Raw genomic sequence first — 115,343 nt, 5'->3', positions numbered from 1 at the left:
ATTTCTTCTTTTTGTTCGGAGTAGAATCTCTCAAAATATCAATAGCTTCTGTATAAGAAACACGTTTGAAGTTGTTCTCCAAAACAAAGTTTAATTTCTCCAACAAAGCCATTTCGCTTCTTTCTGCCTGAGGTTTAGATTTTTCTTCTTCCAGAAGTCTTCCTTCCAAAAATTTCAAATCATCACCACAATTATCCAAAGCATATTTGATTACGTACTGAATAAAATCTTCAGCCAAATCCATATTGTCATCCAAATCGTTGAAAGCAACTTCAGGCTCAATCATCCAAAATTCTGCAAGGTGACGGGAAGTGTTAGAGTTTTCTGCTCTAAAAGTTGGTCCAAAAGTATAAATCTGACCCAAAGCCATCGCAAAAGTTTCACCTTCTAATTGTCCAGAAACCGTTAAGTTGGTATGTTTTCCAAAGAAATCTTTCTTGAAATCAATATTTCCTTCTTCCGTTTTTGGTAAATTGTCTAATGGTAACGAAGTTACCTGAAACATTTCTCCAGCACCTTCAGCATCAGCTCCAGTAATAATTGGTGTGTTTACATATACAAAACCTTTTTGTTGAAAATAGTTGTGAACTGCAAACGAAAGCACAGAACGAACTCGCATAATTGCACCAAAAGCATTCGTACGTACACGCAAATGCGCATTCTCACGCAAGAATTCCAAAGAGTGTTTCTTTGGCTGCATTGGGAATTTCTCAGCATCAGAATCTCCTAAGATTTCAATTTTCGAAACCTGAATTTCGTATTTCTGACCCGCACCTTTACTTTCCACCAAAGTTCCAATTACCGAAACCGCAGCTCCAGTCGTGATTCTCTTAAGCGTCTCTTCTGGTGTATTTTCAAAATCAACAACACATTGTATATTATTAATGGTAGAACCGTCATTAAGCGCGATGAACTGATTATTTCTAAAAGTTCTCACCCATCCTTTTGCATTCACTTCCTGTAGCGTCGTCGTACTGTTTAATAAGTCTTTAACTTTTGTGTGTTTCATTTTAATATTAGATTTTAGATTGCTGATTTTAGATTAAAATAAAATCAGTGTTTTTATATCGAGTTGCAAATATAAACGATAATTATTAAAATTAGAAGCTGTTTCCCGCTATCCGCTATATCTTTTTAGGCAGAACGTTTACGGTGAACGAGATATTTCCAATTGCCTAAAAAGGATACCGCTCCTATCGGGGCTAGGGCACTCGTTTTCAAAAGGAGTTTTTTGTCATTGTAAAACCGCCACGAATTCACGAATTAAAATCAATTCAATAAATTCGTGAATTGCTTCGCCTGTTCGCTATCGCTTGGGTCGTGGCGAAAAAAAAATATTTACTCAAATTCTCTTTCTTAACCTCGTTCCTTGGAATGACAAGATTGTGTCTAAATCTTTGTCAGTTCAAAATCTTTGACAAAGATTTAAACTCTTAATTCGTGAATTCGTGGCGAAAAAAAATTATTTACCCGACTCTTCCAAATCCTCCTTCTTAGCTTTTTTCTTCTCAAAAGTCAAAACCAAAGCTGGTAAAACCAATAAATTCGCAAACATCGCAAAAGCCAATGTACAAGAAATTAATCCTCCAAGTGCAATTGTTCCGCTAAAACTGGATAATGTAAACGTTGCAAATCCTAAAATTAAAACCACCGAAGTATAAAACGTACTGATTCCGGTTTCTCTCAACGAACTGAAAACAGACTTTTTCACCTTTCCGTTACTCTGAATCAAATCATGTTTGTACTTCGCCATAAACTGAATCGCATTATCTACCGAAATTCCAAACGCAATACTAAACACCAAAATCGTAGAAGGTTTCAGCGGAATCCCGAAATAACCCATCAATCCTGACGTAATACAAAGCGGCAAAATATTGGTAATCACCGATGCAAAAACCATTTTGAACGAACGGAATAAATACAGCATCAGCGCAGCAATAACCAGAATCGCAAAAATCAACGACTCGATTAAGTTGTCTACCAAATACGAAGTTCCTTTCTGGAAAACCAATGCTTTTCCGGTAACGGTAACTTTATAACGATCGCTCGGGAAAATCTCATCAATCTTAGAATGTAGTTTTTTCTCGACTTTCGCCATTTCATCGGTACCAATATCTCGCATAAAAGTCGTGATTCTGGCGTATTGTCCTGTCGAATCAACATAACTTTTCATTAAGTTTTCTTTGCTGTTTTTGGTTGCGTTTTTGGCGTAACTCAAAATAAAAGCTTGTTCCTGCGAAGTTGGCAATTGATAATATTCTGGTTTACCATTATAATACGCTTGTTTCGAATATTTAACCAAATTCACAATTGAAACTGGTTTCGACAACTCAGGCATTTCCGAAATTGTGTTTTGCAACTCGTCCATTTTACGCATGGTCGATAATTTCATTACGCCTTTTTTGCGTTGCGTATCGATCATGATTTCGAGCGGCATTACACCGTTAAACTCTTTTTCGTAGAACAAAATATCTTTAAAGAAAGAAGCACTTTTTGGCATTTCGCCAATCAAACTTCCTGAAACTTTCATTTGCGAAACACCGATAACGCTAAAAACCAAAAGCAATCCGTAAATAGTATAAATTACTTTTCGTTTGTTTCGCACCACATTTTCTACAAAATCCAACAAAGTTGAAATATAGGTTTTGCTTAAATGATACAAATGTTTTTCTCCTGGAACTGGCAAGAAACTATACACAATTGGCACAATAACCAGAGTCAGTAAATAAACCGAAATCACATTAATCGAAGTCACTAATCCAAACTCAAAAAGCAACTCATTACCCGTAATCATGAACGTTGCAAAACCAATAGCAGTCGTCAAATTCGTCATCAGGGTCGAAACTCCAATTTTTGAAATAATACGCTGCAATGCCTTTGCCTGATTGTTGTGCAGTTTTATTTCCTGCTGGTATTTGTTAATCAGAAAAATACAATTCGTGATTCCGATTACGATAATCAGTGGTGGAATTACTGCTGTTAGAATCGTGATTTTATAATGGAATAATCCTAATGTCCCGAAAGACCACATTACACCCACAATCAAAATACAAATCGAAATAAAGGTAGCTCTGAACGAACGGAAAAAGAAAAAGAAAACCAACGAAACAATCAGTAATGCACTACCAATAAAAAGACCTATTTCGCCTTTCATATCTTCTGCATTAATCGTTCTGATGTACGGCATTCCTGAAACCTTAAGGTCAACACCAGTCGTTTTTTCGAATTTTTCTATTTTCGGAACAAGATTTTCAATGATAAAAGTCTTTCTCGCCGCAGTGTTTACCAAATCTTTATTCATGTAAACCGCAGAACGAACGCTTCCGCTTTCTTTGTTAAACAATAAGCCTTCATAAAAAGGTAAATTGTGAAACAGATCATACTGAACGGTTTTCAGGTAAGCAGGGTCGATCGTTTTGCTCTGATCGATAAAAGGAGCCAGAACAAACTTCTCGTTTACAGTGTCCTTCTCCAGTTTTTTAAGGTCATTCAGAGAAACGACAAGATCCACTTCTTTCGATTTTTTCAAACCGGTCATCAGTTCATTCCAGGCAGCGTAGTTTTTAGGGGTAAAAAAGTTAGAATCTTTAAAACCTATTACAATAAGATTTCCTTCTTCGCCAAATTTGTCCAGAAACTGTTGGTATTCTTTGTTGGCAATATGATCTTTAGGCAGCAGATTGGCCTCCGTATAAGTCATTGCAAGGTTTTTCCATTGAGAACCAAGGAAGATGGTTAAGGCTGCAACTATAATTAGTATGGTAATTCTATTTTTAAGAATGATTCGGGCAACTTTTTCCCAAAATCCAACTTGTATCGCTTTTTTCATAAAATCTTTAAAATGGATGCAAATGTAGTGAAAACTGCTAGAAATCATTAACTATCGGGTCTGTTTTTGCGATATGTTAACATAAATTAACACGCATAATGTTTAGATAATTTGATAATCTGTTGCAGTTTTATTTCTCGCAAAAACGGAAAGTCGCAAAGCGACAAAGTCAAAAAAAAGTCAATATAAAAACTGAATAGCTTCCAGCTTTAGCTGGATGGATTAATAAAGGTATGAAAAGGGCTTTAGCCAAACCATATTCAGTTTGGCTAAAGCCCTTTTCCCTGTTAAATCGTATTCCCATGGGCTATTCAAAAAAAACTTTATGTCTTTGCGAAATTCTTTTGAAATAATTGAAAAAAGAAGCGGCTTAATTTTTAAAAACAAATTTTAGTACGGGTGTTTTGGTAATTATAAAGTAGCTTTTCTCATCTTTGTATTCAAATTAAAAGGAACAATAATGAACTGGATTTTATTAATCATCGCAGGACTTTTCGAAGTCGGTTTTGCATCTTGTTTAGGCAAAGCCAAAGAAACTAACGGAATCATTTCGACTTACTGGATGGGTGGTTTTTTTGTCTGTCTTACCATAAGTATGATTTTATTGTATAAAGCGACCCAAACATTACCAATTGGTACAGCCTATGCTGTATGGACAGGAATTGGTGCGGTAGGAACAGTATTGGTCGGCATCTTTATCTTCAAAGAACCCGCAACTTTCTGGAGAATATTTTTCCTTTCGACTTTAATTGCTTCGATTATCGGATTGAAGTATGTTTCCAGTCATTAAAAATATTGGCATGCAGATGAATTGGACCACAGATGACACAGATGAAACGGATCAACACAGATTAAAAATCCTTTTGAATCCTTTAATCTGTGGCAAAAAAAAAGGCTCGCAGATTTTGCAGATCAGGCAGATTTTTGAAATTAGATTTAAAATATAATTTGTGTAATTCGCGTAATTTGTGGTTAAAAAGTAACACGCAAGTACCACAGATTATAAAATCCTTTTGAATCCTTTAATCTGTGGCAAAAAAAAGCTCGCAGATTTTGCAGATCAGGCAGATTTTTGAAATTAGATTTAAAATATAATTTGTGTAATTTGCGTAATTTGTGGTTAAAAATAGCACTCCGATAACGCAGATAAAACGGATCAACACAGATTATAAAATCCTTTTGAATCCTTTAATCTGTGGCAAAAAAAAGCTCGCAGATTTTGCAGATCAGACAGATTTTTGAAATTAGATTTAAAATATAATTTGTGTAATTCGCGTAATTTGTGGTTAAAAAGTAACACGCAGATACCACAGATTATAAAATCCTTTTGAATCCTTTAATCTGTGGCAAAAAAAAGGCTCGCAGATTTTGCAGATCAGGCAGATTTTTGAAATTAGATTTAAAATATAATTTGTGTAATTCGCGTAATTTGTGGTTAAAAAGTAACACGCAAATACCACAGATTATAAAATCCTTTTGAATCCTTTAATCTGTGGCAAAAAAAAGCTCGCAGATTTTGCAGATCGAGCAGATATCTAATTTTAGGTTTAAATTTGTGTAATTCGTGTAATTCGTGGCAAAAAAAATAGCACGCAGATAAAATTCTTTTAAATCCTAAAAATCTGTGGCGAAAAAAACTTTTACAACATGCAGGAAAACAACACCATACTCTTCATATTTCTTTCCATAATTCTCTTACTGGTCATCATCATCTGTTTTATGGTGTATCAATTAATGCAATCCAAAAAAGCAAAAGACGATGCTGAGAAAAGCTTTTATGCACTCGAAATGAAAGTTAATGATCTGCAGCTAGAAACCTTAGAATCCAAACTGAATCCGCATTTATTCAAGAACATACTCAATTCTATCCAGTCTCATGCGTATCAAACCTATTTTGCTTTGGATAAACTGGCCAATGTGCTGGATTATATCCTGTACGAAAGCAAAAAGAAATTTGTTACCGCCAAAGAAGAAATTGACTTCGCGCTGAATTTAATCGAAATCAATAAAATAAAAATCAGTCCGCTTTTCGAATTAAAGATAAAAACCAATATCAACGAGCAGGACAAGCTGTATGAGCAGCCCTTACTGGCGCCGCTGATTTCAATAGATTTAATAGAGAATGCCTTTAAGCATGCTGACCTGCAAAGTGCCGATGCTTTTATTTCGGTAATCTTTGAGTTCAGGGACAATGCGTTTTTTATGACGGTGTCGAATAAGATCTCTGAGAAAAAAGCACTGAAGAAGGAACGAAGCGGCTTCGGGCACACGACTTTAGAGCACCGACTCCGAATCATTTATAAAAATAACTTCAAATTAGACAGGTTTGTAGAAAACGATATTTATATTGCACACCTAAAAATTGATTTACTTGAATACAAAACTGAAATGCTTGCTGCTGGACGATGAGTTGCCGGGATTAACCTATCTCAAAATGCTTTGCGAACAAATTCCCGAACTGGAAATCGTAAAAACATTCAATAATCCGGAGAAACTTTTAGCCGAAATTCCGCAACTCGACTTTGATTTATTAATCTCAGATATCGAAATGCCCGGAATGGACGGACTGCATCTTGCGGACTTGCTTCAAAACAAACTAATCATCTTTTGCACGGCTTATAAAAACTATGCTGCCGATGCTTTTAATATCGATGCCGTAGATTACATCACCAAACCGGTAAAAATAGAGCGTTTGCAAAAAGCAATCTCCAAAGCTCTCGAACGATTCGAAAAACCAGATACTTCCAAAAAGTTCATTCAGCTGAATACAGATAAAGGAAAAACATTATTGTATTTTAATCAAATTCAATATATCAAAACGGCAGAAAGCGACAGCCGTGATAAAGCCGTTCTTTTGACTGATGGCAGTTCCCTGAATCTGAAAAATATTAAATTTGATACCCTTTTAAAAGAATTACCCGAAACTGATTTTTGCCGCGTCAACAAAAAAGAAATCGTAGCGGTAAAAGCCATAAAATTCTTTAATCATAACGAAATTGTATTGCACAATCTCGACAAAAATGGCAAAAACACCACCATGATCCTGAGCGAAACCTATCGCTCCGACTTTCTCTCAAAGGTAAAACTGTAAATTGAATTGGATTATGGGGTCAAAAAATACCCTAACAAGAACCACCATCCTGTCATCCTGATGAAGTAAGAATCTCTGTAAGGAACTCACCAGTCTTAATAAAGACTTCTATTCTTTTTTTGCCATTATGCCGCACTCTTCAAAGCCAGACATTGGGTAAAAACTTCAAAAGTTTAGTAGTATTATGGTCATTTATAACGTTGATTTGTGTCGCACCGCACAACTTATTACAAACTTTTCCTCACTTGTTACATACATCAAAAATTAGCTTTAAATTTACTTTTCCGCTTAAAAATCACTTCTGATATTTGCCCCAATAAATTAAAAAATGAGTTATGAATAATATAAAGAACTCCTTGTTTTATGTTACCATTATTGGTGGTTTTACAGCCCTGATATATTGGGTTATTTCAAAGGGTGCTGCTCTTGAAGTAGGGCGTCAGATTGTTAAGAAAAAGATAGAAAGCAATCATTGGAACGATTTTACACATTCAATGATCGAAAACTTGCAGCATCCCTTAGCTATTTTATTAGCGCAGATTGTTACCATTATATTAGTAGCGCGTTTGTTTGGATGGGGATTTCGAAAAATAGGACAGCCATCCGTAATAGGAGAGATGATTGCCGGTATTGTATTAGGGCCATCCCTGGTCGGAATGTATTTTCCGGAGTTTTCAGCGGCGTTATTCCCTGCAGCATCTTTAGGAAACCTGCAGTTTTTAAGTCAGATTGGTTTAATCCTTTTCATGTTCGTTATCGGTATGGAGCTGGACTTAAAAGTACTAAAGAATAAAGCACACGAAGCGGTCGTAATCAGTCACGCCAGTATTGTAATTCCTTTTGCTTTAGGTTTAAGTTTAGCCTATTTTATCTATCATAGATTTGCTCCCGTTGGAGTAGAATTTTCGTCTTTCGGATTGTTCATGGGAATCGCGATGAGTATTACCGCCTTTCCAGTTCTGGCCAGAATCGTGCAGGAACGCGGTATGCAAAAAACAAAACTAGGCACGATTGTCATTACTTGTGCCGCTGCCGATGATATTACGGCATGGTGTATTCTGGCAGTCGTAATTGCTATCGTAAAAGCGGGTTCGTTTACCAGTGCTTTGTATGTAATAGGATTGGCAATTTTATATGTAATGGTAATGCTTAAAGTCGTTCGTCCGTTCCTGAAACGTGTAGGAGATTTAAACAGTACCAGAGAAAGTCTGAACAAACCTGTAGTGGCCATTTTCTTTATTACCTTATTGTTCTCTGCTTATGTATCTGAGCTAATCGGGATTCACGCTTTGTTTGGTGCTTTTTTAGCAGGAGCAATCATGCCTGAAAACAATAAATTCCGAAATATTTTTATCGAAAAAGTCGAAGATGTAGCCATTATCGTGCTCTTGCCTTTGTTCTTTGTATTTACAGGATTGCGTACCCAGATAGGTTTGCTGAATGATCCGGAATTATGGAAAATTACAGGGCTTATCATCGCAGTTGCCGTGGTAGGTAAGTTTTTTGGAAGTGCACTTGCAGCGAAATTTGTTGGGCAAAACTGGAAAGACAGTCTCGCCATTGGTGCCCTGATGAACACACGTGGTTTAATGGAACTTGTGGTGCTGAACATCGGGTATGATCTAGGGGTTCTTTCTACCGAAATTTTTACTATGATGGTCATTATGGCGTTAGTCACGACTTTTATGACGGGTCCGGCTCTCGATTTTATAGGTTTTATTTTTAAAGATAAAATCACCGCCATCCCGCAGGAAATTGGAAATAAGAGCAAGTACAAAATTCTGCTTTCGTTTGCTACTCCTGAAAAAGGAAAGCAATTATTGAAAATAGCCAACAGTTTAGTTAAAAAACAACCGGATAATTCGATTGTTACCGCAATGCATTTATCCTTAAGTACAGAGATTCATTCTTTTGATGTAAAAGATCACGAACGCAAAATGCTGGTTCCGGTTATTGAAGAGTCAGAAAGACTGAAACAAAACATGGTAAGTCTTTTTAAAGTATCCAATGATATTGATACCGATATTATTGACTCGGCAAATCAGGGAGAATACGATTTGTTGCTGGTAGGTTTAGGACAATCTATTTTTGATGGAACATTGTTGGGGAAAATACTGGGTTTTACCACCCGAATTGTAAACCCGGATCGTCTGATTGATAAGTTTACAGGTAAGGAAGGCTTGTTCGAAAACTCTCCTTTTGATGAAAGAACACGTCATATTATTGCCAAAACCAAGATGCCGGTTGGAATTTTTATAGATAAAGAACTTCAGGAGGTAAATCAGGTTTTAATACCGGTATTTAGTAAAGAAGATGGATTTCTTATTGAATATGCAAAGAAATTAATCAATAATAATGGTTCGCAGATCACGGTTTTAGATGCGGGCGGCGAGGTAAAAAATACACGTGAGATTCAGGAAACGATTCGGTCTATCGAACAAATTGCACCTAATCATATCATGATTATGCATGACAGGATTATTAAAAAGGAATTTTTAGAAACACAAAATTTAATGATTATTAGTTTAGACAGTTGGAAAAAATTAATCGAGTCACAAAGTACCTGGTTAAATAATACGCCTTCCGTTTTAATATTGAAGCCATAAAGAAAGAAAATCTTAAAATCTCAAATTCCAAATTCCAATTTTTAATGATTGGGATTTGGGATTTGTCTTTTTAAACCCAAAAGTTTTTCAGGGGAAGTCTTTACTCCTGACAAAATTCATATTCATTATTTGTGATATCCAATGGGATAAAAGCAATATTGAATCAAATACATAAAGCCAGAGCTGCTGCTGCGAATGATTATGGCAGACTAATTTCAGAAACAGTTAAGAAACCTGAGAAAACAAGAAAGGTTTTTGAGGGAACTTGTAATGTCTTTGCAGAAATAAGCGATGTGTTTTGTAAAACAGATCATTTATTTTGTAAAGTAGGCGATGTGTTTTATAAACCTAGCGATATACTTTATAAAGTAAGCTGCATGATTTGTAAACTTAGCGATGTGTTTCGTAAACTTAGCGACATACTTTATAAAGTAAGCGACATGATTTATAAACCTGTCGATGTTTTTTGTAAAGTAAGCGATATCATTTATAAACCTAGCGATGTGTTTCGTAAAAGAGGCGATGGGTTTCGTAAATCTGGCGATGTATTTTATAAAGGAAGCGAAATGATTTATAAATGAGGTAATGTGTTTCGTAAAACTGCCGTGTGGTTTTATAAAAGAGAGGTTTGCATTGCATTACCTGATGAGATGTTTTTCAAAAGAATAGCTGTTATAGGTAAAAGGAGTAGAGTAAAAACAAAATGAAGCGTCATTTTGTCAAAATAAAAAATAAAAAATTCCAAATTTTCATGATTCGAATTTGGAATTTAAAATATTGAAATTTTTATTTAGAGCCCTAAATCAAGAACATACGACAGCTTAACCGCAATATTGTCATCAAATCGGGATAGCTGATTCGGTCCATATCTATAGAATCCCCCCAATCCAAAACCTTTGTAGATTTTGTTCAGTTCAATACCGGACTCAAAGTAACCTTTGTCCAGTGTTTTGTATTCTGGGCCTACATGGTGTTCAGGATTCTTCATGTTTCCCCAGGCTGCTCTGGAAACCAGTACAATCAAAGGATTTACCTTCTTAAAGAGCTGAACTCTTTTGAAACCATGCTTTATCTGAAAGAGAACATATTCGCTGGAGAAAAATTCATTAAAATACATCGTCTCAAAACTGTTCCTTCCGGCAAAAGTAATACGCTGTATAATGGTTTCCTTAGTTAAGTTATTCGGAGCCGTATTGTACAAATGGGTAATGGGTACCTCGCCTATGGCAAGTCCGCCCTGCAAAAGCAGACTGGTTTTCTGCCCGTTCAGATAATTCTTTTCATATTCTGTTTTAAAGTCAATTTTACCAAAGGCAAAGTCGTTATCCAGAACATTAGGCAAAGATTGTGTGTATTGAAAAGTAAAGCGCGGAAAACGTTTCTCCGATTCATTTCGACCTGTAGGTGTCTGCATGAAATTACTAAACGGTGCCCACATAATCGACATCATCGCCGTAGTCATCACATAACTCGAATATAATTTTCCGTCCAGATTAAAGAGATAATCAAATTTGGGTTCGACAGCAGTGCGAGAAAGCTCCAGAATAGCTTCCGTCTTCGGAATAATTCGGGTTTGTACATTCGCTTTCCAGCTCGTATATTGATAAAAAGTACTAATGTTTATCGGACGCGGGTCATACAATTTAAAAACACGCTTGTCAACAGCAAAAGTAGTACTCGCAATCTCCCGAACATCATCCGTATAGGAAGCATTCAGCCAGGTATTGGTCGTTTTTCCAAGCTGTACACCAGCGCCCAGGTTGTACTTAAAAGCACCATCCTTGGTCCCGTAAGCGGAATACCCCTCAATTCTGAAATTTTTAGAGAAACGATCGTTGGTAATTCCTCCAAGTCCTAGACGAAAGCCTTCATAGTTGTTATAACTTACCAGTTTTTTCAAATCAAAATCAATAGGGCCTACAGGAATGTAACCGTTTATGATTTTTCTTCCAAAACGAAGCCGGCTTTCTATTCTTTTATTAATAGAAAGGCTGTCCAGTAACAAATACGTCTTCTGGCTTTTCAGGTCCAGATCTTCCTTTCGGTATTCTTTCCAGAAACTTTCAGGCTGCTTGCTGGCTTCTTCTTCAATTTCAATATAAAGAGAAGGATTTTTAATGCTGGAATTTGTATTATAATGAATGTCGAAGTTATTACTCTGAGAGACTAAGTAAGAGAAGTCTGTGGCGCTCTTTTTTCGCGTCTCAAAAAAGTCTTCGGCATCCCCGTCAAACTGAATGGTTCCCCCTAAAATCTTAATATCATCATCATTCTTTCCTTTTACAATTTTAAATGTAGTAATGTCCGGAAACCAGATTTTTTCCTCAGGAATGTATTTAAATTCATGTATCCCGCTAATGTCTAATACGCCTTTAATACGCATAACCGCTTTAGCAATAGCAAAATTCTCCTGATCGATATACAAAACTCCTTCCAGTCCGCTGGCTCTGATTTTCTTTTTGTTTTTAAAATAGATCATGTAGGTTTCACGACCATCAATAGCTACCGTATCGAGTAATTTATAGTTGTAATCTTTAGCAGCATCATTCGCAATCGGACTGTTGTATTTGGTTTCGAACAGTTCGTATTTCGAATCATAAACCGAAATAGACTGCAGGTTAAAAGCAATAATCTCATATACAGGCTGTTTAAATCCAGCCATCTTGCTGCCTAAAATAGTTTCCTTCAGTCGGTTTTCTCCAAACTGGTACTGCGACACTTTTTCGGTCTGGAAAAGATGTTGTTTACTGATGATTTCTTTAAACTTATAATTCGAAGAGTCTATTTTAATGAGTAGTTTATCAAAGTTCTTGTCGTATTCAAAAATAGAGTCAATTCCTCTGCCTATAGAGTCGGCATTTGCGGTAACAATCAGTTTGTTGTACGTTTTATAATCAAACGAACGCAGTTTTTTTTGCGGATCGTTATTGTTTTTATTGGTAATTACTCTTTTTAAAATGTTCAGAGCAGGATTTTCATTCGATACAATAACTTCTTTTAAGTCATCTGTTTTACCATCAAGAGCGATACTGTAGAATTTTCTGTTGTCGGTTATACTAATGACTTTTGGGGTAAAACCAATATAAGAAACAATAAAAAAACGAAACTCCTTTTTAGATTCCAGGACAAATTTACCATCAACATCCGTAATGGTTTGATGTTCGTCAGAGGTTGTAATCGTGGCAAAAGGGAGTGGTTTGTTATTTGAGTCATTTACAATTCCGTTTATCTGAAATTGCGCTTGTAAGGAAAGCGTAAAAAACAAAGTCAGTAAACAGAATAGCTTCATAGAGAGTTATATAGTTTGGAAAACGCAAAGGTTCTAATTTTCGTACGCAAAAATAAGAATAAAAAAATCCGTCTAGTATATTTTAACTAAACGGATTATTTTTTTATGATATAAGATTTTAAACTTTCATGATTTCGGCTTCTTTTGCAGCCAGTAATTCATCAATTTTTTTGATAAAAGTATTTGTTAAGTTCTGAACTTCTTCTTCTGCAGATTTACAAATATCTTCTGAAGTTCCTTCTTTTTCTAATTTTTTGATATCAGTATTAGCATCTTTACGTACGTTACGAACACCAATTTTAGCATCTTCAGCTTCTACTTTTGCCTGTTTTGCTAATTCTCTACGACGGTCTTCAGTAAGTGGCGGAACACTAATAATGATCATGTCACCATTGTTCATCGGGTTAAAACCAATGTTGGCAATCATAATTGCTTTCTCAATGGTTTGCAGCATGTTTTTTTCAAAAGGCTGCAAAGTGATAGTTCGGGCATCAGGAACACTAATTTTCGATACTTGCGAAAGTGGTGTTGCTGAACCGTAATAATCTACAAAAACGCTTCCAAGCATGGCTGGTGAAGCTTTTCCTGCACGAATGTTAAGAAATTCTTTTTCTAAATGCGCAATAGAACCATTCATTGATTCTTCCGTACTATCTAATATAAATTCTATTTCTTCAGTCATTTTTTTTAGTTTTCAGTTTTTTAGTCTCAGTTTTAAGTTCAGTCCAATAGTTGACTGTAAATTTAACTGAGATTATATATTAACTACAGTTCCTATGTTTTCGCCTTCACAGATTTTCAATAAATTTCCAATTTTGTTCATATCAAAAACAACGATTGGCAATTTGTTTTCCTGACTTAAAGTGAAAGCAGTTGTATCCATTACGTTTAGTCCTTTTTTAAGGACATCATCAAACGAAATAAAATCGAATTTCACAGCCGAAGCATTTTTTTCCGGATCAGAATCATAAACACCATCAACGCGGGTTCCTTTCAGGATAACATCAGCATTAATTTCGATTCCTCTTAGTACAGCAGCAGTATCGGTTGTAAAATAAGGGTTTCCGGTTCCAGCACCAAAGATTACGATTCTTCCTTTTTCAAGATGACGATCGGCTCTTCTCTTGATATACGGTTCCGCAATAGATTCCATTTTAAGAGCAGTCTGCAAACGTGTCTTCATTCCTTTGTCTTCAAGAGCACCCTGCAAAGCCATACCGTTAATTACTGTAGCAAGCATTCCCATGTAATCGCCTTGTACTCTATCCATACCGGCACTTGCTCCCGCAACGCCTCTAAAAATATTTCCTCCACCAATAACAATCGCAATTTCTACTCCTTTACTGTGAATTTGCTTAATTTCTTCAGCATATTCGGCCAGTCTGTTCGGGTCAATTCCGTATTGTAAATCACCCATTAAGGCTTCGCCGCTCAATTTCAGAAGAATTCTTTTATATTTCATGTGTGTGTTGCGTTAATTTGTGCAAATATAGACATATTCTGTTTTTTAAAAATAATGTTTTCAAAAAATTATCTGCTCTTTTTCGCTATAAATTTATAAAGATTAAGAGGAATATTTTCTGAAACAAATAAAAGTTTTACTTCTGTCGTTTTATATTTTGTATTTTTATAGTATCCAAAACTCAACCACATGAAAAGTATCGTAGCCAAAGCATTATTCAACAGTCATTCGTATTCGGAATATCGAAAATTAGTTTCCGATTTATTATCCGATGGAAAATCAACCGGAAATGACCAATCCGAAGACCTCACACATTACACAAGTCTGAATGAAAAACGAATGAACCGTCTGGAGAAAACCATTACGGTTTCTGAAGATGTAATTGCGAAATTGCAAAATTTGAAGAATCATTATATCTGGCTGGTAATCTCCGAAGGCTGGTGTGGTGATGCGGCGCAAATTTTACCCATACTTAATAAAATGGCAGCGCAGTCCAATAAAAAAATTGATTTGCGAATTGTATTGCGTGATGAAAATGAAGAATTTATGAATCAGTATTTGACAAACGGCGGAAAGGCAATACCAAAAGTGATTGTTATCTGTAAAGAAGCCGGAATTGTTCGCACGCATTGGGGACCAAGACCAAAAGGAGCAACGGATCTAATGACCAATTATAAAAAAGAGTTTGGTGTTATCGATGAGAAAATCAAAACCGATTTGCAGTTGTGGTATCTGGCTGATAAAGGAATTTCGGTTCAGGAAGAACTGGTTGAAATTATGGAAAACATTAAATACAATAGATTGTGATTTATGTTTTTTACAAGAAACCGATGAAATACATAATTATCAGTTAAAATGCTGGTTTTGAATGATTTATTGTTAAAAAATAGATAAAAAAGATATTTTTTATTCAAAATTTTGTAGCTTAGTAATGTTATCCCACTTCTATCTGTTTCATTTTTGATTTACTATTCTTATAGGTATTTATTTAATGTTTAATGATTAAAAAATGCACTATTATGAAAAAGTTATTCGAAAGATTTTATGATTTTTTCTCAAGATTTTTATTCGGAGGAAAAAGCGTTTCTCATTATTAATTTAAAAAGGTTAAATATGAGATAAAAATACTTTTATTTAGAAGTAGGCACATTACTATTGTCTTTAAGTGATGTGCTTTTTTTATGTATTGAATCTAAAAAAAAACTCTTTTTAATTTATCGATTTAATGTATTCGGTATTAAAATCACGAAAATAATTATTTATAATCGATAATGATTTTCTTTGTTTTAATGATTTTTTTGGGAGAACGGCTTCCGTGAAAAGCACGTAAAACTTCAATTCTGGTTTCGGTTATTCGATAAATTATCAGATAAGATCCTAGAATGATATTTCGATATTTTTTAGTCTTGGTTTCAAGATGACGACATTCAGGATGGAGTAAGTATTGTAATGTGAGCTTTTCTACATCAGAAAGTATCTCTTCAAAAAAGCCTAAAGCGGCGCTTTCGCCAAATGTAGATTCTCCGTATTCAAAAATGGCTTGGATATCTTTATAGTAATAAGTGGATTTAACTACTTCTTTCTTTGTAACCTCCATGCTTCAAATCGAGTTTTGAATTCTTCGATTGATAAAAATTCACCTTCTTCAGCTTCTTTAATCATAGAAGCGAATTTTTTCTGAGACATTGGTTTTCCCGGTGTCGCAAGATTGTCGGAGTTATTTTTTTTTGTCTTCATAATAGTAAAGTTAACAAAAAGTATTGAAAACGAATGTATTTGTAAGGAATTATTGCAACGATTCTTCAAACAAAGTAACATCTATTGCGTCTTTTACATCGTAATCGCCAATTTTAGTACGGCGTAAAACCGTTAAGTGTGAACCTGAATTCATTGCTTTTCCAAAATCAAAAGCTAATGAACGAATATAGGTTCCTTTACTGCAAACGACTCTAAAATCAATTTCAGGTAATGCTATTCGGGTGATTTCAAACTCATGAATCGTAGTTTTTCTACTCGCAATTTCGATAGTTTCTCCCGCACGGGCGTGCTCATACAAACGAACACCATCTTTTTTTATCGCCGAAAAAATAGGTGGCTTTTGGTCAATTTCGCCTAAAAACTGTTTTACGGTTTCGTTGATCAAAGCGTCATCGATATGTTCTGTTGGGAAAGTAGCGTCGATTTCGGTTTCTAAATCATACGATGGAGTAGTGGCTCCAATATAAAAAGTCCCGGTATATTCTTTAGCCTGACCCTGTAACTCAGTAATTCTTTTGGTGAATTTTCCTGTGCAGATCAGTAACAATCCAGTTGCCAAAGGATCTAAAGTGCCGGCATGACCAATTTTGAATTTTTTTGGAAGTCCGACTTTGTTAATCAGTAAATATTTTAATTTATTGACAGCTTGAAACGAACTCCATTTTAGGGGCTTGTCAATCAGTAAAACTTGTCCGTTCAGGTATTCTTCGAGCGTTTTCAAATCTTATTTATTTAAAGAAAAATAAGCTAATAAAAGTATTCCCGCTACAATTCTGTAATAGCCCCAAGGCTTAAAACCGAATTTTTTGATAATTTCGATGAAGAATTTTATCGCAATAACCGCTACTATAAAAGCGACTACATTTCCAATCAAAAACATCTTTAGATTGTTGCTGGATTGTGTTAATAGTTCGTATCCTTTAAGTTGCGAAACTTCATAGGTTTTTAAAAACAAAGAATAAGTGGTTACCGCTAACATCGTTGGAACTGCCAGAAAAAACGAGAATTCAGCAGCCGTTTTTCTATCTAATCCTTGTTGCATTCCTCCAATAATTGAGGCTGCAGAACGGCTTGTTCCCGGCATCATCGCCAGACATTGCCAAAAACCAATTGTAATGGCTTTTTTTATAGTAATATCTTCTTCGTGAATAATCGTGGGATTTTTGAACTGATTGTCGATAAAAAGCAGAACAATTCCACCTAAAATCAAAACAATAGCAATCGGAATTGGGTTTCCTAAAATAGCATCAATTTTATCATCGAATATTTTTCCTAAAACTAAAGCCGGAATCACAGCACAAGCCAGTTTGATGTAAAAGTTGATTTTACTGAAGTCAAAAAACTTCTTCCAATACAAAACCACAACGGCCAGAATTGCTCCAAACTGAATAGAAACCTGAAATAATTTTACAAAATCATCTTCCTGAATACCAAAAAAAGAACTTGTAAATATCATGTGAGCTGTCGAAGAAACAGGTAAATATTCTGTTAATCCTTCAACAATGGCAATAAGAATTGCTTGTAAGTAATTCATGTAAATGTTAGATTGTAGATTATAGTCCCGATAGCTATCGGAATCAGATTGTTATTCTTTCGACTTTGCTCAGAATGACAATTGAAGATTAAAATCTATTTATTTTGATTTTTTAAAAATAGAATATATCGTGATTCCAAAACCAATTAATACTGTAGTTGGAGCCAATCGGATACGTCTAAAATTGAAAATTTCTTCGTTAAAAACATTAGGGTCTTCACTTGCTCCCCCAGACATTAAGATAAAGCCTATTGCAATTACGGCAATTCCAACCAAAAGAATTTTATAATTGATAGTATCAAAAAGAAATTCTTGTTTTGGTGTTTCTGTATTATTTTTCATTTATGATAAAGTTTTTTTAAATCTAAAATCTAAAGTCAAAAATCTAAAATTAGTAAAGATCGTCTGTTCTTAAATTCAAGAAACGTTGTGTTGCAAAGTGTGTGCTTAACCAGGTAATTAAAACGCCAAGTCCGAAAACAGCCAATAAAACTAAACCAATCAGAACTTTGTCTTCTAAAATTCCTAAACCAGGGAAATTAGTTTCTACATAAAGTAAAAGACCAATCAATGCAATAATCGCTAATCCTGCGCCTAACATTCCTAATTTTACACTACGCATTACAAATGGTTTACGAATAAATGCTTTTGTGGCACCCACCATCTGCATGGTTTTAATAATGAAACGATTAGAGTGTATAGATAAACGTAACGAACTGTTGATTAATAAAACTGCAATCACCGCAAGGAAACCACTGATAATCAAAATCCACATACTTACTTTTTTGATATTGTCATTCACTAAGTTTACCAATTGTTTGTCATACACAATATCTTCGATCATGGTATTTTGGCGCAAACGGCTTTCAATTTTTACAATACTATCTCTTTCTACATAATCGGCTTTTAAGTGAATATCATACGAATTCAACAATGGATTTTCTCCTAAAAACGTTAAAAAATCCTCGCCAATAATGTCTGTGTGTTCTTTCGCAGCCTTCTCTTTGGTAACATAAACATACGATTTTGCAAACGGAACTCTTTTCAATTCAGTGTTGAATGCTTTTATCACACTATCATTAGCTTCATTTTTAAAGAAAACCGTCATGGCGATTTTTTCTTTAAAATCATTTGCTAATTTTTTAGAATTAATAATGAATAATCCCAGTACGCCCAAAAGGAATAATACCAGAAAAACACTTAATACAACTGAAAAATAAGAGGAAATTAACCTGCGTTTTTGAAATTTATCAAAGTTAGAACTCATAGTTTGCTTAAATTATGTGGTAAAAATAATAAAGAATTTCTTTATATGAAGTTAATAACGGCCAAAGTTTCAAATTTCGTACAATAAATGTAAATTTGCCACTCAAAATGTAACCCTTCTAGGGTTTGGAACCCTGGAAGGGTTACAATTTAAATTAAAATAAAAAAACAGGAATGAAATACAATCCGAACGAAATCGAAGCGAAATGGCAAAAATATTGGGCTGAAAACCAAACTTTTGCTGCGAAAAATAATTCTGAAAAGCCAAAACATTATGTTTTAGATATGTTTCCTTATCCATCCGGAGCGGGATTACATGTTGGGCATCCGCTAGGCTATATTGCTTCAGATGTATATTCTCGTTTCAAAAGACATCAGGGGTTCAATGTTTTGCATCCAATGGGTTACGACAGTTTCGGTTTACCGGCAGAGCAATATGCCATTCAGACAGGGCAGCGTCCGGAAGATACAACGCGCGTAAATATTGATGGTGGAGTTGATAAAGAAGGAAAACAAATCGCGGGTTATAGAAAACAATTGGATAAAATTGGTTTCTCTTTTGACTGGAGCCGTGAAGTACGTACTTCAAATCCGGATTATTACAAACATACACAATGGATTTTTATTCAGTTATTCAATTCCTGGTACAATAAAGATTCAGATAAAGCCGAAGACATTTCGACTCTGACTGCAATTTTCGAAAAAGAAGGAAATGCGAATGTAAATGCAGTTTCTGATGATGCTATTGTTTCTTTTTCGTCAAGCGAATGGAACGCATTTTCAAAAGACGAGCAGGAAAAAATCCTTTTACAATACCGATTAACGTATTTGGCAGAAACCGAAGTAAACTGGTGTCCCGGTTTAGGAACAGTTTTGGCAAATGACGAAATTGTTAACGGCGTTTCGGAGCGTGGAGGCTATCCTGTTATAAGAAAAAAAATGACACAATGGAGTATGCGAATTTCTGCTTATGCCGAACGTTTGCTTCAAGGTTTGAATGATATCGACTGGAGTGAGTCTATAAAAGAATCTCAACGGAACTGGATCGGAAAATCGGTTGGTGCGATGGTTAAGTTTAAAGTTCTTAGTCCTGAGTCCAAAGTACAAAGTGAAGCTGACTTAGGACTAGGAACTAAGGACTCCTTCATAGAAGTATTTACTACAAGACCCGACACCATCTTCGGAGTAACATTCATGACTTTGGCACCAGAACATGATTTGGTAGCTAAAATTACAACTCCGGAACAAAAAGCAACGGTTGAAGCGTATATCGAAAAAACCGCAAAACGTTCGGAGCGTGAGCGTATGGCCGATGTAAAAACCATTTCTGGCGTATTTACTGGTGCTTATGCGGAACATCCCTTTACCAAAGAACCAATTCCGGTTTGGATTGGTGATTATGTTTTGGCAGGTTACGGAACGGGCGCTGTAATGGCGGTTCCTTGTGGAGACGAGAGAGATTATGCTTTTGCTAATTTCTTCAAAGGTCAAAACGGAATGCCAGAAATCAAGAATATTTTTGATAAAGATATTTCTGAGGCTGCTTTTGGAGCCAAAGAAGGTTTTCAGTTAGTAGATTCTGATTTCTTAAACGGATTAAATTACAAAACGGGAACGCAGAAAGTGATTGCCGAATTAGAAAATATAAACCAAGGAAAAGGAAAAACAAATTACCGTTTGCGTGATGCTGTTTTTTCTCGTCAGCGTTATTGGGGAGAACCTTTCCCGGTGTATTATGTAAATGGTTTGCCAAAAATGATCAGCGTAGAACATTTGCCAATTATTTTACCAGAAGTAGAGAAATATTTGCCAACCGAAGATGGTTTGCCTCCGTTAGGAAACGCAACAATCTGGGCTTGGGATACTAAAAACAATGAAGTTGTCAATACTGATTTGGTTGATAATAACGAAATTTTTCCTCTTGAATTGAACACCATGCCAGGTTGGGCGGGAAGTTCCTGGTATTGGATGCGTTATATGGATGCGCACAACGAAGACAAATTTGCCAGTAAAGAAGCTTTGGCATATTGGGAAAGTGTAGATTTATACATTGGAGGTAGCGAACACGCAACCGGACACTTATTGTATTCTCGTTTCTGGAATAAATTCTTAAAAGACAAAGGTTTTGCGCCAACCGAAGAACCATTCAAAAAACTGATTAATCAGGGAATGATTTTAGGAACTAGTGCTTTTGTTTATAGAAATTATTTTACATTAAACTTTAATACATCAGATTTTGATGAAATTTTAAAAAATGAGGTTGCTAAGTCTCCAGTATTCATTTCTAAAAATTTAATTAAGGATCTTAATGAAGAAACAGCGACTGAATCAGTTTATTCTGCTATTGATCAGCTTAAAACTAGTTTTGAAAAAAGAATAAAAGAAATTGTTGGTAAGGACAATTATATAGATGTGAGTATTGATTATAATTTTCAACCAATACACACTGATGTTTCAATGGTAAATTCATCTGATGAATTAGATATTGAAAAATTCAAAGCTTGGAGAGAAGATTACGCGAATGCAGAATTTATCACCGAAGATAACGGAAAATACATTGTAGGTCGCGAAGTCGAAAAAATGTCAAAATCAAAATACAATGTGGTAACTCCGGATGATATTTGTAACGAATATGGTGCTGATACCTTACGTTTGTACGAAATGTTTTTAGGACCATTAGAGCAGGCAAAACCTTGGAATACTGCCGGAATTTCGGGAGTATTTGGTTTCCTGAAAAAATTATGGCGTTTGTATTTTGATGAAAATAACGGTTTAATCGTAAACAACGACGAACCAACAAAAGACAACTTAAAATCATTACATAAAACCATCAAAAAAGCGGCTGATGATATAGAGAATTTCTCTTTCAATACATCGGTTTCTCAGTTTATGATTTGTGTGAATGAATTGTCAACGCAAAACTGTCATTCAAGAGCAATTCTTGAACCGTTAGCGATTTTGGTTTCGCCTTACGCACCGCACATTGCTGAGGAACTATGGTCGCAATTAGGAAACAAAGAGTCAATTGCTACAGTAGCTTTTCCGGTTTTTGATGCAAAACATTTAGTGGAGACTAATAAAGAATATCCGGTTTCTTTCAATGGAAAAATGCGTTTCACGATTGAATTGCCTTTGGATTTAACCAAAGAACAAATCGAGGAAATCATCATGAAAGACGAAAGAACTCAAAAACAATTGGATGGTAAAACACCAAATAAAGTGATTATCGTTCCAGGGAAGATTATTAATTTGGTTGGATAACCAAATAAATTTCAAACTTTTTAAATTCCAAATTCCAATTTTACGATTGGGGTTTGGGATTTTTTTTTCGCCACGAATTCACGAATTTTTAAATTAATTCGTGAATTCGTGGCGGTTCTTAACAATTCGTTTTCGTTGTGATTTTTTGTTTTTGCTTTGGGATTTTATAAATGATTCATAATTAAAATCTAAAGTTCTGTGTCATTTTGGCATTTTAGAAAAATGGTTCGTAAATTGTAGATTATTCTTAAAATAAAACAATTTAAAAAACATAAATATGGGAAGTGGATATTTAATTCTGGCAGGACTTATTATGCTTTTCAGCTGGTTAGTAAGTTCAAAATTAAAAAGTAAATTCGAATTGTATTCGAAACTGCATTTGCAAAATGGAATGAGCGGTGCTGAAATTGCTGAGAAAATGCTTGCTGATAACGGAATTCGTGATGTAAGAGTGATTTCGACACCGGGACAATTGACGGACCATTACAATCCTACGGATAAAACCGTGAATTTAAGCGAAGCCGTTTATAATAACCGAAGTGTAGCGGCAGCAGCTGTTGCAGCTCACGAATGCGGTCATGCCGTGCAGCACTCGATTGGATATGAATGGCTCACAATGCGTTCTAAATTGGTGCCAGTTGTAAGCGTTGCCTCCAGTTATATGCAATGGATTTTATTAGCAGGAATTTTAATGATTCGTACTTTTCCACCTTTGTTATTGATTGGAATTATCATTTTTGCCGCAACAACATTGTTTTCGATTGTAACATTACCTGTAGAATATGATGCTAGTAATCGTGCATTGGCCTGGTTAGAAAACAAACGAATGTTGAATCAGCAAGAGCAGGCAGGGGCAAAAGATGCTTTAAAATGGGCGGCAAGAACGTATGTTGTAGCGGCTATTGGTTCCATTGCAACGTTGTTGTACTATGTTTCAATTTATATGGGAGGAAGAAGAAATTAAATTCCAAATAAAATTAAATTCCAAATTCCAATTTTGTTGGGATTTGGATTTTTTTTTATTTTTTTCTTGGGATTTGGAATTTAAATATTGGAATTTATTTTACAATTGAATCTGCCTGTCAATCTGCTGATCCAATGAAATAAAGGTTTCGGTTCTTGAAACACCTTCAATAGCCTGAATTTTAGTGTTTAGAAGCTGCATTAGGTGTTCGTTATCGCGACAGATGATTTTTATCAAAACAGACCAGTTTCCGGTAGTATAGTGGCATTCCAGAACTTCGGGAATCTTTTTTAAATCTTTTACGGCTTCAGAATTTCGGGAAGCTTTGTCCAGATAAACGCCAATAAATGCCATAGTGTTATAGCCTAATACTTTTGGGTTAACGGTGAATTTTGATCCTGAAATTACTCCAGAAGTTTCCAGTTTTTTTAAACGCTGATGAATCGCTGCTCCAGAAATACCTATTTTATTGGCAATTTGCAAGATTGGTTTTCGGGCATCATCCATTAGATAGCGAAGAATTTCTTTGTCGATACCGTCAATTTCGATTAAGAGAGAATTGATTTTCATAACTTTCGATTTGAAACTATTTTGGGTTTATTTGGTTTAAAATAGAAATCAAATATAGGTATAATGGCTTAAAAATAAAAATTCCAAATCCCAATCGTAAAATTGGAATTTGGAATTTTAATCCCGATAGCTATCGGGATGTATTTTAAAGGATTATTTTCCTTTGTTTGCTTCGATAATATATTTTTCTAAAGCCATTGTCATTGAAGGAGTTTCAGGAGTGGGAGCAAGAATATCAATTCTTAAGCCGTGGTCCAAAGCTTCTTTTTGAGTTGTGCTTCCAAAAACAGCAATTCGGGTGTCGTTTTGCTTAAAATCCGGGAAGTTTTTGTATAAAGATTTTATCCCGGTTGGACTGAAAAAGGCTAAGACATCATAATAAACATCTGCCAAATCAGACAAGTCGCTCATTACTGTTTTGTAAAAAATCGCCTGAGTCCAATCTACTTTTAAGTTATTAAGCGTGATAGGAGCATCTGCATTTAATTGATCAGATGCCGGAAGCAGGAATTTTTCGTCTTTATATTTTTTGATTAGTGGAGACAAATCAGCAAAATCTTTTGCACCCACGTAAATTTTACGTTTTCTGTACACTACATATTTTTGCAGATAAAAGGCAACCGCTTCAGATTGACAAAAATATTTCAAGCCTTCAGGGACTTTGTAGCGCATTTCTTCTGCTACTCTAAAAAAATGATCCACCGCATTACGACTCGTCAAAATGATTGCACTGTAATGATTAAGATCGATTTTTTGTAATCGAATCTCTTTTGCGCTAACACCTTCCACATGAATAAAAGATCTGAAATCAATTTTTATTTTGTGTTTTTGTTGGAGCTCAAAGTAAGGGGAATTTTCCACTTTAGGTTCAGGCTGTGACACCAAAATTGTTTTCACTTTCATATTATAAACATTTACCAAGCCCCCCCTTTTGTAATCCAATAATATATAAAATAATAAGGGGCTATTTCAAGTGCGCAAAGATATAAAATAAAATAAAATAACTTGCCGAATATTACATTTTGATAGGTTTTTATTGAAATAAAATAGGAGTAAAGGCTAATGCACAGCGAAACCCCTATAATTACTAGCGGTATGTTTTTCGAGATTGTGTCAGAATAGAACAAAAAAGCATTGACAGGAAGTATCAATAAGCCAATATAAGATCGATAAGTTACTTTTTGTAAGTTAAAAAGCTCCACAAATTCGTCTATATTGAAAGAAGTTGCTACGATTTTCTCAATCAGATATTTTCCAAGGATAAAGTACAGTAAAATGGTCGAGATTTGAATAAATAACAGCCAGTCTGTTTTTTCGGCATAGCCAAAAGTGTGCATCGTAAGCTGAATAAAAAAAGCATACGAAACAATTTGCACTAAAAACAATCCTACAATAAAACTCCCTTTTAAATGACTTGTGTCACGATAAATTTTGGCATATTTGTCTGAGAAGATAAGTTTGCTAAATTCACCAAATCTCGTTTCGTACGTAGATTTAGTAATAGCAACAATAGCAAAGGATAACACAAATAAGAGTGTTGCCCAATCTTTGTTTTCGAGTATTCGGGGATGAAGTTGTTCAATCATAGCGTTACAAAATTAGTAATTTTTTGTTTCAATACTTTTATTATACATTTATTATGAATGAAATGGCATAAAAAGTTTACTTTTGCGTTGAAATTACTCAGAAAAATGAATGATTGTATTGTCATAATTCCCACTTACAACGAGATTGAAAATATTGAAAGCATTGTACGTGCAGTGCTTTCGCAACATAAACCTTTTCATCTTTTAATTATAGATGATAATTCGCCGGATCATACTGCGAATAAAGTGGTTGCCCTACAGGAAGAATTTCCTGAACGGTTATTTTTAGAAAAAAGAGCTAAAAAATCAGGTCTTGGTACAGCGTATGTTCATGGTTTTAAATGGGCACTGGAACGTAAATATGATTTTATTTTCGAAATGGACGCTGACTTCTCGCACAATCCAAATGATCTCGAAAAATTATTTGATGCTTGTCATTTTGGCGGGGCAGATTTAGCTATTGGTTCTCGTTATGTTACGGGTGTAAATGTGGTAAACTGGCCTTTGAGCAGAGTTTTGATGTCGTATTTTGCTTCGGTATATGTAAAATTTATTACCGGAATGAAAATTCACGATGCTACAGCAGGTTTTGTTTGTTATAAAAGAGAGGTCCTGGAAAAAATCAATCTGAACAAAATTAAATTTGTTGGATATGCTTTCCAGATTGAAATGAAATACAGAACGTATTGCGCTAAATTTGAAATTACCGAAGTTCCAATTATTTTTACGGATAGAACTAAAGGTGTTTCGAAAATGAGCAATGCCATTATTAAAGAAGCGATTTTAGGAGTAATTTCACTTCGATTAAAAAAATTATTCAATACATTATAATACCAAAACATGAATAGGATTTTAATAAAAAATGCTAAAATTGTAAACGAAGGATCAATTTTCGAAGGCGATGTGTTGATTGAAAACAACTTAATTGTAGAAGTTGCGGATAGTATCAGCCTGAAATCTTCTGATATTAAAGTAATTGATGCCGAAGGAAATTATTTGATTCCGGGTGCTATTGATGATCAGGTGCATTTTAGAGAGCCAGGCCTAACACATAAAGGAGATATTGAGTCTGAATCCAGAGCAGCTGTTGCAGGAGGAATTACCTCTTTTATCGAGCAGCCCAACACAGTTCCTAATGCTGTTACTCAGGAAATACTTGAAGATAAATATCAGATCGCAGCGGTAAAATCATTTGCGAATTATTCGTTTATGATGGGAGCGACCAATGATAATCTGGAGGAAGTTTTAAAAACGAATCCAAGAAATGTTGCGGGAATCAAGATATTTTTAGGTTCTTCAACCGGAAATATGCTGGTAGATAACGAAGCTACTCTAGAAAAAATATTTTCTAGTACGCCTATGTTAATCGCTGTGCATTGCGAAGATGAAACTACGATTCAGAACAATTTAAAAGAGTTCAAAGAACAATATGGTGACGATGTTCCAGTAACGGCTCATCATTTGATCAGAAGTGCTGAGGCTTGTTACATTTCGTCATCAAAAGCGGTGGCTTTGGCGAAAAAAACGGGAGCACGTTTGCATATATTTCATCTTTCGACAGCGAAAGAAATGGAGTTGTTTACGAATAAAATTCCATTAGAAGATAAAAAAATCACGGCTGAGGTTTGTGTGCATCATCTTTGGTTTACCGATGAAGATTACAAAACAAAAGGTAATTTAATAAAATGGAACCCAGCTGTAAAAACGGCTGCTGACAGAAAAGAACTTTGGAAAGCGTTGAACGATGGCCGTATTGATGTTATTGCAACGGATCATGCGCCACACACAAAAGAAGAAAAAAGTCAGCCTTATCTAAATGCTCCTTCAGGCGGGCCATTAGTACAGCATGCTGTTGTAGCAATGTTTGAGGCGCATCATCAGGGTAAAATTACTATTGAGAAAATCGTGGAGAAAATGTGTCATAATCCGGCCAAACTTTTCAAAATAGAAAAAAGAGGTTTTATCAAAGAAGGTTACTTCGCTGATTTGGTTATTGTGAATCCAAGTTTGCCATGGAGTGTGAATTCGGATAATATTTTGTCTAAATGTGGATGGTCTCCATTTGAAGGTTTTGTTTTTAAATCCAGAATCACGCATACTTTTGTAAACGGAGAATTGGTTTATAATAATTTCAAAGTAAAAGATGTTCGTGCAGGTGAACGATTATTGTTTGACAGATAAGAGGCTGATATGAAAAACTTGGTGCTAATAATATTGGTTTTGTTTCTTTCGGTAAGCTGCAAAAAAGAGTTGGTAAAAGAGCCGGCAAATCTTATTGAGAAACAAAAAATGCTCGATATCATGTATGATTTGTCTTTGTTAGAAGCTATAAAATATCAAAATCCACTGGTGTTGGATTCTAATGAAACCAGTTCAACCAAATTCATTTTCAGAAAATATAAAGTAGATAGTCTGCAGTTTACACAAAGTAATATGTATTATGCTGCTGATTATAACTCGTACAAAGATATGTTTGATACGATAAATGCCAGACTCGAAAAAGAGAAAAAAAGCTTAGAGAAAAAAGTCAAAATTGACGATAAAAAAGAAAAAATCGCCAATAAAGGCAAATCGAAAGAACAAATAAATGACTCTCTAAAAAAGCAGGCCTTAAAAAGAGTAAATGTCGATTCGATAAGAAGAAAAATGCAGCTGCGTAAGTAGTTATAACTTCGAAACTTCTCTTATGTATTCGTGTACATCTAAAAAAACCGTTCCCAGAGCGGTTTTTATTTTTTCATTCGAATACAGATTTTTAGAATAAGAAGCTTTTGCAGTTGCTTTGGTAATGCTTCTTTTCTGGAAAAATAAAGTCGAAAATATACCGTCAGCTATCCAGAGAAAATTCATAAATAACGGTTTTGCATGGAGGTGTGGTTTTTTTACTTTTAAAGTATCTGCTATAGTATTCAGAATATCCTTAAAAATAATATTATCTGCAATTAATGTAAATCGTTCGTTTTTGATGTCGCTTTTCATCAATTCGAAAATAATTTTCACCACATCTGTTACAGCAATAAAACCAGTACTTCCGAGGGTGTAGAACGAAAGACCATTGGCGACTTTTTGATACAATTCACCACTTCCTTTTTCCCAGTTACCAGATTTCGGAATTGGACCTAAAATAACGCCCGGATTTACAATAATAATATCCAAACCTTCCTGAACAGCACGCCAGACTTCCATTTCGGCACCGTATTTTGAGATGGCGTAATCACTATGCGGTTTTTCAGGATTCCAGTCGGTTTCTTCGGTAATGTAGCTTTCATGTGGTGCTAAATCTCCTAAAGCAGCGATCGAACTTACGTAGCAGAATTTCTTTATTTGCTTTGCAATAGCAAAATTAACCATATTGGCAGTTCCTTCAATATTCGTTTTTCGAAGTAATTCTTCGTCTTTTGGATCAAAAGAAATAAGTGCAGCACAGTGATAAACATATTCAATACCAACAAAAGCAATTTCAAGAGAAGGAATGTCTAAAATATCGGCTTCGAGCCATTCTATTTTGTCAAACAAATCAGCTTTTTTATACAATTCAAAAACCGATTTTGTTTTCAGGATCAGTTTTTCATTTCGATAAATAGCCCGTAAAGTTGACCCATTTTCAATTAAATGAAGCAGTAAATGCGCGCCAACTAAACCGGTTCCTCCTGTTACTAATACCATTTTGTAAAGATACCGATTTTGCCACAAAGGCGCAAAGGCGCTAAGTTTTTTTTACCAGAAAGGATTTCTTTTAATTTTCTTTGTGACTTAGTGTCTTTGTGGCAAATCACATTGTAATTGTTTTTTGCCATTGCCATTGCCATTGATTATATTTGCACAAATTATTTGAAAAAAAATGAAGAATTTAGTTGAAGAATTAAAGTGGCGCGGGTTATACCATGATAGCATGCCAGGAACAGAAGAACAATTGCTTAAGGAAGTTACTACGGCATATATAGGTTTTGATCCAACGGCAGATTCGCTACATATTGGTAGTATGGTTCAGATTATTTTGTTGGTTCACCTGAACAGAACGGGTCATAAAGCAATTGCTTTGGTGGGTGGTGCAACGGGTATGATTGGTGATCCTTCCGGAAAATCTGACGAAAGAAACTTGCTTAACGAAGAAACTTTGGCTAAAAACGTAGCGGGTATCAAAAGTGTTTTGTCTCGTTTCCTGGATTTTAATTCAACTGCAGAAAATGCTCCGGTGATGGTGAACAACTACGACTGGATGAAAGAATTTTCATTTATTGATTTTGCGCGTGAAGTTGGAAAACGTATCACTGTAAATTATATGATGGCTAAGGATTCTGTTAAGAAAAGAATTAATGGAGAAGGAGAAGGAATGTCTTTTACTGAGTTTACATACCAATTGATTCAAGGTTACGATTTTTATCATTTATACAAAAATAACAATTGTATTCTGCAAATGGGAGGTTCTGACCAATGGGGAAATATCACCACCGGAACAGAATTAGTACGTAGAATGGGTGGCGAAAATGCTAAAGCTTTTGCTTTGACAACGCCATTAATTACAAAAGCAGACGGTTCTAAATTCGGAAAATCTGAAGGCGGAAATGTTTGGCTGGACGCCGATAAAACTTCGGTTTATAAATTTTACCAATTTTGGGTAAACACTACTGATGTTGACGCTGAGAAATACATCAAAATCTTTACTTTTTTAGATAAAGAAACAATTGATGTTTTGATCGAAGAGCATAAAACAGCTCCGCATTTGAGAGTTTTGCAGAAGAAATTAGCAGAAGAAATTACGATTTTTGTTCACTCGGAAGAAGAACTGGAAAAAGCAATTCAGGCTTCGAATATTTTGTTTGGAAATTCAACTGCTGAAGATTTGAAGAAACTGGATGAAACCACTTTCTTAGAAGTTTTTGACGGAGTTCCGCAGGCTGAAATAGCAAAAGCAGATTTAGAAAACGGCTTGGATATTATTTCGGTTTTAAATGAAAAAACAGGTTTTTTTAAATCAAACGGAGAAGCAAGAAGAGCTTTAACAGCGAATTCAATTTCGGTTAACAGAGAAAAAATCAAAGAAGATTTTGTATTGACTTCAAATGATTTGATTAATAATCAGTTTGTGTTATTGCAAAGTGGAAAGAAAAATTATTTTGTGATTAGAGCAAAATAAATTCTTAACTTTACTAGAATACAATTTTAGATCATGAAAACACAATTTATAACAGATGATAAAGGAAATAGAACTGCGGTTTTGTTGCCAATAAAACAATACAATAAACTTCTGGAAAAATTAGAGGATTTGGAGGATGTAAAATTGTATGATGAAGCTAAGAGGAATGATGATGGTTTTAGAATTTCGATTGAAGAGGCTTTTAAAATTATTGAAGAAAAGCGAAAAATGGCTAAGTAATGGCTTATAATATTGAATTTAGGAATAAAGTTCTAAAAGCTTTAATTAATGATTAATGAACCGTATTACTCCGCTATTAAAAAGCATATTTATGATTTAGCTGAAAACCCAAGACCTAAAGGTTATAAAAAATTAAAAGGAAGACCGGTTATAGAATTAGAGTAGGTGATTATAGAGTTATCTATGAAATATTTGATGAAGTACTATTGATTGATGTTATCGATTTAGGGCATCGAAAAGATATTTACGAGTGAAAGTTTTAAGATATTTATCCCACAACTCACAACTTTTTCAAATCACCATCAGATTACAACCACGAATATCAGAATTATCAAAACGTCCCAATACCTCAAAAGAGTTGTTGGGATTTTTTTTGCCTAAATCCTGCGTAGCGATAAAAGAACATGAATTGATGTTGGCCAAATCAATGACGTTGATGCCGCCGGTTTTTCCGTCTTTCACGTAAGTGAGCGCATCTTCGGGATCACGTACTAGAATATGCATCCAGGACGGACATTCAAAAACACCTTCGCCCAGAGAATAAGCCTGCCCTAAAAGTTCGGTCATTCCGTATTCTGAATGGATTGCCGAAACGCCAAAACCTTTGCAAAGCTGCGCGTGTAATTCTTCGCGAATCATTTCTTTTCTTTTGCCTTTCATTCCGCCTGTTTCCATAATAATGGTATTTTGGAGTTGAAATTGATGTTTTTCAATCAAATCTAATAAAGCGTAGGTTACACCAATCAAAATGGTGTTTTGACCCGATTCATCCAAAGCAGTAAGTTTTTTGATTAGGTCGTCGTGATTGTGCAAATAAAACCCGCTTTCAGGCTGATTGGATAGTTTTATTAAATCTTCGACCATGTAAATAAGCGATGAGCCATCACGTTCGAGATAAGACGGCAAAAGCGCTAAAACAACATAATCTTCGATATTGCCATAAAATTGTGAGAAGCCATTTCGGTAACTTTCTTCGTAAAGCGAAACATCTGTAACCAAATGTCTGCTGGTCACCATTCCGGTTGTTCCAGAACTGGTAAAAGTAACTTCGGGAAGATTTTCGTTTGAAACCACTTGATGACTTTTGAAAAACTGAATAGGTAAAAAAGGAATTTGTTCTAATGATTTTACTTGTTGCGGATTGATTTTCAAAAAATCACAAAAGTCACGATATACTTTATTGTTTTCGTGCTGGAAACGAAACACTTTTAGTGCTATTTTTTCAAATTGTTTCTGACTCGAAATCGTAAATATATCGCTGGCTGTAATCAAAACTTTTTTTTGCAAAGGTAAATAATTGAGAGAATGTAAAGGCAATAAAAAAGCTCCAATGTTATTTTGGAGCTTTAGATATATTTTAAATCTTTACCTGACAATTAATTTTCGGGTTGCTGATGCGTTTTCTTCACTAATTTTAATAATATAAACACCAGGAGTTAAATCAGAAACATTAAGTTCTTTTGAGCTTATATGCGTTTGCAATACTTTTTTTCCTAAAACATCAAAAATCACGATTTCTTTTTCTAAGTCATTTTTTGAGGTGATGTACACTTTTCCGCTGGTAACGGGATTAGGATACATACTTAGACCCTCAATACCTGTAGCGTCCTGAGGTTTTGCTAATTGTTTACCATCTTGAGCCGAAACACTCAGGGTAAAGAAAAAAGCCAGTAAGAATGTAATATAAAAGTAGTTTTTTGCCATCGCGTAATTTTAGTTTAGTAAATATACAAAAAAGTTTTCAAAAATTACGCCAAAAAAAAACATCCTAAAATTTTAGGATGTTTTTAACAATTTATAAGTGAGTGTCTTATAGTTTTTCTAATAAGTTTACACCGTCAACAATTGCCCAAGCTCCAGGAGTTAATGCAGCTCCAGTTGCAGCACCAGTTGTAAAATTTCCGTCAGGGAAAGCAACAGTAAAACCAGTTGCACCTACTCCCCATGAAGCAGTAGCTGCATCAGCAATTTTTACATTCAACATTTTGATTTTACCACCTGCTACCTGATTTGTATTTGTAGCAGCTTCCTGAATTCTAACAGCAACTGCAGTTGTTGTACCAGCTGTATTTGTATATCCTGAAATTACAACATTTGAGTATTCTCCGTTTCCTTCTTTTTTGAATTGGATTGCATCAATTTCTGTTGGGTTTCCAGCTTCAGTTGGAGTGTTTGGAGCTCTTCTTAAAGTAATGTTAGAAACTTTAGGGAAGAATGCGTTGTTAACACTTTTTGCTTCAATTTCCATTCCGAAGTTTCCAGCACCTGTTTGGTAAGCAAACCAGTTTGTGTTTGCCTGACCTTGCCATCCGTCTTGCCAGTCAAAAGAATCATCTGTATTTCCGTAAGAAATTAAGTTTTTAGCACTTACAGTTCCACCGTAAAATTCGAAACCGTCATCAGCACCTTTGTATGATACAAGGTTTTCTAAAACTGTTCCAGAACCTACAGCGTAGAATGAGAATCCATTCATTTCTGAGTTTCCGTCAAGGATTTTTTTACCAGCATATTCTACGCGAGCATATTTTAAAGATCCACTGCTGTGAGTAGCATTTGAACCTCCGTAAACAATATTTGTTCCGTCTTCTGAAGTTGCAGTAGTAATAGGAGTTCCGTCAGCAGTTTTTCCTGAAACGATTGGAGCATCACCAAATAAGATAATTCCACCCCAAGATCCTGCAGTTTTAGATTTTTCAGTAAAAACAACTGGTTCTGCAGCAGTACCAGCAATATTTAAAAGACCACCTTTTTCAACTAATAATACGTCTGTACCATTTGTTACGTCAGCAGTAATTGTAGATCCTGCTTCAAAAGTTAAAGTAGCACCATTTTTTACTCTTACTGTACCACTAAGTGTGTAAGTTCCTTTGATATATGTTTTTGAAGCAGTAATGTCTCCGGTGATTTCACCTGAACCTGCTGTTGGAGGCGTTACAACATCGTCATCGCTAGAAGAACAACTTGCGAAAATTAAGCTTAATAATGAAAGACTGAATACTAATTTTTTCATTTTTTAATGATTTTAAATTATAGTTTTTTTTTGTGTTATTATTTAAGTCAAAAGTACTGTCGCAGTTCTGAAATTTAGTTAGCTAATTGTTATCAAAGTATTATATAACAATCAACTGAACGTAAATTTTATGTTATGTGTTTGAATTGATTTTAGATTTTAGATTTGGTTTTGATGGATATTTGTTCTTTCGACTTATACTATCTAAAATCAAAAATCGTTAATCAAAAATCTGCGATTAGATTTAAGATTAACGATTTTAGACTTTTTGTTTTTTAGACTTTTGTCTTAAAAAGTATATCCAAGATTTACTGAGAAACCAACTCCTCTTTTGTATTCACGAAGTACTAATGAATCTTCAGTAATGTTGATGGTGCTGTTTTTTCCTAATTCTTTTCTGTAATACGGATTAAGTAAATTCTCTGCTGCAAATTTTACTTCGATGTTTTTTGAAAGGGTACTTGTCCAGATAAAATCTAATTTGCTAAATGATTTTTCGTAGATATGATCAATTCCTGACGAACCTACTGCAAATATTCTGTCTCCGTAAACATTGTAAGCTAATGTCATGGTGTTTTTCCAATCGTTGTTTAATGTAAAGTCATATTTTAAATCTGAATTTATCATCCAGTTTGAAGCTCCCTGAAGTTTTCGACTTTTGCTATTTTCTAATTCGTTACCTTGTTTTGTTAAATCAATTGTAACATCAGTATCCATTAATGAAGTATTGAAACCAAGGCTAAAGTTTGATAACGACTCGCTGATTCTGTTTCCTGATAAAATCATTTCGATTTCAACACCATAAATAAGTGCTTCCTCAGAATTTTTGAAAGTAATAATTTGACCTCCACTGTTAGCTGTTGGTTTGAAAACTCTTTCAATAGGATTTTCAATCATTTTTCCAAAAGCTCCAATAGCGAATAACTCTTTGTTGTTTGGGAACAATTCGTATTTAAAATCTACGTTGTAATTATTACTGTTCAATAAATTTGCATTACCACTTACTGAAGTTCCGTCTGGATTAATGTAATTGATAGGTAATAATTCCATGGCAACAGGTCTTGTAATAGTTTTGGTTACTGAGGCACGAAGATTGCTTTTTTCGTTCAAAGCATATTTTGCATTTAACGAAGGAAGAAAATCTAAATTTTCATCTGTTTTTTTGCGGTAAGCACTTCCAAACGGATCACCTTGTTCTCTGTATTTAATTTCACGAGTAGAATTTTCTGCTCTAAGACCTGCGTTTACATCCCATTTTTCTCCAAAAGTCCAAAATAAATTGAAATACCCAGCATTCACAAATTGGTTCAGTTTTACTTTGTAATCACCATTAGATTCTTCCTGAACATACAAAATTCCATTGTTGATATCGTCATTAATTTGAGAACTAATAGTATTTAAGTCTGCTGTATAGTTTTTGTCGATGTTTCTCCTTCCTGAAAAGAAACGGTAGCTGGATTCCATGTCGTTTAGGTAATTATTGTAACCGATAGACAAGTTGTTTTGTTTTTCTTTATCTCCAAATTTTAAATTATATTCGGCAAGTGCAGAGAAATAAAAGTTTCCGTTTACATCAAGATACTGACGGTTTAAGTTGTTTCCGCCGTATGACATATTGATTTCGGTATCATTCAATTTCTGACCTGTGATAAATTTTCTATCTGGTTGTTGAAAACCAGTTTTCACATAAGATCCGCCAGCTTTTAAAGTATGTTTGCCATCTTCTGTCAATTTATAATCTCCAAACAATTGTGTATTCCAATATCTTGATTCTTCAAATTGATTTCCTCGAATAAGGTTATTAGTTACGTTTGTTAAACTATTAGTGTATCCTAACTGATCCTGAATAATACTTTCGGTAGCCTGAATAAACAAACTTGTAAAGTTTAAGTTCAATCGGTTTGTTTTATATTTCAAACCTGCTAAACCAGAAAAAGTGGTTTGATAAGAATATTGGGTAGTTAATAAATTATTGTCGTAATTACCCTGACCTAAGTTGAAAGTTCTTTCAACACCTTCTCTAAAAAGGTATTTGTTGTCAAAATTAATAGACATAATGTAACTGATGTTTCTTTCTTTCTCAAGATTGAATTTTTGTGAATGTAAAAAACCAATACTTGAGTTCAAAGGACTTGCTGTTTGATCAACATCCCAGTTTTTATCGCCATACGCATTATTATATTCGTCTGGAGATAGTTTTTTTCCATTAGGAACAGAACCAAATACACCAGGTAATTCTCTATCGTCACCATTTAATCCAAAAGTTCCTTTAGTAGAATTTGCATCATCTGAAAGAAGGAATTTTTTAAGATTATTGTTTGTTGTGTAACCAAAACCTACATTCAGTTTGGTAATGTTTTTAGGCTGAGAAGTTTCGATATTTACAGTTCCTCCTGCAAAATCTCCAGAGATATTAGGATTGAAAGTTTTGTAGATATTCAAAACCCCAACGATATCAGTAGGAAATAAATCTAATGGAATAATTTTTTTGAACGGACTGTTTGAAGGAGTCTGTAAATCGTTTACTAACAAATTGTTATAACGGTCTTCCAAACCTCTAATAAATAAACCTCTTCCGTCAACTTTAGTAATTCCGGTTACTTTTGTCAAACCATCCTCTACATCGCTAACGCCTTTTCTTGACATTTCCTGTGCTCCAATACTTTGTTTGATGACAACAGCATTTTTCTGGTCTAATAAAAGAGCGGTTTCTTTTTCTTTGCTGGCAGTCGATTTTACCACTACATCTTTTAGGGTAAAACTTCCTGAAGTAAGAACTTGATTTACAGTTAGAGTTTCTCCGGCAGCAACAGTTACCGGTTTTTCTACAGATTCATACCCTATAAAGCTAAAAATAAGGATGTAGCTTCCTGGGTTAACAGTCAACGAATATTTTCCGTCAATATCAGTATTAGTGCTAATGTTTGTTCCTTTAATCAATACATTGGCAAAAGGCAACGCTTCATTGTTTGTTTCTTTGTCGGTTAAAACCCCAGAAATCGTACCTTTGTTTTGAGCCATCGAAATAGCGCAAATAAATAATGTAATAAATAGAAATTTTAAATTGAATTTCATTCTGTGTGTGTGTTTGATTTATTTTGGTGCAAAGAAAGAAACGCAGTGTAAAGTTCGTGTTAGGCACTTGTTATCTTTTTGTGTTGTGTAGATTATCAAATTGTTACCAGATTAAATTACCGTTAACACGAATTTTTGAGGCTATTTTTATTACTATATTTACCATCTCAAATAAATACCATCGAATATATAATAAAGAAAATTTGATGTAAATACTTCAATTTTTGCTATTTATGAAAAAAACACAAACGAAGATTTTATTAGTTGATGATGAACCGGATATCCTGGAAATTGTTGGCTATAACCTTGCTCAGGAAGGCTATCAGATTATTACAGCTTCAAACGGAAAAGAAGCAATAGCAAAGGCTCAGAAAGAATTACCGGAATTGATTATCATGGATGTCATGATGGCTGAAATGGACGGAATGGAAGCTTGCGAACACATCAGAAAAATCCCGGAATTAAATAACGTTATCATAACATTTTTGACAGCCAGAAGCGAGGATTATTCACAAGTGGCTGGTTTTGACGCCGGTGCTGATGATTATATCACGAAACCTATCAAACCAAAAGTTTTAGTAAGTAAAGTAAAGGCTTTGTTAAGAAGGTTAAAAGAACAGGAAGTGGTTACGGACACTTTAAACGTAGGCGGAATCGAAATTAACAGAGAAGAATATAAAATCATCAAAGGAAACGTCGAAATTGCTTTGCCAAGAAAAGAATTCGAATTGTTTTATTTGTTGGCTTCAAAACCAGGAAAAGTTTTTAAAAGAGATGAAATTCTTGATAAAGTCTGGGGTAACGAGGTGGTAGTTGGCGGTAGAACAATCGATGTTCACATCCGAAAATTACGCGAAAAAATTGGTGAAGACCTTTTTAAGACTATAAAAGGGGTTGGCTATAAATTTGAGGTATAGCATTTAATATAAATTTGAACCATATAAGTGATACAAGTTCATTTAATAGTTTCGTGCAAATTTTAAAAATTATTTATTTAGCACATAAAAACATAGTTTTTATGTGCTAAATCATTTACAGTAAAGTGAAATGAACTTGTATCACTTATATGGTGAAAAGAAAATTTCTTAATGGTTAATAAATTTCAATGAAAATTAATTTTAAAAAAACATACAAATTTGCTGTAAAATCAGCATTGTACATCAGCCTTTTTGCAACAGGATTTGTACTTATTTTGATGAATATTTTCTATAAAAATCAATTAAAACATCAAATTGGGTTTGGAATTGTTTTTTTAATATCTATTTATATTTTCTCCTTTCTGGTTTTACAATACAGGGTAGAACGTTTTATTTACCGAAGAGTAAAAAAAATCTACGATGAGGTTTCGTTATTAGAATCGACAACCCTTATCAATCAGCCTATCACGACTGATATGGAAACGCTTTCACGTGAAGTGAAAAAATTTGCTACCGATAAAAAACTCGAAATCGAAATGCTCGAAATCAGGGAACAATACCGAAGAGAGTTTTTAGGAAATGTTTCGCATGAGCTTAAAACACCTTTGTTTACTGTACAGGGTTACGTTTCGACCTTGTTGGATGGTGCCATGGAAGACAAGAATATTCGAAAAAAATATCTAAAACGTGCCGAAAAAGGCGTTGAACGTCTGATCTATATTGTAGAAGATTTGGACATGATTACCAAACTTGAATCTGGGGATCTGGATTTGATGATTACCGATTTTGATATTCTGGAACTGATAGCCAATGTTTTTGAATTACTGGAAATGAAAGCCGATAAGAAGAAAATCAAACTGGCTTTTGAAACTAAAAATGTAAAATCAGTAATTGTACGAGGAGACAAAGACAGAATTCAGCAAGTGCTGGAAAACTTAATTGTAAACTCGATTAAATACGGAAAAGACGGCGGTTTAACCGAAGTTGGAATCGTAAACCTAACCAAGAAAAAAGTCCTGATTCGTATTAGTGATAATGGTGAAGGAGTAGAGAAACAAAATATTCCGAGACTTTTTGAACGCTTTTACAGAGTTGATAAAAGCGGAACCCGATCAGAAGGAGGTTCTGGTTTAGGATTGGCGATCGTAAAACACATTATCGAAGCGCATAAAGAAAAAGTATATGTAGAAAGTGAGTTCGGAATTGGTTCTGAATTTTCATTTACGCTTGAAAAAGCACATAAAATAATAAAACCGGAGGTTAAAAAATTGTAAGCTGATTTTGTTTTAACCTCAATTAAATAAGTGTGTTAACAATAAATCAACTTTGAGATTAACTCCGTAACAATAAATTTTTATTATAATAACATCTGGTTAATGATTTCTTAACATAGGTGATACATCTTTGCACCTTGAAATTAAGGGCATTAGAAAAAATGATAAAAAGGAAAATAATTGCGGTTTTATTACTGCTTACCTGTGCTGCACAAGCACAAGATTTAAACAAACAAGAGGTAAAAAATGAAGTAATGCGCATTTTAGACTCCATAAACAAAACAAAACTTGTTGAAACTAATGCCGGAGTTATAAATACAGAACACTGGTACGACAAAATTTCTTTAAGAGGATATGTTCAGGTACGATACAATGGTTTGTTTTCTACCAATGATAAAGTTTCCTGTGACCAATGTGATAAATCCTGGGGAACCACTTCTACAGAACCCGATGCAAAAGCGAATAATGGTTTTTTTATCAGACGTGCCCGATTAGTGTTTTCCGGTCAGATTCATTCCAATGTATATTTTTATTTCCAACCTGACTTTGCTAGTTCTCCTGTAACCGGGCTTCAGAATTTTGCACAAATCAGGGATGCTTATTTTGATGTTTCTTTTGACAAAAAGAGGGAATATCGTCTTCGTATTGGTCAAAGTAAAGTTCCTTTTGGTTTTGAAAATTTACAATCCAGTCAAAATCGTTTAGTATTAGATCGTAATGATGGATTAAATAGTGCAGTTGCTAACGAACGAGATTTAGGAGTATTTTTTTACTGGGCACCAGAAGAAATCAGAGAGCGTTTTGCCATGTTGGTAAGAGATGGATATAAAGGTTCCGGAGATTACGGTGTTTTTGCTTTTGGAGCCTATAACGGACAAACAGCAAATAAAACGGAGGCGAATAGAAATTTGCACGTAGTTACCAGATTGACCTATCCGTTTGTAATAGGAAACCAAATTATAGAGCCAGGAATTCAGGCCTATACCGGAAAATGGGCTTTTACTAATGAAATTTCATCAGGAGTTACAGTAGAAAATAAGCAAAATACCACTGATCAAAGAATTGGGGCGACATTTGTTTTGTATCCAAAACCTTTTGGTATTCAGGCTGAATATAATGTTGGAAAAGGCCCTCGTTATGACAAAGTCACAAATTCTATTGAAGTTTCAGACCTTGAAGGAGGTTATGTAACCTTAAATTACAAATGGGATTTGCCAAAAAAGCAGTTATTGTATCCTTTTGCTAAATTTCAATATTATGACGGTGGAAAAAAATTCGAAAAAGACGCCAGAAGTTATGTAGTAAGGGATTATGAAATTGGTTTTGAATGGCAGCCAATAAAAGCTTTAGAATTTGTTGCTGAATATGTAATTGCCGACAGAACTTTTGAGGACAGCGCACTGCCAATAAACAGACAAAAAGGTAATTTATTACGATTACAAGCGCAGTTTAATTTCTAAGAAAAAGATATAACAAACATCAAGAAAGCCACTTCGTTATGAAGTGGTTTTTTTTCTTTATAGTTGTACACAAAGTTTGTCATTCCGTAAGAATCTCTAAACCCAGTAATCAACAGTTGCTGAGATTCATGCGGAATGACAAACTTTGTGATTTTTAAATAATAATTAAGGAGGACAAAATCACTTCTCAAATATAGCAAACAACTTATCCCAATTAATAGATTTTTTAAATTGAGACAATCCTTTAAAAGAATCAACTTTCGAAAGGTCTTCAATCTTAAAATCATCTTGCGTTGCATACGGAACTAATTTCTCTTCCTGATATTTTTTGGCTAAATATTCTTGTTCATATTGTCCTGGAGTGGGTATAAAAAAAGCTTTTTTCTCCAGCATCGCTAAGTCCATAACAGTCGTGTAACCCGAACGGCATAATACCAAATCACTTTCGTTGAAAGTTTGTTCGAGTTGCTTGGTATTCATGAAATTGTAATGCGTCACATGACCAATTTGCTGCTTGGTTTGTGTTTTATCGACAACACCTTTTACAAAAACAACATTGCCTTTATAGCGTAAAACTTCCTCTTGTAATTTTTCTTCCAATAACGTACGTTGAGGTTCCGGACCAGATAATATAATCATCAGATCATAGACTTTTGGTGTTTCTTTTTTACGCATTCTGCTCAAAGGTCCAATGTATTTTACGTTTAAATCATTGGTTTTAAGATGTCCCAATTCGCCGGTTAAATTAGTTTTTGTATTGGTGTCGGGAACCCAGCATTGGTTGTATTTTTTTATGATTTTCTGATGAAATTTACTCGTAAACCAAGTCGTATTACCCGTCATTACATTCAATTGATGGGTAATAAAAACGGATGGAATTCTAATGCTAAAAACACCCAATCGATTGTCTGAAATGATGCCGTCAATACCATGTTTTTTAATCCAGGAGTTCACCATTTTTTTTTCGTCCAGGATGGCGGTAATCATTTTAGGCAAACTTTTAATGAGTTTCCATTTGAAATTTTTACCATTTTTAGCATATTCAATATGATAAGAGGGTAATTCTAATGTTTGAATATAGGGAAATTCTTTTCGCAACAAAGCCAAAGCAATGCCATCTGAAGCAATTATCGGAATAAAATTATTGTCTTGAAGCGCTTTTATAATCGGGATACATCTTGTCGCGTGTCCTAATCCCCAGTTTAATGGAGCTATCAAAATAGTTTTGTTTGCAGAATAATCAATACTCATAAATGGCGCTTTTTCAAACGAAGATAAAGAAACGGTTAACTTTTATTATTTCGAAGATATTACTAAATTATTAAGTCTGATGTTTTTTTAGAGGAAGAGTTGTTTTGTAACCGTAATACACGCAAGGAATTTTAATCTGATTTCTTTGTAAAAACGCAAAGTTCGCAAAGCTTTGCGTAAAAAACTTTGCGTGCTTTTCGGTTAAAATTTTTAATTTCTAAAACTAAAAAGCCCAAACTTCTATTTAGAAATTTGGACTTTAGATTATTCACAAAGTTTGTCATTCTGAAAGAATCCCGACGCTAATTAACAATCGTAGAGATTCCTACGGAATGACAAAAATGCGCTGTTTTTATTGAAAAAAATTACTCCTGAATGTACGTTTTATTTCCGTTTTTATTAATGTAGTATTTCCCGCCTCTTGGACCGGTATATACTTTTTTACCATTGTATTCACCAGTTACCTTATCAGCAACTTTTGGTGCTTTTTCGTTGGTTTCTTTTAACGTTTTTGTGGTAGTTTTAGAGGCCGTTTTTTTGGCTGTAGTTGTTTCTTTTTTTGCGCTTTTTGCCGATGCATCTGCTGTTTTGGTTTTTGCTTTGGTAGCTTTTGCTGTTTCTTTTTTGGCTTTTGTAGATGCGTCGGTTGCATCGCTGGCTGCCTTTTTAGCTTTTGTAGATTCTTTTTTTGCGTCCGCAGCAGCTTTGTCGGTTGTTGCTTTTTTGGCTTTGGCAGTTTCCTTTTTCGCTTTCGTTGATGCTTCCGTAGCATCGCTGGCTGCTTTTTTAGCTTTTGTAGATTCTTTTTTAGCATCTGCTGCGGCTTTGTCAGCAGTTGCTTTTTTCTTTTTAGCAGCAGTAGTTTCTGTTTTAGACTTAGTCGTTTTGGCTGTTTCCTGAGCGTAGAAATTACCGGATAAAAGAACTATTAAACAAAGTAATACTAGTTTTTTCATAAGATTGTAGCGTTAGAATTTCAATCTAAATTAATCAAATTATTGTTATCTGATTCTCAAAGGATTAAAAATATGCACGAAGTTGAACGTTCCCTGTGTGAATCGTAGCACCAGTCTCGCTTTTTCGTCCCTGATAGTTGAGGTTTACGTCTAAAAACTGCGTTAAGTTTTTCTGTAACAACAATTTCCAAACTAAATTCTGCCCTGCCTGAAGTCCTTCTAACATCTGAAAACCTACTGACGAAAACTCATTTCCATCGAATTTATTTTCATAAAAAGAAAATTCTCCATTAACCGTGACTTTCTTTTCTCCGGCATACGAAAACGAAGTTCCGAGGCGGTTTTGGGTTAAAGTTTCAAAATTTCCAATCTGATTTTTTTTGCTTTGTAATTCATAAAAGAAATCCAAACTGGTGTTTTTAGAGAATAAATAACTCACTTTTGGCGCCACCTGATAACCTTCTAATTGAAAATTTTTCTCTATAAAATCTTCCGAAATTAATTCGTTCTGAATCGTTTTGGTAAACAAATTAAACAACCAGCTTTTCTGATACAAATGCGTGTATTGCAACTGATGCGAATAGTTTTTTACTTCCTGCGAACCAATAGAAAGCAGGTTTTTTCCTTTGTTAATAAGGTAAGAATAGGTTACTGAATGTTTCTGTTTACCACGATTGTAAAACAAACTATTTCTAAAACTTGAATTCAGTCCCAAAATATTTTCATCAGAAGAACTAAAAGGATTTAATTCGAAATTATCACCGTCGCTTTTTACTTTTCGATCTAAAATAAAAGAAGTTTGGTTGTAAAAATACGACGCAATTTTCTTAAAACCTTTTTCGTTTTGCCATTGCAAAGGATTCAAAGTCACCGACTGCGAAAATTTATTCTGATTGGTTTTGATGTAAATCTGATTTGGTAAAAAGATGCGGATAAATTTTGCCTGATCCGGAAAAGGAGCGATTTCGAACTCATCAACTTCCTGAATTCCGTTGCCGTTATAATCGTTCCAGGCATAAACACCTTGTCCTGCCGGAACTTCTACATACGTATATTCTTGCTGTGCAATGGTTCCGGAATTGGTTTCGTAGGCAATTCCGGTTTGCACAAATTGATTAAAAAAACGATCATTGTACAAAATTCTGGAATTTAAAGAAGGCTCTCTTTTGCGTGAAGCATCGGTAAAATCTAAATTTCGATAACTGGCATAAACTGCCAAATCAGTTTTTTTATTCTGAATCAATTTTGATCTCAAAACAAAAGTTTGCGAATTGCTCACGTGTTGCAATAAACCGTTTTGCAAACTGTCGTTTTTGCGTCTGAGGTAACCCAATTCTACAAAAACTTTGGTGCTGTCGCCGCGGCCAACAAAGGCACCAAACTCTGAAAATTTTTGGCTCAAGGCCGAAAACTGATTCGTACTTTTATTTTTTTCCTGATTGTCCTCGATTTGAATACTTCCGCCAACCCAGTTTTTGCCAAAATGATATTTGGCTTTGGTGAGATTCCGAATGAATTTTGAAGTCGAAACCGTTGCATCACTATTCAGGAAACTGCCTTGGTTTTCAACCGTCCAGTTTTTTAATTTAAAGAAAGCATTCGCAGTGTGTCGTGAGCCGGAATAACTTTCGGTAAAATCTAATTTCTCAAATTGATAGGTAAACAAACCCATGTACGGAGTTTCTTTTTTCGAAAATAAATCAAAATTTAATCCTGTAACCAAAAGACTCTGATTGCCTAAAAGCGTTGTGTTTAAATTCCAGTCCCGGTTAAATTCGATATTGTACAAACGTTCTACCGATTTAAAATCTTCCTGTACAAATTGATAATTTGCAAAAGCATCTAACGTCCAATCACGTGTAAAAAGACGTTTTTTGATATTGGTTTTTAAAGCAATTCCTTCATTATTAGCATCATCAATATCCGAGAATAAATTTTGGTCATTATTACTGATGCCAACTTCAAAATCTACCAGTGTTTTTTCGTCGGGATTGTATTTTCCTAAAAAGGTAGCCACCTGAATTTTTGTTGGCGCAACCAATTGCGAGATAGGTTCATAATTTCCTTGTGGAATACCACTTACAGGCGCAACATATTCGTAAATACGCTCTACTGAATTGTTGTTCTGAATGATATAATTCCCAACATTTGCACCTACTAAACTGAATTTTACATTGTATAAAACGTCGGCAGGATTGTTTGAATATTCATAAACTTCGATGCTGTTGACAATTGTTTTTTTGTACAAAATTTTATTCTCAGAATAGGTGTCTTCAAAAGCTGACGGAGCCGTCATTAAAGTTGGATCGTCGCCAGCCTGACTTAAAATCTGAACTTGTTCTGTCGAAAGATTTTGTTGTAAAGGCTGGTTTTTCAAATCATTTTCAGAATATAAATAACCGCCAAAACTCCAGCTTTTATTCTCATGCGTTGCGCCTGCATACGTGACAAATCGGTTGTAATTCCTGTCTGAATATTGGTATTCGACATTGATTCGCATCTCAGATGTAATCGTAAAAAGCGAGGTAAAAACGATTTCTCCCGCATTATAATCGATCACATAATCGTTGTTTTCGCCTCGTTTGAGCAAAACACCATTGACATAAACACGTTCAGAACCCGAAATAACCAAAACGTACAATTCGCCGTTTTGCCCTTTTAGTTTGTACGGCCCCTGATTGCCTTCCTGCCCCGTAAAAGTACTTTTAGCATATTGTCCTTTCACCAAAGCCACTGAGGCAAAAACATTAGTTTTACTGTTTTCGGTGTCAAAGTCAAAACTGGCGGCGATTCCCTGTACTTTTTTATTAAAACTTAAAAATTGTGTTTTTCTATTTTCTAAAAAAACATCACCTGCGCGAATACTCCAGTCGTCGCTGAATAATTCCATAAAAATATTATCGAATTGATCGAGCTTTTGCGAATAACCACCATTTTGCAACGGAATATTATTGTCCTGAAGCGAAGCCCGTAAACTAACTTTATCAGACAATTTTCCGGTGATTTGTAAATCTAAATTGGAGTTTAGAACCGTATTCTGATTGTTTCCGATAGTGACACCACGCGTGATGCTTCCCGAAGTATTCAAGCCGTCAAACGGAATTACTTTCTTCGCATTACCGCTTTCGATTTTATATAATTTGTCGGTAGTTACGTCATTGCTTACGACTTGGCTATCCTTATATAAGCTGTATTCTTTGGTTAAAAAATCTGGGTATTTTAGATAATTTACAATTAAAGTATCAGCTGTAGTAAGGTTGTTTTGGTTTAAAAGTAAAATTCCTTTTGCGAAATCTATTTTGTAAAATGTAGAGTCAATAGCTTCGTTTCTGGAATTCAAAAGCTGAAAAAAGCTGGAATTGATACTGAATTTTTCAAGGTGAATAGTGTCTTGGGTAACGACTACTTTTTTGGTTTTGTACAGCGAGTTAGTTTCCTGAGCGTGAAGCACAGAACAGAAAACAAACACCATCAAAAAAAGTAATTTTTTCAACATAAAGACTTTAACTGCAAAAAGTCAAAAGTAGTATTTATAATTGGGAAAATAGGACGGATTTATGAGTAGGCAATCTGAACGAATTTTAATAATTAGTTCGGGTTTTTACACAAGGTAACTAAGTATAAGTCAATCTTTTTTTTAGCTTTGTCAGTAAATAACGAACTTTAATTATGGATACTGGTAAAGAGCTTTTATTCTTTTTTAGTGCTTTAGGAGCTTTCAACGGAATTATTCTGGGCGTATATTTTTTCTTCTTTACAAAGAAAAAATACCTGACCAATTATTTTCTGGGAGCACTCTTGTTTGCCTTAAGTATACGAATTGGAAAATCTGTATTTGTATATTTCGACCCGGAATTGCCCAAAATGTATTTGCAGTTTGGACTTACAGCCTGCTTTTTTATCGGTCCTTGTTTGTATTATTTTATTAAATCGGCAGTTGATGAAATTAACGTTATGCCAAAAATGTGGAAGTTTACCTTACTGTTTTGGGCTGTTGTGATTATTACTGCAGGTTTTTTATATCCGTATGCAGCATATCCGGAATTGTGGGGAGGTTATTTTATAAGAATTATTTATTTGCAATGGTTTGTTTACATTGTTTTTTCAGGTTTTGTAATTAGAGAAATCCTAAAGAAAATTATAAGTAAAAAATACACTACAACTCCCGCCGAAATGTGGTTCGGAATGCTTTTTCTGGGTAATGTGCTATTGTTTCTTTTTTATTTTCTTTCGATAATAGGTGCTCCGGGAGCGACCTATATAAGCGGAGGAGTTGTTTTTTCTTTTATTCTTTATTTAATTATTTCAATTCTTTTATACAGAAAAAAAACAGAAGACTTGTTTTTACTGAATGTTCAGAAGAATTCAGGAAAGAAAATGGATTCGGCCGAAGCAAAAAAATTATCGGATAAACTGGGAGCAATAATGAATGAAAAGAGTTTGTATAAAAATCCAAATCTGACTTTGCAGGATTTATCAAAGGAAATAAATATTTCTTCACATCAATTATCTCAGTTTTTAAATAATGATCTGGGTAAAAACTTTACCAGTTTCGTCAATGAATTCAGGATAAATGAAGCTTGTAAAATCATCACATCGAATGATAGATTTACGTTAGAATCTGTTGGTTATGATGTAGGTTTTAATTCTAAATCCACCTTTTTTGCTGCCTTTAAAAAACACACCGGAACCACTCCTTTAAATTATCAAAATCAGGCCTTGCAAGCTTAATAGCAAGTGTGAATTGATAAATCCGTACTCCTGATTTCTTTTTTGATGACCTCATTTTACGATTTTGATCTGATTTTTGCTGAAAATTAAATCTTAATTGTTGCCATTTACGAGATCCTTACTTGCAGTTTTCATTTTTATTTATTGCTTTATTTCTACTGCTTTAAATGAAAAACCGCAGTTTAAAAAGTCGTTTCTGGCAAAGTCATTATTTAATTTTTAAAGTCATTTAACACAATTAAAAAATTAAATTATGAAGGTAAATTTTTGCATGCTGGTTTTATTGTTCTGTTCCTTGTTCAGCTATGGTCAATCCGATGAGGAGCAAATTCGGGTAACCATAAATCATTATATCGAAGGGACATCTTATAATGATGTTCCTCAAATTAATAGTGCATTTTATGAAGATGCAGATTTGTTTTTGGATAGAAATGGAGGTGAATTATGGACTGTAACTGCTAAGGATTATGCACAGGGGTTTGAAAAGGGAGAAAAAGGAAAATTTAACGGACGAATCGGTAATATAATTGCGATTGATATTTACGGATACACGGAAATTGCAAAAGCTGAAATTTTAGTGGCAGGCAAAAAATTGCTTTTTATGGATATGTTCATCTTAAAAAAAATAAACGGACAATGGAAAATTGTTAGTAAAGCCGCAAGTAGCAAGAGCAGCAACAGAACTGGTGATCGCGTACTTTTTGTAATGTCTAATGCAACACATTATGGAACGTCTGATTTGCCTACAGGAAATAGTTTTTCAGAAATTGTGAATGCTTATGATGTTTTCAGTAAAGCAGGTTATGAAATCAATTTTGTTAGTCCGCAAGGTGGTGCAATTCCGTTGGCTTATATTCAGACTTCAGAAAAACTGGAAAAAGAATATCTGTATAATAGCGATTTTATGTTTTCATTAAAAACTACTTTGGAACCACAAAAAGTTAATCCTTCTTTATATAAGGTAATATATTATGTTGGAGGAGGAGGTGCTATGTTTGGAGTTCCTGAAAATGTAGAAATTCAGAAGATTGCTATGACGATTTATGAAGAAAATGAGGGAATCATTTCTTCGGTTTGTCACGGAACAGCTGGTATTGTGAATTTGAAAACTAAAAATGGAGATTATTTAGTCAAAGGGAAACGAGTGAATGGTTATCCGGATTCTTATGAGAATCGGGAAGCAAAATATTTTAAATATTTTCCATTTTTAATTCAAAAGACAATAGAAGAAAGAGGCGGAAACTTTTTATTCTCTCCAAGAAATACTGAACATGTCGAGGCAGACGGAAGATTAATTACAGGACAGAATTTTCAATCGGCTAAAGGAGTAGCTGAAAAAATAATAGAAACGTTGAAGTTGAAAAACAATTAAGGTTCTATTGTAATGGAGTTTAGAATTTCAAGGTTACAATGTAGGGATTAATTCTAAACCTATTTTTTTATAGTCTTTGAAAAAAATACAAGAACAATCCCTTTAAATTACCAAAATCAGGAGTACGAATTGATAAATCCGTACTCCTGATTTCTTTTTTGATGACCTCATTTTACGATTTACGGCTGACTTTTGCCCAAGTAATAAGTCACAATCTAATCGTTAAAATTTATGAGAGTATTAATTCCATTTTTTATTTACGGACTGTTTTTTTCTTCCATAGAAATAAAAGCACAAACCATAAAAACAATTCCGGAGAAAGTTGTTAGTGAAAATAATGAGCTAAATGAAATTGTCATTAAAAGACAGGCTTCATTGGTCAAATATTCGGCAAACGGAACAATCGAAGTTAATGTTGCCAATACGGTACTTTCGACAAGCAGTTCTGTCAACGAATTATTAGGCCGGGTTCCAAATGTTGTTGTAGCAGAAGGACAAATAAGCGTTCTCGGAAAAGGCGAAGCGATTATTTATCTGAACGGAATTTTGATTAATTATGAACGTTTTGCTGCTATTCCTGTTTCGCAAATTGCAAAAATAGAGGTCATTTCTAATCCTTCTTCAAAATATGATGCAGAGGGAAAAGCGGTTATTAATATTATCACTAAAAAGAATATTGAGCAAGGTATGACAGGAACGGCAAGCCAGCAAATTACGGTTTCTGAATTCGCAGGAACAAGCACCAATACATTGCTCGATTTTAATTACACAAAAGGAAAATTTTCTTTTATAACCAATTATGGATTGCAATTGGGCAAAGGCAGAGAATTATTATTCACAACAAGAACGCGCCCAAATCCAGATGAATATATGCGTTCAGAACTCACCACCGACTGGAAACGGCAATTTAATAATTACTCTAATTTTGGATTTGGTTTGCAATATACTTTTTCTGAAAAAGAGTATATTTCATTAGCTTACAGCGCTAATATCGAAGATTTGGGTGGGGTCGTAGAAAGCAGAAATTCAATAGAAAACAATACAGGAAATAGTTTTTACGCTACTGATATTGCTAAGAACGATGTACTGCTGAATCAGTTTGTGAATTTTAATTATAATAGGATTACAGATAGTAAAGGTTCTTCGTTATTTATTGGAACACAATATTCGAATTACAACGGAAAAGTAAAAGATTTTATTGATGAAAATAGTTTAGTTGATGAAATGAATGCCGAAAGATATATAAAGAATAATGTTGGGAATACGATTAACATAATAGCGACACAGGCTGATTATTCTAAAAAAATAAAAGATAATACAAAAATCGATACAGGGGTTAAACTTAGTTATGCCGGCATAAATTCAGGTACAGATTTCCTGATTTCGAATTCAGCAGATTCAGGTTTTGAGTTTGATGATACGCTTTCGAGTGATTTTGAATATGTAGAAAAAATCAGTGCGGCCTATTTTACTTATGGAAGTTCTTTGGGCAAAAAAGTTGATTTTTCAGTAGGTGTTCGCGGGGAATGGACGAATTATGATTTGTACACCAATGCAAATGGTATTCAGAAATTTAATAAAAGTTACGGGAATCTTTTTCCAAACCTGCTTCTGAATATCGATTTATCAGATGATTTTAAAGGTCATATTTCTTACGTGTCCAGAATTACCAGACCAAGGTATCAGGGTCTTAATCCGTTTGTTATTTATCAGGATCCTTTTACGACCATAGAAGGAAATCCTAATTTACTGCCTGAAAAAGTACATGCCTTTGAAATAGGTACCAGGTATAAAAAGTTTGATTTTAAAATGGGTTACACGTATAAAACTGACCCTATTTCGGCTGCGGTATTAAGAGGAGATACACCCAATAGCTACATTCTGAGATCTTTGAATTTAGAAAAAGAACATACTTTTTTTACGTCACTTTCAAAATCATTTTCAAACAAATGGTGGAATTCTACGAATACCGTAAGCATGAATGTAACCAAAGCAATCGATAATGCCTATGAATACACTTTAGGCCCTGTGAAGCCTCAGATTTATTTGTATTCTAATAATACGTTTACGATTCCAAATGTGCTTAAAATTCAGCTATTGGCTTGGTATTTAGGAGATAAAAGCTACGGATTACGACATGACAACAGCCGCTCGACAGTTACGTTAGGAGTCGAAAGAAATTTTTTTAAAGAGGCTCTCAAATTAAATCTGACTGCAAATGATATCTTTCATGATTTTATGGTTTCCGGCGACTACAATGTTGGCCAAACTGAAATTTATTATCATAGAACCTATACTACAAATTATTTTAAATTGATTGCAACGTATAGTTTTGGGAATTCTAAAAAGGCAACTTATAAGAAAACAGAAATTGAACAAACGGAGAATAATAGGGCGAGGTAAAATTATTTTTAGAATAATTTTAGAAGTGAATTTATTTGGTGCGTTTTATTTTTGTTGGATTTTGCCTTGAGTCGAAAACATCAGCAATCTGAATCAAACCTTTCTGTTCGTCTATGGAATAGATAATTTTGTAGTGGTTGCAGATTAAGTATCTATAGTCGTTTTCTCGATTAAGTAATAATTCTTCAATTTGAGAAGTGAAGGTGTTTTGTATGAGTTTATTGGGCTCTAAAATTATCTCTTCGATTATTTTTTTCGCATCTTTATAGCTGGCTTTTTCGCAATAATATTCAAAAATTTTATCAAGTTCTGCTTCAGCAAAGTTAGACCAAACTACTTTTAATTGCATTATTTGTATTTTGCTAGAAGTTGTTCAGATGTTTTAAATTTTCCGTTCTTAAAATCTTGTTCTGACTTGTCAATTCGAGTATTGAATTCCTCGATTGACATTGGTTCGAAAGAAATTTCTTCAGCAATTATTCTGCTGTTTTTTTTATGAAGTAAGTTCTCCAATTGAGTGATTACTTCTTCACTTTGAAGTTTTAAGAATTCTTGTACAAACGCTATTTTTCTAGTTTGTAAATCCATGATTAGTAGAGTTTTTTCAAATTTACGACTTATCTCGAAAAAAACTTCTTTAGATGCTGTTTTTTGATTTCGAAATCTAATTTATAAAAACAAAAAAGGTCCCACATTTTATAGTGAAACCTTTTGAGAGTAATTTTTTTTAACCTAAAAAAACTAATTTACTTCCTTTGTAACTACTTGCATAGTTTCGCGGCTCACTTGTTTTAGTAAAACCTGCTTGTTTTCTTCGACAGTTTGAGCGGCTTGTTCGTTGAAATGACGAATCGTATATAATGTCACATTCTCGCTAAAATCTACTTTGAATTTTTTAGATAGAATTGCATTCAATTCATTAAAGTTTCCAAATTTATCTTCCACACAAACAGAAAAACTAATTGCAGAATTCTGAATTAGGTTTACTTTTAGTTTGAATTGGTGGAATAATCCAAAAATCTCGCTGATGTTTTCTTCCATAATGAATGAAAAATCAATAGAAGAAAGCGAAATCAAAAGTTGTTCTCTTTTTACGATAAAACACGGCAAAGACGGTTCCAGATCTACTCCTTTAGAAACACAAGTTCCTTTTAGTAATGGATTGATAAATGATTTTACGTATAACGGAATTTCTTTTTTCTGCAAAGGCTGTAGCGTTTTTGGGTGAATAACGGTTGCGCCGTAAAATGCCAATTCGATTGCTTCACGATACGAAATCTGGTTTAACAAACTCGCGTTTTCAAAATAGCGCGGATCCGCATTCATAACGCCAGGAACGTCTTTCCAGATGGTTACACTTTCGGCATTTAGGCAATAGGCAAAAATTCCGGCTGTGTAATCAGAACCTTCACGGCCTAAAGTGGTAGTGAAATTATTCTCGTCAGCACCTAAAAATCCTTGTGTGATGTTTAATATTTTACGAGGTACATTTTTACTAATCAATTTTTGAGTTGCATCCCAATCTACTTCCGCATCACGATAGTTAGAATCTGTTTTTATAAATTCACGAACATCCAGCCACTGAGTCTGTATTCCCATGAAATTCATAAAATGGCTTAAAATGGTAGTCGAAATCAACTCACCAAAACTCACAATCTGATCGTAAACAAAATTGTAATTTGGCGATTTGTTATGCGCTAAAAAATATTCTAATTCGGAGAATTGTGCTGTAACCGCAGCAAATACGGCATGTTTTTCGTCCTCGAATAAATCTAATAATATTTGATTGTGATATTTTTTTATTTCCTGAACCGATGAATTTAGCTCTGCTGATTTATCAAAATAATTCTTGATAACGACTTCAAGAGCATTGGTGGTTTTTCCCATTGCTGAAACTACCAAAATTACATCTTCGTAACCTACTTTTTGTAAAACGTCATATACGTTTTTTATTCCTGCGGCATCTTTTACCGATGCACCACCAAATTTAAATACTCTCATTATTAAATTTTAGATTTTAGATTTCAGATTTTTTAATTGATATAGAAATCTACTGTTTTATTTATAATTTTTCTAAGAATGAATTTACTCCTGCTTCATCCATTTGTACCACACGCCATTCATCGAGAACTTTTGCGCCTGAGTTCTCATAGAATTTTACGGCAGGTGTATTCCAGTCCAAAACATTCCATTCGATTCTTCGAACATTGTCTTTTTTTCCTTGTTTCATTATTTCAGAATAAAGAGCAGATCCTAAGCCGGTTCCGCGCATTTTTTCTTTCACAATCAAATCTTCAAGATGTATTGTTTTTCCTTTCCAGGTAGAATAACGGTAATAGTATAGTGCGATTCCAACAATTTCTTTTTCAATTTCTGCCACAAATACGTGAAATAGAGGTTGGTCACCAAAGCCATCACGTATTAAATCATCTTCAGTTATTACGACAGCATCAGGTTCTTTTTCGAATATGGCCAACTCCTGAATCAGTTCCAAAACCGCTTTCATGTCTTCAGGATTTCCTTTTCTAATATTCATATATTCTTATTATTAGTTGATTATTAGCTAAAAAAGTATCTTTTTAATGCTTGCTTTTTGCTTTTAATTAGCAAATATACAATAGTAGCAAACTAACAAAATAATTTTTAAATCATTCTCACAAAATAAACGATATTTGTGACTTAAAAATAAAACTACAACGATATAGTAATGGAAGAACGCAATAAAACACTAGGAGAGTTTATTATTGAGAACCAAAAAGCATTTCAGTATTCGTCGGGAGAGCTTTCCCGAATTATCAATTCTATTCGGTTAGCGGCTAAAGTCGTTAACTATAAAGTAAACAAAGCCGGATTGGTGGATATCATTGGCGCAGCAGGCGAGCAAAATATCCAGGGAGAAGACCAGCAAAAATTAGATGTGTATGCCAACGAAGTATTTATCCAGACGTTAATAAACCGTGAGATTGTCTGTGGAATTGCTTCGGAAGAAAACGACGATTTTATTACTGTCAAGGGGAGCGACAACAGTAATAATAATAAGTACGTGATCCTGATGGATCCTTTGGATGGTTCTTCAAACATTGATGTGAATGTTTCTTTAGGAACTATTTTTTCAGTGTTTAGGAGAGTGACACCTATTGGAACTCCAGTAACAAGCGAAGATTTTTTGCAGCCAGGAACTGCTCAGGTCGCAGCGGGTTATGTAATTTATGGCACTTCGACGATGTTGGTTTACACTACCGGGCATGGCGTGAATGGATTTACACTCAATCCAGCCATCGGAACTTTTTACTTGTCACATCCTAATATGAAATTTCCGCTTGACGGGAATATCTATTCGGTAAACGAAGGGAATTATGTTCATTTTCCGCAAGGAGTAAAAAATTACATCAAATATTGCCAGCGGGAAGAAGAGGACAGACCTTATACGTCAAGATATATAGGAAGTCTGGTTTCTGATTTTCATCGAAATATGATTAAAGGCGGCATTTATTTGTATCCCACAAGTTCCAAAGCACCAAAAGGAAAGCTGCGTTTGTTGTACGAATGTAATCCAATGGCGTTCATCGCTGAACAGGCCGGAGGAAAAGCAACGGACGGTTTTGGAAGAATTATGGAAATCCAGCCAACCGAACTGCATCAGCGGGTTCCTTTTTTCTGCGGAAGTTATAACATGGTAGAAAAAGCCGAGGAATTTATGGCGGAAGCGCTTTAGCTAGTTAAAAGTTTTAGTTGCTGTGTAAAGTCGCATCTGAAATGTAAATAACAAACCCGACAGGTTATAAAACCTGTCGGGTTTAATTTTTTAAGCAATCAGTAACCACAAAGTTTTAAAATCTAAAGTCTGAAATCTAAAGTCTGAAATCTAAAGTCTGAAATCTATTTGTGCATATGTTGCATTTCGTAAACGAAAGTGTCTCCATCTACTTTTTTGTCAACCAAAGACAGGGCTTTTGCAATAATGTGGTTTACGTTACTTGGCGTAAATCCTAAAGCAATACCTAATTTTCTTAACATTATTTCTTGTTTGTCTTCCAGATGGTGGTCAACGTGTACCATTCTGGTCAAATCGTATAAACGTTCTAAACGCTGTACGTGTAAATAAGGCGGGTTGATAGGATATTTTAAAGGCTCGCTAAGAATTTCTTCGTACTCAGCTTCCGAAATTTCTAAACGTGCAGCCAATTTATCTAAGAAATCCTGCTCTTCAGGATGAATTGTTCCGTCTGCTAATGCAACACGCACAATCGCTGAAAAGTGTCCTTTGTTTCTTTGTTTAAATTCGCTATCAAATAAATCTGAAAATGACATAATTATAGAGTTTTTGTCCCACAAAGATAAATCTTATTTTAAATTATTAATTTTAATTTTCTCATAAAATTTAACTTATTTTTATTCGTTGTAATAATGGGAAGCTTCCTTAATTTTCAAAATTAATCGTAAGTTTACAACCCCTTAATCAATTTAATAGTATTACCAGATGTCAGAGTTTTGGATTTATTTTCAGATAGGATTAAAGCATGTTTTGGATATTCATGCCTATGATCATGTTTTATTTTTAATCGCTTTAACGGTTCCGTATTCCTTTAAGGACTGGAAACGTATTTTATTATTAGTGTCTGTTTTTACAATCGGACACACATTGGCTTTGATGCTTTCGGTTTTCGGAATCATTGCTGTAAAAGTAAGTTTAGTAGAGTTTTTAATTCCGATTACGATTTTAATTACCGCATTTTTTCATCTGTTTACGGCTGGAAAAACATCTAAAAATGAAAGTATTAACCTGATATTTTTTGTGACATTATTCTTTGGGATTATCCACGGACTTGGTTTTTCTAATTATTTTAAAGGAATTTTAGGAGGCACCGCAACTTCAAAATTAGTACCTTTATGCGAATTTGCTTTGGGGATCGAAGCAGCACAGTTGGTAGTTGTCTTTATTGTTTTGGTACTATCTTATATTGTACAGACTGTATTTCGTTTTTCAAAGCGCGACTGGACATTAGTAATGTCTGCTTTTGTGATTGGAGTAGTCATTCCGATGATTATTTCAAGTCCAATTTGGAACAGATAAATTAAATGGAAGAAAAAAAATTAAATAAATACGATAAAGCGTATTTGCGAATTGCAAAAGAATGGAGTTTACTCTCGTATTGCAAACGAAAGCAGGTAGGAGCGATTATCGTAAGAGACAGAATGATAATTTCGGATGGTTATAACGGAACGCCATCAGGATTTGAAAATTGCTGCGAAGACGAAGAAGGATTGACACGCTGGGATGTTTTGCATGCCGAAGCAAATGCGATTCTAAAAGTTGCCCGATCAACACAATCCTGTGAAGGTGCCACATTATATATTACACTGTCGCCTTGTAAGGAATGCAGCAAGTTAATACACCAATCCGGAATAAAAAGAGTGGTGTATCATAACGGATATCGCGATGATTCCGGAATTGCTTTTTTGATAAAAGCAGGCATAGAAGTTGAGCATATTCCTGATTTAGAAGAATAAATGAAAATCAATTCAAAATATTTACCTATTATAATAGGAGCTGCTTTAGCTCTTGGAGTCGTTCTCGGAAGCATGATGAGTGCTCCTGTGGAAGATAGTTTATTGGCTAAAAATTATTCTAAAACCAAACTCAATAAATTGATTGATTTTATCAATAACGAATATGTTGATAGTGTCAATACCGACTCGATTGTAAACTTAACAGTCGATAATATCTTATCTAAATTAGACCCACATTCAGTTTATATTCCGCCAGCAGAACAAGCAGAAGTTGCCGAAAGTATGAAAGGCGATTTTGTAGGTATCGGAATCAATTTCTATATGTATAAAGACTCTGTTGCGGTTATCAAAACGGTTGAAAATGGTCCTTCGGCAAAAGCAGGATTGCGATCAGGTGACCGAATTTTATTTGCTGGAAAAACAAAATTATTTGGCAGAAGTTTGCCTTCGGATAGTTTGTTTTCGAAATTAAAAGGGAAAAAAGGTTCAGAAATCGAGATCACTGTTTTTAGAAAATCTGAAGAGAAAAAACTTAAATTTAAAATCAAAAGAGATGTAATTCCGATAAAAAGTGTCGATGCGTCGATGCTTTTGGCTAATAAAACAGGTTATATCAAAATCAATCGTTTTGCCGAAACTACTTATGATGAATTTAAAGCGGGTTTAACCAAATTGAAAAAAAACGGAATCCAGTCTTTGATTATTGATGTTCGTGATAATGGCGGAGGTTATATGGAAGAAGCAGTGGCTATTGCTGATGAATTTTTGAAAGAAGATAAACTGATTCTTTTTACTAAAAATAAAAATGGCGAAACCGAAAAGACGTACGCTACAGACAAAGGAAGTTTCGAAACTGGAAAAGTGTATGTTCTAATTAATGAAAACAGCGCTTCGGCCAGTGAAATTTTAGCGGGTGCACTTCAGGATAATGACCGCGGAACTATTGTAGGCCGTCGCTCTTTTGGAAAAGGTCTGGTGCAGCGCGAAATGGATTTTAATGATGGATCGGCAGTTCGTTTAACGGTTGCACGTTATTACACCCCAACAGGCCGTTCGATCCAGAAACCGTATAAAAAAGGGAATGACGAATATTATAAAGAGTCAGAAAAACGTATTAAAACAGGAGAACTTTATGCTAAAGATAGTATAAAAGTAGCCGATTCTTTGAAGTTCAAAACACCAAAAGGTAAAATTGTATATGGCGGCGGCGGAATCGTTCCGGATGTTTTTGTGCCTATTCAGGTAGAACACGGTAATGAAAATGTTGCGTATTTACTGCAGACAGGAGTTGTGGGGCATTTTGTTTTTGAAGAATTGGATAAAAACCGAAATACTTTTGCAGGTCTTCATTTTAATGAGTTCCTGACTAAAATGAAAACCAATGACAAGTATTTTAAAGATTTTAAAACCTATATTTTCTTAGCGGGTTTAGATCTAAAATTAGATAAGACTAAAGATCTGGTTAATCGTTATATTACAGCCGAATTTGCCCGACAGTTGTATGGTGAATTGTATTATTATGATGTAATTCTGAAAGAAGATGCCATGATCAAAAAGATTTTGAATCAGAAAAAATAACCTTTATTTTTTTTTCAAATGAGAATAGAAGATGTCGTTAATGCCGAAATAGAACTACTGACAGCTATTAAAATGTCAGACGTTGCTACTTTAGAGAAAATCCTTCATACGGACTTACTGTTCAATTTGCCAGATGGAAATACTATTACCAAAGAATTGGATTTAGATTCCTATCGCTCAGGTAAAATAAAGATTCATTTAATAGAAGCTTCCAATCAACTCATCAGGATTATTGAAGATTGTGCGGTTGTGAGTGTGACAATTTTATTAAAAGGCACTTATGATAATCATCCGATAGATGGCGTATTTAGATACATTCGCACCTGGAAACAATTTGATGATGGCTTAAAAGTAATTGCCGGAAGCTGCGTGGCTTTGCAATAAAATTATAATAATTATTTAAAGTATTATGTAAGCACGTTCGATAAAATAGGTCGAAATTCGTGGTTAAAATATAAAACATGAAAAATCTAAAGAGAATAAGCTTTCTGGTTGTTTTAATGGCATTTGTAATTTCCTGTGCTTGTATGAAAGATAAAAATACGGTTTCAGGCAAAGTACAATCGATAGAATTTGGAAAAGATGGTTATACTGCCAAAATCAACACCGATAAAAATGAAGTTTATTTTGCTGTAATCAGTATTGTAAACGTTGGTGGACCGGAAAATTATAAGCAATTAAAAGAAGGAGAAGAAGTAACCTTAAAAGGAGAAATCTGGAAAACGGATACCGAGAAACATATTAAGGTAAAAGAAATAGTTTCTGTTAAGTAGGTTGTTTAAAATGTTGATTTCCAATATTAAATTCTATTTATTAAAAATATAATTTTAAATTTGAGTGTAAATAAAAAGCAATGAATAAAGCTGAACAAATAAAGCGAAATTTAATTTCACGAATAGAAGATTCTGAGGATCTAAATTTTTTAAATGCGCTTCAGACCATCTTTGATTCTTCGGAGCAAGCTCTCTATAAATTGTCTGCAGATGATGAATCTTCAATCAAAATTAGTCATAGCGAAATTCAAAATGGAAGGTTTCATAAAAATGATGATGTAATTTCGGAAATGAAAGAATGGTTAAAAAAGAAATAATTTGGTCTGAATTGGCTAAAATTCAGTTTTCTAATGTTCTTGAATTTTATTTTTATCGAAATGAAAATTCAAATTACAGTTTAAAAATTCTTGAAGAGGTTGAGGAATTGTTGGAAACTTTATCCGAAAACGAATTTATAGGAAGGTTAACTTCAAATAAAGTCACAAGAGTTATTCCGATGAAAATATATTTGATCTTTTATGAAATCAATGAAGAAAGAATAGAAATTGTTTCTTTTTGGGATAACCGACAAGATTTTGAAAAAAGAAAAATTAAGTAATTTTTAATTTTTTATCGAATACTATCATGCGCATGAGTTTGTGTACCGTTATTCCATAAAGTCAGAATATCAGTTGCAACGGCCGCACCACTTCCGGCTGCAATCGCCAATTGACTTCTCCAGCCTGCTAAAGTTCCAATTACATAAATGCCATCTGCAACTTTATGATCGATATTTTTTAGCTGAATGCGTTGCTTTTCAGGAAGTGCTTTTTGGTGAGGTTCTACATAGTGCATCAAGCCTTCGATAGCAAATGTATTGGCAGAACCAATCCCGACAACAATATTTTTTGTGCGGTAAGAGTTTTTGTTGGTAGTAACAATAAATTCAGGATAAGTACCTTCAATTTTTATTACTTTTTCGTTTTCAATTTGTGTAATATGTGGGTAACATTCTGCGAGATGTGCAGTGCTTTCGGTCAGTAGCTCCGAGCCTAATTTTCCTGGTGTTACACCATAAGCATTGTAGAAAACTGCTTCCTGTAGAGAAGAATTTTTTTGGTGGGTAAAAATTCCGATTTTTTTATCGGTAACAAAAGCTTTGTTTTTTGCTGAACCTAAAACGAGTGCACAAGACATGCCTGAAACGCCTCCGCCAATAAGTAAAACATCAAACATATTATCGGTCATTCGTTTTTTCTTCAATTCTTTTTGAGATTCTAAAAATCAAAAGAATTAAAACGGCGCAAAACGAAGCAACGATTCCAATACAAGCTACTCCGCTATCTCCCTGAAAAGGACTGTTGAAGTCAAGTTGTGTAATATTGAAAATAATTAAAGCGATTGCTAAAAAGACTAAGATTGAGGTAAAAATTTTCATGTGGTCGTTTGTTTGTCTAAAATAATAAAGTAAAGTTCTCCAATGTTTAAAACATGCGTAAACTGTATTTTAGAAATTTTATGGAGCAAATTTATAAAAATATCCTTTAGACGAACAAACCTTTAACATTAGCAGCGAATAATTTAACAGCAATTGCTAAAAGTATTACTCCAAAGGTCTTGCGAACGACGCCTAATCCGTTTTCTCCTAATAAATTTTCTATTTTTTTGGATGATTTTAGGACAATATAGACCAAAATGATATTCAAAAGGATGGCAATGATGATATTGATGGTGTGAAATTGTGAACGCAAAGACAATAAGGTAGTCATAGTTCCTGCTCCGGCAATCAGCGGAAAAGCCAATGGAACGATAGAGGCAGAACCTGGTTCTTCGTCACGATAAATACGAATCCCGAGAATCATTTCGAGTGCCAGGAAAAACAACACAAAAGAACCTGCTACGGCAAACGAATGAACATCAATTCCGATAAGGCTAAGTAATCCCTCACCAACAAAAAGAAAGACAATCATAATTAGGCCCGCCACTATAGATGCTTTTTCAGATTCGATGTGTCCCACTTTTGCCCGTAAATTCACAATAATCGGAATAGAACCTACAATATCAATTACGGCAAAAAGTACCATTCCAACAGTTAGGATTTCTTTAAAGTCTATTTCTAGCATAGTACGTTGATTTTAAGGATTTAAAATTTTTGCAAAGGTAGATAATAAAGATAGGCGTTTTTTTAACACGATGCACTTTTGTTGTAAAAACATGGTTTAATAGTTAAAAAAGTGATATTTGTAACAATTGATAGCTTTGCCACAGAGATTCACAAAGATTTTCACAGATTTTCACAAAGTCTTTAATAAGCTTCACAAAAGTGAAATCTCAAAGCTTTGTGAACTTAAAAAAAACATCCAATGAAATTAAACTTTGCGAAACTCTGTGGAAAATCTTTGCGTTTCTCTGCGTTAAAATTCCTTCTGTTTTTTATCCGCTTTCTTTGACTACCTTTGCACTTTATAAATTACAGTATTTAAGTATCATGTTTCAATTAGGTAAAACCATTATTTCAGAAGATATTCTTGAAAAAGAATTTGTGTGCAACTTGTCAGCTTGTAAAGGAGCTTGCTGTGTTGACGGAGATGCCGGTGCACCTTTGAGCGAGGCGGAAACTAAAATTCTGGAAGAGATTTATCCAAAAGTAAAACCTTTTTTAAGAAAAGAAGGAATTGCGGCTATTGAAGCGCAGGGAACCTGGGTGAAAGGAACTGATGGTGATCTGGAAACACCACTAATAGACAATAAAGATTGTGCTTACGTAATTTTTGACGGTAAAACGGCACTTTGCGGAATCGAGCAAGCCTACAATCAGGGGATCGTGGACTGGAAAAAACCGGTTTCCTGTCATTTGTATCCAATTCGTGTAAAAGATTTTACGGAGTTTGCTGCTGTTAATTATGATAAATGGGATATTTGTGACGACGCCTGTTCTTTAGGCAAGGAATTAGAAGTTCCGGTTTACAAATTTGTCAAAGAAGCCCTGATTCGCCGTTTTGGAGAAGATTGGTATTTAGAGCTCGAAAAAGTAGCAGAAGAGCTAAAAAAATCTTAAAAAAATACATATTCTTTAATAAAGCAAAATGGCCTTAAAAAATCTAAGAATGATTCTAGATAAGGCTATGTTAAGATTTTAAAAAGTATTAAAAATTTCTTGCTTATTATTTTAAAAATCCTATATTTTACAGCCCTTTAAGAGGTAAATGGTAATTTTAATTATCTCATTTACAGATATTTAATAATTGTCTGAAAAATATCCCATTTTTTCAGCTTTGTTAAAAACTACCCCCGATTGTGAATAAGTTTGGCTTTTATTTTTGGCTGTAAATGACAATCTTTGTAGTCTACTGAATGAGCAAAAATTCAATACAAAAATTAAACAAAACAGCAATGTCACAAGTTGAACCAATTTTACAAGAAAATAAGAATCGTTTCGTCATTTTTCCTATCAAACATCATGATATTTGGGAGTGGTATAAAAAGATGGAAGCAAGTTTTTGGACTGCCGAAGAAATCGATTTGCATCAGGACTTGACAGATTGGAACAATAAATTAAGTGACGACGAAAGATATTTTATCAAACACATTTTGGCATTCTTTGCTGCTTCTGACGGAATCGTAAATGAAAACCTTGCTGAGAACTTTGTAAACGAAGTACAATATGCAGAGGCGAAGTTTTTCTATGGTTTTCAAATCATGATGGAAAATATTCACAGCGAAACCTACTCTTTATTAATTGACACTTACGTGAAAGATGAAGCAGAGAAAGCAGAGCTTTTTAATGCATTGGAAGTTTTTCCTGCTATTAAGAAAAAAGCAGAATGGGCTCTAAAGTGGATTGAGTCTGATTCTTTTGCTGAAAGACTGATCGCTTTTGCTGCAGTTGAAGGTATTTTCTTCTCAGGTGCTTTCTGTTCTATTTACTGGTTGAAAAAACGTGGTTTAATGCCAGGTTTGACATTCTCTAATGAATTGATTTCGCGCGACGAAGGTGTACACTGTGACTTTGCAGTGCATTTGCATAACCACCACCTGGTGAACAAAGTTCCAAAAGAAAGAATTAAAGAAATCATCGTTGATGCCTTAGATATCGAAAGAGAATTTGTTACAGAATCGCTTCCGGTAAGTTTAATTGGTATGAATGCTGGTCTGATGACGCAATATTTAGAATTTGTTGCTGATAGATTATTGGTAGAATTAGAATGTGACCGTGTTTATGGATCAGCGAATCCGTTTGATTTCATGGATATGATTTCGCTTCAGGGAAAAACTAATTTCTTTGAGAAGCGCGTTGCCGAGTATCAAAAATCAGGTGTGATGAACACAGATAGTGATGCTCAGAAAATTTCATTTGATGCAGATTTTTAGACAACACGAATAATTTTAGTGGTTACCACGGAACACTAAAAAAGAATAATTTTTTTTAATAAAACATTTTAAGGTTGAATCTCTTTCCCAAATCGTAGATTCAATAGCAATTTTTAATGCCTTTTCTTTCTGAATTCAGGATTGGGGAGTACAACTATTGAGAATTTGATAATTCTCAAAAAATAATATAAAAACACGCAATGTTTAAGCACTGGAATTCGTTTTCCAGTTGTCTTTCATTTTTTCAATAACAATAAAATAGTAAGCTTATGTATGTAGTAAAAAGAGATGGTCACAAAGAGCCGGTAATGTTTGATAAGATTACAGAAAGAATCAAAAAGTTGTGTTATGGGCTTAATGAGCTTGTAGATCCTGTTAAGGTAGCCATGAGAGTTATCGAAGGATTGTATGATGGGGTTTCTACTTCTGAATTGGATAATCTTGCGGCAGAAACAGCGGCTTCTATGACAATTGCACATCCGGATTATGCGCAATTGGCAGCACGTGTGGCAATTTCGAACCTACATTCAAATACAAAAAAGTCTTTCTCAGAAACGATGAAAGATATGTATCACTACGTAAATCCAAGAAATGGTCAGGATGCACCATTACTTTCGGATGAAGTATTCAAAGTGATTCAGGAAAATGCAGCGTTTTTAGATTCGCACATTATCTATACAAGAGATTTCAATTACGATTACTTTGGTTTCAAAACCTTAGAGCGTTCGTATTTGCTTAAAATCAACGGAAAAATTGTCGAAAGACCACAACATATGTTGATGCGTGTTTCAGTTGGTATTCACTTAGATGATTTAAAATCGGTAATTGAAACTTACGATTTAATGTCTAAAAAGTTCTTCACGCACGCAACGCCAACGTTGTTTAATGCCGGAACTCCAAAACCACAAATGTCTTCTTGTTTCCTTTTGGCCATGCAGGATGATAGTATTGATGGTATTTATGATACGTTGAAACAAACGGCGAAAATCTCGCAATCAGCGGGAGGAATTGGTCTTTCTATTCATAACGTTCGTGCAACAGGATCTTATATCCGTGGTACAAACGGAACTTCAAACGGAATTGTGCCAATGTTGAGAGTTTTCAACGATACAGCTCGTTACGTAGATCAGGGTGGTGGAAAACGTAAAGGTAGTTTTGCGATTTATATCGAAACCTGGCATGCGGATATTTTCGAATTCTTAGATTTAAAGAAAAATACAGGAAAAGAAGAAATGCGTGCGAGAGATTTATTCTTCGCCATGTGGACATCTGATTTATTCATGAAACGTGTACAGGAAGACGCATCATGGACATTAATGTGTCCTAACGAATGCCCTGGATTGTATGATGTTTACGGAGATGAGTTCGAAGCCATGTACCTGGATTATGAATTTAGAGGAAAAGGTAGAAAAACCATTCGTGCACGTGAATTATGGGAGAAAATCTTAGAATCACAAATCGAAACGGGAACGCCTTATATGTTGTATAAAGATGCAGCGAACCGTAAATCGAACCACAAGAATTTAGGAACAATTCGTTCGTCTAACTTGTGTACGGAGATTATGGAATATACTTCTAAAGATGAAATTGCAGTTTGTAACCTGGCTTCTATTTCGTTGCCAATGTTCATCGAAAACGGAAAATTCGATCACCAGGCACTTTATAATGTTACGAAACGTGTAACGCGTAATTTGAACAAAGTAATCGACAGAAACTATTATCCGGTAAAAGAAGCTGAAAACTCTAATATGCGTCACCGTCCGGTAGGATTAGGAGTGCAGGGTCTGGCTGATGCTTTCATTATGTTGCGTATGCCGTTTACAAGTGATGAAGCTAAAACTTTAAATCAGGAAATTTTCGAAACGTTATACTTCGCAGCCGTTACCGCTTCTATGGAAATGGCAAAAGAAGAAGGACCGTATTCTACATTTGAAGGTTCTCCAATGTCTAAAGGAGAATTCCAATACAATATGTGGGGAATGAAAGATGAAGAATTATCTGGACGTTGGGACTGGGCTTCATTAAGAAAAGAAGTAATGGAACACGGAGTTCGTAACTCATTATTGGTGGCGCCAATGCCAACAGCTTCAACTTCTCAAATTTTAGGAAACAACGAAGCTTTCGAGCCTTATACTTCAAACATCTATACGCGTCGTGTATTGTCTGGAGAGTTCATTGTGGTAAACAAACATTTACTGGAAGACTTAGTAAAACTAGGTTTGTGGAATGAGACTTTGAAACAGGAAATCATGCGTCACAACGGATCAGTTCAGAATATTGATGTGATTCCGCAAGACCTGAAAGATTTGTACAAAACAGTTTGGGAAATGTCTATGAAAGACATCATCGATATGTCACGCCAAAGAGGTTATTTTATTGACCAGTCGCAATCATTGAACTTGTTTATGCAGGATGCCAACTATTCTAAACTAACGTCAATGCACTTCTATGCTTGGCAATCAGGTTTAAAAACAGGAATGTATTACCTAAGAACTAAATCAGCGGTTGATGCCATTAAATTTACCTTGAACAACGATAAAAAAGACGAAGATACACCAGCAGCTTTAGTTGCCGAAACAGAAGAAATCAATATTGAGGAATATAAAGCTATGTTGCTAAAAGCACAAGCTGCAGGTCCTGAGGATTGTGAGATGTGTGGATCTTAATTATTTTAGATTTTAGATCTGAGATTTTAGATTTTTAGAATATATATAAAAGCAGTTATTGTCATGATAGCTGCTTTTTGTTTAAGGGTATTTAGCAATATTGATGACGAATCTTCGTTTTAATTATTATACACGATTATCTCAAACAATAAAAACAGAAGATTTTTGAGATTAATATATCTCCTTGGTTTTTTTAGAAAATAAACCTTTTGAAGAATTTATATTCTTAATTGTATAAAAAACAAGTGCATTATGGATAAAAGTAATCTTTGGTCATTAAGATTAGGGTTTTCAGGAAAGGAAGCTACTAAAATCGAGAAATTAGGATTAGAAAAATTTCTAATGTATTCTTTTGAATCAAAATTTGATACACAACCCCCTGATTTTTTAAAGGATTCTCCTAAAACAATAGTTGAACTTATTGCTTTAAAAAAATCTATTAAAGAACTTGATCCTGCGGCTCAAAAAAGTATTGTTCAGAAGAAGGTTATTTCAGTAGTTGATATGAAAAAATGGTGGATTGGTAAAATGCAAAATGACGAATTTCCATTGCTGGAAAATATGGTTTGTTTTTGGCACAATCATTTTGTTGTGAGTTCGCATAAAGTAAGTTTTAATTATTGGATTTACAGGCACAATATGATTTTACGTGAAAATGCTTTTGGAAACTTTAAGGAGTTGACTAAACAAATGGTCAAATCAAATGCAATGGTAAAATATCTGGATAATGTTAATAATAAAAAAGTCAAAATAAATGAAAATTTAAGCCGGGAACTACTTGAGTTATTTACACTTGGTATTGGAAATTATACGGAAAGTGATATCAAAAACGGCGCTAAAGCTTTAGCAGGATTGAGTACTGGTGATGAAGGAGCAAAATATATACCTTCTTTAGAAGATAATACGGATAAAATTTATTTTGGTAAAAAAGGAAATTGGAAAGCCGATGATTTAGTTGATATTATTTTTGAACAAAAAAGCATGCCATATTTAATTACAAGAAAAATTTTAAAATGGTTTGTTTATGACAACCCTCCGGAAGAGTTAGTGGTTTATTATGGAGATTATTTTAGAAAAGAGAAATTTGAAATAAAGCCGTTGCTGATTAAAATTTTTAAAGAGGAGTATGCAAAGGAGATTTCAGGAACTAAAATTAAAAATCCGCTGGTTTATATCTTGCAATTGTTTAATGAATTGAAAGTAGAAGATGCTGATCGTTCAATGGCCTTGTATTTTTTGAAACAGCAAGGAATGGATCTTTATGAGCAGAATAATGTAAAAGGATGGGATGGAGGAACTGCATGGTTAACTTCACAAATTTATTTATCCCGAATTGCTTCTTCAGATTTGCTTTGCAATGGACAGTCTATTATGAAAAAAGTACCTGCTGTAATGAAAGGTGAAAATAAAAAACCAAGAGCAGTATTTGAAAAAATAGATGTTAAAATAGATTTTAATACGGAAGGAAATAACAAAACAATTATTGCGGAATTATCTAAAAGATTACTGTTTACTTTTAACGAATTCATGCAAAAAGACATGGAAAATCTACTGAAATACGATTTCAATCCTAAAGAGACCCATGCCAATTTTGCCGTAATTAGATTGTTTAATTATATCACCAAATTGCCAGAATATCAATTGATTTAAATTCCATCACTATGAACAGGAGAAATTTTCTAACGCTTACAGGTACATTAACTGGCGGAATGCTGGTGCTTCCTAGTTTTTTGCACGCATTTGGTTCGCAGAATAATCTGATTGTTGGAGAGCAGTGTTTAGTGTTTATTCAGCTAAATGGAGGAAATGATGGGTTGAATACTTACATTCCTTATGAAAATCCACTCTATTATGATTTAAGACCAAAAATAGCGTTAAATAAAGATGCTGTGATTGGTAAAAACAATAAGATGGGATTTCATCCGGCTCTAAAAGATTTTGCTCAAATACAGCAGAATGGAGATTTGACGGTGATTCAAAATGTAGGTTACCCAGAGCCTGTTCGTTCGCATTTTCGAAGTCAGGAAATTTGGCAAACTGCAACTGATTCTGATAAATATATAAATGAAGGTTGGTTAGGGCGCTATTTAGATTTTCAGTATCACGATCATAAAACAACTGCTGGAATTAATATAGATACTATTGATAATTTAGCATTAAAAGGTCTGGAACCTAATTCTATAACCGTAAAAGATCCGAATCTTTTTAAAGTAAAACCTGCTAAAGAAGAAAATGTAAAGTTGTCAGATAATCCGCAATTGGATTTTGTACGTAAGATAGCCAACTCGGTTATTGAAGGTTCAGATGATATTCAAAAAGCATTAAAACAATCTAAAACAGAAATTAGTTACCCAAAAACAGGGCTTTCAAAAAATCTTGAGTGGATAGCCCGATTAGTAAAAGGTAATTTAAACTCGAAAGTATATTATACCTCTTTAAACGGATTCGATACGCACGATAATCAATTGTCTGTCCACGAACGGAAATTAACAGATTTAAATGATGCTATTTCTAGTTTTTATAAAGATTTAAAAGAAGCGAACTTACTTCAAAATGTAACTATTGTTGTCTTTTCTGAATTTGGCCGCCGTGTAAAAGACAATGGTAATGGTACTGATCATGGTACTGCAGCACCGATGTTTATAATAGGAGGAAATAATAAAGGAACAATTTTAGGTAATAACCCGAATTTATCAGATTTGGATAACGGAGATTTAAAACACCAAATAGATTTTAGAAGTGTCTATGCGTCGCTTTTGAAACAAAAAATGAGTTTCGATTATTCTAAAATAGGAATTAAAAATAAGCCTGTTGCGGGGTTGTTTTGATGTTTGTAATTTCTAATTGAAGTTGAAATCGCTTGAAACGCAATTAAATAAATCTCATTTTAAGCCCTATTTTTTAAAATATCTTACAAAACTAAGGTATTTTGTTAAGAAATCCTTTTTTGTTTCATAAAATGCAACATTTTTTTTGGTGCAGTAAAAATAATTTATACATTCGCAGAGAATTTATTGAAAAACACAAACAATGGCATCTAACCGTTTTTATTTTAGCAACTCTTTTTATTTCTTCTTTAGTAGAAGTGAGGATTGTGCTATGGTTATTTGAAAAATATAAAAGACAAATAAAACTAATATACAATCCTGATGCAAATCAGGATTTTTTTTTGAATATATGACAACTAAAATTGCAATACAAGGTATAAAGGGTTCTTTTCATCATCAGGTAGTGAAAGAGTATTTCTCTGAAAATGTGGAAATTGATGAGTGTTTGTCTTTTGATGAATTGATTGACAGCCTGCTTTCGGGAAAATCAGATCAGGCGGTTATGGCGATAGAAAATTCGATTGCAGGACCAATTATTCCGAATTATGCTTTGATCGACAAGAATAATCTGCACATTATTGGAGAGCATTATTTAAGTATTCATCAAAATATGATGGCGCTGAAAGGTCAGAAATTAGAGGATATCAAAGAGGTTCATTCACATCCAATGGCCTTATTGCAATGTATGGATTTCTTAAAAAAATATCCAAACATCAAATTGGTTGAGGATAAAGATACGGCTGAAACTGCCAGAAGAATTCAGGAAAAACAATTAACCGGTATTGCAGCAATTGCAAGTAAAACGGCTTCTGAAATGTATGATCTGGAAATTCTGGCACCGGAAATTCAAACCATCAAAAACAATATGACCCGTTTTGTGATTATCAAAAAGCAAAATTCATTTTTGCCAGAAAACGAAATCAACAGAGCTTCTATCAAATTTGAGCTGGATCATAAAAGAGGAAGTTTAGCCGCGGTTTTGAATGTAATGAGCGACTGCAAATTAAACTTAACAAAAATCCAGTCGTTGCCAAAAATTGAAACACCATGGAAATATTCGTTTTTTCTGGATGTTACTTTCGAAAAATATGAGGATTACGCAAAAGCAAAATCGTTATTGAATATAATGGCAGAATATTTTAAAGTTTTGGGTGAATACAAAAATACCAGACCTTAAAAGAAAAATAGCAACAAAATAAAAGACCAAATTCCAATTTGATTGGAAGTGAAAATATAAAATTGAACATGATTACAACAGCAAAACGATTAGATACAGTTGAAGAATACTACTTCTCCTCAAAATTAAGAGAAGTGAGACAACTAATGTCTGAAGGAAAACCGATTATCAATATGGGAATTGGAAGCCCTGATTTGAGTCCGTCAAAAGCAGTAATTGAAGCAGTTGCTGCTGCAATTCAGGACGAAAACGGACATGGCTATCAGAGTTATCAGGGATTGCCGGAATTGAGAAAAGGTATGGCTGATTTCTATCAGGATCAGTTTGGTGTTGTGTTGAATCCGAATAATGAGATTTTGCCTTTGATGGGTTCGAAAGAAGGAATTATGCACATTTCGTTAGCATTTTTGAATGAAGGCGATCATGTTTTGATTCCGAATCCAGGTTATCCGACTTATACTTCAGTAACTAATTTGGTTGGAGCAGTTCCGGTTTATTATGACCTGAAAGAAGCAAATGCCTGGGAGCCGGATTTTGAAGCTTTGGAAAAATTAGATTTATCGAAAGTAAAAATCATGTGGTTGGGGTATCCTCACATGCCAACTGGAGCAAGAGGAAGTTTAGCGTTATTTGAAAAATTGGTTGCTTTTGCTAAAAAACACAACATATTATTGGTCAACGATAATCCGTATAGTTTTGTTTTGAATGATAATCCTATGAGTTTATTGCAGGTTGCAGGTGCTAAAGATGTGGCTTTGGAATTGAATTCATTAAGTAAAACATTCAACATGGCGGGCTGGAGAGTAGGAATGGTTTTAGGAAATCCTGAAATTATCAATGCAGTCCTAAAAGTAAAAAGCAACATGGACAGCGGCATGTTCTACGGAATTCAGAAAGGTGCAGTTGCAGCTTTGAATTGTGATAAATCCTGGTTTGAAGACCAAAACAAAATTTATACAAAACGAAGAGCTTTGACAGAGCAACTTGCTGAAAAGTTAGGCTGTAAAGTATATAAAGAAGGAGTTGGCCTTTTTGTCTGGGCAAAATTGCCGGATGGAATCGAATCATCAGAAAAGTTTATTGATGAGATTTTATATGATAAATCTATTTTTATCACGCCGGGAACTATTTTCGGGAGCAATGGTGAGGGATATATTAGATTTTCGTTGTGTGTTAAGGAAGAAAAAGTACAAGAAGCGATTGACCGATTTTAGTATTGAAATTTCCTGCAAGGTTTCCAAAACCTTGTAGGTATGAGTTTGAAGGTCTTAATTATATAGACCTACAAGGTTTTGGAAACCTTGCAGGAGGAGTAAAGCTCTTATGAAAACGAGAAGCCCTAGCCCTGATAGTAGTGGAAATCCTTTTTTGCCGGGGTTCGGCAGAAAAGATTGCAACGGATAGCAGGATTAGCTTCTAATAAAAATTAATATGAAAGTATATGTAATAGGAATAGGGTTAATAGGAGGTTCGATGGTGCTGGACATCAAATCGCAACATCCGAACGCAACTATTTTTGGGATTGATAACAACGAAAAACACTTGCAGGAAGCGATTGATTTGGGGGTTATTGATCAGGCTGGAAAGTTTGAAGATTTGGGTGATGCCGATTTTGTAATTGTTTCGGTTCCCGTGGATGTGGCACTTTTGGTTTTGCCTAAAGTTTTGGACTTGGTTGGAGATAAAACGATTGTTTTTGAAGTAGGTTCGACTAAAAAACCTATTTGTGATGCAGTAGCTAATCATCCGAAAAGAAGAAATTTTATAGCGACGCATCCGATTGCAGGAACAGAATTTTCGGGACCTTCGGCAGCGATAAAAGGATTGTTTCAGGGGAAAACGAATATTATTTGCGAGGTGGAAAAAACCACTTTTAAACTGCAGGAAAAAGCATTGAAGCTTTTTAGCGAAATCGGCATGAGGATTCGGTATATGGATCCGACTTCGCATGATAAACACATTGCTTATGTTTCGCATTTGTCGCACATTAGTTCGTTTATGCTTGGAAAAACGGTGATGAATAAAGAAAAGGATGAACAGGATATTTTTGATATGGCGGGTAGTGGTTTTGAAAGTACGGTACGTCTAGCGAAAAGTTCGCCAGCCATGTGGACACCGATTTTTAAACAAAACAAAGAGCACGTTATCGAGACTTTAGAAGAATATATTTCGAATCTGAGTCGGTTTAGGGATTTATTAAAGGATGAAAATTACAATGCCATTTTTGAAGAAATGGAAAGCACAAATAAAATTAGAGAAATATTAAACGGATTAACTATTAAAAAATAAACTAAAAAAAAAGATGGAAAATAAGAAAGAAATGAGAAAGTGGTTAGAAGAGTTCAATTTGGATCACCCACTTGTGATAGCTGGACCTTGTAGTGCAGAAACGGAAGAACAAGTATTGAAAATTGCGCATGAGCTTAAAAATTCGGATGTAAGTGTTTTTAGAGCTGGTATCTGGAAACCAAGAACGCGTCCGGGAGGATTTGAAGGTGTTGGGGAAATTGGTTTGAAATGGTTGCAAAAAGCAAAAGCTGAAACTGGTTTATTGATGGGAACAGAAGTTGCGACTGCTGCTCACTGTAAATTGGCTTTGGAACATGATATCGACGTTTTATGGGTTGGAGCCCGTACAACAGCAAACCCATTTGCAGTTCAGGAAATTGCAGATACTTTGAAAGGAACTGACAAAATCGTTTTGGTTAAAAACCCTGTAAACCCGGATTTAGCTTTATGGTTAGGTGGTGTTGAGCGTTTACACATGGCTGGAATCGAGAAATTAGGAGTTATTCACAGAGGATTTTCGACTTACGAAAAAACAAAATACAGAAACATTCCAGAATGGCAGATTGCTATCGAATTGCAAAATAAATTCCCTGATTTACCATTAATCATCGATCCATCTCACATTACCGGAGATCGTAAAATGATTTTGGAAGTAACGCAAGAAGCTCTTGATTTGAACTACGATGGTATGATTATCGAAACGCATATTGATCCGGACAACGCCTGGTCTGATGCTGCTCAACAAGTTACTCCGGATGCTTTGAAACAAATTTTCAAAGATTTGAAAGTAAGAAATGTTGATAATACTACAGATGAGTACGGACAAAAAATGTCGAAATTAAGAGCTAATATCGATGTTTTGGATGCTAACTTATTAGAATTATTAGGAAAACGTATGAAAGTTGCGGACGAAATTGGTCAGGTGAAAAAAGACGCTAACGTTGCTATTCTTCAAAATAACCGTTGGAACGAAATCTTAGGGAAAATGATTTTGGAAGGTGAGAAAAAAGGTCTTACTGAAGAGTTTGTTTTGAAATTATTCAAAGCGATTCACCAGGAAAGTATCGGTCACCAGGAAAAAGTATTGAATGCTTAATTTTTTAAAACCATATAAGTGATATAAGTTAATTTAAGTTTTTGCGATTTCAGAGCTTAAGTTTTCTTATATCATCGTGTAATATTTTTTAGAAAATCTCCAATGTTTCGATGAAACTTGGAGATTTTCTCATTTATAACCAATCTGAAATTTAAGTGGGTTTATATTCGCTTATATAACTTATATGGTTCAAATTATTCATTTATCTTTGCGAAGTATTAGATTTCAAATCAGAAATCTAAAATCAGAAATCTAAAATCTAAAATCGTCTATGACAGGACTCGTATATAAATCTACAGGAAGTTGGTACACTGTAAAATCGGAACAAGGAGATTTTATAGAATGCCGCATGAAAGGGAAATTTAGGATGAAAGGAATCAAAAGTACCAATCCTATTGCTGTGGGCGATATTGTAGATTATGAGCTTGAAGAAACTTCGGATGCTGTAACGGGTACGATTCATCATATTCACGAGCGAAAAAATTATATCGTTCGTAAATCGGTTAATCTGTCGCATCAGATGCATATTATTGCTTCGAATATCGATCGTGTTTTTCTTTTGATTACAATCAATAATCCTCCAACGACTTTTAATTTTATTGACCGTTTTTTGGTAACTGCAGAAGCGTATAATATTGAAACGATTTTAGTTTTTAATAAAATTGATACTTTTGATGAGACTACTCTTGATGATCAATTATACATGCAGTATGTGTATGAACAAATTGGTTACAAATGTCTTCGCGTGTCATCAACAGAAATGAAAGGTGTTGAAGAATTGAAAGAAATGATGATTGGTAAAGTAAGTATGTTCTCAGGACATTCTGGTGTTGGAAAATCGACTCTGGTAAATGCTATGGAACCTTCTTTACATCTTAAAACCAAAACTATTTCTGAAGCTAGTAAACAAGGACAGCACACCACTACTTTTGCCGAAATGTATGATTTGTCTTTTAATGCAAAAATTATTGACACACCCGGAATCAAAGGTTTCGGAATTGTGGATATGGAAAAAGAAGAAATCAGTGGTTACTTTCCTGAATTTTTCAAGTTGAAAGACGGTTGTAAATTCAATAATTGTCTGCATAAAGAAGAACCACATTGTGCTGTAAAAGCGGCTTTGGAAAAAGACGAAATTGCCTGGTCGCGTTATAATAGTTATCTGAAAATCCTGGAAGGCGATGAAGAAAATTACCGCACCGATTCGTATGATGAAGATCGTAAGATTAGCGATGAAACTAGAAATCAGAAATAAATTCCAATTTAGAAATTCCAAATCAGAAATTGCTAAAAAGTCTTATTGTAGAGATGCACTGCAGTGCATCTAAGGTTAGGAATTTAAATCTTTTTAATCCGTGTAATCTGTGGCAAAAACCACATCATTAGATAATAAATGAAAGTTGTCCTCCAAAGAGTTTCTCAGGCCTCAGTAACTGTCGATTCTAAAATTGTAGCCGATATTCAAAAAGGATTATTGGTTCTTGTCGGAATTGAGGATATCGATACCCAGGAAGATATCGACTGGTTAGTGGGTAAAATTGTCAAAATACGCATTTTTGGCGACGAAAATGACGTTATGAACTGCTCGGTTCAGGATGTTGATGGCGATATTATTGTAGTAAGTCAATTTACACTTCATGCTTCTACAAAAAAAGGAAATCGTCCTTCGTACATAAAAGCTTCAAAACCAGAATTCGCAATTCCGATGTATGAGAATTTTGTAAAATCTTTAGAAAAAGACTTTAATAAAAAAATACAAACCGGAATTTTTGGTGCCGATATGAAAGTCAGCCTGTTAAATGACGGCCCGGTAACTATTTTGATAGACAGCAAAAATAGAGAATAAAAACATTTGAACATTTGTTAAAGATTTCTAAAAATAATATATATTTGGAGAAATTACCTACTAAATGAAATCTAGTTTTTACGTCTTATTTTTATGCTTCTTTTCCCTTATTTCTTATGGTCAAAAGAGTGATTATTCCGTTTTGTCTATTGCTGATAGCCTTAAAGAAAATGCAAATGCTGTGGTGCGTTTGAATCAGGTGGATATAACAATTTCTTCTCAACGAAGTATGAACACCAAAAATCATCGCGTTGTAACCGTCCTGAATGAAAGAGGTTTTGATGCAACTGAAGCTTTTGAATTCTATGATAAATCAACTTCGGTAAAAAGTATCGAAGCCATAATTTATGATGCTTTTGGTAGAGAAATCAAAAAAATTAAACGAAAAGATTTTAAAGACCAAAGTGTTGTGGGAGGAGGTACGCTTTTTTCGGATAGCAGGTATATGTTTTTAGATTATACTGCTGTTTCTTACCCGTTTACTGTAGAATTTATCAGCGAGGTACAAACTTCGTCAACCGCATTTATTCCTAAATGGATGCCCATAAGAAGTTTTAATACAAGTATTGAACAAGCATCGCTGAATGTTACATATCTAAACGAATTAGGTTTTAAAAAGAAGGAATTTCAGTTTACTAATTTTAATGTAAAAAAAGTAACAGATTCTGAGGGTCAGCTTTCGTATGTGGCCAGTTTTATCCCTGCTCAAAAACAAGAAGATTACAGTCCTTCGTATAAAGACCTTTTTCCGAAAGTGATGATGGGCTTAGAGCGTTTTCATTTAGAAGGGGTTGACGGTACTGCTACGAACTGGGTGGATTTTGGTAAATGGTACTCAGAGAAAATTTTATCAGGAACAACTGATTTGCCGGAAGAAACCAAAACCAAAATAAAAGCACTTGTAGGAGATGAAAAAGATCCAGTAAAAAAAGCAAAAATAATATACGACTTTGTTCAGAAAAAATCGAGATATGTAAGTATTCAGGTCGGTATTGGAGGCTGGAAACCTATGCTGGCGACAGATGTAGATCGATTAGGGTACGGAGACTGTAAAGCATTGACCAATTATACCAAAGCGCTTTTACAGGCTGTAGATGTTCCGTCTTATAATACAGTTTTGTATGGGGACTCATATAAAACCAATATAGAATCTGATTTTGTTTCTATGCAGGGAAATCACATGATTTTGTCTATCCCTAACGGGAACAATTATACCTGGTTAGAATGTACAAGTCAGGATGATCCTTTTGGGTATCAGGGAACTTTTACGGACGATCGTGATGTTCTGGTTATTAAACCGGATGGAGGCGAAATTGTCCGCACTAAAATTTATGAAGACAAAACAAATACTCAAATAGACAAAGGAGCTTATTCTATTGACGAAAATGGTAACCTTTCCGGAAACATTTCTATAGTATCAGAAGGCACACAATACAGTTCAAAAGCAAGGGTTGAAACGATGCAGCCTACAGAAAAAGAAAAACACTACAAAGAATATTGGGACAATGTTAATAATTTGAAATTAGGCAAAATAGGCTTCAATAACGATAAAGAAAATGTTCGCTTTACTGAAGATATTCAAATTAGTGCTGCTAACTACGCCAATATTTCGGCCAATAAAATGATTTTTGCTGTAGATGTTTTTAATAAAAATGCTACAAATGTAAAACGCATTCGAAATAGAAAAAGCCCATTTCAAATTCAGAGAGGCTATCTGGATACAGATGAAATTGAAATTAATTTACCAGCAGGTTTTTCAATCGAATTTATTCCATCAACTTTAGAAATAAAAGGAAAGTTTGGTGAGTACAAAGCTGATTTTATCAAAAAAGAAAATAATAAATTGTTATATAAACGTTCAATGTCTTTAAATAAAGGAAAATATTCGAATAAAGAATATGACGAATTTAGATTGTTTATGGAACAGGTTTCAAAAAACGATAACGCCAAAATTATATTAACCAAGAACTAGATCACAATGAAATTTATTAAATTATTCAGCCTATTAAGTTTGTTGCTTATTTTCTCAAATGCAAAAGCACAGGAATTTAAACTTGGAAAAGTATCGGTAGCAGAATTGCAGGAGAAAGCACACCCAAAAGATACTGCAGCTGTGGCGGCCATATTATTTAAAAATGGAACATCAAAAATAGAATATGACTTAACGAATGGTTTTGTTCTTATAACGGAAGTTGAAACACGCATTAAAATCTATAAAAAAGAAGGGTATGACTGGGCTAATCAAAGTGTGGGGTATTATCTGGGAAATAATAGTAAAGAAGCGGTAAGTTTCTCGGATGCCAATACATTTAATTTAGTAAACGGTAAAGTTGAAAAGACTAAATTAAAAAGTGATGGTATTTTTGACGAAAATATTAACAAGTACAGAGGCCGAAAAAAAATCACAATGCCTAATGTTAAGGAAGGTTCTGTGATAGAATACAAATATGTGGTAAGAACCGAAAATATTGGCTGGATGAGAGATTGGAAATTTCAAACCAGTATTCCGGTAAATTATTCGGAATATATTACTTATGTTCCTGAGTATTATATTTTTAATGTAAGGCAAAAAGGTTTTTTTGCTACTGACGTTTCATCCGAAAAAAAGACGAAAACAATATCTTTTACCAATAAAGAAAGATCAGGTGATCGTGTGGTTCAAACTTCTTATACTACTAGTAATGTTGATTATATTGAAACAAAAACCACTTATAAGGCAGAGGGTTTACCTGCCATGAAAGAGGAATCGTATGTAAATAATATTGATAATTATACACTTAGTTTAGAGCATGAATTATCTATTGTAAAATACCCTAATAGCCCTGTTAAATCCTATTCTTCTGATTGGAATTCTGTTGTGAAAACGATTTATAATTATGATGATTTTGGACCTGAATTAAATAAAACAGGCTATTACGAAGATAACTTAAAGCCACTATTAGCGACAGCCACTACTCCTGAAGAAAAAATCATGGTGATTTTAAACCATGTGAAATCAAGTGTAAAATGGAATGAATTTTATGGTTACAGCTGCGAGAATGGAGTAAAAAAAGCCTATAAAGAAAAAGTAGGAAATGTAGCCGATATCAATTTAATGCTAACATCGATGCTGCGTTATGCTGGACTAAATGCAGATCCGGTTTTAGTAAGTACCCGTGATAACGGAATTTCTTTGTTTCCTAACAGAACAGCTTATAATTATGTAATTGCGTCTGTAGAAACACCAAGCGGACATGTATTGCTTGATGCTACGGATAAATTTGCAACACCCAATATTTTGCCAATAAGAGATTTGAACTGGCATGGGAGACTGATTAGAAAAGACGGTTCTTCTGAAGATATTGACCTGATGCCAAAAAAATCTTCAAATGATGTTGTTTTTTTAAGTTATGGCATCGATGCTGAAGGGAAAGTTACAGGAAAAACCAAAAGACAATGTACAGATTACAATGCTTTGATTACGAGACACAATATTGATAATGTAAAAGAAGATGCGTATTTGGAAAACCTTGAAAATCAAAATGATAAAATTGAAATTAGCGAATATAAACGAACCAACGAAAATGAAATTTTATTGCCAACAATAGAGACCTATTCCTTTTCCGGGAACAACTTATGTGAGGTAATAGGAGGAAAAATTTATGTTAGTCCAATGTTGTTTTTTGCCAATAGTGAAAATCCTTTTAAACAAGAAGTAAGGGAATATCCGGTAGATTTTGGATTTCCGTATGTAGATAAATACAATATTACGATTCAAATACCGGAAGGTTTTACCGTAGAAACTTTGCCGGAAGCAGTTATAATAAACATGGAAGAGGGAGTTGGAAGTTTTAAATTCAATATTTCAAGGACTGAAAATAATTTGCAATTGATGGTTTCTCATCAAATCAACCAGCCTATTGTAGGTGCAGAAATGTATCCAATGCTTAAAGATTATTATCAGGCAATGATTGCAAAACAAACGGAGAAAATTGTTTTAAAAAGAATCTAATTTTATGAGATCAACGTTGGTTGTAGTTGCTTTTTTATGCTTTTTTGCAAATGTTAAAGCGCAAAATTATGAGTTGGGAAAAGTAACTATAGCGGAGTTACAGGAAAAAACACATCCAAAAGATTCTGCCGCTCCTGCCGCAATATTATTTAAAAAAGCAAGAACATACTTTACTTATAACAAAAGTAGTGGGTTTGTAGCCAATCATGTTTATGAGTTTAAAATAAAAATTTATAAAAAAGATGGACTAAGCTGGGCCAATCAAAAAGTAAGGTTTTATGTAGGTTACGAAAACATGAATAGAGATGTGTTGGAGTTCTCAAATAGTATAACTTATAATCTCGAAAACGCAAGCATCGTAAAAACAAAACTGGATGGTCAGGGCACTTTTAAGAACAATATAAACAAATATTGGAGCGAGAAAACTATCACAATGCCTAATGTAAAAGTAGGGTCGGTAATAGAATTTAAATATGTTCTGAAGTCTGAAAATATTGTTCATTTTCCTGATTTTAAAATACAATATGAAATTCCTGTAAATTATTTTGAATATAAAACAGAGTTACCCGAGTTCTATATTTACAAGCCAATATTGATTGGTTTCCTGCAAATTAAAACGAACTCGGAACTTGTTAACGGGACTCAGACTTTCGAAAATCAATACAGTCAGACGACTCGTTTATCTTATAAACAAATAAACGGATTATATTCCGGCAATGATATTCCTGCTCTTTTAGAGGAACCTTATGTAGATAATCCGGATAATTATACAGCTACAATTCAGCATGAACTCGAAAGAGTCAGAATGCCGGAAATGCCCGTGAAAGATTATGCAATGACCTGGGAAGGTGTCGCTAAAACTATTTATAAAGATGAAAAGTTTGGTAAAGAACTAGACCAAAAAACATTTTTTATTGAAGATGTAAAAAGTGTAATAGGGGATATTGAATCGAAAAGCGAAAGGTTAGATCTTATTTTTAAATTCGTTCAGAATAAAATGAACTGGGACGAAAAAAACGATTATTATACAGACAAAGGTGTTGTAAAAGCCTATAAAGACCAGACAGGAAATGTTGCCGAAATTAATTTTATTTTGATAAATATGCTCAGGGTAGCAGGAATAGAAGTCAATCCTGTTTTGGTGAGTACTATTCAGAACGGAATGCCGGTTTACCCAACAAGAACAGGTTTCAATTATGTAATTGCCGCTGCTCAAATTGATGGAAAACAAATCTTACTTGATGCCACCCATAAATTTACAACGCCTAATATTCTTCCTTTAAATGTTTTAAACTGGACCGGAAGACTTGTTAAGCAGGACGGAACTTCTCAGGAAATAAACTTAGTACCAACAAACCTTTCTAAGGAAAACATTACATTACTTGCTACAATTGATAATTTAGGAAAACTAAACGGAAAAGTCAGAATTCAAAAAACAGATTATGACGCCTACCGTTTTAGGGTAGATTATGCCAATACGAATGAGGAAAATTATCTCGAAAAACTGGAAGCAAGATGGGGCAATTTGAAAATCTCCAATTATGTTGGAGAAAATAAAAAGAGTAATTACGATAAGAATATTTTGGAGAATTTTGATTTTGCATCAGCGAATTTATCAGATGTTATAGGCGATAAAATATATATAAATCCGATGTTGTTTTTTACCAATACTAAAAATCCATTTACTCAGGAAAACAGACAAATGCCAATTTGTTTTGGATATCCCACACAGGAAAAATACAATATAAATCTTGAAATTCCTGAAGGATATGTAGTAGAAACAATTCCTAAACCTATTCATATTGCAGTTGAAGATAATGGGATAATTTATAAATTTAATATTGTAAATCAGGCAAATAAAATTCAGATTAGTTGTTTAAAAGAAATTAATACCAGCGTTTTTGCGGCCGGGCAATATAGCGTCTTAAAAGAAATTTTTCAGAAAATGATTGTGAGTCAGACTGAAAAAATTGTACTGAAAAAAATATAATATTTTAGATTTAACCCTTGAAGGGTTTCAAACCCTTCAAGGGTTTTTTTGAATAAAAGATTTAACAATGCAAATTAAAGAGCCCATACTTTACGGGAGTTATTATCATATTTATAATCGAGGTAATAACGGAATTGATGTTTTTCTGGACAGCGAGAATTACTACTATTTCCTGAGGTTGTATGCTAAATATATTGAACCTATTGCTGAAACATTTGCTTGGTGTTTATTGAAAAATCATTTCCATATTTTAGTCCGAATAAAAGAAAAGGCTGAGATTGAACAGAAAAACCTAACATATTCTACAACTGAGAATCCAAAAGTCATTGACCCATCAAAGCAGTTTTCGCACTTCTTTAATGCCTACACACAAGGAATAAACAAGCGCCACAATAGAACTGGAAAATTGTTTGAGGCAACCTTCAAAAGAAAAACGGTAACTTCTGAAAAATATTTTCAAAAATTAATTTTTTACATACACAACAACCCAGTACACCACGGTTTTGTTAAACAAATGAGTTTGTATCCATGGTCATCATATGGAACAATAATTTCGAACAGACCAACAAAATTAAAAAGAGATGATGTCATTAAATTGTTTGATGATGTAGAAAACTTTATTTTTTATCATCATCAGCAACAAAGTCTAAACACTATAAGTGATTTAATTATCGAATAGTTTTATTTAACCCTTGAAGGGTTTCAAACCCTTCAAGGGTTAAATAAACCATACCCTATTATTTTATAAAAAAATAAAACTTTATTTTAGCAGGATTAAAAAATAATTAAAAATGGATTTGAAAAACGCACAACTCGATGTCGATACCTGGATAAAAGAACACGGAGTTCGCTATTTTAATGAATTGACCAATATGGCACAACTTACTGAAGAAGTAGGCGAGGTAGCCAGAATTATTGCCCGCCGTTACGGAGAACAATCAGAGAAAGAAAGTGATAAAAACAAAGATCTGGGCGAAGAACTGGCCGATGTGGTGTTTGTGGTTTTATGTTTGGCAAACCAAACCGGAATCGATTTGCAGGCCGCTTTTGATAAAAAAATGGATTTAAAATCGGTTAGGGATAAAGACCGTCATAAAAACAACGATAAATTGAAATAATTGTGATATATCAATTATAAAATTTGAATTGTGGGTTTTGAATTTTGAATTTTGGATGTGGAGTGGTAAATTGCGCAGCTGAATTATGTTTGGAATCCATCATAACGCGCAACTCACAACTTACAATCAAATAAAATGAATTTACTTCTTCAATCTAAAGACTTCAATCTTCAATCTGAAATAAAAATCACAGGCTCAAAAAGCGAAACCAATCGTTTGTTATTGCTAAAAGCCTTGTTCCCCAATATTACTTTGGCAAACACTTCCAACTCAGACGACAGCGAAGTCATGCAAAAAGCTTTGGTAGGCAATGACGAAATTGTAGATATTCACCATGCCGGAACTGCAATGCGTTTCTTAACGGCTTATTTTGCTGTAAACGAAGGCCGCGAAGTAGTGATGACAGGTTCCAGCAGAATGCAGGAGCGTCCGATAAAAATTTTGGTAGAAGCGTTGGCACAATTAGGAGTCGAGATTTCATACGAAAAAGAAGCAGGCTATCCGCCAATTAGAATAAAAGGAAAAAAAGTTACGGCGTCGAAAGTAAGTCTTGCAGCCAATGTGAGCAGCCAGTATATTTCGGCACTTTTATTAGTGGCTTCCAAACTTGAAAATGGTTTAGAACTGACTTTAGAAGGCGAGATTACGTCTATTCCGTACATCAAAATGACTTTGGCTTTGCTAAATGATTTAGATATTCAAACCAGTTTTGAAGGAAATGTAATTAAAGTTTTCCCGAAAGAAAATGTAGCTTCAAAAGAAATGGTCGTGGAGTCTGACTGGAGTTCGGCTTCATACTGGTTCAGTATCGCCGCTTTGGCAGATACAGCTTCGATCACATTAAGCAGTTACAAAGAAAATAGTTTACAGGGAGATTCAGATTTGATTTCGATTTACGAAAAAATGGGAATCAAAACTTCTTTCGACGGAAATAAAATGACGCTGAAAAAAGAACCAAATTTCAAATTCGAAGACGTTACTTTCGATCTAAACAATACACCGGACATCGCACAAACTATTGTGGTAACTTGTCTTGGCTTAGGAATTGGTTGTCATCTTACAGGTCTTCATACTTTAAAAATTAAAGAAACGGACAGACTGGAAGCACTTAAAGTTGAATTGACAAAATTAGGAGCTAATATTTCGGTGACTAATGACAGCCTGACTTTAGGACTTTCGGACAACATCAATCATAATGTAAAAATTGCAACATACAACGATCACCGTATGGCAATGGCATTTGCACCTTTGGCGTTGAAAGTTCCGATTATTATCGAAAATGCCGAAGTAGTTTCAAAATCATATCCTGATTTCTGGGAAGATTTAAAACAAGTAAACTTCGAAGTTTCAGAATTGTAATTTTTTACCATATAAGTTATATAAGTTCATTTAAATAGAATATCTAAATGTTGAACTTTAAAATGAATTGCCTCCAATTTCAACTGGAGGTTTTTTTATGGTTTGTTTTTCGGCTTTAGCCAAAACAATACTGAAGAATCCTTTAATAACCAATCTTATTAAATGAACTTATATCACTTATATGGTGAAAACCCTTTTTTTAACCAAGCCAAAACCCCACTAAATCAGCTACTTTTGAAAATAAACGTCAAAACACTTGACAACGCCTATCTCACAATCGTATATTTGCACACGATTTAAAATTTTAGATAAAAAAATCTAAAATTGATATTTTAAAATCTACACTTTAATATGAAATTATCACACTTCAGTTTCAATTTACCAAAAGAACTTTTGGCCGAATTTCCAGCAGAAAATAGAGATGAGTCTCGTTTAATGGTAATTGACCGCAAAAAACAAACTATAGAACACAAAATGTTCAAAGATGTTATCAATTATTTTGATGACGGAGACGTTTTGATTCTTAATAATACTAAAGTTTTCCCTGCGCGTTTGTACGGAAACAAAGAAAAAACAGGAGCCAGAATCGAGGTTTTCTTATTGAGAGAACTAAATGCTGAACAACGCCTTTGGGATGTTTTGGTAGATCCTGCCCGTAAAATCAGAATTGGTAACAAACTTTATTTTGGCGACGACGATTCGTTAGTGGCTGAGGTTATCGACAATACGACTTCTCGTGGAAGAACGTTACGTTTCTTATACGATGGTTCTTATGAAGAATTCAGAAACAAACTGACAGAATTGGGAGAAACTCCAATTCCTAAATACATCAACAGAGAAGTAACTGAAGAAGATGCTGAAAGATACCAAACCATCTATGCAAAAGAAGAAGGAGCTGTAGCGGCACCAACTGCTGGTTTGCACTTCTCGAAACACCTTTTGAAAAAACTGGAAATCAAAGGAATCAACTTTGCTGAAGTTACCCTTCACGTAGGTTTAGGAACTTTCAACCCAGTTGAGGTTGAAGATTTGTCTAAACACAAAATGGATTCTGAAGAATTGATTATCAAGCAGGAAGCCTGCGATATCGTAAACAATGCGAAAGTAAACAAAAAACGTATTTGTGCCGTTGGAACTACTTCGATGCGTGCTATCGAAAGTTCGGTTTCATCACAAAATACTTTAAATCCTTACGAAGGCTGGACAAATAAATTTATTTTCCCTCCTCACGATTTTAGTATTGCAAACTGTATGATTACCAATTTCCACACGCCAAAATCAACATTGTTAATGATGATTTCTGCGTTCTGTGGTCACGATTTAATGAAACGCGCTTACGACGAAGCCATCAAAGAAGAGTACAAATTCTACTCTTATGGAGATGCAATGTTAATTATCTAATTCAAACAGATACATCAAAAATATAAACCTGTCAGCAATGGCAGGTTTTTTTGTTTATAATTTGGGCGTATTACGGGCTATCCATTACAAGTTTTGCAATAAAAACCAAGTAATACAGCACTGCGGGAGCTTCCGCTGGTCGCTTCCTCGTTGCAGTATTACTAAGGTTTTCATCGCAAAAGCTTTCCATTACTATCCCTAACGCAGCTTCAAATTCCAAATTCCAAATTCCAAATTCCAAGTTCAAGTTCAAATTCCAAGTTTCAGGTTTCAAGTTCAAAATACAAGTTTCAAAGAAAAAAGAAAAATCCGTTTTAATCCGCGTTTTCGCGAAAGCGAATCCTTTCCATCCGCGTCTTATTACTCACAACCCAGAAAACTCACAACCCACAACTCACAACTTGAAACCTGAAACCTGAAACAAAACAAACTTTTTTCTTATTTTTACCATTCAAAACAAAAACAATGACGTTCCAAAATACACGCGAATTCGCACAACAGCAAGATGTCGAAGACAAATTTAATCACTATAAATACGAATTCATTTTCCCTAAAGTAAACAACAAACGTGTTATTTATTTCACAGGAAACTCACTCGGCTTACAACCAAAACGCACCAAAGCCTACGTAGATGAAATCATGGACGACTGGGGAAACCTTGCAGTTGAAGGTCATTTTTATGCCGAAAAACCCTGGTGGGATTATCAGGAAAGATTTGCAGAACCATTAAGCAAAATTGTAGGCGCTTTACCATCAGAAGTAACGGTGATGAATACCCTGACGGTGAATCTTCATTTGCTGATGGTGTCATTTTATCAGCCAAAAGGCAAACGTTATAAAATCATCTGCGAAGAAAAAGCGTTTCCATCCGACCAATATATGTTTCAGAGTCAGGTGCATTTTCACGGTTATAAACCCGAAGATGCAATCGTAGAAATCAAACGCAGAGAAGGCGAACACAACATCCGTCTCGAAGATATTTTAGCCAAAATTGAAGAAGTGGGCGATGAACTGGCTTTGGTTCTAATAGGAGGCGTAAATTATTATACCGGACAAGTTTTCGATATCAAAACCATTACAGCAGCCGGACAAAAAGCGGGCGCAAAAGTAGGTTGGGATCTGGCACACGCCGCTGGAAATATCAAACTGGAACTGCACGATTGGAATGTAGATTTTGCTGCCTGGTGCAGTTATAAATACATGAATTCAGGGCCTGGAAATGCTTCCGGCTGTTTCGTACACGAGAGACATCATAATAATCCGGATTTGCCACGATTTGCTGGCTGGTGGGGACATAATAAAGAACGTCGTTTCAAGATGGAACCTACTTTCGATCCGGTTCAGGGAGCAGGCGGATGGCAAATTAGTAATTTACCGGTACTTTCTTTAGCGCCGTATTTGGCTTCAGTTGAAATGTTTGCTGAGGTTGGAATGGATGCTTTGATCGAAAAAAGAGATAAAATCACGGCTTATTTAGAATTTATTCTGCACGAAATAGACAAAGAAGTCGATAGTACTTTCGAGATTATCACACCTTCAAGTCAGGAAGAAAGAGCTTCGCAATTATCTGTTTTTCTGCACGGCGAAGGCAGAAGTTTGTTTGATTATTTAATGAAAAATGGTGTGATTACAGACTGGCGTGAACCAAATGTAATTCGTTTAGCACCAGTTCCATTGTATTGTTCTTATGAAGACATGTATGATTTTGGGCAGATTTTGAAAAAAGGAATTCAAGGGAAGTAAATGAGTAAATGAAAGCCTGACTGTTTAATTGTGTAAACATTTTCTAAAATCATATAACTTTTATAAAAGGTCTAGTCTGTTTCTTTGTAGTGTATAATTTAAAAAAGCTACAATCATGAAAGCAATATATTTTTTAATCGTCGCTTTAAGTATCGTTTCTTGTCAAAATCAGGGAAAAATGGATGTTAAGCAAGCCAAGCAGGCCAGCATCGATTCGATGAAAGTTGAAATGGATAAACAAAGAATAATCGATTCTGTAAAAACAGAGATGGCGAACCAGGAGCAGGAAAAAGCCGCAGCGGCTCAAAAAGTCGTAGTAGTACATCAAAATGATGGAACTACAACAACTACTACTACAGCTAAAAAGAAAGGCTGGAGTTCAACTGCAAAAGGAGCGGTGATTGGAGCAGGTGTTGGAGCAGCAACTGGAGCTATTATCAGTAAGAAAAAAGGCGAAGGTGCCATTATTGGTGGTCTTGCCGGAGCCGGAGTAGGTGCTGGAACCGGAGCTATTATTGATAGTAAAAAGAAATAAGTATAAAAGATTTTATAGATAAAAGAACCCCGGCTTAAATTTAGGCCGGGTTTCTCCGTTTTAGCAATGTCATTGGGGGATTTCCATTGCTGTTAATTTTGTTTTAAGGCCTTCAAATTCACTGTTGATTTTCTTCAAATCATTTTTAAAATAGGATGTTGTAGAAAATAATTTTTCATAATAGTCAATTCCGCTAAGGAGATTATTTTTAAATGTATTCCACTTTTTAATTTGTAAAGCGGTTTTTTCTCCAGCAATGTTTTCGATTTCATTCTTCAAATAAGCAATATACATCTTCAGTTCTTTCACGAACAAATGAGGGCGATTTGTTGTACTGAGAATAGATTTCTGTCCATAAATGTGTTGTACCATTTCTTTCAGAGAAACTTCCTGATCGAAATAAGCTATATTAGGCCCGGGACAGATTACAACTCCCTGATCCTGCCCTTTTATTTTAATATTATTTTCCAAATAAGACGCATTGGCAAGACCAACGCACAAACAGGATTTTTCGGTAATTCGGTTTTTACTTTTTTCAAACTCTGAAAGCGGAATGGTGTTTTTTATAGTTTCCAATTCTGCGAGTTTGATGTCCTGAAATTTTTTCGAAGCTGAACAAATGCCTTTATAATCGTATTCTTTGCTCAATGCCAAAAAACGTTTCGGGCACGAACTGCCTGCTTTGTTTTTGCGAATTCTTTCCTGTTTTAAAAACTCATTTGTCGTTCCTTTCAAAGTATTAAAAGGTACTCCCAAAGGCGAGATCTGACTTAAATACAAATCATCTTCTTTGGCCTCAATTAATAAATTCCGGGTGGCTTTATCTACAGAAGTAGCCTCAGGAACTAGTAAAAACGGAGAACCCCAGCCCACAGAATCTATGTTGTAATTGTTTAATAAAAATTCATGTTCTTCGGCTGTACCTACACCACCTTGTACCGTGATTTTTACAGGCAAAGGTTTTGATGGATGATACAGGTTTTTTTGCTCTAATGCTTTAATCATCAATTCATGTGAAGACTGAAGGAGTTGTTCTTTCTTTTGTTTAAATTCTTCTAAAATAGGTCCCAATAATAATCCATCTGTTGCAAAAGCATGTCCACCACAATTCAATCCTGATTCTATGCGATATTCCGAAACCCAAAGACCTTTCTTTGCAAAAAAGTTTCCCTGAATCACGGCCGATCGATAATCGCTGACTTTTAAAATGATTTTCTTTTTAAGATGATGGTTTTTATCTGGAAAAAAATCCAAAAAGTTTTCGAAATAACTATAAAGCCTCGGATTCATTCCTGCCGAAAGCACGACCGCCGATTCCAGATTGCTGTTCGCAAAACCTCTCAAAGCGGCATGAGCATCATTAAATTCGATGGGTAACTGTTCTTCTTTTTCAAAATTATCCTTATCGAGCTTGGTCATGATATTCACATCAATCGCTCCCATTGAAAGTTGCGATTCGATATAGTTTTGAATATTTTCTTTGAATGAAATTCCGTCTTCCAGCAGATTTTGAAACCCTTTTTTGATGACAGAAGTATTAGGAAGCATCGCCATGTAATTTTCCAGAGAAGTTTTGCTTTCGGCTAGTTCTGTTTTAAAACTTTCAAATTTTTGCTTTACAATCCGGTCAACCAGATTAAGATAAGAAGTAATTCTCTGAGCCCGGTAATCCTGAAATTTTTGATTGATTTCTTCGTACGGAAAATTAAATTTCGAGCTATAAAAGTTGCGCATTTTTTCAATCAAATCATCATCTGCAATCGAAATTACAGACGAAATACCATATTGTCCTACCCGAATAGGGCTGTCGATAGTATAGGCGAGTCCCATAACCGGGATATGAAAAGTGTGAATTGGGTTTTTTATCATTTGTCTTTCATTTAAAAAACAAATGTTGAAAAAAATAGGTATTTAAAACGTGATAAATATCAGGTTTGTAAAGAGTTGTTGGTTTTTGAATGTGATTTAAATCAAAATTTTCTTCAGCGACTCGGCGATGCTTCTCCACAAGAAGTTATAAAATGATTTCTCCTGAATTCTGTCTAGTTCTACAGCTGCTTTTTTGGCGTTATCATCAGAATCATTTTTTAATACCAAATTAGCAATAGCAGATTTGATTTTTGCTTCTTTTTCAGGGTTTTTCTTTTGGTATAATTTTACTTTCAAATCGTCATATTCCAGCGAAGCATTACCTGTGGCTGTAGCATCATTTCCATAAAAATTAAAATGATAATTACCAAAAGTTCCTGTAAACGAGGTATTCATATACGGCTTAGTGAATCTTGCCAGTGCTGCGACATCAAAGTTGGCAATGGTTCCCTGAATATGAAAACTATCTTTTTTATCTAAAATATTAAATCTCCAGTCAACATCTAATGGCGAATTTTTCATGAATCGACAATTGACTTTTATTTTTAAATCATCCGCTTTTTTTAAGCCAAAACCACTCTGGATATTGGTAGCCTGAAGATTAAAATGATCAAAGGTTAAAACGCCGGGTCCTTTTGTAAAATCAATTTCTTCCTCATAAACGAGTTTTGATTTCAGGACTTGCAGCGTATCAATTTTCAGCGGAAATTTAATTTTTCGTAGCAAAGCATTATAAAGGTATTTTTTGCTTAAATCATCTTTTGGCATTTTATTTCGATAGATATTAGCATCTAAGTGATTCGCCACAATAGAATTTGCCTTAAAGAAAAAACGATCATTTTTAAAACCCCAATCTATTTTCTCGACGCTGGCCGAATCGAGTTTTAAAGTATAAATATCTTTCTCCTTCTCTAATTTCTGAACAAATTCACGACGATTATATTCTGGTAAAAGAGCAAAATTTTTAACTTTTAAGAAATTCTTTTCGGTACTGATTTTTCCAATAGTAAGATGGTAAAATGCACTTGGCTTGTAGTACAAACTATCGCAAACCAAAGCATATTTTTGATACTCAACCGGGATTTTTTTCTTTAAAGTAGCATCGGTAATCAAAATACCTTCGAGTTTCAGGATGATGTTTTTGACACTCAAAATGGGTTTGTCATTTTTTAAAGCCACAACATCAATACTTCCTTCATTCAGATAAATATTCGAAACGGCTATAATTTTTCGAAACGGTTCAATAATCTGAGTCTTTATACTCTTACTGTTATTCAGAAGTTTGTTATTCTTTTTATATAAAATCACTTCGGGCTTATTGATAATGATACTTTCGGCCTGAATAATGTCCCGAAAAGCCAAATCCCAAATATTGAAATGTTTGATGGTAATCGATTCTATTTTAGTATAAATTCCGGTTTTGGCGGTAGTGTTTTTCAATTGATTTTTTGGATGAACCAATAAGGTTTCGGCATAGATGTTTCTTGACCAAAGTGAAACTTCTATCTTTTCATAATTGATATTATAAGCCGTTTTGTTTTTCTCGTGAATAAGTTTCGGTAATTGCTTTTTTATCCAAAAATTGAGACCAAAATTGACTAAAATCACAAAAAAGAAGACAGAAATTATTCCGATTGCTATTTTTTTATAGTTTGACATTTAGGGTATTGGTTTTAATTACATAAATTTAGGCTTTTATAAACAATTCTTTTTATAGGATTCTGTTTTTAAGTTATATCATTTCCAAAACGTTTATTTGCTTAGATTATCAAATATGAAAAAATTAAAAAAAGTAGTACTGGTGCTGGTGGTTATTATTGTGATGGCTGCCATAGGTTTATGTGCCTATATTTTTCATCTGAAACCCCAATACGAAGGTGAATTAAAACTCAAAAACCTCCAAAAAGAAACCACTGTTTACTTTGATGATTTTGGAGTGCCTCATATTTATGCTGCATCTGAAAAAGATGCTATGACAACTTTGGGTTACGTTCATGCACAGGAAAGATTATGGCAGATGGAATTGCTGCGCCGAATTGCACCAGGACGCTTGTCTGAAATTTTTGGCTCTGTAGCGCTTAAAAATGATAAATTTTTCTCCGGAATTGGTATCGAAGAAGCTTCGGCGAAAGCCATAGCAAAACTGGATAAAAATAGTCAGAGCTATCAAATGACGATGGCGTATCTGGACGGAATTAATCAATATCTTGACGAAGGCGTTACACCGGTTGAGTTTACTTTGGTAGGCGTAAAAAAAGAAAAATTTACGATAAAAGACGTTTATAATATTTTTGGCTATATGTCTTTTAGTTTTGCGATGGCTCAAAAAACAGATCCATTATTGACGGATATAAAAGCGAAATATGGGGCTGAATATTTAAAAGATTTAGGAATCGAGGGCGAGTTTAATACTACGCAAATAAAAAGTTCAAAAGAGCATCTTGAGGAATACACAGCCATTTCAAAGTCGGTTGCTTCGTTGTTGGATGCTTCTCCAATTCCGCCTTTTGTAGGGAGTAACAGCTGGGTTGTAGGCGGTACAAAAACAAAATCCGGGAAAGTTATTTTTGCCAATGATCCCCATATTGGGTTTTCACAGCCTGCCACCTGGTACGAAGCACATTTGGTTACACCAAAATTCGAATTATATGGCTGTTATCTGGCAGGAACGCCGTTTCCTTTATTGGCACACAATCGTGAATATAGTTACGGATTGACGATGTTCGAAAATGACGATATCGACTTTTATCAGGAAACCAATAAAGCAGATGATGCAAATCAATACCAAACACCAACTGGTTTCAGTACCTACGAAACCAGAAAAAAAACCATAAAAGTAAAAGATACTTCGGATGTGGTGCTTACGGTTAAGTCTAGCCGCCACGGACCGATTATGAATGATGTTTTGGCCAATTTAAAAAGCAAAAGACCAATTGCGATGTCATGGATTTATACCCAGCAGCCTATTCAGATTCTGGATGCCGTTTACGGATTATCTCATGCCAAAAGCAAAGAAGATTTTAAAAAAGGAGTACAATTAGTAGCTGCTCCTGGTTTGAATGTCATGTACGGGGATGCCAAAGGAAATGTGGGTTGGTGGGCAACAGGAAAACTATACAAACACAATAAAGGAGTTAATTCGTTCTTGATTTTGGATGGCGCCAGTGGTAAAGATGATATTGCAGAATATTTAGATTTTACTAAAAATCCATCGGCAGAAAACCCTAAATGGGGTTATGTATATTCAGCCAATAACCAACCGGAAGCGGTTGACGGGTATTTGTATCCGGGTTATTATCTGCCCGAAGACCGAGCCAAAAGAATTTCGGGATTATTAGATACCAAATCAGATTGGGATAAAGAAGCGATTAGCCAAATGATTTATGATAATACTTCGAGCGTGGCGACAACAACAGTAAAAAGTTTAATTTCGAATGTTAATCTGAAAAATTTAGATGCAGAGGGAAAAAAAATAATTGAAGTTTTGAAATCCTGGAAAGGAACCAATAATCTGGAAGATGTTGCTCCAACCATTTACAATAAATGGATTTATTTATATCTAAAAAATACTTTTGAAGACGAAATGGGTTCTGATGAATTTGATGTTTTTCTAGGCACTCATATCGGAAAACAAGTTATCGCCAGACAAATTGCTCTTGAAAATTCGGTTTGGTGGGATGACATTAAAACCAAAAATAAAAAAGAAACCAGAATCGAAATTGTTTCTAAGTCGTTTAACGAAGCGGTTTCTCAACTTAAAAAACAATTAGGAAACGATATTGCTGCCTGGAATTGGGGTAAAGTTCATACCGTAGAGCATGAGCATCCTCTAGGAAAAGTGGCTGCTTTACGCAAATTATTCAATGTTGGGCCATTCGATAGCCCAGGCTCAAATGAGGTAATCAATAATTTGTTTTTCGGATTTAATGATGAAGGAAAATATTATGTAAAAGGTGGTCCTTCGACCCGAAGAATTGTCGATTTCTCTGATATCGAAAACAGCTGGAGTATTTTACCAACAGGACAATCCGGAAATCCGTTCAGCAAACATTACGACGATCAGGCCGAAATGTACAATGCAGGAAAGTTTAGAAAAATGAAACTCAATAAAGAAGAGATCATTAAAACTTCGACAAAATTGGTTTTTAAACCCAAACCATAATTTGTTTTAAAAGCATAAAAAATCCCTTTGTTAAAATTGAATTTGACAAAGGGATTTTTTATGAAATCTATTTTACATATCGGCCTTCAACCAGTGATTTTGCAAATATTTCAAGGTTACTGGTAACTATTTTATTGGCAGTAATTACGTTTTGCGTCTGATAGCTGCTGTCTTTTTTGTATTTTGATAAGAGCTCTTCTAATTCTACTTCGTTATAAAAAGCAAACATATTATAAACGGCATCCCTGAAATTTCTAAAATTGATACTTCCAGTGATTTCGTTAGTTTTCTGGTCGTTCCATTTTTCTTTCTCGGCTGTTGCGTTTATTTTGGCTAAACAATAATCAGTAAAGTAAGTTTTGTAGTTTGCAGCTTCAATAATTTTATCGACTATAATTTTATTTTGCTGGGTTGGCATAGCAACCGGAGGAGGATTTGTTTGCGAAACACAAACAGCGGGAACAAATACGGATAATAATAAAACTAAAACGGAATACTTTTTTAAATAGCTCATAGGTTAATTTTAATAATTGTCAACAACTTTTGAGGTGTCAACAAACTTGATTTGGGACTGTAATACTGTTTTTTTGGGCAGGGCTAAAATAGTATTTTTTATGGTAAAAAAGATATTCTGAAATTACTTTTGGATAAAAAAATCACTTAATTATAAAAAGAAAAAAGCATCCACTTGCGTAAACAAGTGGATGCTTAGATTCTAAATCCGGACTGTCAGAGTCTGTAAAACTTACTTTTTATCTGTTATTTAAAATATTATTTCTTAGAGATTTCAGCCAGTATTTTTTTACCGTTTTCATTTGATGGATCCAGCTCAATAGATTTTGTATAGTTTACAATAGCCAGCTTTTTATTGCCATCTGCCAGATAAGCTTCACCCAGACTATCATAAGTATTTCCGGATTTTGGAAAAGCCTCGGTATTGATTTTAAAAATTTCGATGGCTTCTTTCTTTTTGTTGAGCTCCAGTAGTCGGTAGCCTACTCTGTTCATGTCGCTTTCTTTGATGCCATAAGTTGGATCGTTTTTTATTTTAGCATAAGCAGTATTACCAGCAGCAAGACCATCATTTGTAAAAATTTCAAGCAACTCAAAGGCCACTGATTTTTTAGGCAGATGATAAGGCTGATCGTATAAAATATTTCTAATCGCCTGATTCATTTCTTCTAAAACGGTTCCTCCGGTATTGTTCAGGATGACTACTAAATTTTTATCCGCCGGAATACGGGATATAATCGTGTTGAATCCATTTATTCCTCCGCCATGACTTATGGTTTTTACTTTAGAATTTTTCCCGTTAGCAACATCATTAATAAACCAGCCATATCCATAATGACCTCCGTCTGCCGGAATGTATTCTTTAAACAATAAATTCATAGAGGCTTCTGAAAGTAATTGTGTGGTATAAAGTGACTGATCCCATAAGTATAAATCTTCTACCGTTGAGTATAAAGAACCAGCAGAGTAGGGAACACTCATATCCAGATAGTCAGCATTAACGATTACTTTGCCTCTTTTTTCATAACCGGCGGCTCTGTTTTTTAGTATAATGTCGCTGTGGTCGTATCCTGTATTTGCCATTTTTAAAGGCGTTAAAATGGTTTCCTGCAAATAGTTCTCGTATGTTTTACCCGAAACTTTTTCGATAATATACCCTAATAAAATATACCCGGAATTACAATAATTAAATTTTTCTCCAGGAGTAAACTCAAGCGGCAGATCGCAAAATAATTTTGTCAGACCTTCAGGTGTATAAGGGTTTCTGCTTTTATCTCTAAAGAAATCCGGAAAAGAAGTGTAGCTCGGTATTCCGGAAGTATGCGTCATTAAGTGATGAATAGTGATTTTGTCTCCCGTAGCTTTTGGGTAATCCGGTAAATAAGTGGTAATAGGCACATCCAGTTTTAGTTTACCTTCTTCGGCTAACTTAATAATCAGGAAAGTGGTGAATTGTTTGCTGATAGATCCTAAGCGGAATTTAGTGTCAGGCTGATTCGGGATGTTCCATTCGATATTGGCATTTCCGAATCCTTTTTCAAAAATTACCTTTCCGTGTTCTGCGACCAGTACGGATCCGTTAAATTGGCCATATTCATTGTATTTGCTCATTAACTGTTCTATTTCTTTTGCCTTGTTCTGCGCAAACGAAAGCGGTAGTGTAAGAAGTGAAACAAAGAGGCTGAGTGCGATAAACTGAATTGATTTTGTTTTCATGATTGATGATTATTGATTGATTAATTGATTTTAGTTTTTTGATGTGATGATTGAAACTCTGTAGCGTTACTACTTTTGATTACTATTAAACCGATGTTCTAATTTTATTAGACGACAGTTTTTTTATTTGGTTTCAAAATCAATCCTTTATTTTTCATTTTATCAAAAAATCAAAAAAAGAGCAAACACTTAACAGCTTATGTATTGATTTTATGATCTTTCGAAATTTCATCATCAAAAAATCTTTTCTTTATTTAAGCACTATTTTCAATTCCACCCGGAAACGGACGGTAAGCATAATAATGCAAAACGTCTTCAATAGCCATTTTAAGGGCTTCATTTATGGGCAGCAAAGTCATGCCCATTTTATAATCAATTTGTTTCAGCTGCATATAATAATCGGTAAAAATGGGAACATATTTGCCTTTATTTATGACTTCTTCTGCAGCAGTAAAATTTTCGAGCTGTTCTTCCTTAATGATTTTACAGGTAACCAATCGTAGTTTTCCAAACTTATCCGTATTGGCAGCATAGCCAAAAAGCCGGCAAATCAAACCGCGATACGTGTAGTTACTACAGTTTCCTTTATGATTTTCTAAAACAGAAAGCGGACGATACAAAAAACAGGTTTTGGTCGAAGTCATGCTTAGTTCATTCAACATTTTTTCGGCTTCGCCATTCAAAAATAAATGAAAGGCCCACGGTAAAAATTCTAAAGGAGAAGCATCTATATTAGGAGTAGAGCAGCATTTACCACAACCTGAATTGCAAAACAAATGTGTTTCAAATTGAAAAGCAGTAATTTCAATTTCTAGTTTGTCAAATAATTCTTCAACCAACCGAACCTTTTGTTCTATTGCCATTTTTTTGGTAAGGTAGGCTAATAGAAATGGTTCGTGCTATAATCTGGATTTATTCTGAAAATAACTGCTTTTCAGAGATATTTATTTAAATTCTCCAAAATATTCCTGTTTTGTAGCTTGCCATTCATCCGAAATAATACTGTAATAAACATCATCTTTGCTTTTGCCTTCTGAATCAACATAATTATTTCTGAAAACACCTTCTTTTACAGCACCCAGTTTTTCAATAGCCCTTTGTGATTTTTTATTTTCAAAATCGGCACTGAATTGAATTCTCTTAAACTGAATATTCTCGAAACCAAAATTCAGTAGTTCATACTTGCAGGCTTTGTTTAAACCAGTTCCCTGAAATTCCTTTCCGTACCAGGTCCAGCCAATTTCGCATTTTTGGCTTGCGTGATTCAGATACCCATAGCGTGTACTTCCGGCAACTTTATTGGTTTTTTTGTCGATGATTAAAAAAGGATAACAAATCCCGGCTGCTTTTTGCTGCAGGGTATTTTGAATATAATTTTCGAAATCAGCTTCAGTACGGACATACATCCCCATATATTTCCAGATTTCATCGTCAAAAATAATTTCCTTAAGTGCAGCGTTTCTTTCGTTCTCAAAAGGAAGCAACAAAACGCGTTCGTTTTCTAAGATAATGTCTGTTTGTAGTAATTCGCTTTTCATAAATTCAGGTTGATGTTTTCTTAAGCGAAAATACTTTTTTTGGCGTTTTTAATAAATCCTTAAACGAAAGATTTTGTTATGAAACTTAAGATTACGGATGCCAGTACGAAGCAGGGTGGTTTATTTAAAAGCTAAAACAGGACTATTTCGAAAGGCATTGCCAATAGTCGAAATAGATTATTCTGTTTTCTTTGTAAATCCAATAATTGACATTAAGATGAAAAAAAAGCCAAAAAGAGCAAATACAAAACAGCTTATATATTTGTTTTCGGATCTTTCGAAATTATTTGCGGATAATTCTAAGTAATGAAACTCTTTCGATTCAACGCTTTCTACACTTATATATTCATTCGGAAAATATTTTTCAGATGTTGACAAAGAGTCCACCCGTATTATTTCTTTTCGGTATGTGGCTTTATCGATTCCGATAAAAATCGAATCGCCTTTCTTGATGTCCTCAATCAATGCCGTACGGCTGGTCGCCTTTAATGCATCACCGCTTATATAGAAAATGAACTCCGGATATTGTTCTAATTTAATTTCAACCGAACTGTGTTTCTTTTGAATGTATTTTATTTTTTTGGATGTTTTGTCCCCAAAAACTACGATGTCTTCAGACTTGATATCCTCTACTTGCAAAGCATTATAGGCGCCATAAAAAAACAGAAAGCATATTATTAAAAACAAAATAGCCAGTTTTTTTTCAAATTTTTTTGTGTTCAGTTCTTCTCGCTCTGTATTACGTGTTATATCTTTTGTTAGGACGTTTTTTAGTTCGGCATAATTTTCAAAATAGTCACTTAAGATTTTTGTTTTTTCGCCATTTTTAAAATACAGAACCATTTGTTCCCAATTCCCAAATTTTCCTTTGAGTTGTTTTTCAGTCCAGCTTTCCATTTCATTAAGAGCAAAAACCTTTTTTTCTTTCCTTAAAAAAGACCACTCGATCAGTTCTTTTTCTGTAATGCTGTAGTTTTTTATCGAAAGCAAATTCAGTATGATAAATACACAAATGATTAAAGATAAAATCATGAAAATCAAACAAAGGTATTTCGCATTGTTATCAGGTGTGTATTTTATAAAAGTGTAAATCGCAATAGAGAAGAAAAATAATAAACCAAAAAAATGGTCCTTCCAATAGTATTCTTTTTTCTTTAAGTGGAGCTGGTTTTGTGTCAATTTTTAGGTTTAAAATTTAATTTGGAAATACATTTTGATGAAGTAAATATAAAAAAGATACGTCTTTGGTTATATTTTATTTGTAAAACTCACCACTGGAAATTATTTGAAAGTGAGGCATATTCAAGGTGAGTATAATAATAGTTGCTGTAAAAATTATAAATGTAATGATGTCAAACTGAATAGGATATAATTTATTTTTATACCGATAATAGGGTCTTTTTTTGAAAAACTGAACGAAAATACAAATCGGAATGATTGGTATAAACAAGTATCCTATAAAATAAATGACCAGTCCACGATTAGTTTCGGCTTTAGTATAGTTTAAATAGTTGAATCCATTTTTGGATAAGGAATGGATTTTGTTTGAAGTTCTGGCAATTTCAAGCGTGTCACCAGAATCAATTTGAATGAAGTCGTCATATCGAAGAAAATTATAGTCAATTCCGGTAATTCGATATTCTCGTTTATCTCCTGTGAAATTTAATTTTACAAAATGTTCAGTGCCGCTTTTGCCATGACTTTCCTCATCAAAAAAAGGTTTTGACTGGAGGATAACAGTCTCTCTTATGAAGTTTTCCTGCGAAGTATCTATCTTATTCCCAGGCCATATTAATAAAGCAAATACCATAATCGATGAAAGAATGAGACCACCTCTGAATTCCTTTTTAGTTTCTAACCATTCATTATACATTCTTGTAAGGTATTTGTTTTTAAAGTTGGCTGTTCAATTCAAATAAGAGTTAAAAATCAGGTTTTCTTGTCTATTAACGTTTTCTCAAATGTATCTATTTTTAGCATTAATTAGTAATCCACCTAAAAAATTATCTTCTGAAGCTTGTTTGTTTAGGAGAGCTAGAACAGAAAACCCCGAAAAACGTCAAATTTGACGTCAAGGACGCCAAATTTGACATCAGGAACGTCAAATTTGGCATCAGGGACGTCAAGTTTGACATCAGGAACGTCAAATTTGGCATCAGGGACGTCAAGTTTGACATCAGGGACGCCAAATTTGACATCGAGAACGTCAAATTTGGCATCAGAGACGTCAAATTTGACATCAGCGACGTCAAATTTGGGGTTTTTGGTCTGGTTATAGGAGATTACAAGAAATCGTAAAACGCATCAAAGTGCGTTAGAGTAATATGGGGAGTTAATTTTCTACCAATGAAGCAATATACCTGCAAAAAATAATGCAATGCCCAAGGCCAGAATCGTAGCAATTAAACTGGCAATAAATACAACGATATTATTTCGGGATTTTTTGGTAATGAATTTTATGGTGTGATACGAAATTACGTAAACACCTATTAGTAAAATAAATAGAATTTTTTTAAAGATTGCTGTACAAATAATCAGAAACAGTGCGCCCAGAACGGCTCCAATCAAAGTGCCTGTAATGCTTCCGACAATGGTATTCGAATTGATTTCCTTGTCTGCAAGTAGAGCAGAATGTTCGATAAACTTTCTTTCGATTAAAGAATCAAGTTCTTCTTTGGATAAAATTTCGGAGGTAATAGCTTGTTTAATGAATTCTACATCAGCGCCTACAAAGTTTTTGCAGCCATCATGTACTTCCTTGCTTATCCGGCCAATTTCTTTTTTGTTCTTTTCGTTGCTTTCTTTTCGTTTCAGAAAAGTTTCCATGCCGCCTCTGTTTTCTATTTCGACTAAAATGTCTGGATTGGCTTTTCCGGAATAATCGATCATGGTTGAATAAGAATCCAGTAATTCATCATCAGAATATTTGGTGTAATTCATGGATAGGTTGAGGTTTATTTGGAGTGGGTACTAAGTTGCTAGACTTCGTGTGCTTTGGGATTTGGATCTGCTTAAAATACTGCTAGTTATTGCCTTGTTTTTTCAAAAGCGTTTTGAAAATATAAAGAATATAAATAACCTGTAAAACGACAAAAATTATAAAAATATACTTAAATGTTTCTAATATACCCAAGATTTCTGTAACAGTATGTTGAGTATAAATTCCCTGAAAGTAAATTTCAGGACATTTGATTAACAAAGCAAGTATTGTTGTAATTATAAAATGGATGATGACAATTTTTTTAGAATGCTTATTATTCCTTTTTTTGAGCTTCCAGTAAATGAACGAATCTATGAGGAACAGCAAAATTATCGTAGGTATAATTACATAATGTGTTGGAAATATAGTTGTGTTCCAACCCGGAACAACCGATGATGCGAAGTCTAATGAATATGAATTAGATACAAATAGAATTATAAGTAAAAGTAAAAATATAATGAAGAAAAATTGTTTCTTGTTTTGCATAGTGTTTATCAAGGTTACAGTTAACATTCTGTACTACATTGGGTTTGGGACTATGTTAAGCTCTATTTTCGGATTTGCCAAATCATTCCAAATACAAAACTAATTTTCCATTAAGCCAAATGCCCAAATCCGTTGGAGTAGCTGTTGGTGGTAGTTTTTATTTAATTTTTAGAATTTTGTCTAGCCAATCTTCTCTTTCAGTTACCACGCCAAGTGTTTTATGGTATCTCAGTCCTGAAATTTCAGCGTTTGCATTTTGTTCTGCTAGTTCTGCATAATGCTTTGCTTTATCTTGTCTATTGTTATGTTTATTTACTATTGACAAAATAGAATTCACTTTATATTTCGCTATCGGAAACAAAAGCCCTGAATATCGTTCAAGTAATATGTTTTCAACATCATCAAATTTTTCTACTTTGTTGGTTTTGATAATCAGCTCTGAATAATCTAAGTATGCTTGTGTTTTAACGTTGGGATGAATTTGTTCAAAATCAAGTGCTTGTTTATAGTAGTCAATTGCAATTTTATAGTCATCGAGCTGTTGGTAAATATTGCCAAGAGTGTGCAAAGCCGAACCTTTATTAAAATTGTCGTTTGGATATTCCGCCAGCATTTTATTTAGCAAAGTTTCAGCAACGACCAATAGTTTTTTGTCGTTGGTATAAACTAATTCAATGGCTTGTATTTTTAAATATTGAGCTCGTCCATCTTTTCTTGCTCGTCCAAGTTTTGCAAAGAATTCTTCTTCATCTATTTTCGTCCAAGTTTTTCGTCTATACCAATCTATCATTTCTATTAATTGTTAAGTTTCTTTCGTGGCAAAATTACCGCCAACTTGTTTATACCAGCAATAAAATGTCTCCAATCTAGCCAATTTTTGATAGTTTGGATAATGTTCATTGCGTATTATTGTTCCCTTCAAATATATTTATTTTTCCTATTAAACCGTAAATAAAATAAGTTTTCTTATGAAAATAACTGCCGCATGAGGGATAGGAGCGGCATCTCCCGATTTAGAAAAACAAGGCTTTTTTGCCGTAGTTTTTGTTAATCGGGAATACAGCGGATAGCCCGACCCCGCTTTTTTTGGCGGGGACATGCCCATACCATTATAAATATTTCCTTTATTTTTAAGCTTTTGTGTATTTATTACTTATTTTTACGAACTTATATTTAGATTTTCCTTGATGCAAACTCCACTTAAAATTGCTATTGTAGGTTCTGGATTGGTTGGATCCCTATTAGCAATTTATCTTAAAAAAGAAGGTCACACGGTTCATGTTTATGATCGTAGTCCTGATATTCGTAAAATAAATTTTTCGGGTCGTTCGATCAATCTGGCAATGTCTAACCGAGGCTGGAAAGCACTTGATGGCGTTGGCGTAGGCGATCCGGTGCGCGAAATCGCAATTCCGATGGACAAACGGGCAATACATTTGGTCGATAAACTCAATTTTCAGAATTACGGACAAGACGGAGAAGCGATTTATTCGATTTCAAGAGGAACGCTGAATCGTAAAATGATTGATCTGGCGGAGAATGCCGGTGCCGAATTTTATTTCGACCAAAAAATCTGGGATGTAACACTGAGTGATGCTACTTTGCACATTGGCGAAACCGAAAGAGGCGAGTGGGAGGAACGAAAATACGATATGGTTTTTGGTGCTGATGGGGCGTTTTCGAGAATCCGTCACAGAATGCAGCGCCAGAGCATGTTCAATTATTCGCAGGAATTCCTGAATATGGGGTATAAAGAATTAAACATTCCGGCCAATGCCGATGCGACTCATAAACTGGATAAAAATTCGTTTCATATTTGGCCACGCGGCGAATACATGCTGATTGCGCTTCCTAATCTTGACGGAAGTTTTACCTGTACGTTATTTATGCCTTTTGAAGGCGAGAATTCATTTGCGTCACTTACAGATCGCAAAATGGTCGAAGATTTCTTTGAGAAAAACTTTCCGGATTCGATAGAAGTGATTCCGAAACTGGCCGAAGATTTCTTTAAGAATCCAACCAGTACATTGGTTACCATGAAATGTTTCCCCTGGACATACGAAGATAAAATTGCGCTGATTGGTGATGCCTGCCATGCGATTGTTCCGTTTTACGGACAGGGTATGAATGCCGGTTTTGAAGATATTACCGTTTTGAACGAAATGATCGAAAAATACGGAAACGACTGGAAGACCATTTTCTCTGAATATCAGATTTCCAGAAAACCCAATGCCGATGCAATTGCAGAACTTTCATACCGAAATTTCATGGAAATGAGCACTAAAACTGCCGATGAGAAATTTCTGCTTCAAAAGAAAATCGAAAAGCTATTCTCTGAAAAACATCCTGACAAATGGATACCTTTATATAGTAGGGTAACTTTTAGTGATCGCCCCTATGCCGAAGCTTTGGCAATTGGGGATTTTCAGGACAATATTATGAAGCAAATTCTACGAATCGATAATATCGAAAATATCTGGAACACACCCGAAATCGAAAATAAGATTTTGGAGTTGTTGAACGCATAATTTTTTAAACCATATAAGTGATATAAGTAAATTAAAACTTTGCGCTTAGGTTGTCTTTGCTGAATTCTATTTGTATGAATAAGTGATATAAGTAAATATAATGTTTTTCGCACAGAGAAAAATGAACTTATTTCACTTATATGGTTAAATATTTTTTTTAAACTATATAAGTGATATAAGTAAATTAAAGCTTTGCGCTTAGGTTGTCTTTGCTGAATTCAATTTGTATGAATAAGTGATATAAGTAAATATAATGCTTTGCGACAGAGAAAAATGAACTTATATCACTTATATGGTTAAATATTTTTTTTAAACTATATAAGTGATATAAGTAAATTAAAGCTTTGCGCTTAGGTTGTCTTTGCTGAATTCTATTTGTATGAATAAGTGATATAAGTAAATATAATGCTTTGCGCACAGAGTAAAATGAACTTATATCACTTATATGGTTAAATATTTTTTTTACTTTTTGAATATTTTAGAAAGTACTCCAAAAACACCTCTTATAAAGGTAGCGCTCGTAACGACTTTCAATACCGATTTCCCTACCACACTTGCTGTGCTCGGCTCAGATTTTGATGATTTCGTTTCGGCTTGTTCTTCTTCGGCTGCTGCGCTGGCCTGATTGGCTTCTTCTATCTTTTTGTTTAGTATTTCGTAAGCACTTTCACGATCCATTTCTTCACTGTATTTTTTTACCAGTTTCGATTTTGAGTTGATATCTTCGATTTCATCATCGCTCAAAATGTCCATTCGGCTTTGTGGAGCACGCATCATGGTAGCAACCAGCGGAGTAGGGACACCTTTTTCGTTTAGCGCAGTAACCAAAGCTTCTCCAATTCCTAAACTCGTCAGTAATTCATCGGTTTTATAATAATCAGACGTTGGGTAATTGTCAGCTGTTTTTTTAATCGCTTGTCTGTCATTGGCTGTAAAAGCTCTCAGGGCATGCTGGATTTTTAAACCTAACTGTGCCAGAACACCACTCGGAACGTCCATAGGGTTTTGCGTTACAAAATAAACGCCAACACCTTTAGAACGGATCAGTTTTACGATAGTCTCTATTTGTTCCAATAAAGCTTTGCTCGCTTCGTTGAATATCAGGTGTGCTTCATCAATAAAAATCACTAATTCGGGTTGGTCAGCATCTCCTTTTTCAGGCATTTGCTGGTAAATCTCTGCCAATAAACTCAGCATAAAAGTCGAAAACAGTTTTGGTTTGTCCTGAATATCCGTCAGGCGGATGATGTTTACGTATCCTTTTCCGTTTTCGTCGATCCGCATCAAATCGTCAATTTCAAAAGACAATTCGCCAAAAAACAGATCACCGCCCTGTTGTTCGAGTTCAATTATTTTACGAAGAATAGTTCCGGTCGTTGAGGTCGAAATCTTACCATAGTTTTCAGCAATCTCCTCTTTGCCTTCTTCGGTAATATAATTAATGACTTTTTTAATGTCTTTTAAATCCAATAAAGGCATTTTGTTATCATCGCAATATTTAAAGATTACAGCAACAACTCCAGCCTGGGTATCATTCAAATCCAGAATTCGCGAAAACAGCACAGGCCCAAACTCAGAAACAGTCGCACGCAATCGAACACCGTTTTGTTTAGACAGTGACATTAGCTCAACAGGAAATGAGGCTATAGTATAAGGTAGGTTTATTTTGGTATGACGATCTGTAATAAAACCTTCTTCTTTTCCTTCTTTGGCAATCCCACTAAAATCACCTTTAATATCCATCATCAAAACCGGAATTCCTGCATTTGATAATTGTTCAGAGAAAACCTGAATCGTTTTGGTTTTACCGGTTCCGGTTGCGCCGGCAATAAGACCGTGTCTGTTTAAGGTTTTCAACGGGATTTTTACGTGAGCCCCGGCTATTGCTTCACCGTCTAAAATTGCACCTCCCAAAGTGATGCTTCCCCCTTTAGATTGGTAGCCATTGGTTATATCTTTAATGAAATTATCTTTTTTATTCATGTTTTTATTTGTAATTTAGAGGGTTATAAGTATTTCGCTGGTTTTTTTAACATTAATGATTCATTTTTTTTAGTAGGAAAAAGCTTTTTTAGTGGTAAAACGCAACAAAAAACAATTTCGCAACTTTTTAAGAAGATATCAATGGATTGTTTGAATATTTACTAAAACGTTGTAATTTTTATATTATTTGCCCTTTTTTTTGTTTTATCAAAAATAGGAGTTAAACAAATTAATGAGATATTTTTTAATTTCAAGTTAAATTTGCTTCAATAAAATTAAAAAAAGTTTTTTTATTTAAACTAAACGTATAAATTTGCTCCTCTACAAGTTAAATATAACTAAAAAATAAAATTATTTAAAACTATTAAAATTTAAAAAAAAATGGCAAACGTTAAAGTTAAAAAAGAGAGTACTTCAAATGGAGGAGGAATGATTTCAGGAATCATTATTTTAGCATGTGTTTTTGTTGGATGGTTAATTTGGCAATTCGTTATGGGAGCTCCATCTAACTTTGAAGGTGGAACAGTTGAAGGACGTCCATTAAACACACTAGGAATGGTTTATCACGGAGGATTTATCGTGCCAATTTTATTAGGTATGTTGTTAATGGTTATCGTATTCTCTTTTGAGAGATTCTTTGTTATTTCTAAAGCTGCTGGAAAAGCTAACTTAGATACATTTATGAAAAATGTACAAGGTAACATTAAAGAAGGAAACATCGAGGCTGCTATCGCTGCTTGTGACAAACAACAAGGTTCTGTTGCAAACGCAATTAAATCTGCTTTGATTAAATACCAAGACGTTAAAAAAGAAGGTTTCAACAGTGAAGAGGCTTCAGAAGTAATCCACAAAGAAATCGAAGAGGCTACTTCATTAGAAATGCCAATGTTAGAGAAAAACATGACTATTATCTCTGCTTTAGTATCTTTAGGAACTTTAGGAGGATTATTAGGAACTGTATCAGGGATGATTAAAGCGTTTGGTGCGTTAGCTTCTGCTGGAACTCCAGACCAGGCTGCACTTGCAAACGGTATTTCTGAGGCACTTATCAACACTGCAACAGGTATCTCTACATCTATTTTTGCAATTATTGCTTACAATTTCTTTACATCTAAAATTGATGATTTAACTTACTCTATCGATGAGGCTGGTGTTACTATCGTAAACACTTACAGAAAATTCAGAGGAAGTTTGAAACAATAATCATTTTTGATATTTAATTATAAATTATCAAAATAAAATAATAAAAGAGAATGGCTAAAATAAAAATGAAAAAAAAGTCGGCATCGACAGATATGACTGCGATGTGTGATGTTGCATTCCTTTTGCTTACGTTCTTTATTTTGACTGCTACAGCTAAAGTGCCTGAAGCACTTCCAGTTGACACGCCTTCTTCTACTGTACTAACTAAAATGCCAGATACAGATTTAGCAATTATTACAATTGGTAAAGGAAAAGATGGAGTTAGTAAAGTGTTTTTTGACATGAAAGGAAGAGAGTTGCGTAAAGAAACTCTTGCTGGAATGGGAACAAAATTAGGTGTTGAGTTTTCAGAAGAAGATAAAGCGAAATTTGCATTAATGGACGACTTCGGTGTGCCTCTTGCAAATTTGAAACAGATCATTGATATGAAAGCTGCTGACAGAAGTAAAGCGCCTCAGCCGGGAATTCCAATGGATTCTTTAGATAATCAATTAAAAGATTGGTTGTTGGTTTCTAGAAGAGCAGCAATTGATCTTAGTGGAGGAACTAAAGAATTGCAAATTGCTATAAAAGGTGATGCAAAAGAAGATTATCCAAAAATCAAAAAAATTATGGATATCTTACAAGATCAAAAAATTAATTCCTTTAGCTTGGTTACAGGTATGAGAGGGAAAGACTTTTAATTAATAAACATACACTAAAATGGCTGAATTAAATACTAACGACAGTGGCGGCGGAAAAGGTGGTAAGGTAAGAAGTAAAAAGCAAAACTCTAAAGTAGATTTAACTGCGATGGTAGACTTGGCATTCTTATTGATCACATTCTTTATGTTGACTACGACGTTGTCAAAGCCTCAGGCGATGCCTCTAGGTTTGCCAGATAAAGATCCAAAAGCAGATGAGAAACCTATGAAAGTAGATGAGAAGAGAACGATGACTATTATGATGGGTGAGAATAATAAACTTATCTATTATATGGGATTGTTAGAAGCTCCTATTGCTGGTCCTAAGGATATTGCTTACGGAAAAGAAGGGATTCGTAAAGAATTATTGTCTCGTAAAAAATCAGTAATTGAATATACTGGAAATAAAGACAAAGGAATTATTGTTATCATCAAGCCAGGTAAGAAATCAAAGTATAAAAACCTAGTTGACATTTTAGATGAAATGGCAATCAGTGGAGTTGGTACTTATGCAATTGTAAATGATTTTCTTCCTAAAGAAACAGAATTGTTAGAGAAAAAATAATTTTTTTATTTTTTTTATAACCTAATAATCAAGAAAAATGAAATTAGATATTATAAAAAATCAGTGGCTTGATATCGTATTCGAAGGACGTAATAAGATTTATGGCGCTTATGAGTTAAGAAAATCAAATACCAAAACTACGGTAAGAGCACTTATCATTGGTTCTGTTATTTTTAGCTTAGCTGTTGCTGCACCTCTTATTATTAGTCTAATACCGAAATCTGAAGAAGCGGTAGTAGCGAACGAGATTAAGCTTACTAAGATAAAGTTACCTCCTAAAAAACAGGAAGTAAAACCGAATCTTCCACCACCTCCACCGCCGCCACCTAAAGTGGATCAGGTGAAGTTTGTTAAACCTGTTGTTGCAAAAACCGAGGAAATTACTGAAGAGCCACCAAAAATTGTGGAACTTGAAAAAAAGAAAATCGGTTCTGAAACTATCAAAGGAGATCCAGATGCAGTTTTAACTGTTGATGAACCAGTAGGAAAAGGTCCTGTTGCTGAGATAGTACAAGAAGATAACAACGTGTATAACACAGCTGGTATCGAAGTAAAACCAGATTTCCCTGGAGGAATGGAAAAATTCTACAAATTCGTAGGAAATAACTATAGAACTCCTGAAGAAGAAGGTTTAAAAGGTAAAGTATATGTTACTTTTGTAGTTGAAAAAGACGGTTCTTTAACCGACATTAAAGTTCTAAGAGACATTGGTTATGGCACAGGAGCAGAAGCAATTCGCGTTCTTAAAAAATGTCCAAGATGGAGTCCGGGAGAACAAAATGGTAAAAAAGTGAGAGTACTTTACTCTTTGCCTATTACGATTCAATCTGCAGAGTAATGTTTAAAGAATTGCTTAATAACATTCAGAAGAAATCGCTCTTTGGGCGATTTCTTCTTGTTTTAGGAATATTGTTTTTTTTGATTTATCTTGTGCTGGGATTAATGATTATGTTTTGGGATAAGCTTCCTATAAACATGGATCCTATCTACAGATATGCTTTTGGTAGTTTACTAATAGTATATTCAGGAATACGGTTTTTAAGATTGATAAATTCTAATAAAGAATAATTATGTTGAAATACGGTAAAGTTTTTGGATTAATCATTTTCGTTTTTTTGTTTGCTATGTGTAACCAAAAAAGCAAAAATGATTCGAATAAAGATACGATACTGAAAGGGGCTATAGATATTGTCGTTGATGAAACAGTTAAACCAATTGTGGATGACCAGATAGCTGTTTTTGAAGGAACGTATTACGATGCTAAAATTTCAATTCAGCCAAAATCTGAAGCTGAAGTAATTAATGATTTATTGAATCAAAGAATTAATGTTGGTATTACCTCACGAAAACTAACTCAAGAGGAACTGAATATATTTGCTAATAAGAAAATAAATCCTAGAATTACTCCTTTTGCAATAGATGCTATTGCATTTATTTCGAATAAGAGCAATAATGACACTTTAATTGCGTTGAAATCTGTAATCGATTTTATGCAAGGGAAAAAAGATTCGAAAATTAAAGGCTTAGTCTTTGATAATCCTAATTCAAGCACAGTTCGTTATATGAAAGAATTGGCGAAAGTAAAAGATATTCCTACTAGCGGTGTTTTTTCTTTTAAAACCAATGAGGAAGTAATGAAATTTGTTGCAGACAATGACGGTATGATTGGGGTTGTGGGTGTAAATTGGCTTTCGCAACCTTCACCTAATATGCTGGAAATTGTAAAAAAAATACATGTTTTAAGTGTAAAAGGATTGAAGGATGATCAATATTATAGTCCTTCGCAAAATGACATTGCCGAACAAAAATATCCTTTGGCACGTGAATTGTATATCATAAATTGTCAGGCATATTCTGGATTAGGAATGGGGTTTGCTTCATTTATTTCCGGGGATATCGGACAAAGGATAGTTTTGAAATCTGGTTTAATGCCTGTAAGAACTCCAGGCAGAAAACTTCTAATTAGAAATCAAATTATAAACGATAAAGAATAAATTAATTACAATTAATATGAATAAATTTAAAATTTTTAGTATTGCCTTATTAGCGACTACTGTTGCAAATGCGCAAGATCTAGACCAAGCCAAAAAAGCAATCGATGCAGAGCAATTCGATAAAGCTAAATCATTATTAAAGTCAATTATAAAAGCGAAACCATCTGACGGAGAAGCAAATTTTGTTTTAGGGAATGTGTACCTCAATCAATCTGTTGTTGATTCAGCTAAAATTTATTATCTAAATGGATTAGAAGCAGCAGATGAAAAACACTTAAACTATATTGGTTTAGGTCAATTGGATCTTGACAATAAAAACACAGCTTCAGCTCAGGCTAATTTCGCTTTGGCTACAAAAGAAATGAAACGTAAAGATGTAAATGAATTCATTTACATTGGTAGAGCTTATATGAACTCTGCAAATCCTGATTATAAAAGTGCTATTACTGTTTTGCAGCGTGCTTTAGCGATTGAACCGCAAAATGCAACAGCTCTTTTAGCAATAGGAGATGCTTATTACGGAGCAAGCAATCAAAATGACGCGTACAAAGCATATCGTGATGCTTTTACTGCTGACAATAAGTTATTAAGAGCAAAAATGCAATTAGGAGTTTTGTTAAAAGGAGCTAAATCTTATGATGAAGCTATTAAATCTTTTAATGAGGTGATTGCTTTAGACGCTAACTATGGCCCTGTTTACAGAGAGTTGGCTGAAACCTATTACAAATGGGCTAGAAATAAGCCTTCTACTTCAAAAGTTAATTTAGAGAAAGCAATTACAAACTACGAGAAATATTTAAGTCTTACGGATTATTCTTTAGATTCTAAAATGCGTCACGCAGATTTCTTAATCCTGGTTAAAGACTATAAAAGTTTAGAGGTAGTTGCTAATAAAATGATTGCTGAGGATAAAGTAAATCCTAGAATTTTCAGATATTTAGGTTATGCGGCTTACGAAAATGGTAACGTTGATGTAGCTATTAAATCTATCGAAGATTTTATTAAAGTACCAACAAACAAAGTAATTGGTAGAGATTATTTGTATTTAGGTCTTGCAAAAATTAAAAAAGGAACTAATGCTGAAGGTGTAGTAGATCAGGCGGCTTTTGATGCTGGTTTAGTTGATATTAAAAAAGCAATTGAGTTAGAACCTCTAGTTGTAGAAGAATTGGCTGATTTTGGAAAAGAATTGTTTGGTAAAAAACAATACGAACAAGCGGCTGCTATTTTTGAACTAGGAGCAGCTAATGCTGAATCTAAAAACTATTTAGATGATGCAGTATATTACGGAATCTCTGTTTATTATGGTAATGCTGGTAAACCTGCAGAAACTCGTAATGTAACTGAATTACAAAAAGCGGATGCGATGTTTGATAAGATCCTTACAGCTTCACCAACTTATGACGAAGCTTACATTTATAAAGGAAGAATTAATAGTGTGTTGGATAAAGACGACATGATTATTAAAAATTATGAAGAGTATGCTAATAGAATGACTGCGAAAGGTGCTGAAGAGATGGCAAAACCTGCAACTGTGAAAAAGGTTGTAGAGTCTTATAACGCTATTGGTGCTGCTTATGCTAACACTGACAAAGCTAAAGCGGTTGAGTATTTCAACAAAACTTTAGTTTTAGATCCAACTAATAAATATGCTAGTGAGTCTGTAAAAGCTTTAAAATAATATAGTTTTTCTATAAATATAAAACCGATAGTTCTTTGAGCTATCGGTTTTTTTATGTTCCGTATTTAATTGACTATCTTTGCACTTTAAAATAAAATAATGTTATCAAAAGAAATACAATTAGAAGTAAATAAAGGAGCAATGTTGCCTTTGATGGAAGAGTTTTACACCATTCAGGGAGAAGGTTTTCATACTGGAACCGCTGCTTACTTTATACGTATTGGAGGTTGCGATGTAGGTTGTCATTGGTGCGATGTGAAGGAAAGTTGGAATGCAGAATTACATCCGCCAACAAGTATCGATTTAATTGTAAAAAACGCTTCAACTTATGCAGATACCGTTGTAGTCACTGGAGGAGAACCATTAAGTTGGGATATGACTTTGTTGACACAGCAATTAAAAGATAAAAATCTAAAAGTGCATATCGAAACTTCAGGAGCCTATCCGTTATCAGGTTCCTGGGACTGGATTTGTCTTTCGCCAAAGAAAAACAAATTGCCAACGCAGACGGTTTATGATAATGCACACGAATTGAAAGTGATTATTCACAACAAGCACGATTTTATTTTTGCCGAAGAGCAAGCAGAATTGGTAAATAACAATGCAATTTTATTTCTTCAGCCGGAATGGAGCAAAAAAGAAGAAATGACTCCACTAATTGTAGATTATGTAATGAATAATCCAAAGTGGAGAGTATCATTGCAAACACATAAATATTTGAATATTCCTTAATTCAGGATTTAGATATAAACAAAAAGCTCTTCAACTGAAGAGCTTTTTTTTGTGCTTAACACGCTTTAGAATAAAATTAAAAACTCTTATTTCCAATTTTTATATTTTTTCAAAGTAGTAATGTGTGCCAAATGATGGTTTCCATGCCAGGCGTAGGTTGCAATAATCTGCTTTAATTTATATTTCGAATTGTTTTCTGGGTGAATGAATGATTTTTCTAGATCATTTTCAGATAAATTTCGCATAATATAACCTAATCTAAAATGCAATCCTTCCAATAAAGTTAGTGTTGGTTGAATAGGCATTTTTAATCCATCAGGCAAATCAGACCATAAAACTTCGTCATAAGCTTTTATTACTGGATTGTTTTCGGTCAAAGTCCATTTAATTCTGATATAACAATTCATGTGACTCTCTGCACAATGATGAATCACCTGCCGAACGGTCCATCCGCCTGGACGGTAAGGTGTGTCAAGTTGTTCGTTTGTCAAATGAATAGTTTCTGCTTTTAATCGTTCTGGAAAAGTTTCAATTTCTTGAATTTTACCCAGAATATATTCAGAAGAATAATTTTCCGGAGCTACAAATTTTCCTATTGGGTATTTTAATTTTTCTAAATCAACATTTTCCATCAATTGAATATTTTTAAATTTAAATCGAAAGTTTAGCTAAATAATCATAATGTTCGCCTTCTAAAACCAGTTCACATTTCAATCCGTTGGCAATGGCGGCATTTTGAAGGGTGTTATAATCTAAATACAACCAATCGAAAGGTTCTTCTTTTTCGCCTTTGTATGAAATACTAAAAACCAATTCGCCGTAATATTCCTTTTCTGAAGGAATCCATTTTCCGCCATCTTCATCTTCGTCAAACATATAAATAATATCAGAACTGTCAATCAGGATTTGTCCGCCGGGATTCAATAGCGATTTTAGTTTAGATAAATAGTTGTTGCAGTTTTTCAGCTTTCCAAAAATTCCAGTTCCATTCATTAATAAAAGAATAGTATCGAATTTTTCTCCTTCAAAATCTAAAATATTCTTTACATAAGTATTTTTTAAACCTCGAAGCTGACAGGTTTCAATTGCTTTTTCAGAAATATCAATTGCGGTTACCTCTAAATTTCTGTCATTTTGTAAAGTCAAACCATGACTTCCGGCTCCGCAGCCAACATCCAGAACTTTTCCGCTAGCCATTTGCAAGGCTTTTTGTTCAATTTTTGGCATTTCATCGTAGGAGCGAAATAAATATTCAACACTCATTTCGTCTTCTTCAGAAATTGAAGTTTCAGTAATCAGGTTTTCTGGCGAATTATGGGTCTGGAAATCATACATCGCTTTCCCAAAAAGGTCTTTCATCGTATTTTAGTTCAAAGTTTAAGGTTTCAAGTTCAAAGTTGTTTAATTTTGCAGTTCAACTTCAAAATCTAAACTTGAAACAAATTTTAAATAACTTACAAAAGTTAGCCAAAGATAAGCATATCGAAAACAAAAAGTATTTTGATAAGCTGAAAAAGAAACAACCTAAGAATTTAGATTACGTGATGCAGGATTTGCATGATGCCGAATTTAAACGAACAGATTGCCTGCAATGTGCTAATTGCTGTAAAACAACAGGGCCGCTTTTTACATTGGCCGATATCGAGAGAATTTCAAAATCTTTCAGGCAAAAGCCACAGCAATTCATCGAGCAATATCTCAGAATTGATGAAGACAAAGATTATGTTTTAAAAAGTGTTCCTTGTACTTTTCTGGATAGCGAGAATTATTGCATGATTTATGATGTACGTCCAAAAGCTTGTAGAGAATTTCCTCATACAGACCGGAAGAAATTCAATCAAATTACAGATTTGACCTTAAAAAATGTCGCCATTTGCCCTGCAGCTTATAATATTGTCGAAGAAATGAAAAAGAAATTGCCTTTATAATCGTATTTTTGAAAGCTAACATTAGACAACTCAACAATTGAATTTAGAATATTTTATCGCCAAAAGACTCATCACTGCCAAAGATTATAAAAGCAGTATTTCAGCACCCATTATCAAAATTGCCATTTCGGCAATTGCGATTGGTATTATAATGATGTTGGTTTCAGTAGCAACCGGAATTGGTTTGCAACAAAAAATTCGTGAAAAAGTTTCGGCTTTCAATGGTCAGGTGATTATTTCGAATTACGATAACAATAATTCTGAAGTAACGCTGGCTCCAATTTCTAAAAAACAAGATTTCTATCCCCATTTCAAATCGGTTCCAGAAGTAAAACACATTCAGGCAATCGCAAGCAAAGCCGGAATCATCAGAACCGAAAATGCTTTCGAAGGAATAATTTTCAAAGGAGTAGGGGCAGATTATGATTGGAACAATATAAAAGAGTATTTGGTCGAAGGTAAATTACCTGATTTTTCAAAAGACCTAAACGAAGATGTGATCATTTCACGATTTCTTGCCAACAGACTTAGTTTAAAAGTTGGAGATAGTTTTAATACATTTTTCATAAAAGAAGAGCAAGGAAAATTGCCTAATAGCCGCCGATTCAAAATTTCAGGTATTTTCAATTCAGGATTTCAGGATTTCGACGCTACTTATATATTGGGAGACATTCGTCACATTCAAAGAATCAACAAATGGAGTCCTGATCAGGTTGGCGCATTCGAAGTTTTTGTAAAAGATTTTGACCAAATCAAAACAACAGGAGATAAGATCTACGAACAAACATCGTCTAATTTAGATACCAAAACCATTATCGAAAAATACAGTTACATTTTCGATTGGTTGCAATTGTTCGATTTTAACATCATCGTAATTTTAGGCGTTATGATATTGGTAGCGACTATAAATATGGTAGTTGCCTTGTTGGTCCTTATTCTGGAGCGCACACAAATGATCGGTATCCTAAAAGCATTGGGCGCTAATAACTGGACTGTCCGCAAAATATTTCTTTATAACGCCTTTTACCTAATTATAAGAGGACTCTTTTGGGGTAACCTAATCGGGATTTCAATTTTACTTATCCAGCAATATTTTGGAATAGTATCGCTAAATCCAGAAAATTACTATGTCAACCAGGCGCCGGTTTATATAAATTGGCTGTATGTAGTATTGTTAAACCTACTTACTATTACAGTTTGTTTTATCGTGTTGTTGATTCCTTCTTATATAATAACAAAAATCTCCCCCGTTAAAGCCATTCGTTTCGATTAATAAAGATTGTCAGCCTTAATCACCAGCAGTTTCTAAAATTCTGGTTGCGTAAATTTAGAATTTCGTTCTATTTTTAAAATTTTGTTTTCAGGAGCTATTTCCCGCTATCCGCTTCAATCTTTTGTGCCGAACCCCGGCACAAAAGGATTTCCGCTTCTATCGGGGCTAGGGCATCCGTTTTCAAAAGAACGCTTTATAATTAATGAGATTTCGGAA

The 115,343-nt window shown here is 34.3% G+C and carries 102 protein-coding genes (1 of these 102 running past the window's edge); 59 read left to right on the top strand and 43 right to left on the bottom strand.

The features are described 5' to 3' along the window. Together asnS and GON26_RS03705 are read right to left on the bottom strand one after the other, a co-directional pair. Nucleotides 1–1,009, bottom strand: partial view of an asparagine--tRNA ligase gene (asnS, locus tag GON26_RS03710; protein WP_160373384.1) — the 5' portion only. It extends 437 nt beyond the left edge of the window; 1,009 of the gene's 1,446 nt are visible here — the first part of the coding sequence; the start codon lies at nt 1,007–1,009; the stop codon falls past the left edge of the window. A 453-nt stretch (nt 1,010–1,462) separates the two neighbouring features. Then, nucleotides 1,463–3,829, bottom strand: a complete 2,367-nt coding sequence (locus tag GON26_RS03705; protein WP_160373383.1) for an efflux RND transporter permease subunit — start codon at nt 3,827–3,829, stop codon at nt 1,463–1,465. Nucleotides 3,830–4,289: 460 nt separating this feature from the next. On the opposite strand from GON26_RS03705, the gene GON26_RS03700 reads away from it, so the two are divergent. From GON26_RS03700 to GON26_RS03680, 5 genes are all read left to right on the top strand, one after another. Next, complete coding sequence (locus tag GON26_RS03700; RefSeq protein WP_160373382.1) at nt 4,290–4,619, top strand: DMT family transporter; 330 nt, start codon at nt 4,290–4,292, stop codon at nt 4,617–4,619. An 857-nt stretch (nt 4,620–5,476) separates the two neighbouring features. Then, nucleotides 5,477–6,238 carry a sensor histidine kinase gene (locus tag GON26_RS03695; RefSeq protein ID WP_160373381.1) on the top strand — a complete coding sequence of 254 codons (762 nt, stop codon included), beginning with the start codon at nt 5,477–5,479 and terminating at the stop codon, nt 6,236–6,238. Then, nucleotides 6,201–6,920, top strand: a complete 720-nt coding sequence (locus GON26_RS03690) for a LytR/AlgR family response regulator transcription factor (protein ID WP_160373380.1) — start codon at nt 6,201–6,203, stop codon at nt 6,918–6,920. The genes GON26_RS03695 and GON26_RS03690 overlap by 38 nt, the downstream gene beginning before the upstream one ends. Before the next feature lie 335 nt (nt 6,921–7,255). Next, nucleotides 7,256–9,526: a cation:proton antiporter gene (locus GON26_RS03685; RefSeq protein ID WP_160373379.1), complete on the top strand. Its 2,271-nt coding sequence runs from the start codon at nt 7,256–7,258 to the stop codon at nt 9,524–9,526. 158 nt (nt 9,527–9,684) lie between these two features. Further along, a complete protein-coding gene (locus GON26_RS03680; RefSeq protein WP_160373378.1) occupies nt 9,685–10,107 on the top strand; it encodes a hypothetical protein in 423 nt (140 codons plus the stop codon). Nucleotides 10,108–10,316: 209 nt separating this feature from the next. On the opposite strand, the gene GON26_RS03675 is transcribed toward GON26_RS03680, so the two are convergent. From GON26_RS03675 to pyrH, 3 genes are all read right to left on the bottom strand, one after another. Beyond that, nucleotides 10,317–12,815 carry a DUF5686 family protein gene (locus GON26_RS03675; RefSeq protein WP_160373377.1) on the bottom strand — a complete coding sequence of 833 codons (2,499 nt, stop codon included), beginning with the start codon at nt 12,813–12,815 and terminating at the stop codon, nt 10,317–10,319. A gap of 118 nt (nt 12,816–12,933) precedes the next feature. Beyond that, a complete protein-coding gene (gene frr / locus GON26_RS03670; RefSeq protein ID WP_160373376.1) occupies nt 12,934–13,497 on the bottom strand; it encodes a ribosome recycling factor in 564 nt (187 codons plus the stop codon). Between the two features lie 72 nt (nt 13,498–13,569). After that, entirely contained in the window at nt 13,570–14,277 is a 708-nt protein-coding gene (gene pyrH, locus GON26_RS03665; protein ID WP_160373375.1) for a UMP kinase, read from the bottom strand. Nucleotides 14,278–14,466: 189 nt separating this feature from the next. Between pyrH and GON26_RS03660 the strand changes: the two genes are divergently transcribed. Beyond that, the gene (locus tag GON26_RS03660) at nt 14,467–15,084 is read left to right on the top strand and encodes a thioredoxin family protein (protein WP_160373374.1); all 618 of its coding nucleotides are present in this window, start codon (nt 14,467–14,469) and stop codon (nt 15,082–15,084) included. Nucleotides 15,085–15,532: 448 nt separating this feature from the next. On the opposite strand, the gene GON26_RS03655 is transcribed toward GON26_RS03660, so the two are convergent. The 6 genes from GON26_RS03655 to GON26_RS03630 all read right to left on the bottom strand — a co-directional run bounded on the left by GON26_RS03655 (nt 15,533) and on the right by GON26_RS03630 (nt 18,836). Continuing rightward, entirely contained in the window at nt 15,533–15,874 is a 342-nt protein-coding gene (locus GON26_RS03655) for a type II toxin-antitoxin system RelE/ParE family toxin (protein ID WP_160373373.1), read from the bottom strand. Then, entirely contained in the window at nt 15,850–16,014 is a 165-nt protein-coding gene (locus GON26_RS03650) for a hypothetical protein (RefSeq protein WP_160373372.1), read from the bottom strand. Before GON26_RS03650 ends, GON26_RS03655 begins: the two co-directional genes overlap by 25 nt. A gap of 49 nt (nt 16,015–16,063) precedes the next feature. Continuing rightward, a complete protein-coding gene (gene truB / locus GON26_RS03645; protein ID WP_160373371.1) occupies nt 16,064–16,756 on the bottom strand; it encodes a tRNA pseudouridine(55) synthase TruB in 693 nt (230 codons plus the stop codon). A gap of 3 nt (nt 16,757–16,759) precedes the next feature. After that, on the bottom strand, nt 16,760–17,569 hold the full coding sequence (locus tag GON26_RS03640) for an undecaprenyl-diphosphate phosphatase (RefSeq protein WP_160373370.1): 810 nt from the start codon (nt 17,567–17,569) through the stop codon (nt 16,760–16,762). Between the two features lie 99 nt (nt 17,570–17,668). Next, the gene (locus tag GON26_RS03635) at nt 17,669–17,911 is read right to left on the bottom strand and encodes a DUF3098 domain-containing protein (RefSeq protein ID WP_160373369.1); all 243 of its coding nucleotides are present in this window, start codon (nt 17,909–17,911) and stop codon (nt 17,669–17,671) included. Nucleotides 17,912–17,960: 49 nt separating this feature from the next. Next, complete coding sequence (locus GON26_RS03630) at nt 17,961–18,836, bottom strand: cell division protein FtsX (RefSeq protein WP_160373368.1); 876 nt, start codon at nt 18,834–18,836, stop codon at nt 17,961–17,963. 173 nt (nt 18,837–19,009) lie between these two features. Here GON26_RS03630 and GON26_RS03625 point away from each other — a divergent pair, with 173 nt between their 5' ends. Next, nucleotides 19,010–22,096 carry a leucine--tRNA ligase gene (locus GON26_RS03625; RefSeq protein ID WP_160373367.1) on the top strand — a complete coding sequence of 1,029 codons (3,087 nt, stop codon included), beginning with the start codon at nt 19,010–19,012 and terminating at the stop codon, nt 22,094–22,096. 277 nt (nt 22,097–22,373) lie between these two features. Further along, the gene (locus tag GON26_RS03620) at nt 22,374–23,060 is read left to right on the top strand and encodes a zinc metallopeptidase (RefSeq protein WP_160373366.1); all 687 of its coding nucleotides are present in this window, start codon (nt 22,374–22,376) and stop codon (nt 23,058–23,060) included. A 99-nt stretch (nt 23,061–23,159) separates the two neighbouring features. Here GON26_RS03620 and GON26_RS03615 read toward each other — a convergent pair whose 3' ends face one another. The 3 genes from GON26_RS03615 to GON26_RS03605 form a co-directional block, all read right to left on the bottom strand. Continuing rightward, nucleotides 23,160–23,630, bottom strand: a complete 471-nt coding sequence (locus GON26_RS03615) for an Lrp/AsnC family transcriptional regulator (protein WP_160373365.1) — start codon at nt 23,628–23,630, stop codon at nt 23,160–23,162. 153 nt (nt 23,631–23,783) lie between these two features. Further along, nucleotides 23,784–24,533 carry a uroporphyrinogen-III synthase gene (locus GON26_RS03610; RefSeq protein ID WP_160373364.1) on the bottom strand — a complete coding sequence of 250 codons (750 nt, stop codon included), beginning with the start codon at nt 24,531–24,533 and terminating at the stop codon, nt 23,784–23,786. Nucleotides 24,534–24,544: 11 nt separating this feature from the next. Continuing rightward, nucleotides 24,545–25,216, bottom strand: a complete 672-nt coding sequence (locus tag GON26_RS03605) for a DUF4271 domain-containing protein (protein ID WP_160373363.1) — start codon at nt 25,214–25,216, stop codon at nt 24,545–24,547. A gap of 105 nt (nt 25,217–25,321) precedes the next feature. Between GON26_RS03605 and GON26_RS03600 the strand changes: the two genes are divergently transcribed. The 3 genes from GON26_RS03600 to GON26_RS03590 are packed head-to-tail and all read left to right on the top strand — an operon-like array spanning nt 25,322 to nt 27,880. Next, nucleotides 25,322–26,047 carry a polyprenol monophosphomannose synthase gene (locus tag GON26_RS03600; protein WP_160373833.1) on the top strand — a complete coding sequence of 242 codons (726 nt, stop codon included), beginning with the start codon at nt 25,322–25,324 and terminating at the stop codon, nt 26,045–26,047. A 9-nt stretch (nt 26,048–26,056) separates the two neighbouring features. Continuing rightward, on the top strand, nt 26,057–27,397 hold the full coding sequence (locus GON26_RS03595) for a dihydroorotase (protein WP_160373362.1): 1,341 nt from the start codon (nt 26,057–26,059) through the stop codon (nt 27,395–27,397). A gap of 9 nt (nt 27,398–27,406) precedes the next feature. Then, a complete protein-coding gene (locus tag GON26_RS03590) occupies nt 27,407–27,880 on the top strand; it encodes a DUF4296 domain-containing protein (protein WP_160373361.1) in 474 nt (157 codons plus the stop codon). Here the strand turns inward: GON26_RS03590 and GON26_RS03585 are convergent, their stop codons facing one another. Continuing rightward, on the bottom strand, nt 27,881–28,882 hold the full coding sequence (locus GON26_RS03585; RefSeq protein WP_160373360.1) for an NAD-dependent epimerase/dehydratase family protein: 1,002 nt from the start codon (nt 28,880–28,882) through the stop codon (nt 27,881–27,883). A gap of 175 nt (nt 28,883–29,057) precedes the next feature. On the opposite strand from GON26_RS03585, the gene tyrS reads away from it, so the two are divergent. From tyrS to GON26_RS21855, 3 genes are all read left to right on the top strand, one after another. Next, nucleotides 29,058–30,353, top strand: a complete 1,296-nt coding sequence (gene tyrS / locus GON26_RS03580; RefSeq protein ID WP_160373359.1) for a tyrosine--tRNA ligase — start codon at nt 29,058–29,060, stop codon at nt 30,351–30,353. Between the two features lie 33 nt (nt 30,354–30,386). Further along, a complete protein-coding gene (locus GON26_RS03575) occupies nt 30,387–30,593 on the top strand; it encodes a hypothetical protein (protein ID WP_160373358.1) in 207 nt (68 codons plus the stop codon). Between the two features lie 131 nt (nt 30,594–30,724). Then, entirely contained in the window at nt 30,725–30,847 is a 123-nt protein-coding gene (locus GON26_RS21855) for a type II toxin-antitoxin system RelE family toxin (RefSeq protein ID WP_394350393.1), read from the top strand. 37 nt (nt 30,848–30,884) lie between these two features. Here the strand turns inward: GON26_RS21855 and GON26_RS03565 are convergent, their stop codons facing one another. The 4 genes from GON26_RS03565 to GON26_RS03550 all read right to left on the bottom strand — a co-directional run bounded on the left by GON26_RS03565 (nt 30,885) and on the right by GON26_RS03550 (nt 36,678). Next, complete coding sequence (locus GON26_RS03565; RefSeq protein ID WP_160373832.1) at nt 30,885–31,865, bottom strand: LuxE/PaaK family acyltransferase; 981 nt, start codon at nt 31,863–31,865, stop codon at nt 30,885–30,887. A 93-nt stretch (nt 31,866–31,958) separates the two neighbouring features. Continuing rightward, nucleotides 31,959–32,297 (bottom strand): T9SS type A sorting domain-containing protein, encoded by a 339-nt coding sequence (locus tag GON26_RS03560; protein WP_160373357.1) that lies wholly within the window; start codon nt 32,295–32,297, stop codon nt 31,959–31,961. Nucleotides 32,298–32,403: 106 nt separating this feature from the next. Next, a complete protein-coding gene (locus tag GON26_RS03555; protein WP_160373356.1) occupies nt 32,404–33,603 on the bottom strand; it encodes a hypothetical protein in 1,200 nt (399 codons plus the stop codon). Between the two features lie 288 nt (nt 33,604–33,891). Next, complete coding sequence (locus tag GON26_RS03550) at nt 33,892–36,678, bottom strand: TonB-dependent receptor (protein WP_160373355.1); 2,787 nt, start codon at nt 36,676–36,678, stop codon at nt 33,892–33,894. Nucleotides 36,679–36,911: 233 nt separating this feature from the next. Between GON26_RS03550 and GON26_RS03545 the strand changes: the two genes are divergently transcribed. From GON26_RS03545 to GON26_RS03535, 3 genes are all read left to right on the top strand, one after another. Beyond that, nucleotides 36,912–37,595, top strand: coding sequence for a response regulator transcription factor (locus GON26_RS03545; RefSeq protein ID WP_160373354.1), 684 nt, complete (start codon nt 36,912–36,914; stop codon nt 37,593–37,595). A 188-nt stretch (nt 37,596–37,783) separates the two neighbouring features. Beyond that, nucleotides 37,784–38,869, top strand: coding sequence for a sensor histidine kinase (locus tag GON26_RS03540; RefSeq protein ID WP_160373353.1), 1,086 nt, complete (start codon nt 37,784–37,786; stop codon nt 38,867–38,869). A 161-nt stretch (nt 38,870–39,030) separates the two neighbouring features. Continuing rightward, nucleotides 39,031–40,329, top strand: a complete 1,299-nt coding sequence (locus GON26_RS03535) for a porin (RefSeq protein ID WP_160373352.1) — start codon at nt 39,031–39,033, stop codon at nt 40,327–40,329. Between the two features lie 180 nt (nt 40,330–40,509). Here GON26_RS03535 and GON26_RS03530 read toward each other — a convergent pair whose 3' ends face one another. The 3 genes from GON26_RS03530 to GON26_RS03520 all read right to left on the bottom strand — a co-directional run bounded on the left by GON26_RS03530 (nt 40,510) and on the right by GON26_RS03520 (nt 46,032). Then, nucleotides 40,510–41,580 carry a glycosyltransferase gene (locus tag GON26_RS03530; protein WP_160373351.1) on the bottom strand — a complete coding sequence of 357 codons (1,071 nt, stop codon included), beginning with the start codon at nt 41,578–41,580 and terminating at the stop codon, nt 40,510–40,512. Between the two features lie 365 nt (nt 41,581–41,945). Beyond that, nucleotides 41,946–42,536 (bottom strand): hypothetical protein, encoded by a 591-nt coding sequence (locus GON26_RS03525; RefSeq protein WP_160373350.1) that lies wholly within the window; start codon nt 42,534–42,536, stop codon nt 41,946–41,948. Between the two features lie 64 nt (nt 42,537–42,600). Next, nucleotides 42,601–46,032 (bottom strand): hypothetical protein, encoded by a 3,432-nt coding sequence (locus tag GON26_RS03520; protein WP_160373349.1) that lies wholly within the window; start codon nt 46,030–46,032, stop codon nt 42,601–42,603. 173 nt (nt 46,033–46,205) lie between these two features. Here GON26_RS03520 and GON26_RS03515 point away from each other — a divergent pair, with 173 nt between their 5' ends. From GON26_RS03515 to GON26_RS03505, 3 genes are all read left to right on the top strand, one after another. Further along, complete coding sequence (locus GON26_RS03515; RefSeq protein WP_160373348.1) at nt 46,206–47,267, top strand: helix-turn-helix domain-containing protein; 1,062 nt, start codon at nt 46,206–46,208, stop codon at nt 47,265–47,267. Between the two features lie 253 nt (nt 47,268–47,520). Next, nucleotides 47,521–48,639 carry a nuclear transport factor 2 family protein gene (locus GON26_RS03510; protein ID WP_160373347.1) on the top strand — a complete coding sequence of 373 codons (1,119 nt, stop codon included), beginning with the start codon at nt 47,521–47,523 and terminating at the stop codon, nt 48,637–48,639. A 231-nt stretch (nt 48,640–48,870) separates the two neighbouring features. Then, complete coding sequence (locus GON26_RS03505; RefSeq protein ID WP_160373346.1) at nt 48,871–51,042, top strand: TonB-dependent receptor domain-containing protein; 2,172 nt, start codon at nt 48,871–48,873, stop codon at nt 51,040–51,042. Between the two features lie 31 nt (nt 51,043–51,073). Here the strand turns inward: GON26_RS03505 and GON26_RS03500 are convergent, their stop codons facing one another. From GON26_RS03500 to GON26_RS03485, 4 genes are all read right to left on the bottom strand, one after another. Then, on the bottom strand, nt 51,074–51,391 hold the full coding sequence (locus GON26_RS03500) for a type II toxin-antitoxin system RelE/ParE family toxin (protein ID WP_160373345.1): 318 nt from the start codon (nt 51,389–51,391) through the stop codon (nt 51,074–51,076). Continuing rightward, nucleotides 51,391–51,630, bottom strand: coding sequence for a hypothetical protein (locus tag GON26_RS03495; RefSeq protein ID WP_160373344.1), 240 nt, complete (start codon nt 51,628–51,630; stop codon nt 51,391–51,393). The genes GON26_RS03500 and GON26_RS03495 overlap by 1 nt, the downstream gene beginning before the upstream one ends. Nucleotides 51,631–51,783: 153 nt before the next feature. Beyond that, nucleotides 51,784–53,043: an aspartate kinase gene (locus tag GON26_RS03490; RefSeq protein WP_160373343.1), complete on the bottom strand. Its 1,260-nt coding sequence runs from the start codon at nt 53,041–53,043 to the stop codon at nt 51,784–51,786. 61 nt (nt 53,044–53,104) lie between these two features. After that, on the bottom strand, nt 53,105–53,578 hold the full coding sequence (locus tag GON26_RS03485) for a GNAT family N-acetyltransferase (protein ID WP_160373342.1): 474 nt from the start codon (nt 53,576–53,578) through the stop codon (nt 53,105–53,107). A 171-nt stretch (nt 53,579–53,749) separates the two neighbouring features. On the opposite strand from GON26_RS03485, the gene fbp reads away from it, so the two are divergent. Then, on the top strand, nt 53,750–54,757 hold the full coding sequence (fbp, locus tag GON26_RS03480; protein WP_160373341.1) for a class 1 fructose-bisphosphatase: 1,008 nt from the start codon (nt 53,750–53,752) through the stop codon (nt 54,755–54,757). Nucleotides 54,758–54,921: 164 nt separating this feature from the next. Here fbp and GON26_RS03475 read toward each other — a convergent pair whose 3' ends face one another. Beyond that, on the bottom strand, nt 54,922–55,353 hold the full coding sequence (locus GON26_RS03475) for a tellurite resistance TerB family protein (protein ID WP_160373340.1): 432 nt from the start codon (nt 55,351–55,353) through the stop codon (nt 54,922–54,924). Between the two features lie 169 nt (nt 55,354–55,522). Here GON26_RS03475 and GON26_RS03470 point away from each other — a divergent pair, with 169 nt between their 5' ends. From GON26_RS03470 to GON26_RS03440, 7 genes are all read left to right on the top strand, one after another. After that, nucleotides 55,523–56,116 carry a HupE/UreJ family protein gene (locus tag GON26_RS03470; protein WP_160373339.1) on the top strand — a complete coding sequence of 198 codons (594 nt, stop codon included), beginning with the start codon at nt 55,523–55,525 and terminating at the stop codon, nt 56,114–56,116. 5 nt (nt 56,117–56,121) lie between these two features. Next, the gene (locus tag GON26_RS03465) at nt 56,122–56,553 is read left to right on the top strand and encodes a deoxycytidylate deaminase (RefSeq protein ID WP_160373338.1); all 432 of its coding nucleotides are present in this window, start codon (nt 56,122–56,124) and stop codon (nt 56,551–56,553) included. Next, nucleotides 56,554–58,131, top strand: a complete 1,578-nt coding sequence (locus GON26_RS03460; protein ID WP_160373337.1) for a S41 family peptidase — start codon at nt 56,554–56,556, stop codon at nt 58,129–58,131. Nucleotides 58,132–58,149: 18 nt separating this feature from the next. Then, nucleotides 58,150–58,515, top strand: coding sequence for a nuclear transport factor 2 family protein (locus GON26_RS03455; protein ID WP_160373336.1), 366 nt, complete (start codon nt 58,150–58,152; stop codon nt 58,513–58,515). 77 nt (nt 58,516–58,592) lie between these two features. Beyond that, nucleotides 58,593–58,904 carry a hypothetical protein gene (locus GON26_RS03450; protein ID WP_160373335.1) on the top strand — a complete coding sequence of 104 codons (312 nt, stop codon included), beginning with the start codon at nt 58,593–58,595 and terminating at the stop codon, nt 58,902–58,904. 80 nt (nt 58,905–58,984) lie between these two features. Beyond that, entirely contained in the window at nt 58,985–59,221 is a 237-nt protein-coding gene (locus tag GON26_RS03445) for a hypothetical protein (RefSeq protein WP_160373334.1), read from the top strand. After that, nucleotides 59,203–59,502, top strand: a complete 300-nt coding sequence (locus GON26_RS03440; protein WP_160373333.1) for a type II toxin-antitoxin system RelE/ParE family toxin — start codon at nt 59,203–59,205, stop codon at nt 59,500–59,502. The genes GON26_RS03445 and GON26_RS03440 overlap by 19 nt, the downstream gene beginning before the upstream one ends. Nucleotides 59,503–59,513: 11 nt before the next feature. Here GON26_RS03440 and GON26_RS03435 read toward each other — a convergent pair whose 3' ends face one another. From GON26_RS03435 to GON26_RS03425, 3 genes are all read right to left on the bottom strand, one after another. Further along, nucleotides 59,514–60,119: an FAD-dependent oxidoreductase gene (locus GON26_RS03435; protein ID WP_160373831.1), complete on the bottom strand. Its 606-nt coding sequence runs from the start codon at nt 60,117–60,119 to the stop codon at nt 59,514–59,516. 1 nt (nt 60,120) lies between these two features. Beyond that, nucleotides 60,121–60,321, bottom strand: a complete 201-nt coding sequence (locus tag GON26_RS03430) for a hypothetical protein (protein ID WP_160373332.1) — start codon at nt 60,319–60,321, stop codon at nt 60,121–60,123. Between the two features lie 106 nt (nt 60,322–60,427). Then, a complete protein-coding gene (locus GON26_RS03425) occupies nt 60,428–61,006 on the bottom strand; it encodes a MarC family protein (protein ID WP_160373331.1) in 579 nt (192 codons plus the stop codon). Between the two features lie 365 nt (nt 61,007–61,371). Here GON26_RS03425 and GON26_RS03420 point away from each other — a divergent pair, with 365 nt between their 5' ends. From GON26_RS03420 to GON26_RS03325, 20 genes are all read left to right on the top strand, one after another. Further along, entirely contained in the window at nt 61,372–61,941 is a 570-nt protein-coding gene (locus GON26_RS03420; RefSeq protein WP_160373830.1) for a DUF3109 family protein, read from the top strand. A 335-nt stretch (nt 61,942–62,276) separates the two neighbouring features. Continuing rightward, a complete protein-coding gene (locus GON26_RS03415) occupies nt 62,277–63,254 on the top strand; it encodes a ribonucleotide-diphosphate reductase subunit beta (protein ID WP_160373330.1) in 978 nt (325 codons plus the stop codon). A gap of 269 nt (nt 63,255–63,523) precedes the next feature. Further along, nucleotides 63,524–65,920 (top strand): ribonucleoside-diphosphate reductase subunit alpha, encoded by a 2,397-nt coding sequence (locus GON26_RS03410; protein WP_160373329.1) that lies wholly within the window; start codon nt 63,524–63,526, stop codon nt 65,918–65,920. Between the two features lie 252 nt (nt 65,921–66,172). Continuing rightward, nucleotides 66,173–67,570, top strand: coding sequence for a DUF1800 family protein (locus GON26_RS03405; protein WP_160373328.1), 1,398 nt, complete (start codon nt 66,173–66,175; stop codon nt 67,568–67,570). An 11-nt stretch (nt 67,571–67,581) separates the two neighbouring features. Further along, nucleotides 67,582–68,748, top strand: coding sequence for a DUF1501 domain-containing protein (locus tag GON26_RS03400; RefSeq protein WP_160373327.1), 1,167 nt, complete (start codon nt 67,582–67,584; stop codon nt 68,746–68,748). A 349-nt stretch (nt 68,749–69,097) separates the two neighbouring features. Continuing rightward, nucleotides 69,098–69,925: a prephenate dehydratase gene (locus GON26_RS03395; RefSeq protein ID WP_160373326.1), complete on the top strand. Its 828-nt coding sequence runs from the start codon at nt 69,098–69,100 to the stop codon at nt 69,923–69,925. Nucleotides 69,926–69,993: 68 nt separating this feature from the next. Next, nucleotides 69,994–71,139 carry a pyridoxal phosphate-dependent aminotransferase gene (locus GON26_RS03390; RefSeq protein WP_160373325.1) on the top strand — a complete coding sequence of 382 codons (1,146 nt, stop codon included), beginning with the start codon at nt 69,994–69,996 and terminating at the stop codon, nt 71,137–71,139. Nucleotides 71,140–71,356: 217 nt separating this feature from the next. Continuing rightward, nucleotides 71,357–72,214, top strand: a complete 858-nt coding sequence (locus GON26_RS03385) for a prephenate dehydrogenase (protein ID WP_160373324.1) — start codon at nt 71,357–71,359, stop codon at nt 72,212–72,214. A gap of 13 nt (nt 72,215–72,227) precedes the next feature. Beyond that, entirely contained in the window at nt 72,228–73,310 is a 1,083-nt protein-coding gene (locus GON26_RS03380) for a bifunctional 3-deoxy-7-phosphoheptulonate synthase/chorismate mutase type II (RefSeq protein ID WP_160373323.1), read from the top strand. A 271-nt stretch (nt 73,311–73,581) separates the two neighbouring features. Further along, nucleotides 73,582–74,565, top strand: a complete 984-nt coding sequence (rsgA, locus tag GON26_RS03375; protein ID WP_160373322.1) for a ribosome small subunit-dependent GTPase A — start codon at nt 73,582–73,584, stop codon at nt 74,563–74,565. Nucleotides 74,566–74,703: 138 nt separating this feature from the next. Continuing rightward, on the top strand, nt 74,704–75,156 hold the full coding sequence (gene dtd, locus GON26_RS03370) for a D-aminoacyl-tRNA deacylase (RefSeq protein WP_160373321.1): 453 nt from the start codon (nt 74,704–74,706) through the stop codon (nt 75,154–75,156). 64 nt (nt 75,157–75,220) lie between these two features. Continuing rightward, the gene (locus tag GON26_RS03365) at nt 75,221–77,128 is read left to right on the top strand and encodes a DUF3857 domain-containing protein (protein WP_160373320.1); all 1,908 of its coding nucleotides are present in this window, start codon (nt 75,221–75,223) and stop codon (nt 77,126–77,128) included. 6 nt (nt 77,129–77,134) lie between these two features. Continuing rightward, nucleotides 77,135–79,147, top strand: coding sequence for a DUF3857 domain-containing protein (locus GON26_RS03360; protein WP_160373319.1), 2,013 nt, complete (start codon nt 77,135–77,137; stop codon nt 79,145–79,147). A 4-nt stretch (nt 79,148–79,151) separates the two neighbouring features. Beyond that, nucleotides 79,152–81,137 carry a DUF3857 domain-containing protein gene (locus GON26_RS03355; RefSeq protein ID WP_160373318.1) on the top strand — a complete coding sequence of 662 codons (1,986 nt, stop codon included), beginning with the start codon at nt 79,152–79,154 and terminating at the stop codon, nt 81,135–81,137. A 67-nt stretch (nt 81,138–81,204) separates the two neighbouring features. After that, a complete protein-coding gene (locus GON26_RS03350; RefSeq protein WP_160373317.1) occupies nt 81,205–81,816 on the top strand; it encodes a hypothetical protein in 612 nt (203 codons plus the stop codon). Nucleotides 81,817–81,928: 112 nt separating this feature from the next. Next, on the top strand, nt 81,929–82,255 hold the full coding sequence (locus GON26_RS03345; protein ID WP_012022600.1) for a nucleotide pyrophosphohydrolase: 327 nt from the start codon (nt 81,929–81,931) through the stop codon (nt 82,253–82,255). Nucleotides 82,256–82,390: 135 nt separating this feature from the next. After that, nucleotides 82,391–83,614 carry a 3-phosphoshikimate 1-carboxyvinyltransferase gene (aroA, locus tag GON26_RS03340; RefSeq protein WP_160373316.1) on the top strand — a complete coding sequence of 408 codons (1,224 nt, stop codon included), beginning with the start codon at nt 82,391–82,393 and terminating at the stop codon, nt 83,612–83,614. A gap of 351 nt (nt 83,615–83,965) precedes the next feature. Beyond that, nucleotides 83,966–85,015, top strand: coding sequence for a tRNA preQ1(34) S-adenosylmethionine ribosyltransferase-isomerase QueA (gene queA, locus GON26_RS03335; protein ID WP_160373315.1), 1,050 nt, complete (start codon nt 83,966–83,968; stop codon nt 85,013–85,015). A gap of 465 nt (nt 85,016–85,480) precedes the next feature. Further along, entirely contained in the window at nt 85,481–86,758 is a 1,278-nt protein-coding gene (gene kynU / locus GON26_RS03330; protein WP_160373314.1) for a kynureninase, read from the top strand. A gap of 115 nt (nt 86,759–86,873) precedes the next feature. Next, nucleotides 86,874–87,293: a YMGG-like glycine zipper-containing protein gene (locus GON26_RS03325; protein ID WP_160373313.1), complete on the top strand. Its 420-nt coding sequence runs from the start codon at nt 86,874–86,876 to the stop codon at nt 87,291–87,293. A 69-nt stretch (nt 87,294–87,362) separates the two neighbouring features. Here the strand turns inward: GON26_RS03325 and GON26_RS03320 are convergent, their stop codons facing one another. Together GON26_RS03320 and GON26_RS03315 are read right to left on the bottom strand one after the other, a co-directional pair. After that, the gene (locus GON26_RS03320) at nt 87,363–89,162 is read right to left on the bottom strand and encodes a hypothetical protein (RefSeq protein ID WP_160373312.1); all 1,800 of its coding nucleotides are present in this window, start codon (nt 89,160–89,162) and stop codon (nt 87,363–87,365) included. Nucleotides 89,163–89,258: 96 nt separating this feature from the next. Beyond that, nucleotides 89,259–90,821: a hypothetical protein gene (locus GON26_RS03315; RefSeq protein ID WP_160373311.1), complete on the bottom strand. Its 1,563-nt coding sequence runs from the start codon at nt 90,819–90,821 to the stop codon at nt 89,259–89,261. A gap of 115 nt (nt 90,822–90,936) precedes the next feature. On the opposite strand from GON26_RS03315, the gene GON26_RS03310 reads away from it, so the two are divergent. Continuing rightward, nucleotides 90,937–93,324, top strand: coding sequence for a penicillin acylase family protein (locus GON26_RS03310; protein WP_160373310.1), 2,388 nt, complete (start codon nt 90,937–90,939; stop codon nt 93,322–93,324). Nucleotides 93,325–93,391: 67 nt separating this feature from the next. Here GON26_RS03310 and GON26_RS03305 read toward each other — a convergent pair whose 3' ends face one another. From GON26_RS03305 to GON26_RS03270, 8 genes are all read right to left on the bottom strand, one after another. Beyond that, complete coding sequence (locus tag GON26_RS03305; protein ID WP_160373309.1) at nt 93,392–93,838, bottom strand: hypothetical protein; 447 nt, start codon at nt 93,836–93,838, stop codon at nt 93,392–93,394. A gap of 257 nt (nt 93,839–94,095) precedes the next feature. Next, complete coding sequence (locus tag GON26_RS03300) at nt 94,096–95,553, bottom strand: serine hydrolase domain-containing protein (RefSeq protein ID WP_160373308.1); 1,458 nt, start codon at nt 95,551–95,553, stop codon at nt 94,096–94,098. Nucleotides 95,554–95,807: 254 nt separating this feature from the next. Further along, nucleotides 95,808–96,416 carry a YkgJ family cysteine cluster protein gene (locus GON26_RS03295; RefSeq protein WP_160373307.1) on the bottom strand — a complete coding sequence of 203 codons (609 nt, stop codon included), beginning with the start codon at nt 96,414–96,416 and terminating at the stop codon, nt 95,808–95,810. Nucleotides 96,417–96,497: 81 nt separating this feature from the next. After that, nucleotides 96,498–97,091: a GNAT family N-acetyltransferase gene (locus GON26_RS03290; RefSeq protein ID WP_160373306.1), complete on the bottom strand. Its 594-nt coding sequence runs from the start codon at nt 97,089–97,091 to the stop codon at nt 96,498–96,500. A gap of 177 nt (nt 97,092–97,268) precedes the next feature. Next, nucleotides 97,269–98,270, bottom strand: a complete 1,002-nt coding sequence (locus GON26_RS03285) for a hypothetical protein (RefSeq protein WP_160373305.1) — start codon at nt 98,268–98,270, stop codon at nt 97,269–97,271. 76 nt (nt 98,271–98,346) lie between these two features. Then, nucleotides 98,347–98,964 (bottom strand): nucleoside/nucleotide kinase family protein, encoded by a 618-nt coding sequence (locus GON26_RS03280; protein ID WP_160373304.1) that lies wholly within the window; start codon nt 98,962–98,964, stop codon nt 98,347–98,349. Between the two features lie 467 nt (nt 98,965–99,431). Then, on the bottom strand, nt 99,432–100,031 hold the full coding sequence (locus GON26_RS03275) for a hypothetical protein (RefSeq protein ID WP_160373303.1): 600 nt from the start codon (nt 100,029–100,031) through the stop codon (nt 99,432–99,434). 683 nt (nt 100,032–100,714) lie between these two features. Then, nucleotides 100,715–101,347 (bottom strand): tetratricopeptide repeat protein, encoded by a 633-nt coding sequence (locus GON26_RS03270; protein ID WP_160373302.1) that lies wholly within the window; start codon nt 101,345–101,347, stop codon nt 100,715–100,717. Nucleotides 101,348–101,744: 397 nt separating this feature from the next. Here GON26_RS03270 and GON26_RS03265 point away from each other — a divergent pair, with 397 nt between their 5' ends. Then, nucleotides 101,745–103,085, top strand: a complete 1,341-nt coding sequence (locus tag GON26_RS03265) for an FAD-dependent oxidoreductase (RefSeq protein ID WP_160373301.1) — start codon at nt 101,745–101,747, stop codon at nt 103,083–103,085. A gap of 462 nt (nt 103,086–103,547) precedes the next feature. Here the strand turns inward: GON26_RS03265 and GON26_RS03260 are convergent, their stop codons facing one another. Continuing rightward, on the bottom strand, nt 103,548–105,068 hold the full coding sequence (locus tag GON26_RS03260) for a helicase HerA-like domain-containing protein (protein ID WP_160373300.1): 1,521 nt from the start codon (nt 105,066–105,068) through the stop codon (nt 103,548–103,550). 381 nt (nt 105,069–105,449) lie between these two features. Here GON26_RS03260 and GON26_RS03255 point away from each other — a divergent pair, with 381 nt between their 5' ends. The 7 genes from GON26_RS03255 to GON26_RS03220 all read left to right on the top strand — a co-directional run bounded on the left by GON26_RS03255 (nt 105,450) and on the right by GON26_RS03220 (nt 111,926). After that, nucleotides 105,450–106,271, top strand: coding sequence for a MotA/TolQ/ExbB proton channel family protein (locus tag GON26_RS03255; protein ID WP_160373299.1), 822 nt, complete (start codon nt 105,450–105,452; stop codon nt 106,269–106,271). Between the two features lie 50 nt (nt 106,272–106,321). Then, on the top strand, nt 106,322–106,954 hold the full coding sequence (locus GON26_RS03250; RefSeq protein ID WP_160373298.1) for an ExbD/TolR family protein: 633 nt from the start codon (nt 106,322–106,324) through the stop codon (nt 106,952–106,954). 19 nt (nt 106,955–106,973) lie between these two features. Beyond that, nucleotides 106,974–107,519, top strand: a complete 546-nt coding sequence (locus GON26_RS03245; protein ID WP_160373297.1) for an ExbD/TolR family protein — start codon at nt 106,974–106,976, stop codon at nt 107,517–107,519. Nucleotides 107,520–107,556: 37 nt separating this feature from the next. After that, on the top strand, nt 107,557–108,357 hold the full coding sequence (locus GON26_RS03240) for an energy transducer TonB (protein ID WP_160373296.1): 801 nt from the start codon (nt 107,557–107,559) through the stop codon (nt 108,355–108,357). Nucleotides 108,358–108,589: 232 nt separating this feature from the next. Next, complete coding sequence (locus GON26_RS03230) at nt 108,590–109,513, top strand: PstS family phosphate ABC transporter substrate-binding protein (protein WP_160373294.1); 924 nt, start codon at nt 108,590–108,592, stop codon at nt 109,511–109,513. A gap of 16 nt (nt 109,514–109,529) precedes the next feature. After that, nucleotides 109,530–111,194: a tetratricopeptide repeat protein gene (locus GON26_RS03225; RefSeq protein ID WP_160373293.1), complete on the top strand. Its 1,665-nt coding sequence runs from the start codon at nt 109,530–109,532 to the stop codon at nt 111,192–111,194. A gap of 99 nt (nt 111,195–111,293) precedes the next feature. Continuing rightward, complete coding sequence (locus GON26_RS03220) at nt 111,294–111,926, top strand: 7-carboxy-7-deazaguanine synthase QueE (RefSeq protein ID WP_160373292.1); 633 nt, start codon at nt 111,294–111,296, stop codon at nt 111,924–111,926. 86 nt (nt 111,927–112,012) lie between these two features. On the opposite strand, the gene GON26_RS03215 is transcribed toward GON26_RS03220, so the two are convergent. Together GON26_RS03215 and GON26_RS03210 are read right to left on the bottom strand one after the other, a co-directional pair. Beyond that, nucleotides 112,013–112,558: a YfiT family bacillithiol transferase gene (locus tag GON26_RS03215; protein WP_160373291.1), complete on the bottom strand. Its 546-nt coding sequence runs from the start codon at nt 112,556–112,558 to the stop codon at nt 112,013–112,015. A 19-nt stretch (nt 112,559–112,577) separates the two neighbouring features. Continuing rightward, nucleotides 112,578–113,285: a class I SAM-dependent methyltransferase gene (locus GON26_RS03210; protein ID WP_160373290.1), complete on the bottom strand. Its 708-nt coding sequence runs from the start codon at nt 113,283–113,285 to the stop codon at nt 112,578–112,580. Between the two features lie 74 nt (nt 113,286–113,359). On the opposite strand from GON26_RS03210, the gene GON26_RS03205 reads away from it, so the two are divergent. Both GON26_RS03205 and GON26_RS03200 read left to right on the top strand, forming a co-directional pair. Next, complete coding sequence (locus tag GON26_RS03205) at nt 113,360–113,854, top strand: YkgJ family cysteine cluster protein (RefSeq protein ID WP_160373289.1); 495 nt, start codon at nt 113,360–113,362, stop codon at nt 113,852–113,854. Nucleotides 113,855–113,891: 37 nt separating this feature from the next. Further along, entirely contained in the window at nt 113,892–115,127 is a 1,236-nt protein-coding gene (locus GON26_RS03200) for an ABC transporter permease (protein WP_160373288.1), read from the top strand. The last annotated feature ends 216 nt before the right edge of the window (nt 115,128–115,343 follow it).

Origin of the sequence: Flavobacterium hydrocarbonoxydans, assembly GCF_009789235.1 — a bacterium.
Classification (GTDB): domain Bacteria; phylum Bacteroidota; class Bacteroidia; order Flavobacteriales; family Flavobacteriaceae; genus Flavobacterium; species Flavobacterium hydrocarbonoxydans.
This window is presented reverse-complemented; position numbering and strand designations above follow the sequence as displayed.

Excerpts from the sequence above, each read along its gene's own strand:
- aroA (WP_160373316.1), top strand. The coding sequence starts at position 82,391 with ATGAATTTACTTCTTCAATCTAAAGACTTCAATCTTCAATCTGAAATA.
- GON26_RS03550 (WP_160373355.1), bottom strand. The coding sequence starts at position 36,678 with ATGAAATTCAATTTAAAATTTCTATTTATTACATTATTTATTTGCGCT.
- GON26_RS03420 (WP_160373830.1), top strand. The coding sequence starts at position 61,372 with ATGTTTCAATTAGGTAAAACCATTATTTCAGAAGATATTCTTGAAAAA.
- GON26_RS03245 (WP_160373297.1), top strand. The coding sequence starts at position 106,974 with ATGGCTGAATTAAATACTAACGACAGTGGCGGCGGAAAAGGTGGTAAG.
- GON26_RS03240 (WP_160373296.1), top strand. The coding sequence starts at position 107,557 with ATGAAATTAGATATTATAAAAAATCAGTGGCTTGATATCGTATTCGAA.
- GON26_RS03495 (WP_160373344.1), bottom strand. The coding sequence starts at position 51,630 with ATGGATTTACAAACTAGAAAAATAGCGTTTGTACAAGAATTCTTAAAA.
- GON26_RS03530 (WP_160373351.1), bottom strand. The coding sequence starts at position 41,580 with ATGAGTATTGATTATTCTGCAAACAAAACTATTTTGATAGCTCCATTA.
- GON26_RS03595 (WP_160373362.1), top strand. The coding sequence starts at position 26,057 with ATGAATAGGATTTTAATAAAAAATGCTAAAATTGTAAACGAAGGATCA.
- GON26_RS03675 (WP_160373377.1), bottom strand. The coding sequence starts at position 12,815 with ATGAAGCTATTCTGTTTACTGACTTTGTTTTTTACGCTTTCCTTACAA.
- GON26_RS03300 (WP_160373308.1), bottom strand. The coding sequence starts at position 95,553 with ATGAAAACAAAATCAATTCAGTTTATCGCACTCAGCCTCTTTGTTTCA.
- dtd (WP_160373321.1), top strand. The coding sequence starts at position 74,704 with ATGAAAGTTGTCCTCCAAAGAGTTTCTCAGGCCTCAGTAACTGTCGAT.
- GON26_RS03490 (WP_160373343.1), bottom strand. The coding sequence starts at position 53,043 with ATGAGAGTATTTAAATTTGGTGGTGCATCGGTAAAAGATGCCGCAGGA.
- GON26_RS03355 (WP_160373318.1), top strand. The coding sequence starts at position 79,152 with ATGAGATCAACGTTGGTTGTAGTTGCTTTTTTATGCTTTTTTGCAAAT.
- GON26_RS03455 (WP_160373336.1), top strand. The coding sequence starts at position 58,150 with ATGAGAATAGAAGATGTCGTTAATGCCGAAATAGAACTACTGACAGCT.
- GON26_RS03525 (WP_160373350.1), bottom strand. The coding sequence starts at position 42,536 with ATGAAAAAACTAGTATTACTTTGTTTAATAGTTCTTTTATCCGGTAAT.
- queA (WP_160373315.1), top strand. The coding sequence starts at position 83,966 with ATGAAATTATCACACTTCAGTTTCAATTTACCAAAAGAACTTTTGGCC.
- rsgA (WP_160373322.1), top strand. The coding sequence starts at position 73,582 with ATGACAGGACTCGTATATAAATCTACAGGAAGTTGGTACACTGTAAAA.
- GON26_RS03365 (WP_160373320.1), top strand. The coding sequence starts at position 75,221 with ATGAAATCTAGTTTTTACGTCTTATTTTTATGCTTCTTTTCCCTTATT.
- GON26_RS03460 (WP_160373337.1), top strand. The coding sequence starts at position 56,554 with ATGAAAATCAATTCAAAATATTTACCTATTATAATAGGAGCTGCTTTA.
- frr (WP_160373376.1), bottom strand. The coding sequence starts at position 13,497 with ATGACTGAAGAAATAGAATTTATATTAGATAGTACGGAAGAATCAATG.
- GON26_RS03705 (WP_160373383.1), bottom strand. The coding sequence starts at position 3,829 with ATGAAAAAAGCGATACAAGTTGGATTTTGGGAAAAAGTTGCCCGAATC.
- GON26_RS03520 (WP_160373349.1), bottom strand. The coding sequence starts at position 46,032 with ATGTTGAAAAAATTACTTTTTTTGATGGTGTTTGTTTTCTGTTCTGTG.
- kynU (WP_160373314.1), top strand. The coding sequence starts at position 85,481 with ATGACGTTCCAAAATACACGCGAATTCGCACAACAGCAAGATGTCGAA.
- GON26_RS03310 (WP_160373310.1), top strand. The coding sequence starts at position 90,937 with ATGAAAAAATTAAAAAAAGTAGTACTGGTGCTGGTGGTTATTATTGTG.
- GON26_RS03255 (WP_160373299.1), top strand. The coding sequence starts at position 105,450 with ATGGCAAACGTTAAAGTTAAAAAAGAGAGTACTTCAAATGGAGGAGGA.
- GON26_RS03475 (WP_160373340.1), bottom strand. The coding sequence starts at position 55,353 with ATGTCATTTTCAGATTTATTTGATAGCGAATTTAAACAAAGAAACAAA.
- GON26_RS03545 (WP_160373354.1), top strand. The coding sequence starts at position 36,912 with ATGAAAAAAACACAAACGAAGATTTTATTAGTTGATGATGAACCGGAT.
- GON26_RS03605 (WP_160373363.1), bottom strand. The coding sequence starts at position 25,216 with ATGATTGAACAACTTCATCCCCGAATACTCGAAAACAAAGATTGGGCA.
- GON26_RS03560 (WP_160373357.1), bottom strand. The coding sequence starts at position 32,297 with ATGGCAAAAAACTACTTTTATATTACATTCTTACTGGCTTTTTTCTTT.
- GON26_RS03275 (WP_160373303.1), bottom strand. The coding sequence starts at position 100,031 with ATGAATTACACCAAATATTCTGATGATGAATTACTGGATTCTTATTCA.
- GON26_RS03395 (WP_160373326.1), top strand. The coding sequence starts at position 69,098 with ATGACAACTAAAATTGCAATACAAGGTATAAAGGGTTCTTTTCATCAT.
- GON26_RS03485 (WP_160373342.1), bottom strand. The coding sequence starts at position 53,578 with ATGAATATTAGAAAAGGAAATCCTGAAGACATGAAAGCGGTTTTGGAA.
- GON26_RS03515 (WP_160373348.1), top strand. The coding sequence starts at position 46,206 with ATGGATACTGGTAAAGAGCTTTTATTCTTTTTTAGTGCTTTAGGAGCT.
- GON26_RS03575 (WP_160373358.1), top strand. The coding sequence starts at position 30,387 with ATGAAAACACAATTTATAACAGATGATAAAGGAAATAGAACTGCGGTT.
- GON26_RS03350 (WP_160373317.1), top strand. The coding sequence starts at position 81,205 with ATGCAAATTAAAGAGCCCATACTTTACGGGAGTTATTATCATATTTAT.
- GON26_RS03210 (WP_160373290.1), bottom strand. The coding sequence starts at position 113,285 with ATGAAAGACCTTTTTGGGAAAGCGATGTATGATTTCCAGACCCATAAT.
- GON26_RS03445 (WP_160373334.1), top strand. The coding sequence starts at position 58,985 with ATGAATAAAGCTGAACAAATAAAGCGAAATTTAATTTCACGAATAGAA.
- GON26_RS03650 (WP_160373372.1), bottom strand. The coding sequence starts at position 16,014 with ATGAAGACAAAAAAAAATAACTCCGACAATCTTGCGACACCGGGAAAA.
- GON26_RS03345 (WP_012022600.1), top strand. The coding sequence starts at position 81,929 with ATGGATTTGAAAAACGCACAACTCGATGTCGATACCTGGATAAAAGAA.
- GON26_RS03535 (WP_160373352.1), top strand. The coding sequence starts at position 39,031 with ATGATAAAAAGGAAAATAATTGCGGTTTTATTACTGCTTACCTGTGCT.
- GON26_RS03440 (WP_160373333.1), top strand. The coding sequence starts at position 59,203 with ATGGTTAAAAAAGAAATAATTTGGTCTGAATTGGCTAAAATTCAGTTT.
- GON26_RS03305 (WP_160373309.1), bottom strand. The coding sequence starts at position 93,838 with ATGAGCTATTTAAAAAAGTATTCCGTTTTAGTTTTATTATTATCCGTA.
- GON26_RS03270 (WP_160373302.1), bottom strand. The coding sequence starts at position 101,347 with ATGATAGATTGGTATAGACGAAAAACTTGGACGAAAATAGATGAAGAA.
- GON26_RS03600 (WP_160373833.1), top strand. The coding sequence starts at position 25,322 with ATGAATGATTGTATTGTCATAATTCCCACTTACAACGAGATTGAAAAT.
- GON26_RS03555 (WP_160373356.1), bottom strand. The coding sequence starts at position 33,603 with ATGAAAAAATTAGTATTCAGTCTTTCATTATTAAGCTTAATTTTCGCA.
- GON26_RS03585 (WP_160373360.1), bottom strand. The coding sequence starts at position 28,882 with ATGGTATTAGTAACAGGAGGAACCGGTTTAGTTGGCGCGCATTTACTG.
- GON26_RS03280 (WP_160373304.1), bottom strand. The coding sequence starts at position 98,964 with ATGTATAATGAATGGTTAGAAACTAAAAAGGAATTCAGAGGTGGTCTC.
- GON26_RS03630 (WP_160373368.1), bottom strand. The coding sequence starts at position 18,836 with ATGAGTTCTAACTTTGATAAATTTCAAAAACGCAGGTTAATTTCCTCT.
- GON26_RS03505 (WP_160373346.1), top strand. The coding sequence starts at position 48,871 with ATGAGAGTATTAATTCCATTTTTTATTTACGGACTGTTTTTTTCTTCC.
- GON26_RS03615 (WP_160373365.1), bottom strand. The coding sequence starts at position 23,630 with ATGAAAATCAATTCTCTCTTAATCGAAATTGACGGTATCGACAAAGAA.
- GON26_RS03685 (WP_160373379.1), top strand. The coding sequence starts at position 7,256 with ATGAATAATATAAAGAACTCCTTGTTTTATGTTACCATTATTGGTGGT.
- GON26_RS03290 (WP_160373306.1), bottom strand. The coding sequence starts at position 97,091 with ATGAAAAGCGAATTACTACAAACAGACATTATCTTAGAAAACGAACGC.
- GON26_RS03410 (WP_160373329.1), top strand. The coding sequence starts at position 63,524 with ATGTATGTAGTAAAAAGAGATGGTCACAAAGAGCCGGTAATGTTTGAT.
- GON26_RS03250 (WP_160373298.1), top strand. The coding sequence starts at position 106,322 with ATGGCTAAAATAAAAATGAAAAAAAAGTCGGCATCGACAGATATGACT.
- GON26_RS03540 (WP_160373353.1), top strand. The coding sequence starts at position 37,784 with ATGAAAATTAATTTTAAAAAAACATACAAATTTGCTGTAAAATCAGCA.
- GON26_RS03700 (WP_160373382.1), top strand. The coding sequence starts at position 4,290 with ATGAACTGGATTTTATTAATCATCGCAGGACTTTTCGAAGTCGGTTTT.
- GON26_RS03320 (WP_160373312.1), bottom strand. The coding sequence starts at position 89,162 with ATGATAAAAAACCCAATTCACACTTTTCATATCCCGGTTATGGGACTC.
- GON26_RS03405 (WP_160373328.1), top strand. The coding sequence starts at position 66,173 with ATGGATAAAAGTAATCTTTGGTCATTAAGATTAGGGTTTTCAGGAAAG.
- GON26_RS03260 (WP_160373300.1), bottom strand. The coding sequence starts at position 105,068 with ATGAATAAAAAAGATAATTTCATTAAAGATATAACCAATGGCTACCAA.
- GON26_RS03360 (WP_160373319.1), top strand. The coding sequence starts at position 77,135 with ATGAAATTTATTAAATTATTCAGCCTATTAAGTTTGTTGCTTATTTTC.
- GON26_RS03225 (WP_160373293.1), top strand. The coding sequence starts at position 109,530 with ATGAATAAATTTAAAATTTTTAGTATTGCCTTATTAGCGACTACTGTT.
- GON26_RS03315 (WP_160373311.1), bottom strand. The coding sequence starts at position 90,821 with ATGTCAAACTATAAAAAAATAGCAATCGGAATAATTTCTGTCTTCTTT.
- GON26_RS03655 (WP_160373373.1), bottom strand. The coding sequence starts at position 15,874 with ATGGAGGTTACAAAGAAAGAAGTAGTTAAATCCACTTATTACTATAAA.
- pyrH (WP_160373375.1), bottom strand. The coding sequence starts at position 14,277 with ATGAAATATAAAAGAATTCTTCTGAAATTGAGCGGCGAAGCCTTAATG.
- GON26_RS03295 (WP_160373307.1), bottom strand. The coding sequence starts at position 96,416 with ATGGCAATAGAACAAAAGGTTCGGTTGGTTGAAGAATTATTTGACAAA.
- GON26_RS03230 (WP_160373294.1), top strand. The coding sequence starts at position 108,590 with ATGTTGAAATACGGTAAAGTTTTTGGATTAATCATTTTCGTTTTTTTG.
- GON26_RS03215 (WP_160373291.1), bottom strand. The coding sequence starts at position 112,558 with ATGGAAAATGTTGATTTAGAAAAATTAAAATACCCAATAGGAAAATTT.
- GON26_RS03500 (WP_160373345.1), bottom strand. The coding sequence starts at position 51,391 with ATGCAATTAAAAGTAGTTTGGTCTAACTTTGCTGAAGCAGAACTTGAT.
- GON26_RS03265 (WP_160373301.1), top strand. The coding sequence starts at position 101,745 with ATGCAAACTCCACTTAAAATTGCTATTGTAGGTTCTGGATTGGTTGGA.
- tyrS (WP_160373359.1), top strand. The coding sequence starts at position 29,058 with ATGAAGAATTTAGTTGAAGAATTAAAGTGGCGCGGGTTATACCATGAT.
- GON26_RS03385 (WP_160373324.1), top strand. The coding sequence starts at position 71,357 with ATGAAAGTATATGTAATAGGAATAGGGTTAATAGGAGGTTCGATGGTG.
- GON26_RS03325 (WP_160373313.1), top strand. The coding sequence starts at position 86,874 with ATGAAAGCAATATATTTTTTAATCGTCGCTTTAAGTATCGTTTCTTGT.
- GON26_RS03695 (WP_160373381.1), top strand. The coding sequence starts at position 5,477 with ATGCAGGAAAACAACACCATACTCTTCATATTTCTTTCCATAATTCTC.
- GON26_RS03415 (WP_160373330.1), top strand. The coding sequence starts at position 62,277 with ATGTCACAAGTTGAACCAATTTTACAAGAAAATAAGAATCGTTTCGTC.
- GON26_RS03430 (WP_160373332.1), bottom strand. The coding sequence starts at position 60,321 with ATGAAAATTTTTACCTCAATCTTAGTCTTTTTAGCAATCGCTTTAATT.
- GON26_RS03635 (WP_160373369.1), bottom strand. The coding sequence starts at position 17,911 with ATGAAAAATAATACAGAAACACCAAAACAAGAATTTCTTTTTGATACT.
- GON26_RS03660 (WP_160373374.1), top strand. The coding sequence starts at position 14,467 with ATGAAAAGTATCGTAGCCAAAGCATTATTCAACAGTCATTCGTATTCG.
- GON26_RS03510 (WP_160373347.1), top strand. The coding sequence starts at position 47,521 with ATGAAGGTAAATTTTTGCATGCTGGTTTTATTGTTCTGTTCCTTGTTC.
- GON26_RS03590 (WP_160373361.1), top strand. The coding sequence starts at position 27,407 with ATGAAAAACTTGGTGCTAATAATATTGGTTTTGTTTCTTTCGGTAAGC.
- GON26_RS03390 (WP_160373325.1), top strand. The coding sequence starts at position 69,994 with ATGATTACAACAGCAAAACGATTAGATACAGTTGAAGAATACTACTTC.
- GON26_RS03640 (WP_160373370.1), bottom strand. The coding sequence starts at position 17,569 with ATGAATTACTTACAAGCAATTCTTATTGCCATTGTTGAAGGATTAACA.
- GON26_RS03435 (WP_160373831.1), bottom strand. The coding sequence starts at position 60,119 with ATGTTTGATGTTTTACTTATTGGCGGAGGCGTTTCAGGCATGTCTTGT.
- GON26_RS03470 (WP_160373339.1), top strand. The coding sequence starts at position 55,523 with ATGTCAGAGTTTTGGATTTATTTTCAGATAGGATTAAAGCATGTTTTG.
- GON26_RS03400 (WP_160373327.1), top strand. The coding sequence starts at position 67,582 with ATGAACAGGAGAAATTTTCTAACGCTTACAGGTACATTAACTGGCGGA.
- GON26_RS03610 (WP_160373364.1), bottom strand. The coding sequence starts at position 24,533 with ATGAAAGTGAAAACAATTTTGGTGTCACAGCCTGAACCTAAAGTGGAA.
- GON26_RS03625 (WP_160373367.1), top strand. The coding sequence starts at position 19,010 with ATGAAATACAATCCGAACGAAATCGAAGCGAAATGGCAAAAATATTGG.
- fbp (WP_160373341.1), top strand. The coding sequence starts at position 53,750 with ATGGAAGAACGCAATAAAACACTAGGAGAGTTTATTATTGAGAACCAA.
- GON26_RS03620 (WP_160373366.1), top strand. The coding sequence starts at position 22,374 with ATGGGAAGTGGATATTTAATTCTGGCAGGACTTATTATGCTTTTCAGC.
- GON26_RS03380 (WP_160373323.1), top strand. The coding sequence starts at position 72,228 with ATGGAAAATAAGAAAGAAATGAGAAAGTGGTTAGAAGAGTTCAATTTG.
- GON26_RS03465 (WP_160373338.1), top strand. The coding sequence starts at position 56,122 with ATGGAAGAAAAAAAATTAAATAAATACGATAAAGCGTATTTGCGAATT.
- GON26_RS03450 (WP_160373335.1), top strand. The coding sequence starts at position 58,593 with ATGAAAAATCTAAAGAGAATAAGCTTTCTGGTTGTTTTAATGGCATTT.
- GON26_RS03220 (WP_160373292.1), top strand. The coding sequence starts at position 111,294 with ATGTTATCAAAAGAAATACAATTAGAAGTAAATAAAGGAGCAATGTTG.
- GON26_RS03425 (WP_160373331.1), bottom strand. The coding sequence starts at position 61,006 with ATGCTAGAAATAGACTTTAAAGAAATCCTAACTGTTGGAATGGTACTT.